We start from the raw sequence: 115,343 nt of genomic DNA, 5'->3' as shown, positions 1-115,343 counted from the left end.
ACCGATACTTGCCGCGACATAGGCAAAGCCCGCTATAAAGTTAAACCATAATACAAAGGGAACATAGTTGCCGGTCTCAGCTTTTGCGGCAGAGTCAAAGAACAAGACTGAACCGCCCTCTTTAATTGTTAAAAGCCCAAACAGTACTAAAAATGTTCCTAACACATAGACCCACCAAGGTCTTTCGTGGTTTAATTTATTCATGATTTCCTTCCTGGGTGACGCTCAAGAACTCCATTCAAAATAAGCGCGTGTAGACTCTCAATGAGCACAGTTTTATTCAGTGAGTTTTTAATCGACATATTGAAAAACTGCCCCCTTGCTCGATCCGTAAGTACAAGGTGGCTTAATGTCATTTGGATAACTTGCGTTAGGAACAACGGATTTATGTCCTTCCGTAAAACTCCTTTTTTTTGTGCTGTTGTGAAGAAGTAAACAAAGGCTTCGGCCATTTTTACTAACGTAGATCTGATGACGTCTGCGGCTATCGGCTCATCTGACTCCATTTCTCGCATCATCATCCGACTCAAATCAGGATCTTGCTGAAGCGAGTCGATGATTTCTTGAATCATAATTTTCAAGCGAACTTTAAATTCTTCCACGGAAGCTACGGGCTCAAGAATTCTTACAGCGGAACTCAATCGAGCATTTCCGTAAAGATCTAAGCAGGCTCTATAGATTCCTACTTTGTCGCCAAAATAATAACGGATAAGACTGAAATTAACGTCTGCTGCATCGGCAATTTCTCGAACAGAGACGCCATCAAACCCTTTCTTTCCAAAAAGGCTCTTGGCGGCTTGGATGAGTAGTTCACGCGCTTTATCTGAATGGACAATTGTGGTTTTTTTACCATTCTTCTTCATGATTAATTATTGCACGATTGTATCACTAATTCAATCGATTGTATTATGAGTTTAACGGGCCTCGCGTCAATTCCAGAACAAAGGAAAATTGACAGTACAAAAATGTAGTTCTTTAGAGAGCAATGTGATCTATATTTAACTTATATATCAGGAGTTAATTGTGAAAACTTGTAAAGTAAGTTGGTCTTTGGTTGTTATTTTATCTATTATCGTTGCTGCGTTTTCTTATAAATTTACAGTAGGTGAAGTTAAACCGTCTGAAGATGGAAGGCTAGCTGTCCAGCTTACAAAGGATGAGCGTAACGCATTATTGCTCGAGATGAGAACTTGGTTGCAGAGCACTCAGTCTATCCTTGAGGCTGTATCTGCAAAAAACTTCGAAGAAGTTAGCCGGGTTGCAAAAATTTCCGGAATGTCTGCCGAAGCGGATACGCCGGCGTCGTTATTTCGCAAACTTCCGGCCGCAATGAAAGCTTTGGGATTCGATACCCGTAAAAAGTTTGATGAAATCGCTGATGATGCCGTTAAGCTCAGAAATCCAGAACATACAATTAAGCAATTGAGCAGTACAATGAATAGCTGTATTGCCTGCCACTCAGTTTATCGCTTTACAGAGGCATATAAAGCGCCTTTTCAACTAGAAGGTAGCTCAATTGCGAGTATTCTTGTACGAGGTAGTGAACGAATTGTGCCGGAGCGCTGAGCTATCTAAGGTAGTTAATATACAAAAATTATGATTGGGATCAACAATTGTAATCTCGGTAAAAAATAGAAAGTCATGGTATCGTTGGAATAAATTTCTCTTGCGAACAAACACTTTGAATCACCGTTCGCTCATGCGAAAAGACTGCCTAAACCGCTGAGCAGGAGACGAAATGTCCAATATTAGTAAAGTTGATGGAAAAAAGCGAGGCCGCCCACCTGGGAGTAGAAATAAGAATAGGCCTTCCAAGCTGAGTTCTCGGCCAGATCGAATTAAAACGAAAGTTGATGATTCAATTGAAGCAACTATTCGCCATCTTCTTGACCTTCCAACGAACACCGAAACGAAGATCAAGCTCATCAAAGCGTCGCTTGAATAAGAAATTGGAAAGATATTTTTTTCGAAATTTTTTGCAGATTTATGTGCGCGATCTCAAAAAGTTGTTCACTGGAAATTCTATGAGAAGTCTTTAGGAAGATTCAAAATGTGATTTTCAAAATACGCTATTTTATTAAGGTGGCGGACAATCGCCACCCAGAGATTAGAAAATCGCCCTTACAATTAAACACTTACGCTAAACGACTCTGCTGGGGACAAAACGACCATGCAGTTTTTACCCTGCAATACGCGCAAAAGACAGCTCAGATATCATTAAATGAGGTCTTAATGATTTTTAAATATAAATCACCGCCCAAAGTGTAGGCACTGTATTTGTACTACCAGCATATGACGGGGGTACAGGGGTGCAACACAACATATTGCTTATTGATGACGACGCGAGCTTTCGAGCTTCAATGTCAGCATTCCTATCTGACGAAGGTTTTTTCGTTCGCGCCGCTGCCAGTGGCGATGAAGGCGTTGCTCTAGTCCGCCAGAAGGTGATCCCCTTTTCTTTGGCCCTCGTCGATTTCCACATGCCAGACGTCGGCGGTCCGGAAACCATCCGGCAGCTCAAACAGTTGGATTCGGGCTTCACAGTCTTTGCCTTCTCGGGCGATGACTCTATAGCCGCTCACAATAGCTCGCTTGAGTCAGGAGCCGTTTACTTCATCGAAAAGGACATTGGCGATGCAAAGCTGCTTGGACTGCTCCACAGGGCTTGTCGTGAGGTCGAACGCCGTACAAAGCCCATTTCAATTTCAACCCACTCGGAAAATCGAAAACTGATCGAAAGTGTCCAGATGGTGGGCGTCTCTGAGTCCATGGCCGAAGTCGCCCGACTGGTCTTAAAATTTGCGCCATCAAACGATTCCGTGCTGATCAGAGGTGAAAACGGGACAGGTAAAGAGAAGGTCGCCCGCGCGATTCACAATCACTCAGCTAGAAGTGGCAAACCTTTTATTGCCGTCAACTGTTCGGCTATTCCAGAAAATCTGATCGAAAGCGAATTCTTTGGCCACGAAAAAGGTGCTTTCACCGGAGCAGCCCGCAGCCGTAAAGGTTTCTTTGAGGCTGCCAGTGGCGGAACTATCTTTTTAGATGAAATCGGCGATATGGCGAAACACCTTCAGTCGAGTTTGCTACGCGTGCTTCAAGAAAAATGTATCACGCCTGTTGGCTCAACCGAGAGCCGCAAAATTGATTTTCGCTTGATCGCTGCGACCAATGCTCCTTTAGAAGCTTTCATTGCTGAAAAATTATTTCGGGAAGATCTTTTCTTTCGACTGAATGTGTTGCCAATCACGATCAAACCGCTTCGCGAGCGTCCCGAAGATATCGCGATTTTGGCGCAAGCCTTTCTTGAAAAAACAAACTTAGAAACAAATCAAAATAAAATTCTTCTTGAGTCTACTGTCGAAGAACTTAAAAGAATACCGTGGCAAGGGAACGTCAGAGAGCTTGAGCACTGCATTCGATTTTTGGTGAATCTATCGTCGGGTGACCATCTGGATGCGAGTTTACTCAAAACAAGAAGTGACCTAGCCGCCGGAAAAAAGAAGGCGCCAGATCTGACGACTTTGAAATTCAGTCAGATGACCGACGAAAAACGAATTGTACTCAAGGCGCTTGAAGAAAGTGGCTCCATTGCAGGGGCTGCTCGAATGCTTGCGATCAGTCGCAGCACAGTCAGAGAGAAAATGAAAAAATATGGAATTGAATTAAAACGATCAAGCGACGAGGAGGTCGAAGTATGAAAAAATCTATTATGTTAATTCTGGCAGGACTACTGGGAGGAAATCTCACGGCACTGGCCGACGTTCAAAATGCGCAAAAGTTAACTGCGCTGGAAAAGCAGCAAATTGCCTGGGCAATTCGGATTCTCGGCAATACAAAAACTTTGGTCTCGTCGCAAAATCAGTGCGTTCAATTCGACGAAGATATTTTAAGCGTTCTGGAAGCAGAGGGACACATTGAACGTGGCGGTACGCATCCTACCACAATCTGCGTTGGCGCTTCAGGCATCACAAAGTAGGATTATATGAAAACGGCAAACATCAAATATTTTATTTTACTCGGCTTGGTGCTAGCCGTCGGAGGAGTTCTCTCTATGAGAAATACACATAAAGACAAAACATTGAGAGTGGCCTTTCCAGTCAAACTGAAGGCCACAGCATATGAGCCAACTAATATCAATCTCGACTACGAGTACATTTTTTTAGAAAATATGTTTTCTCCGCTTGTCGAAATTTCGAAGGATGGCTCTATTGAGCCCGGAGTCGCAGAAAAAGTTGATTGGGTTGGCGACGAGTTAAAACTTACGATCAGAAAAAGTTTAAAAACCATTTCGGGCGCACCTATCACTCCGAGCGATGTGGTTTTCTCGCTTAAAAGACTGCTCGTTTTATCTGGAAATACTCACGGCAATTTCAAAGACATCGTATGCCCTGGCATTGAACTAAAAACTGTTGAAGATCCTTGTCCTGGTATCAGACAAGATAACGAGCACGTATTTTTAAGTGCCAAAGGAAGAAAGTCATTTTTATTGCCGATGCTGGGTGCGATTGATTTTGCAATCATTCCGCAATCAAGTGTTGATCCAAAAACTTTGAAGATCATCAACTATGCCGAAACAAGTGGTCCCTATTCAGTGGCTGAAGATGACGGAAACGGAAATATTAGTCTTCAATTGAATAAGCATCACTACTTTGCGACAAATGATGTTCCCGAACAAATAATTCTTGTTCCGACAGATTCAGCAACAAAAGGTGCAAGCCTAGTAGCTCTGAAGGAAGGACGCGTAGACCATCTAACCACTGTTGATGCGTCGAAAGCAGATGAACTGATCGCCTTTGCCGCAAAGAATTCAGATTTCGAAAGTCATGTCACTATGAAGATTCGAAGCCTTTTTATTGTTTTCACTGAGCGCGGGCAAAAAGAACTTTCTCCTGCGGAACGCCGTTTTATTGGCGAGAGAATGAAAGTAGCATTTTCAAGTATTTTTCCGAATGTCCCAGGCTTCGAGCAGCGGGCTGAATTCTTCCCGAGTCTTGGCGAAGGCGGTTTGACAGTCGAACAACAGGAACGTCTTCAAAAAGTTCGCACGCAAACACTCGTGGCTCCTAAAAAACATTTTAAACTCGGCGTCATCAAGCGAGGAGCGATTCAAGAATGGGTTTCTGCGATTAATAAAGAATTGCCTGAAGCCGACTGCTACCAAGAAACCAACGTGCCTGACTTTAAAAAGTACGACAAAGAAAATGACATTCCCCACGCGTGGGTTGCGACAACTGACACTGGTTTCATGGAAGACATCAGTCTGATTTCCTATTCTTTGAACGCTGGACTGTTGGGGTTGAAAAAGTCCGAACGGACCGCGTGGTTAGCTGATTACATGGCAACTGACGATAAGGCTTTGCGAATTCATAAGTTAAAGGATCTGCATTTTCACGCTTTATCTGAACCAGCAATTATTCCTTTGATCGCGTCGCCTTATGCTGCGCTAGTAAGAAAACCTTGGAAAATGGAATTATCTGAACTCTATGCGAATAATCAGTTATGGCGAATAAAACTTCGTTAGCCGCTTGGCTCTATTCGAATCGTCAGGCACTGAACCCCAGATTTAAGGAGTTCAGTTGGCCGGAAAGATTTCTTTCTGGTCTGTTTGATTTTTCAACCGTCGTAACATGGAATGGTATTGAGGCCGAAGGGCGGGGTGTTGATGCGCGCCGAGATATCGCTTTAGAAAAATCAGTCGCAGAAGCAATCGAAAGACTCATCTGTAAAAATTTTGGATTTGATTCAGTTGGCTTTGCAGCAGCGGCTACTATTGATCCGATGCCTCATGCACGATTTGAAGCGCTCGAAAGATTTTATCTCGAAAAACATATTCAAACTCATACGCCATTTCAAAAACTCACAGCAAACTGTGAGTTGGCCGAAAAGTTTCGGAATCAAAATTCAAATTCAGAAGTTTCATTTTATCGAATGGCGACTCCTGATGATATTTTTGGAGTCGTTTGTTCAATTGAATCAGTTCCAAGCCAAAAGCGGTCGTTGGGATTTGCACTTTCAGATTCCTTAGATAATTGCCTGCGTAGATCATTACTTGAGGCCCTGCCTAATTTTGCTTGGCTTATCGAGAAGGACGCTAACATTGAAATTGTTGAACCGACTACCCCATGGCACATCGACTCTAATTTTTTAGAGAAGATTGTTCCCCTTCTAGAAAAAAAAGAAAACTACGGCGAACAAATTGGTGCGTTTCAAATTCCAATTTTAAAAAATGTCGAAGTTTTTCATTCGCTGATAATAATCTTAAAAGATGCGCCGCTGAGAACTTCAAGATTTGTTTTGCAAGCCCAGGGGGAAGTTCAGTGAACCAAACTCCTGCACAGCGGATAAAGCAATTTGAAAAAAGACAGTACGTCATTTCGGCGTTGGGCTTATTGATTTTTTGCGGATTGTCCGTTGTGCTAAACGCGCTTCATGTTCAATCCGTCGCCGAAGAAACAACGCGTTTTCTTTCAAGGATGGTCAAGCTAGACGACTTTCGAGAGGCAAGTCTGATCTTACAAGAAGCGCGCCTAGCTAATTTTGAAAAGATTCACTACCAGTCTGAGCAACCTGGCCGCTCATTTGTTTTACCACCGAAAGCTGAGGTTTTTAGCGACACTGGATTTCTGAGGTCACTTACCACGGACTCGATAACCGTCCCGGTCGAGGTCAGTTTATCTTCAATTTCATCTGATAAAATCACTTTTGAGTTTGATCGCTTTAGCTTGGTTCCCTACGCGTTTTATTTGTGGCTTATCTTAAATCTTGTTTCGATTCCGCAAACTCAGTTTATGAAGCGACGGCTAAGTGAGCAGTTTAGGAAAGACCTCGAAGTAGAAAAGCAGCTCGTTAAAAGCGAAGTAGCACAGCAGGTTCGCCACAATCTTCGAACTCCGCTTGCGGCATTGATGCGGATACCAAAAAAATTGCCGGACTCAGTTTCAAAGGATCGGGAATTACTGGAACTGACCATTGGACAAATTCGCGAATTGATTTCGAAGCTCGACGACAGACCTGATGAAAAATTATCTGATCAGTTTGTAACTGACATCTATAGCACCCTTACTCAATCACGAAGAGAGCTGAATCTCTACGTTGCAAAAACCGTACAGCTTCAATTTGATATCGACGATATGATCTCGTCGGCGCTGGTGGCTCATGTCCCATTTGAACTTCGCGCTGTCCTCGGAAACTTAATAACGAATTCAATTGAAGCCCTGGGGGCTGATGGCCGAATCCTAGTTCGCGCAAAAGATAACGGTGGCGAAATCGAAATCAGTGTTTCTGATACTGGAAAAGGAGTTGCCTCCGAGAATTTGCATCGCATTTTTGAAAAGAATTTTTCATCTGGTAAGCCAAATGGATCTGGAATCGGTCTTTCACATGCGAAAGAACACATTGATGACTGGGGTGGATCGGTTCTCGCAGAATCTGTACTTGGGGTCGGTACATCCATTACGATTCGGTTGCCAGTAAAAGATCGTGCAGCCTGGTATGTTCCTCGGTTGAAGTTCAATTCAAAATCTAAGATCTATGTACTTGATGACCAAGAAGCCGGGCGTGAGCTCTGGAGGCTTAAGTTGGATGAGTCCAAGCTTTTGCCGCAAACGAATTTTGCTGCTGACGGCAAGGGGTTGGGTTCGCTCAGTCAGGAAGTTCTGACCAATCCCGAAGACTTCACATTGCTTTTCGATTACGACCTTGGCAGCGGCGAAAATGGACTCAGCATGCTTGAGAAAATGCCCGCAGGTGCCGCGCGCTGCCTAGTTACAGGCAACTTTGACAATGATGAAATTCGAAATGCGTGTTCTCGTTTGGGCGTTCTTCTCGTGCCCAAAAGCCAAATTTCTGAAATTCCGTTTGTAGTTCGCTAGTCACGCCTCCATAAAACGTAAAAGTCAGGATGAACCTCACGGGCGTAATAATCTGATTTCAACTTGGTATGACAGTTTCTATGAAGCAATGGCACTCAGAAGTATTCGATTTTCCACATGATGCAGAATTTCTCATTGGTATCAGTGCAGCACGCTGCGCAATATAATTTAGTGCAGTTTGCACATGGTAATTGCACACTAAATATATGTGCGATAGATACCAATCAGGATCGAAAAGGAACAAGCTGATGAAACCCGTGGATACTCGAAGCATATTAAAAAAGTTGCGTGCTGACGACGAGCACAGTGAATCTGCGAATATTACTTTCCGGCTTCCCAAAGAATTGTTGGCCGAATTCAAGTCTGCTTGTGAAAAAGAAAACGTTAAGCCAAATGCCGTAGCCTTGGAGCTAATCAAGCAGTTTGTCGAAGGAATAAAAAGGTAAACGCATGAAAGATTTCAAGCTAAGGCCGCTAAGTATCATTCTAAAAATGCATTCGCTTAGAGAGCTAAAGGCAATTTATAGCGAAGTTTTCAGCGAAAGCCCTTCGTCTGAACTATCACATCTTCAACTCGTAAAAGAAATTTCGGGCCAAACGACACTTTCGGAGTTGGTTGGAATTTGGGATTCCAAACTCTACGCACACAACACAACATTGAAGCTGTATCAAGCTATCAATCTCAAGAATGAAAATAAAATTGAAAGTGGCATTAAAAAAATTAAATCGCATTTCAACGACGAAGCTTGGGCACAGCTTTTCGATGAGGGGTATGCGCCGAACAAACTTCCCAATGAAGGCCGACTTCTTCATATTTCTAAATTGGGAAACAAATATTATTTTCTTTTCGTGTATCCGGGGCGTGCCAAAGAGGTCATCGAGGAACTTAGTGTTCGCCACTTAATACAACCACTCTTCGTTATTGCAGTCTGGGATAACGATGAGTCTACTTTGCAGCTACGAGGACAAGAACGTGCTCAATTGGTTGCGGCAAAGTTTGAAAACTATCTTAATTCTGAAAAAGAACCGGTTGGGTTAAGTCATTTGTATATCAAAGACAAAGATGCATTTGATGAATACAAAAAGGCTTTGGACGGACGAGGTATGCGCGGCAAGGTCACGAATCCTGATCAGGAAGTCGCCGAGCTGACGCTGGTTGCCAGTCCGGATACCGAACTGATGGACACGAAAAAGTATAAAGATTTGATCGACGAGGATTACACGCTTAATAGCGCCGGTATTGATTTTGAATATGATGGTCAAACATATACCGTCTGGATCGGTTTCAAGACGGGAACGTTCTGGATTCGTGCCGGGGATGTTACTGAAGAGTTAATCAGTTACGCCCAGGAAAAACTTTTGGAAGTATTAGAAAAATGATGCAAGCGAAGCGGCAAAAAATTCTCGAATACATTTCGACTCATGAGAGATTTTCGCCCTCTTCTCTTTCGATACGGTTTGCTGTGGAACTCAAAACCGCAGTCCTTCTCTGTGAGGAATTTGCATCTACACATGAGGATGTTCAAAAATGGTTTACAATCATTTGTCCTACCTGTGAGAGTATTGTGACGGGTATTTCTTCAGACAAAATCGCCTCTTTGAAGTCTGCGGCCTGTGAACATTGTGGAACTTCTTTTGATATTCAAGAGCAGAATCTTTTCGCGTTCTACAAGAAGATTAAAAAAAAAGAACCGACGAGCGCATCCATCAAAAATAACATTGATGCACAAGTGTATCATCAGTCTGAGACTTCAGATAATATGCAGCCGACTCCCTTTGGAATTCTAAACAGCCTCAACAAACAACCAGACAGAAAGTTTTTTGAAAACGTAGCTTCTTATGTATGGCATATCTCTGATTTGCACATGAACGTTGAATTCAATCCATTTGGAGCGGGTCATTGCAACATTCTAAGGAAAAAGTTTTTAGACATTTTAAAAAAACGGGGTGTTTGTCTACAGAATGACATCTTGATTGTGTCTGGTGACTGCACTGACAATGGCAGCGTAGCCAACACGGAAGAGTTTCAAAAGTTTCTTGGCGAACTAAAAAATTGTGGGTTCAAAGAGGAGAATATTTTATTTATTCCTGGGAACCATGATGCATGGACTGGGTCTTCGCGTCCCTTACTGGCGGCAAAGAGCTATTTGAATCCACTCCGAAGCGAATCTCGTCTTTTGCAGACGTTTCAGACCTATCCAAAGAGAAAACTTCCAGTGTGTTTTGAACAGTTTGAAAACAGTCCCGTTTCTATTGTGAGTCGGCAGATGAACGGCTGCGATGTGGAATTTATTTTGATCAATTCCTCGATTCCGCAGGAGATGGCGAAGGGTGTGTTTCCTGTTGTGATCCCTTCATTCCTACAATCTGATTCAGTCCGAATTGGGGTTATGCACCATCACTTGATAGACGACATTTCCCGGACTTCTTTGGACTCCGATCACTTCACAAAAATTCAGGCAATGAGGGTATTAAATTCGTTCAAGGCTTTTGATTTCATTTTCTCGAACGATATTTCTATATCGCTCCATGGTCATAAGCACTTGCAGTATTATAAACAAGAAGGTCAGGTAGATGTTCCAAGTAAATCGGTTCACCTTATTGCTGCCCCTTCTTTGATGGAATCTGACTACGACAAAAATAACGGTCAAATCAAGAATATGAATCTCATTGGTTTCAATGTTCTGATCCCAGCAAAGAAAAATTTCGAGTTTTATTTCTACCGGCTAGAAAAGTGGGAGTATGTTTTAGTCCACCACGGCAAGCCCGCATACTGAGCCAGCATGCCATTCCAGACCTACACTTTAATGAATCCTCTCATTGATAATGAGTGTTTAGCCTTCATGAACGGTCGAACCAATTATCGGAAATAATTGCGCAAAACTGCCCTGCAGCCCTCTAAGCAAGATTGGCCATTTCAGGTTGTCAGAATTGATCAAAGCCAATTACCGTGACTATCAAATCTAAGCTTTTACACAAAAAGTAAGAACCCAAATATCTTTCGCGTCGTCACCATTTGCGATTTCTCATCTGAAGTGAGCAAAGCGCCATGGCGGAAGTCCGCCACCATAGAGATATTCATCAACTTAAAGAAATCACTTAGTAATTCAAAATCACGGGTGGCGGACCATCGCCACCCTTAGAATTTCAATCGTAAAAGTACAAATTCAACTTCATCACACAAATCAGCAACTTACTTATCTGGCACACGCCTTCGGCGGGTCTGCGTTCTGTTTTGCTTTATAGAACGGCAGGAAGTCGTCGCGAGAACGCCTTCTATTAACTCGAAACTAAGGAGGTGCATCTATGAATGCCAAAAAAATCAAAAACAAGACGACCACGGAGATCAATAGCGATCTGAAAATGGCTCTACCTGTGGCAGCGAAACCGTCATCGGTTTGGCTGCGACTGAAGAGCGCGGTTACAGCGCCAGATATGACTCTTGAGGAATGGGAGCGAATCGAGACAAAACGAACTCCTTCATCGCACAGCTCAAATCAGTGGAGGAATTTCTAATGTCTAGAACACTAAAAGATAAAAAAGAAATTTATCGAAACGAATCGGAGTTGGTCCATATCAAACGTCAAGAGCCATTGCTTACTCGCAGATTTCTTAATTTCAAAAAATCGGGACCGCCAGTTGACGGCGATGTGTGTCCAGAGTGCGGCGGACTCACCGATTTTCAGAGCGGTTATCTGACTTGCTGCGAATGCGGGTGGACTGAAGACGTTGTAGAAATGTTCGAAATGGAAAGGTTCTCAGCATGAACGACAACTCAAATTTTCCATTCAGCAATGTCATCCCAATTCGTAAGTCCGACAGCTTCGGCGTCTATGTCGGCGAGGTCACATCGAGCGGCGAAATTATTGAAGGTGAAAGCGTTGGAATCGCCTTTCTAAAACAGGGATCTAAAAAGTTTCGACTGAAACTATTTTTGTTTCCGAGCCATCAGTATTTTGTCGTGCCCGACGAAAAAGACGACACGAAATATATCGTCTTAAGCCTTGAAGAATACCAGTTGCCTTCTGGTGAAAACCGCACGAGTTGGAATCGAATCGGCGAAGGGCGGCTTGTCGGTAGCTTCATCGCGCTCAGAGTGCAGCTTCTTCCGGAAAATATCTTCTTATGCCTTTTTCCAGACAAGGGCGAAGCCAAAGAGGACTCCATTGCAATCTAACTTTAAAAAAGGAGGTGATCTTATGAAGAATAAAAAACTGTTTCTAACTTTTGCGGCGCTTTTGTTGGCACTTGTGCTTGTTCCAGAGCTTGGCTTCGCCAGTGTTGAATCTTCGCTTGTTGGAATACAAACCAAACTCACGCGCGTAATTCTGCCAACTCTTTCGATTATCGGGATTGCTTGGGCGGCATTTTCACTGATGAGCGGTAACGAGAGAGCTAAACAACACATGTGGTACGCCATTCTTGGCTCCATCATTGGGTTCGGGGCTCAGGCCATCGTCGATTTCATTTCGCAGACGGTGCGCTAATGAGTGACGACAATCTTCTAACTTCCTCTGTGCCCAGAACACTGGAGACAAAAAATAAAATTCTGGGACTAGAACTTTCTGACGTGCTCGTTTTGCTTTTGAATCTATCGGTCCAAAATTTAATTTTTGGATCAACTTCTTTAAAAATTCCGATGGTGTTTGGCACCAGCGTATTTCTAGCTGGGATTCTATTCTTTTTCAAAAAAGGAAAACCAGATCAATTTCTTCAGCACTTTTTCGAGCATCTGATTTCGCCAACAGTATCGTCTGCCAATAGCCCAGACAAAAAGTATCGACGCTTCGGAAGCGACGGTGCCAAGTGAGCGAAGCACATTCTTTGTGCGAAAGTTTACCGTTCTGGGAATTTGAACCAAAACCAATCCCTCATGCAATTCTTTGGGATGGATCAATCTCATCCGGGTTTGAACTGCTGCCGCTTGATATTGAGTGTTTTGATGAATCCCGCATTAACCAGTTGACCCTTGGTCTTCGGGCTTTTGCGAATTCATTGCCCGAGGGCACAACTTCGCAGTTTATGGTCAAAATCGAGTCTGACGTTGAGGACGTCATTCAAAAGCACACGGCGCTTGTTACGACACCAAATGATTTTCTAAAACGGCTTGATCAAAAGCGCGCTGAAAACTTGGTTGATCAAGTAAAGGCTGGATTTCTATTCAGGCCTCGGCTTCTTTATTTTCTAAAAACCGAAGGCGCTGAACGGCCCGGTGTCTTTTCGCTTACACAAACAAAAAAGTTTGCCGCCGATTTTGAAAAAGGATTCGAGGATCGCCTTCAGACTCTTAGCCAGGCTTTAGAAAATGCAAAATCAACTTTGGCATCGCTTGGTTTTGTTGCGCACGACTGCTCAAAAGAAGATTTAGTTCAAATTCAGTACGAACATCTTAATCCCAGCCGAGCAGAGGTTGTGACCGCTCCGAATATTTGTATTCGCACGGCTGACATTGACGATCCGTCACCGAGGGAGCAGCTAGTCTTTGGCGATCTCGTGCTCGATCAAGAGGATTTTAATCTTGATGGTCTGAAAACACGAGTCATCACCCTTAAAACACTGCCTGAAATGACTTACGCAGGAATGATGAGCGGTTTTTTGGCCCTGCCGTTTAAGTACGAACTTCTCTTTTCGATGAAGATTCCAGATCAAGCCAAAGAAATAAAAAGTTTAGAGCAGAAGCGGCGTATGGCGCACTCCCTTTCAAGTTCATCAAGCAATCGTGTTTCAGATTTGGAAAGCGAAACAAGGCTTTCGCAGACGACAGACTTAATTCGCGAAATCATCGAAACGGGCCAAAGAATTTTTCAAGCCGAGCTTCTGATTATTTTGCGTGAAGCCGCAACGAAAGACGGCGAGCGCAGAATCAATCTGCATACAAAAGAGATTCTATCGAAGTTCAAAACTTTGAGCGGCTCCGAGGGAACTCAAGAAACTGTCGGAAGCTGGAAGATTTTTAGATCCAATCTCCCACTAGCGCCAATGTCGCTAGTTCGAGCGAAGCGGATGAAGACAAATAATCTTGTCGATTTCTTTCCGCTTTATGGTGCATCGATGGGTGACGAGAACCCAGTGTGCTTGCTTAAGACAAGACTTGGAACTTTGTATTCATTCAATCCGTACTCGTCTCGCTTGAGCAATTTTAATTCGCTGGTCACGGGGTCCAGTGGCTCAGGTAAAAGTTTTGCGAATAATTTTTTGATGCTTCAGCAGATTGCGCGTGGAACTCGCGTGTATGTGATCGACATCGGCGGATCTTACAAAAAGATGACTGAAGTACTGGATGGTCAATACTTCGAGATCAATCTTTCTGGTCAGTACGTTTTAAATCCGTTCGAGCTGAAAGATCCAAGTGTGGAGCCCTCGGGCGACAGGCTAAAGGGCCTTGTCAGTATCGTCGAGCAGATGGTTGTCGATCAAGGCGAAAAGCTTTCGCGGTTTGATCGGGTCCAACTTGAAGCGGCACTAACAAGTGTATTCTTAAAAGCCCGGAGCGGGCCTTCACCGCGCTCGCCCATGCTTTCAGATCTGGCGAAGCATTGTCTAGCAGATTCCGATGATTCGCTCAAACGGATCGGAAAGCTTCTTTTCCCGTGGATCGGTGGGACTCCCTACGGAAAGCTTCTCGACGGCGTTGGTAAAATTGAGGCCGACCGAACCATTGTGGCTTTTGATCTGAAGGGGCTATCTCAGTATCCCGATTTGCAGTCGGTCATGATCTTGATTCTGACGAACTTTATCTTAGAGCAGATCGAGTCTGACCGAACAGTCCCTAAGCGCGTGCTTCTTGACGAGGCGTGGGAACTTTTAAAAAGTCCAGCGGCCAGTCAATTCATGGAGTACGCAGCTAGAACTTTTAGAAAAACTGGTAGCGGCATTACTTTCATCACACAAGGTGTTGAAGAAATCATCGCAAGTGGCATGGGGCCTGCGATTCTGAATAATACCGCAACAAAGCTCATCATGCTTCAAAAGGGTGACACCAAAGTTTTACGTGACGCTTTGAAACTGAACACGCAGGAACTCAGGCTTATCCAAAGTGTTGAACAGCGAAAAGGTGTTTTTAGTGAAGGTTTCTTGATGGAGGGCGAAAGCCGTCAGGTCATCAGAATTCAACCATCACCGCTTGAGTATTGGATTTCGACTTCAGATTCCAGAGACAACCAATTTTTAGAAAAATTGAAACTCGATGGGCTTTCGCTTGAGGCGGCACTTTTCAAAGCGGCCGAGCTTGCACCCTTCGGTGTTTCCTCAATGAAGGAGGTGGCCGCATGAAAAAACGAATTTTGACGATTTTAGTTTCAGCTCTTTTATTGCTGAGTCCGAAGCCTGCGAAGGCAGATTTGTTTGGCGGCGATGTTTTGGTCTTAACCCAGATTTTAGCCCAGGCCATTCAGACAGTCATCACACTTAAAAGTGTTCTTGAAAATGGAAAGGACTCACTTGATCTATTGCGTGACATCAATGCTGGCGTCAGGAGCGGACTCGATCTCATTCGAATCGTGAATCCTAATTTCAATCCCGGCGTGTACGGAAATCTGAATGACGCAGACTCTGTTCTGCGGGCGCTTCAGGCCGTTTACGGCACCATTCCGCAAGGCATGGACGAAGACCTGATGAAGTCACAGGATCAAAGCGTCGCTGAAGTCATTTCGATGAATCGAAATCTCTACGACTATGCTGATCAAGTGGACCGTGAAAAAGAAAAAATTCTTTTTCACGCGCAGGTCGTAAGCCCTCAAGGAGCAGGAAAACTTCAGAACCAGGCGCTTGGTGTTTTAATTGGTGTGACCACTCAGCTTTTGCGGACACAAAGTCAGATGCTAAAGATCATGGCCCAGAATATGGCCTACGATAATCGTAAGGAAAAGCTCGCGACACAGAACTTTCAAGAAAACTACCAAGGGCTTTCGCGCGGTTTCGATGGACTCCCGAAAAAAACTGATCTGCCTCGGCTTGGAGGTGGCAAGTGATTCCGCATCTTGAGGTTCTTGGTACGCTTGTCCGCGATCTTTATCAGGGTTTGAGTCAGCTTTTTTATGTGATGCTCCCGCTTGCGATTTTATTCTCGGTGGTTTTTGGGTACTTAAAATCGGGTGATGCAAATTACCCTGACGTCATTAAGCGAAGCTTTGTTGCGGCCCTGTTACTTGCATCGTTTCCGGAAGTTTCAAATATTATTTTGGATATTTGTGACGGTATTGCGCTGAAGATCGACAATATGTCGGGGCTTGAGACGTTTATGAGAATGGCCCAAGAGAAATCCCACAGCTACGCAACGGCAAAGAATGTTTTGCTACTAAAATTTGACGATCTTTTTATGGCCGTTTTAAGTTTTGGAAGCTTCATCATTTTGTATTTCGCAAGATACATCACTGTGGCACTTTACTATTTCTATTGGGTGCTGTTGTCGATTTGCGCGCCCCTGATGATTCTTTGCTACATCTTCCCAAGGACAGCAGGCATCACGGCGAATCTTTATCGAGGGCTTATAGAAGTCGCGTGCTGGAAGATTATTTGGGCCGTCATGTCGGCGATGTTGGCTTCGATTTCATTCGGGGACATCTACAAGACTGATGGCAGCTACCTCACGCTGATTATCATGAATTTCGTGATCGCGATTGCGATGCTTTTAACGCCTATGATTATGCGTTCGCTCATCGGCGAAGGCGTTCAAGCGACAGCTCAGACAATCGGAACAACGGCAGCCGTTGCGATGGCTGGTTTGCCAGCGAAGATGATGGCGGTCAAGCAAGTCACCAGACAAGAGCTCTCATATATGAAGTCCTATGCCGGCCAAAAACTACAGAACATTCAAAATAAATTTAACGGACCCAAAGGGTCCTAAAGGAGGTGCATTATGAATAAAAAAATGACGTTGCAATTAAGTGGCTATCCAAAAGCTATGCGTGAGTTCGCCGAAGAAAATCTAAATATCAAATTCCTCTGCGGAGCACTGCTTGGTCTTTTGTTTTTGATGCTCATGCTCGTTCTGTATCTCGTGAAAAAAGGTCCGACAGTGATCGCGCTTGATAACACTGGATCAATTGCGAGAATTGAATCAAAAATCACAGACATTCAGATCGAATCAGCCATCAAAGAATATATCGGCTACCGATATTCTTGGGACGAGAAAACGATTTCTAATGAAATCGGTAAGGCAAAGTTCTTTGTACTTCCGAGTCTAGTTTCTGCATTTGAGAAATCCATGGCCGACACTATGAAGTTTGTTCGAGAAAAGAAAGTTCGACAGCGAGTTTACCCAAAATCTGTATCTGTAGACTTGAAGGAAAAAAAGGTCACTGTTCTTGCTGACAGAATCACAGAGTTCGACAACTTAAAAGCTGCCACAGAAATGCGGCTGACTTTTCAATTTTCGACTGACGACCGTACTCTCGTAAATCCTTGGGGCGTTTATATTACCAAAGAGACGGAAGAGGCCGCACGATGAGTAAGATCATTTCGGCACTTGTCGTTCTAATTTTGTTTGCGTCTTCAGCCCATGCCCAAGTTCGCAAAGTGACGGTCAAAAGTGATGACATTTTGACTGTCAAAACTGCACTCGGGATTGCCACGATCATTCAACTTCCTGAAACGATTGGCTCTGCCATCATTGGCGATCAATCAGGGTTCAAAGTCGAATATCTTGATCGTGCCGTTACGATCAAGCCTCTTCGCTGGGGAGTGAAAACGAATTTGTATCTGGTCACCGAAAAGCGACGATACAACATTCGATTGCTTACTCTTCCGCAAGCGTCTGCGGACTACATCGTTTACGTCAAGGCTCCTGATCCGGCGCAGACCGCGACAAAATGGGTCAGTCTTGGGAAGTCTGAGGAAATCGACGGTACAAGGCTGACCATTCGAAAAATTGGATTTTCTGAGAGCGGCTTTATTTTGATTGATGCGACACTCTCTTTGAAATCGTCAAAAGATTTAGTCTTAAAGCCGGAAGCTGTTTGGATCAAGCAAGGCACCGATTCAAAAGTCATCAACGGTCTTTTTTTATCGACTACAAAATTATCACGAGAAAAATCGATTTTGATTGGGATCTCGCTTGCGAAGTCGGATCTCAAATCTAAAAAACCTGTGACCGTTGAGATTCATCTGGAAAAAAAGGTTTCAGTAACACTGTCTGAGGATATTTTATGGAAGTAAAGCAACGAGCGCAGGGTATCTTCCAGAAAGTAAAATCTAGTGTTTCAAAATTCCGTCAAAACTTTGTCGAGAAAAATGAATTCAGCCAAAAAGTTGAACTTAAATTCAAAACTTTCAAAGTTATCGGATTGATCGGCATTCTGGTTTTTGTCGGCGTCGTTTTTTTGATGCCGACGGATATCCCGGTTGAGTTCACGGAAAAAATTGATCGGCCTGAACCTGGCACAAGTGAGGATAAAACCGGCGCCGATCCCAATCAAGCCAGCAGTTCAGCTCAAGGGCTCTGGGGTTCACCAAAGATGCCAACGGCTCACGGCGGTGACGCTTCACAGGTGAATCACAATACTTCGATGTTCATTGGCTCCAAGGGTGGCAACGCAAAAACAGAACTTCGCGCCGGAATTAGGCTTCCACTTCGTATTTTAGATAAAGTTATCGTGTCGCAGGATTCTGTCCCGATCTTAGCTGAACTGATTTTAGATTCGCAGACGGACTCAGGGTTGAATCTTGTGGCTGGTACTAGGTTTTATGGTGAAGCAAGTTTTCAAAAAGGATCGGACCGCGCAACGATTCGCTTTACGCAGATTTCTTTACCCAGCGGACAAATCAGAAAAGTTTCAGCTCTTGCTTTAAGTAAAGATGGTCAGCCCGGAGTTCCAGGCCGAGTTTTTTCAGACGGAATGAAAAATACCGCAGGCCAAGTCCTCACGACATTTGTTGGGGGACTTGCCGCAGGAAGTATGGAAACCGATATCTTGGGCCGCTCTAAAGGCGGAATTGAAAACGGTTTACTTGGTGCGGTTGCCGCCACTGCGCAGTCAAGAGCGCAAAACTACGGTGAAAAACTAAAAACAGAACGCGAGTGGATTGAACTCACCCCCGGCGTCGAATGTGACGCTGTGTTGAGTGCTGCGCTTAAACTACAAGAAGGAGGTGATACTTATGAGTGAAGATAAAAAATCAGAAATGACAGACCGAGGATTTATATTTCTAGTAACGATGGCCACTCTTTTTGTTGGCTGGTTAAAATTCAAGCCGGAGATCGTCGCCTGCTATATTAAATTTCGCTACGCCATCGCATTCGGTATCACTGTCGGCATTCTTGCGGTTTACGTTAAGGTCAAAAACAAGATACTCGCGAATTTCAAAGATGCCGATATCGAAAACGAAGTTATTGGCCCTTGCAAGAACGAAGATTCAGTCTTTGCTGGTATTACGCCAAAAGGTAAATCAGTTCATATCAAGCAGTCACACAGACGGATGCACACTCAGGTTGTCGGCACTACAAACGCCGGCAAAACTGAGTCGGTCATTGTCCCTTGGGCTGTTGACGACATTAAAAAGGGCCGAGGCCTACTAATCATTGACGGAAAATCTGATCGTAGCCTTCTTGATAAGCTTTACGCCTATGCAAAAAGGCATCATCGAGAGGGTGACTTTCGGATTCTGTCACTTTGCAACGTGGACATCAGTCATACATTCAATCCATTTACTAATGGCTCAGTGCTTGAAGTAGCGGAGCGTGTATTTGCGGCGCTGAACTTCGAAAATGAATATTTCAAAAGTATTCAGTACGACGCCTTTCTTCATTGCCTGCTTTTACTGGAAGACGCCAAGGTGAAGCCGACTCCGTTCCGAGTCATCGAATGCCTGAAACATGAAAAGCATTTGGCGAACCTTGCAAGTCAATCGACGGATTCAAATCTTCAGGCATGGGCCAAAGATTTCCTAAGCCTCAAGCGTGAAGACCGCGAGCAACGAACAAGCGGCCTTGTCGCACAACTTCAAAGTTTCGCAGTCGGTGAAACGGCAACGCTTTTCAATAGCGAAAATTCGGACATTGATTTGGAGCGCGCTCTTGAAAACGGTGAAATCATTTACTGTCAGTTGCCAGCTCTTAAAATTCCGACGCTTGGTAAAGCCACGGGAAAAATTATTCTCCAGTGTCTTCAGAGTGCCGTATCTTCAAGACACTTAGGAAGATCAGAGCACAACAATTTTTTCTCAGTCTACTTGGACGATTTTACTGAGTATCTGACCCCGAGTTTTGTGACGCTGCTTAATAAATCCAGAAGCGCGAATGTCGCGATTGTTTTCGCCCATCAAGCGTTAGGCGATCTTGAGGAGCTTGGCGCGGGAGTCAAAAATACGATTCTGACCAACTCAAATTTGAAGGTCTTTATGAGGACCAATGAGCCCGAATCGGCCGAGTATTTCTCGTCAGTCATCGGAACAATTCAGACGACCAAAGTTACCGAACGACAAAAAGATGGTTTCATGGGGGCTACTAAAACCGGCGACGGCTCTGTCAGGGAAGCCGAAGAGTTCAAGTTTCATCCGAATCTTTTTAAGCAAGATCTTGGCGTGGGAGAGGCGATTATGGTTTTGCCACACGCAAACGGAAGCCTTCCCGTTCGGATTAAATTCAAACGAAGCTTTGATCTCGATAAGCCAGTGATCCCGAAACTTAAGAAATCAGCTCCGGCCGGAATGCCTACATTTACAGATGTAAAACAAAGAAATGAGCAGACCGAAGCCGTCAATGAGCTGTTAACAAAAGCAGCTCACCAACAAAAGGAGGCAGCATGAAAATTATATTTTTGGCACTTGTCGTTGCGTTGTCAGGGTGTACCCACTTGCCGAAGTGCGGAAATCCTGAAGGCTCAGGTGTTGTATTGGCTGGTAAAGACACCTGCCAAGTTCGTATCCGTCAGGTGACTGTCGGTTCCGATTTGAAAATACCTGAAAGTCTTAAAAATTCAAATCTGTCACAGTTCACGCTTGAATGGGTCGAACCAGACTTGAAAGGCGGTCGTATCGAACTCGGCCATTTTGTTTTGGTTCAAAGTTCTCAGACAAAGGATTCCAAGTGAGGCAGATGAACGATCAAATTACTAAGGAGGCTTTGGAGTTTGCAGCGCGCTGGGGATTTCTCACGAAAGACTTATTCTACGATTTTATTTGTCGAATGAGTCCGACACAAAACTACCGCTATTGGCGTTCGCTAACTGAAGACGGGCTTTTTGTGCGGTCCCAGGCTTCAGAAAATGTTCTGCTCTTAGGCCATAAGAGCCGTAGAAAAATATTCGGTGAAACTGCGCGCCCTTCCAGATTGCCAGCATACATTGACCATGATTCGGTTGCGGCCCGATTTCTGATGACGTTACAGCAGACCGGACTCGTTAGCCGCTACTGGCTTGAAAACGATCTAATGAGTAATCCGCTGGACACATATGACATTCTTGGATCAGCACGCGTTCACCGAATACCAGATGTTGTTTTTGAGCTTAAAACATCAACTGGCGTGATTCGCTGCGCTTATGAGGTTGAGAAAACCACGAAGACGCAAAGCCGCTATTCGAAAATTGGTCTAGCGTATCTGGACTATTCAAAAATTAATTTGATCCTTTTTGCCTGCGGCAGTCTTGCAACGGAGGTTGCCGTCAGTCGTGGGTTTCAAGGCAAAGCCTTTGCCGATGCGAACCGGGTTCCCGGTATCTTTCAATACCCAGATTTCACGGCACTGGGACTTAAAACGAGAATTCGGTTCGGCACGCGTGAGTATTCGATTCAGATTTTTTTAGAAGTCGTCACAAAGCAGATCGTCGCAGCGGGAAGTTCTAAAAGAACTCTAAATGAAAAAGCCATTTCATTTAGAAACTCAGCAGAAAGCGAGGCCGTATGAAAAAAATCGAAGAGAAATCAAAGACATGGGACCCACCCAACTCCTCCCCCTTGAGCAGTAGCTCTTCCTGTCCACCCCCACCCAACGAGTAGTTGGTTGAAGGTGGACAGGAACCAGGGGGAGGAGTTGGGTGGGAATACAGATTAGATAATAATAATTAAAATAGGAGGTGGAGGTATGAAGGAAAATAAAGAACAGGAAACAAAAACAAATAAAGATGAAAACAATGAGACAGGAAAATTCATACGGATTTCGATTGAGGCAGATGAAGCGTTGTCTTCGTTGCATAAGAGCATCAATGGAAACGCCGATGCCGTTAAAATCACAAAAGTGATGCTTGCTAGCTACGTTCTTGAAAAGCATTGCCCAAGCTTTAGTGATGAGGACACTAAAACTTTGTATATGCGAAATGTTTCCGAAGTGGATCTTTTACGGGTTGCCTATAAGCGAGCTATGGATTCGGGCCTCATTCCAGATAACTTGCGGGAAATACTCTTTGCAAACGCAGGCTTAACTCCTGGCTCCAAAAAGGTTAAAAAGCCTAGACAGCCCAACGGTAGCAATGCTACCATTGACGAATCGGAGGCAAGTTGAAACCTCAAGAGTTTAAGAAAATTCGAGAGTCTTTTGGCTTAACGCAAAGTGAGTTGGCAGAGTGTTTGGGGTTGACCCAGAAAACTGTCAGCCAATACGAAATGGGTTTTCGCGTGCCTGGACCGACGGTGCAGGTTGTGATGAAAACCCTTGATAGAGTTAAGCCAAATCAGTTCAAAACCCTTCTTGAGCTTATGAAGGAAGTTGCGGACGAACTGAAGGCGGCCAAATCTAAACGGAACCTGCGTTGAGCAGGCGTAGGAAAAAGAAGGAATCAAAAACGATGACTCAGTTGCCTCCAATCACTGTCGAATATGTAGCAGACGAGTCGCTGAACTCACGTCGCCGCAACGAGGAAATTGTTGAGATTCTTTATCAAATGATGCTTCATCAGCCAAAACGGGGGCGACCTCGCAAGATGGAGAGTTGGGAGGATTCAGATGCCGCATAAAATTGGAGCGTACATTCGAGTGAGTACGGAAGAACAAGCTGCGGCTGTCGAAGGTTCCCTCGACAACCAACGATACCGCTTGAAAGCTTATGTTGATTCCAAAAATATCCAGGAAAAATCATGGGGTAAGATTGTCGATTTTTATGTCGATGATGGCTTTTCTGCGAAAGACACGAATAGACCAGCTTACCAAAGAATGATGCTAGATCTGAAAAGTAAGAAGATCGACTTGATCTTGGTGCCTGACTTATCTCGCTTATCTCGTAACTTGCTCGACTTTTGTGGATTACTTAGTTTTCTTGAGAAGCATAAGTCCGGATTTCTTTCCATCAAAGAACAATTCGATACGAGTACTTCAATTGGTCGCATGATGGTTTATCAAATTATCACCTTGGCTCAATTTGAACGAGAGCAAACCTCTGAGCGCGTTGCGCTTGGTGCTCACGCCCGTGGAATGCGTGGGTTGCTTAATGGTGGTCGTCCGATATTGGGTTTTGATAAAGATCCAACTAAGCCAGGTATTTACGTTGTGAATCCGAGTGAGGCAAAAGTAGCTCGTAGAATTTTCGAACTGTATCTAGAACAAGGATCAAGATCTCGCACAATTCAGAAATTGAATGAACTTGGAATTCAACCAAAGTGTGTCCCGACTTTAAAGGGAAATACACACCAACGGCATTGGACTGTTGAAAATCTTGGATACCTTCTTAGTAACGCCACCTACAACGGACAGCACGAGGTTAACAAGCGTCGTAAGGCCCTAGATCAGGAATCATTGAAGTCCCATCATCGTTATCAAGTGGTTAAGGCTCCTTGGCCAGCAATTGTATCGGATGATTTATTCAACAAGGTTCAAGAGCAACTTGAAACTGGGAAATCTATTGAGCGCACGAGACTTCAGGGATCAAGCCCACGCCTTTATATCCTGTCAGGTATTTTTAAATGCGCCGAGTGCGGTGAGGCCCTCGTAGGACAGTCTTATCACGGGTCTAATGCTGTCTTTAGATACTATGGGCATACAACTAAAGGTTCTAAAAATGGATGTAAGGTTCAGCGTGTATCCGCTGATGTAATTGAGAGTGCGGTCATTAAATATTTGCGCGACAGCCTTGTTGATTCCGCTCACCTCAAAAAGTTGCAAGAAAAGCTGAATGTCCTCACGGCTAAATCGTCAACTGACTATTCAGAACAAAAAGAGAGTATAAAAAAAGAACTTTCTCTTATTGAGCAAGAGGCGACCAACATCTTTAGGATGCAGGGACAAGGCAACTTTGGTTCCGATGTTTTGAAAATGATGTCTGAACGACTTGAAGTGATAGCAAAGCAAAAAAATCAATACATTGAAACTTTGAAAATGTTTGAGTCTATGCAAAACGATGTTGTGGATGCTTCGGAATCAGCTCATTTTATTCGCTCGACTATTGTTGATTTTGAAAAGGGTTTTGATAAGGCCCCGATGGGTCTGAAGAAAAGATTGGTGCGTAACACTCTTAAGCAAGTTGTGTTGGCTCACGATAAATTGGCGTTTTGGTTTTTCACTAATCCTGATGAAAAAGGGTCGGAAGGCCGCAAGCTCAAATTAGTTCGAGATGAACAAAGCGAAGTCGGTGTTTCTCTGGTTTCTGGGGATAATTTCGGGACTTCTAATCTATCGGTCCATCGTTTGGATATTGGTAAGTTTGGTGATCGCGGCACGACTCGAACGTGCGACCTATTGCTTAGAAGGCAATTGCTCTATCCAACTGAGCTACGCGACCTGGAATAAAAATTAAAGAATAGATATGCCCTAGGAGACTAAATTTGGCAATAAGAATCGGTTTTTATTAATATTTTTTTGAAGACTTGAACCGATGGCGGTTCCAACAAGAACAATCTGCCAAATACCTAAAATCCATATTAAAAATAGGGGGATAGCGGCGAGACCACCATAGAACTTGTTCATATAGAAGGCTTCTTTAGCTAACCAGGTAAAAGAATTTTGTAAAATAATAATTCCCGATGTTGCGAAAAAAGCCGAAAAAATAGCAACTCGTTTTAATACTTTCTCTGCAGGAAAAATGAGATAAATTAAAAAAAGAATCAGAAATAATGCGACGCCATCGGCGCTGGAGGAGTAGTGTTTTACAAAGGGTTTAACGAGAGCTAAGGATCTGAACCCTACATAGACAGCTAAAAAAGTGGGAAATAGTAAAATTGAAAACCACACGACGAAAAATTTTTTATAAAGAGGTCGTTTCTGAGAAGATGTCCAAATTTTTTGGATTCCTAATTCCATATCACTAAACAATCGCCAAGAGGTGAACATCAAGGCAAAAAGGGCCGTAGAACCAAAAGTCTTGGCTTGGATTTTACCAAGGACAATCTTAACCCATTCTGTCGCTTGACCACCAACAGCTTCTTTAAAATAGGATAAAATAAGACTTTCAATTTTGGGTGACAAATAATCCAACCCACCAATCGTTTTAAAAGTAACTAAGGTAAGAGCGAGAAAAGGGATCACGCTTAAAACAGAAGTAAAAGCCAGGGATCCTGCTATTAAATGAATATCGCCCTGACGAACTTTTTGAATGACATCTTTGATAACGGTTACAAATAGCAAAAATACCTCTTAAGAAATTTTAGAAAAAGAAAGAACGACAGGCAATACTTTATTTAAAGCTATTGGCCTTGCCTAAGGGCCCGTCTAGAAATGAACGAACATTTAATTCTAGACGGGCCCTAAAGTAGTGGAAAAAAGGAATCTCTTTTTAGGGGCTTTATTTTTTTTTATTTCGGCCGAGATTTTTGTAATGAAAATAGAAAAGATACCCTTTATTTTTGGAATTTTATTAAGTTTATTTTTTTTCTTCTTTACAAAAGTTTACTATGAATATCGTGAAACTCCTGACGACCTTAAGAAGCCTTCAGTTTTATTAGAATCATTTGCAGATTTAGATCTAAGATACAATGACCTAAAATATAAGATAGCGCCGTATTCTAATTCAAAGGCTCCGGTGGCTCTTGTTTCCATTGATGATGATTCCCTAACTGAAATTGGACGATGGCCTTGGAGTAGGGATTTGATTGCCGAGATGGTTGATAATATCATGAAAAATGATGCCGCTAGTTTGGCTTTTGATGTGATTTTTTCAGAGCCAGAAAAGAATAATCTGCAAGCAGATGAAAATCTTGGGAAGATAATAGAAAAATATTCAGATAGAATTATTCTTGGAACTTTTAGTGAAAACAGCATTAAAAACAGTCGAAAATTTCAAGATTATTGTTTTAATGAAGCTTTTAAATCTACTAAAGGTACAGAGTTGGTGAAACCGAATGCTATTTTGAGCATTGATGATTTAGATGATGTGCTCGAGGGCTATGCCTGGGGAGACCTCCTTCAACCTATATTTAATAATATCAAAAAAAGTCTAGAGCAGAGTAAGCTCCAAAACTATGGAAAAACGGATGTTTCAGATCTGCATCAGTTTCAAAAAAATGCTCTTGATCTTGAACAAAGCAAACAACTATTTGAATATTGTAAAAGTTGGCTGACAAAAGACGATTCCTATTTGTTTGGAAATGATTTAACGAAAGAAAGTAAAGAATTAGTTGTTAATAACTATAAATCCATTTTTAAGGATTTAAATCCTAAAGATATCGATGATCTGGTTGTAAAATTGGATCAAAAATCTCTATTTAATCCCATACCTCAGTATGGACTTTGGACTCCGAATATAGAAACGTTACAAACGAAAGCCCTCTACACAGCAAGCTTTGTGGCTAATCAAGATAGAGATGGTTACATACGGAGGTATCCACTTTTCTATCGTTCGGGTAATCGGTTAGGATTAAGCTATATTCCTTCTCTGGCATTGCAATCCTATTTGTTGGCTAAAAAGTACCGAGCTGAAGTATCTGTTGGAAAAAACGATCAAGGAACAGAAAAAAAAATATCTAGTTTCAATATTTTTGATTCTGAAAATGTATTGAAATACCAAATTCCAATAGATTCATCTGCTCGAACGATTATTAAATACTATGGTCCTCAAATGTCTTTGCCATATATACCAGCTAAAGAATTCTTTTCAAACTCAGAGACGATCAAAGTCTATCATCGGCAAATTGTTAATGGAAAGGCTTCAACTGAAACAGCCATCGAGATTGTAAACAAAAAAGAATTTTTAAAGGGAAGATCGCTAATCGTTGGAGCTACAGCCATTGGCGTTTATGACTTAAGAACGATACCTCTTGAAGCAAATTATCCTGGTCCAGAGGTTCATTTGACGATGTTGGCTAATTTATTTGATGAATCTTTTGTGAAATATTTTTCAGCTGAAGCCAAAATATTTCCCTATCTTACTTTGGGTATCGGTATTCTCTTTTCTTTTATATGGTCCCACTTAGGAGCCATAAGCTCCTTTGTAGCGTTAAATATATTAATCAGTCTGTTGCTCGCTGCGGATTATTATCTTTTTAAATCAAATCAAATAGTAATGTCGGGAATTCTCATCATCATGTTGTATTTATTTACGAGTAATATATTTATTACTTTTTACAAGTACTTCACCGAAGAAAAAAAGAAAAAGCAGCTAAAATCCACATTTTCAAAATATGTGTCTCCAGCCGTGGTGGATGAACTATTGAAATCCGATGAGAATTTGAAGCTGGGTGGTCGCAGACAACGGATGAGTGTTTTTTTCTCTGATGTGAGGGGTTTTACAACCATATCTGAAAAGCTAGCTCCTGAGGAATTATCAAGGGTTTTAAACTTATATTTAACTCCAATGACTGAAATTGTATTTAAAAATAGTGGGACATTAGATAAATATATTGGGGATGCGGTCATGGCTTTTTTTGGAGCGCCTATTTTTGATAAAAACCATGCGGTTCAAGCATGTCGTTGCGCTTTAGAAAGCATTGTTAAACTTAAAGAATTGCAAAAGGAATTTGCTGCACAGAATTTACCGCATATTGATATTGGTATCGGGATCAATACAGGTGAAATGAGTGTGGGGAATATGGGAAGTAATATCGTTCAAAATTACACCGTTATGGGGGATTCAGTGAATCTTGCCTCCAGACTCGAAGGAATTACCAAGGAGTACGGGGTGAGGATTGTTATCAGTGAAACAACTTACAACGATGTCAAGGATCAATTCATCGCTAGAGAGATCGATAAAGTGAAAGTAAAAGGAAAAAATTTACCTGTATCGATTTTTGAACTCATATGTGAAAAACAAAACAAATCTGCAAAGATTCATGATTTGAACGAATACAGATATTTAAAATATTTTGAAGAGGCCTATCAAAGTTATCTCAAAAAAGATTTCACTAAGGCAATTTCTTCATTTAATGAAGTTATAAAGATTCTGCCAGAGGACAAAGTATCAAAACTGTATCTTCATCGCTGTGAAGATTTTCTTGCCAATCCCCCAGAAGAAAACTGGGACGGAGTGTTTACCATGAAAACGAAATAGGGTTTGCCTCATCAGAAATTAATTAGGCAGAAGAAAAGAAGATTTTAAAATTCTGATTTCCTGCATGTATTCAAAAACTTTATTTGAAAGCTGATTGTCCTTAGTATTGGCAAGTTGATAGGACAATCCATAAAGGCGCAAATGGAGGCTATTCAAAATAAACCCTAGGTTTTGATCCGTTAAATTTAAAGAATAATATTTTGGATCAGTCTGAAGTTTAAGGAACTGAACTAAATTCTCGATTTCAAAAAGGATGTCCTTTTCAGCTTGAATGCTTATTTGCGTTTTATTAAATGTTTTTTCTTGCAATAATAATTCAAACGACTTCAATTGAATAAAAAAGTTGACTATGATCCAAGATGACTCTGGTAAATGATTTAAATAATCTTCGAATGATGAACAACGAAAATAAGAGACGGCAAAAGAACATTTAGTGTTAACTGAGATCTCATTTTTTCTGCACTGCTTTTTGTTTGGAACATCATAGAGTTTAAATATCGAATCTAAGCTTTGTAAACTGTAACCATTCGTCGTTTGATACCCATTTTTAGAATAGGAAATTTTATCAGAAATGTAAATAAAACCGTGATACTCGGTAATTTTTTGATTCTTTATAGTTCTGATGGCGCCAATATCTCCTGGTTGTTTCTGGTCTTGATCAGAAATTTGGCGACATAAGGGCGATCTCATATAGTAAGACATTTCGTTTGGCGAAGTATAGCGCAAGACGGGAATAATTTCAGTGATAACAAGTGACAGATTCCAACAATTTGGGCCTTCAATGAGAGGTTTCGAATCTTGGAATTTTTTTACATGTTCTGGAACGCAGGTGGTGATATCAAAGCTACAAGCGTTTGACGTTTGTTCAAAATATAAACTATCAATATCACAATTAGTTTTTTCATTTAAGAAGTCAGTGTGTTCAGTCCAGGTTTTAATATCAAGAATTAATTTTTTAACTGAAGGACAGGTCTTATCTGTTAAAAATATCCTATTCTCAATTCGTTTTATTTCAAAAGAAAAAGCCGCAGACTTTAATAGCATGAGTAAGAACACCATTCCAAATTTTGAGACGGGCTTAACATGAAAAAATGAATTACGAATACTTTGAAACTCAATCATCAATCAATTTTACTCATTAAGATTAAAACTGAAAGATAAAATCAAAAACTATGAAAAAAAGAAAAAATAAAGTGATTAATTGTCATCATTTTAGACAGCTCCTAATTATTTAATTCAGGGTCCTGCTATTGAATCCAAAACATGACATAGTAATAGATGGGTGCTACAAAAATGAGTCGGTCCATTCTTTGAAGAAAATCACCACGCCCTAGAACGAATCCTCCCACAATTTTGACTCCGGCATCACGTCTGACAACAGTCATGACCAAGTCGCCAAACATGCCCCCTAGAGAAGCTACTAAACCCGCCGTGTACCAGTATTTATCAGATTGATCTGGAAGCAGAGATCTCATCATTCCTGCTAAAATAAGAGTTAAAACCATTGAAGTCAGAGTGGAGCCTAAAGTTCGCTTGGGGTCGATTCTTTTAAATAATCGATAGGATTTAAAATAGCTGCTGATGGCCAGATTCGTATTGTCACAGAACTCGGTTAAAACAATTAAATATAAAAATTGATAAACCCCGTTGGGTAAATTTAAAATTAAGCCTAAGTGCATAAAAGACCAGCCTAAGAAGATAAAGGCCAGCAAGGTTAATGAAATGTATTGGATCATTCTTCTGTAGTTGTTGCGCATTAAGGGGATCAAGCAAGCGACCCCTAAAACAATCATAGGAATTTGATTATATAAAGCCAGGGAGCGATAATAACTACAAACTCCTAGGGTGAGAATTCCCAGATAACAGAGTAAGACAAAATAACTTCGATGAAACATCCCAATGATTTGAAAAAAAGCCTTGGCTCCGTAAATGGACATCATGCAAAGAATAACGAGGGGGGCTGGATTAGGGAGTGAAAAAAATAAAAATAAAAGGGGTGCTAAGAATAGCCAAGAATTAATACTGGCCCAAGCAATAACGAAATAATGATTCTTGGATCTAAAGAAATAAACAATTAAACCTGAAATAAAAATAATGCTTAAAACAATGAGGCTTGTTTGTCTGTAAACAGGATCGCTAAAAAGTAAGGAATAACTCAAAAAGTTCACGGCTTTTCCTTGGTATTAATTTCCAGGTCCTTTATCTTTTTATACAAATTGGATTTAGATATTTTTAAAATTTGGGCGGCTCCTTCAATGTCGTCGTTACTCACTTTAAGGCATGATTGAATAATCTGCTTTTCACTATTTTTTAACAAGTAATCAAGGCCCAAGGCAAGCTTTGTTAAGTCTAATTCTAAATTATTTGTGAGATAAGGATTTTGGACTTGCTTATATTTAGGGGTTAAAAATGGAATAATGTCTATGGCCCTAATAAGGGGTAATGGGGATGTGAGGCTGAGTTGTTCGCATATTCTTTTGAGTTCGCGAACATTGCCTGGCCAGGAATAAGCCATCAGCTCTTGATGGCCGTCATTGGTTAATTTTTTGTTTCGTTTGGGACGTTCATTTTCAAGAAAATAGTTAGCCAGTTCAAGAATATCTTCCTTTCTTTCTCTTAAAGGGGGAAGCTCAATTTTTTGAGCAGAAATACGATAGTAAAGATCTTCCCGAAAGCTCCCTTCTTTGATTAACGTGAGCAAGGGTTTGTTGGAGGCGACAATCACACGGGTTTGAATTTTGATGGTATCTTTGGCCCCCACTTTTCTTATTTCTCCTGACTCTAAAAAGCGGAGCATTTTTACTTGAAAACTTAAAGGCATGGCTTCGATTTCATCTAAAAATAAATCTCCACCATGAGCGGCTTCAGCAAGACCAATCTTAGTATTTTCGGCTCCGGTGAAAGATCCTTTCAAGTGACCAAACATTTCACTTTCAAACAAACTTTCAGTAATACTTGAAACATTAACAGCGACAAAAGGTCTTTCTGATTCTTGAAGGTGCAGTAATTTGGCGACTACTTCCTTGCCGGTTCCAGTTTCTCCCTCAATAAGGATTGTTTTTTTTTCTCCCTTGAGCTCGGCGATTTGTTTTTTTATCTGTAAACTTTTTTGTGAAGTTCCTATCCAATGGACCAAATGTCTTTCATAAGATTCGGAATCAAAATTTCGTATCATCCAATGGGCTTGAATTTTTTCTAAGATCGAATTGACTTCTTCTAAGCTCAGAGGTTTGGCCATGAATTTTTGTGCCCCGGCAAGCAAGCAGGATTCCATTATGTCACGGTTGAGGTCTCCTGACATTGCAACGATTTCAATATGTGGATCTCTTTTGTGCAGTTTTTCAATAACAGAAACACCTACGGCTTCGCTAGAGTTTTTTATCAAATGCATATCGATAAAGGCGGCATGAAACAAAAAATCCTCTGGAATCAATTGAGGATCTTGAAAACCTATAATTTTCCACGGTTTTTGAATGCAGGCTTTTAAAGCTTGGTGGATTAAGGGATCATCATCAACGACGAGGAGAATAAATTCATAATTTGACATAGAGTAGAGTGTGACAGTCCTGAAAATAAGACAAAAGAATTAATGCTTAGAGTTAGTCATATTTTTGCTAAAAAAAAATAAAAATAAGAACATAATGCCTCAAAGAGGGCTCAAATGATTGAAAAAAATCTTAAAGTTTTATTAGTTGAAAATATTCACACAATTGCAAAAACAAGATTGGAAGAAGAGGGCTATGAAGTAGATTTAATTTCCTATGCTCCTGATGAAGAGGAATTGATTTCTTTATTAAAAAAATATGATGTGTTAGGCCTTCGATCAAAAACAGAAGTCACGGCAAAGGTGATTGAGAACTCTAAACATCTTTCTGCCATTGGTGCCTTTTGTATTGGTACGAATCAAATTAATTTATCCGCTGCCAAAAAAATTGGTTTGCCTGTCTTCAATGCTCCTCACGCCAATACCCGCAGTGTCGCTGAACTTGTGATTGCAGAGATGATCTCTTTATCAAGACAACTAGGTGATCGTAATATGAAGGCCCATCAAGGGGAATGGATGAAATCAGCCGATGGAAGTCGTGAAGTGCGTGGTAAGACCTTGGGAATCATCGGCTATGGTCATATTGGAAGTCAACTTTCTATTCTTGCTGAATCCATGGGTATGAAGGTAGTTTTTTTTGATTTAATTAAAAAATTACCCCTCGGAAATGCGCGGTCAATGAGGAGTCTTGAAGAACTTTTAGAATACTCAGATTTTGTATCCTTACATGTTCCTGAAACCAAACTAACAAAAAATATGATTTCACAAAAAGAATTTAGCCTGATGAAAAAAGGGAGCTACCTCATAAATGCCAGTCGTGGAACCGTTGTGATTATCGAGGATTTAGTGGATGCCTTAAAATCACATCAGCTTGCAGGTTGTGCCATTGATGTCTTTCCCATAGAACCTTCGTCAAATAAAGAGAAATTTGTTTCTCCATTGCAAGGCTTGGAGAATGTGATCTTAACTCCTCATATAGGAGGGTCAACGGAAGAGGCTCAATACTCCATTGGTCTTGAGGTGGCCGAAAGTTTTAGAAAATTTCTAAAAGTGGGATCAACCTCTGGGGCGGTTAATTTTCCTAATATAGAATTATCTTTTACTGAGGGTGTAAAGCGAATCCAAAATGTTCACCGCAACGAACCAGGAGTTTTGGGTGAGATCAATGGAATTATATCACATGCTGGTGCTAACATTCAGGGACAATTTTTATCCACGGATGAAAAAATAGGCTACTTGGTTATTGATGTGGAAACAAACAAAGCCGAAGAACTGGCCCAAGAAATTCAAAAATCTTCAAGAAGTCTAAGAACTAGATTAGTTTTTTAAACAAATAATAGGTTTTTATTTTATCTTTGTCATATCGTTCGTAGACTTCTAAGACATCTTCAGCCCGTCCCCATTTATGTTCGGCAAAGTACTCGTTGACTTCGCCGTAGACCTTAAAAGGCCCAATGGCAGGGGAACCCAAAAATTCAGCAATAATATATTCCTGTGGTGGGATGACTTTAAAATGAAAACCTTCGGGAAGAACATAGGGTGATGGTTGCAAAAAAGAAATTTTCTGTGGTAACCAGCAACCCACATGACTTTTAAGTCGAGCGTGTTCTTTTATCTCTGGATTATCAAGAAAATGACCAAAACTTTTTTGGCAATTTAAATTATTTTCGGCAGCCCATTTTTCGACAACTTCAATGTCATGTACAATTTGATGATAGGGACCAACGTGTTCTTTATAAAGCAAAAACATTTCTGGGTAGGAACTGACCTTGATGAAAACGGGTTTAAAAACACCCAGATTAATAGAGGCCCAGGAGAGAATAATTATAATAGAGAGAATAATTCCAAGAAAAACATTTCTCATGAGGAAGTTTTCCATTTGATCGAACATCCCATGGAAGGAGTTTGTTTTTCCGTCAGGGGTTGATGTTTTTTTAATTTCATCATGGCATCATATAATTCTCGTTGAGTTACTTGCCCAGGGTCCTTCCAGGAATCATCGAGCCGTCCGCGATAGCGAAGTATTAATTGAGAGTCATAACCAAAGAAATCAGGGGTACAAACAGCTCCAAAGGCCTTAGCAACTTCTTGAGATTCATCATATAAATAAATAAAGGGGTAGTTTTTTTCCTGGGCTCTTTTCTTTAAATTAGCAAAAGAATCTTCGGGATATTGGTTCGAGTCGTTGCTGGCGATAGCAAGAACATGGACGTTTTGCTTTTTGAGATCCTGTCCTAATACAATCAACCTGTCTTCAATGGCTTTCACATAGGGGCAATGATTGCAAAGAAACATCACAAGAAGAGGGTTTCCATTTGCAAAATCTGCAATCTGATAAATTTTTTCATCTGTTCCACGCAGTTTAAAATGGGGACAGGGAGTGTTCAGTTCATTTTCTGGAGTGTGAATGAGTGCCAAAGCGAATCCTTTTTTAAGTCAAATTTGTGACCAGGGAACTTTTTTTCCATTGCTGATCAGCTCAGCATTTTCTAAAACCTCATCATAGGGAGTTTTAAGAAGACTCCATTGATTCAAAGCCCATTTCAAATTTTCGCAGTCTGTAGAATTTAAAGGTTCCCCTGCTGCAGAGACACTTTCTGTTAACTCAAAAAATAAGCGATCGAGAAAACGTACCCAGTCGGTTCCTAATAAGGGGAGATTTTTAGGAAAGGAATGAACTAAAGAGGAGGCCATGGGAATATCTTCTGGAAAGTTTAAAACATTGATGCCAATGCCAATGTGAGCGGTAATTTCAGAGCCTTGACTGATGGTTTCAATTAAAATCCCTGATATTTTTTTATCAAGTATGTAAATATCATTTGGGGCCTTGAGTGAAAAAGGAATAAAGGTCCAGGTTGTTTTTAAGGCCCGCCACAAAGCCATACCAACCCTGCTAGTGAAGGCGGAGTGCGGAGTCTGAGGTAAATAAAAACTCCAAGTGCTTAATAAGGAGCCACCTTTTTCACTGTGCCACTTATTTTTTTGACGTCCTCTGCCTTCTGATTGAAAGTCTGTAAGAGTCAATTTGAAATCATTTTCACCAAGATCCGAATGCTTGGCTAAGGCATTGGTGCTTTGGGTTTGGGGCAGGTAGGTCACGGGGATTTGGCTGTTGTCGGCCCATGCTTTGCTCATTTTTCCAATAAGGATATCTTGCAATGGATTGTCTTTGGAGGAGTCTTTAGGAAGGGACATTTTTTTTCCATTCAAATTGCAAACTGATATCTGCCACAGGCGCAGAATGAGTCAGCGCACCAACGCTGATATAATCAATTCCAATAGCAGCCACGGCGGCGACCCTGTCGAGGCTCATATTTCCACTAGCTTCCGTTTCAATGCCTGGCGGAGTGAGTCTTTTAGCTTCTGTCATCATTTCGTTAGTCATATTATCAAGTAATATTCTATTCACTGCTAATGAAACAGCTTCTTTAACTTGGTCAAGAGTTGCCACTTCAACTTCGATTTTTAGCTCTGAGTTTTGTCTGACTCTTTTCACAGCCGGAGTGATGCCGCCCATGATTGCGATATGGTTATCCTTTAGTAAGATGGCAGAAGAAAGATTCATTCGGTGATTCATGCCACCACCATGAACCACAGCCTTTTTTTCAAGATCACGGTAGGCGGGCAAGGTTTTTCTTGTATCCAAAATGACGGTATGAGTTCCTTTAACAGCATTGACAAACTTATGAGTGTAAGTTGCAATCCCAGATAGATGCCCAAGAAAGTTTAAGGCAACTCTTTCAGCTTTAAGGATTCTTAATAAGTCTCCTTCCAAAGAACAAATATTTTGATTTTTTAGAATCAGCTGCCCTTCTTCAAAATTCCATTTAATTTTCAAGGATGGCTCAACCATCATCATGGTATTTTCAAATGGCAAGAGCCCAGAGAGGATCAGATCTTCTTTGGCCTTGAGAACGGCTTTTCCTTGTTGTGGGAGCAAGCCTAAGGATTCAGTTGTTACATCACCTTGAGGCATATCTTCTTTGATCGCTGCTTTAATTAAGTCACTGAGAATCATAGAATATAATTAAATAGACTTTTCTGCATCCTGAAGCAACTTTTTTATTTCTTCTCTGACAACTCGCTCTGCAATTTCGGGAATAAGATGGTAACACATTTTCTCGATAAGGGTTCTGGCTTCTTCACGAAAAAGATTTTCTTGATCTAGAGAATCAAGTGAGGATGATTTTATTTTTCCAGGCGGCGAGCTTAAGGAAGGCGCTTTAGGTAAGCCCGTGGCTTCAAGGTCATTGTTGAAAATAATTTCTTCAAAATTATCAGTGACGTTAATTTGGGCATTTTTAAGATCAGGTTCATCAAGGGTGAAGATATTGTCATCAGGTTCATCTGCCTTTTTCCCCTTAACTTCGAGAGGGCTGGGGATGATTTCAATTTTTTTTTGGGTCCAATCTTCAGATTCTTCAAGGGGTTTGTCGTTTTTTTTATCCAAGTTGTTACTAAGGTTTTTATCCAAGGACAAATAAGACATGTCATTTAGAGGTACTTGGGCAAAATCATCATCTTCAGAGATCAAATCAAGGGCTTCAGTGGGAGGTGCCGAGGGACTTTGTGGGCCCTCTTTAAAGCTATCAATCTCAGCAAAATTCAAAAAAGAGCTTATCGGATTAGAAATTGTTTTGGGCGCCAGTTCTTGAACTATTTGTCTGAGAGTCTCTACCTCGAAGGGTTTCTCAAGGCGTCGATCGGCTTTGCTTTCAGCGGCTTTTTTTTCATCGATACCCATAAGGCTATTCCACATCAAGACGACGGGAATACCGCTGGTGTCAGGATCATTTTTTAAATCTTTACAAACATCATAACCTGTTTTTTTTGCAAGCAAAACATCGGTAAAAATAATATCTGGTTGAAAAACCTTAGCAATAGGAATGACGTCAATTCCTGAATGGACGGGTTTAACCTCCACAGAAAAATCTTGAAGCGCTAATTGAATTACTTTTTTAATGGTCTGACTTTCGTCAGCCAGCAAGACGCGTAAAGCCATACGTTAAGTTAATAGGGATTTTTTTTACGAGTCAAGACATAATGAGATCATGTTGAGAATTGATAGATATATTTCCAAGTTCTTTGTTGGGTATTTTTTAGGAGGGATTCTTGTTTTTTTAACTGTTTTTCTGGCAATAGATATTTTGTCTACCTTTGTTAGTTATCAACATGTCGCCCCTCGTTTTTTATTGGAATATTATTTATTATATATTCCCGATATTATTCAAAAGTTGATCCCCGTTTCCTGTTTGCTAGCGACTATTCTGACCTTGTCGACTCTGAACAAAACCAATGAATTGATTGCTTTATTTGCCTCGGGCTATTCCTTATTTAGAATATCGTTTCCCATAGTTTTTATTGTTTTACTCCTCTCCTTATTTAGTTTTTATTTAAGTGACCGGGTGATTCCTTCTTTAACTCGGCAAAAAAATTATATTTTTTATCATGAGATCAAAAAGAACCCAAGCCAGTTTTCCATAATCAAAACCAATCGAATTTGGTACCGGTCCAAAAACGAAATTTTTAATATCAAGACGTTGAGCCTTGATGGTTCTAAGGCCCATGGATTGACTCTTTATACTTTTGACGATAACTGGGATTTGCAAAGAATGATCACCGCTGAAGAAGTGGACTTAAAGAACAAATCAATTAAAGATGCTTCGGGGCATTACCAATGGGCCCTTAAAAAAGGGACAGTGACGGTTTTTTATCAGGATTCAAGTTTTCCGCTTTCTACGGATTTTCAAGAAAAAATTATCGTTATGAATGAAGAGGCGCAGGACTTACAAAGCAGTGGGCAAACCTCAGAAATGCTTTCACAAAAAGAACTTTCTAAATTTATTGATAAGAATAAAGAAGCCGGCTTGGATACGATTCGCTATGAAGTGGACTACCATGCGAAATTGGCCTTTGCATTTGCAGGATTGGTGATGACGATTCTGGGTATTCCTTTTAGCGTCACCAAGGAACGTTCGGGAGGGGTGATGATGAATGTGGGAATTTGTATTGGATTGGTGTTTTTGTACTGGATTTTTTATAATTCCTCCATCACCTTAGGAACTCATGGTCATTTAAAGCCCATTTTTGCAGGTTGGATCCCTAATTTTGTTATGTTGGGTTTTGGAGTTCTATTAATTTCAAAGTCAAAAAAATAAGTTGATTTTGTAATAAGAAAAGCACAGAAATAAATTTATTATGTCTATTTTAAAAATACTTACCTATCCAGATCCACGGTTAAGAGAAATTTCAGAACCCGTCGAGGTTTTTGATGAATCCTTAGAGAAAATAACTGCAGATATGCTTGAAACGATGTATCACTCAAAGGGCATTGGACTAGCAGCTCCACAAATCGACATTCTTAAGAGAGTGGTTGTTATAGACACGCGACCAAAGGATGAAGAAGGTCGAAGATATAAATACGAAGAAATGGGCGAGCTCGAGAAATTAATTCCACAGCCATTAGTTTTAATTAATCCTAAAATTATCAAAGGTGAAGGTAAAACAACATTTGATGAAGGTTGTTTGAGTGTACCTTCCTTTTATGAAACGGTACATCGATTTGAGACCATTGTTGTTGAAACCTATGATCTAAAAGGGCGTAAAAAAAACTTTCAAACAGATGGATTGTTGGCGATTTGTATTCAGCATGAATTAGATCACCTTGAGGGTAAATTATTTATTGATCATTTGAGTTTTCTAAAGAGTAATAAAATCAAAAGCCAAATTAAAAAACATGGTTATCCCTTAAAGAGCACGTCAAAGGATAAAGTTGAAAGGAAGTTATGAGTCAAATCAGAGTTTGTTTTTTAGGAACTCCTGAATTTGCAGTGACTTCTTTAAAAGCTTTGCTTGAAGACGAACATTTTGAAGTGGTAGGCGTTGTCACTCAACCAGATCGTCCAGCGGGAAGAAAGCTCTCTCTGACCCCGAGCCCAGTCAAAGTCTTAGCACAAAATAATGGATTAAAAGTTCTGGCTCCTGAATCCCTAAAGGATAATCGGTTGATTTTAGATGCCATTAAAACTTGGGGCGCCGAAATCGCTGTGGTGGTTGCCTTTGGTCAAATTTTATCAGAGGAATTTATGTCCTCATTTAGCCTTGGTGCTGTGAATGTTCATGCCTCATTATTACCTCGATGGCGTGGAGCTGCCCCGATACAAAGAGCCATTCAATACGGAGATCTTGAAACCGGAGTAGCGCTTCAGAAGATGGTTAAAAAATTAGATGCTGGGGACATTATTGGAATAAGAAAAACAACCATTCCAACAGAAATGACAGCTCTTGAACTCCAGGATCAACTTGCTTTTTTGGGGGCCGATTTGTTGCGGGTGGATTTGATGGACTATATTCGAGGTAATTTGGCTCCCGTAAAGCAAAATGAAGAAAATGTGCTTTTGGCTAAAAAAATTGATAAATTAGAATCTGAAATCAAATGGAGCCTATCGGCCTTAGAAATCCATAATCAAGTACGAGCTCTCACCATGGGGCCGGGCTCTTATACTTTTTTTGAAGGCAAAAAAATCAAGATTCATAAAACATTATGGAGTAAAGAGTCGTCTCCACGGTCCATGAAGTTTTCAACCCAGGCAGATTTAAATTCCTATCTGAGTGGTTACAAAAAACGCCAGGTCTTGGCTGCTGATCAAAATCAAATAGGCCGAATTCTTAAAATTACGGAAGAAGCTCTCACCATACAGTGCGGCCCAGATCCTTTTTTGTCAGGGGCGGGTAGTAAAGAATTTACAGAACTAGAAGTTATAGAAGTGCAACCAGAATCAAGAAATAAAATGAAGATAAAAGATTTTCTCCAAGGTCATTCCTTAAAAATAGGTGATAAATTAGGTGCAGTCTTATGAAAAAAATTGCTCCCAGTATTTTAGCAGCTGATTTTGCGAATTTAGAAAAAGAAATTAAAGCTGTTTCCCAAGCCGGTGCTGATCTGATCCATGTCGATGTGATGGATGGACATTTTGTTCCCAACATCACAATCGGTGCTCCCGTAGTTGCTTCGTTAAAAAAAATTTCGACAGTTCCGTTGGATGTCCATTTAATGATTGATAAACCTGAAAAATTTATTGATGATTTTTTAAAAGCCGGAAGTGATTATCTGACCATTCATATTGAATCCACGGATCAGGCAGAGATCATTTTAAAAAAGATTCAAACGAAAGCGAAGAGTGGACTGTCTTTAAAACCCAAAACAAAAATCAGTGTATTAGAGCCCTATTTAAAGTGGGTCGACTTGGTCTTAGTCATGACCGTGGAACCAGGATTTGGAGGGCAGTCATTTATGCCTGATCAAGTTGAAAAAATAGCATGGCTTGTCGATTACCGTAAGAAACACCATTTAAATTACGAAATTGAAGTCGACGGGGGCGTTAACTTCGAAACACGAAAATACTTGAACGGGGCTGATATTTTAGTCTCAGGATCCTACATTTTTAAAAATGATTATAAAAAAAATATCGATTCCCTCAGATAGGGTCTCATTCAAAGGAACTAGTATGAGGCTATTTTTTTAGATTGGGGTCGTTTTTTTTATCTAATTCAAACTTCTCATAGATTTTATTTACAAGGTCTGCGAGATCCGAAAAAAAATCATGTTTTCTGAGATGAAGGGGGTATCTACTTGGTTTACCTTCCAGTACATCCGAAAGAAATTTTTTAAAGGCAAAGACCGGGCCTGAAATATGCTGCAATAATAAAATTCCAGCGACAAGGGAAATTGAAAGCGTAAAAATTCCAAATAGAGAGAGAATGTTAAACAGGAGGTTGGAGATTTCAATGATGATTTGGTTTAAATACCTACTGGTCGCTGAATCTAAGGTATTTATTTCGGAAATCAGTTTAGACTCACAAACTTTTAGTACCACAATAAAAAAAATAAAATTAACCAGTCCAAAGGAAACAAAAAAAATGGAGATCCCATACTGAAGTTTGGGATCATTGATAATTTTTCGATTAAAAAGTTTTTTGAGTGAATCCATTTTTACCTATTATCTCCTCATATCAGTTTAAAAAACAAATTAAAAAATAAATCGGTTTCCGATTAATTTATTAGGGAATTTGCTTTAATTCGATAAACCCTGGTATCGCCATACTTGGAAGTATCATTTTTATAGATCAGACTACCATTTTTAAAAATAGCCACGCCAATGCTGATATCAAATCCAGTAGCCCGGCCAGGACAATCTGTAATTAAGTAAGATTCTTCGTCGCTGTTAAATCCCATCAATGGAACGGGTGCGGAGGGGGTCCCACCACACAGAGGCTTAAATTGAACGATGGCTTGAAGAGGGCAGGCGGTATCCGCAGTGGTCGTGGTATCTGGACACCGAGACGAAGATTTCGTATAGAATACTTTGTTAGTGGTAAGCCCACCCGCTAGTTTCCCCATATCAACGGGCGGATTTGGCCAAATACCAGAAAATATAATTGGTGGATTGGGGGCATAAAGAAGCAAATCATAGCTTTGACTTTGGTCGCAGGGGTTTGGGTTAGCAAAAAGGCATCGGTATAAAGGCTGATTTGTTGTAAAACGAGAATTTCTTAGGGCTAGTTCATCAGCCAAAAGGGTTTCTAAATTATCTAAAATAGTTTTTTGTGCTTCTAGACTTTGCGATTGAAGGAAAGTAGAAAAAGAGCTTTGTTGATCCATCAGTATGAATTGTTGGCCAATAAAAAAAACGACAGATAGTATCAGGACAAATGAAAGAATCCCAATTCCACTCCTTTGTTGAATAATACTAAAGAAAAAATTAGATTCATTGGCCTTTGTCAAGCCAATAGATTTAGTTAATTTGACCAATTTGTATTTCCTTTGCTGAAAGGATTCCATCGGCCATAGGCACACATAAAATTATAGGAGTAAAATCCAGTAGACCCACTTATCGTGTAGCTGTTTACAGCTTTCAATACGGTTTCAGGGGTAGAGTGTCCCGTTTCCTTAGCCCCAAGTAATTTTATGGTTGTTAAAGCAGAAGAGCCGCTGCATAGCTGAGGTGTGTAGTCAGTCCATGGTTTGGGAGGGGTTTGAGCATATGCACCAGACTGATTTACAAACTGCCAGTTAATAGGTCCCGGGCTGCCATTGTACCAAACGATGAAAGCATTAGGGGCATTTTTAGGAAAAAAATCCAAACCAGGATTGTCGGGGAATATATAAGTTTGGTGCCTGGTTAAAGATGAATCTAAATAAATATGAGCATTTGGCAACCAATCGAATGGTTTAATCCCAGGTTCCGTATTATATCGAAAAATCCTATAAATATCTTGAACATTGATGTCTCCATTGCCAACGATATTCATATTTAGCTGATCCAAATTATTTCCAAATGTGTAGGAGTTGGGAGTTCCTGGAATTGTTCCATTCCAAGAATCGTAACATCGAAGTTGTTTTGTTGCTTCAATGCCCCAAAGGCCCGCATCATTTTTAACATCTTGAATTGGATTGAAGGACCCATCCAGAGTGAAACCCCAAGGGGAATTGAGCATCGGCTGATCCGTTGGATTTACATAGTCAGCGAATTCAGCCAAGCTGCTTAAGCTAGGTTGGCAAGTTCGATGATTTAACTTACCGCTTACAAGCTTAGCTCTAAAAGTGGGTGATGCTGCATCTGCAGGAAGCATCACATTTGGGGTAATTCTATTGAGAGATAAATCGCCCGAAAATCCTGCTGGAATATTGCAAGGTTTATCAATGACAGAAGTACCTGTTCCTGCTGGAAAATCAATGGAGCAAACAAGCGAATTATCGATGGATTTGTAGACGCCAACAGTGATGTCTTCGTCGGGATCAAAATCAGCTCTGACATAGACCCTCGGAATAAATGATTTTAAAGGGCGAATCGAATTATTTGGAAGTGTTAGCCATAATGATTCGGGAAGAAAAAATTGGATTCCTGGTATTTTTACAACAGGAATATAGGCATTATTATTAAATACCGTTTGAGCCAATCCACCGGTGCAGGCATTGGTCCCAGAAGAAAAAGTGTAATTGACAGCGATATCTGGAGAGGCTGTTGCGGCGGGGGATTCCAAAATTCCAGTGACAACCGCAGTGGTGGCACAGGTTCTGCGATTATTGGGCGCATCGAGAGTGCAACTTGCAGCCGTATTGCTCACCAAGGTTAACAAAGGAGCCGCCACTTCGGGAATATTCGGAGTGGACCAAGTGACAGCGGGATCTAAGTTACAACAACTACCCGTTTCAAAACTCGTACTGGTGACACCATTAGTATTGAGACGAATTTTAAGGGGAGTGCCTGCGAGAGCATTGTTAATAATTGTTTTCTCGCTTAAAGTAACAGTCATCGTATTTTGAGTTGCTGTTAAAACCTGAGAATTTACAGTGCGTCCAGTAAATTTATTTTTTGCCGTCGTGACGACGGGGAAATTTTGACTTGAGCCTGTGATGACCTGGCTTAAATCGAAGGGAAAGGAAACAATACCATTGGTTCCCGAAACGGCGCTGAAAGGGATGTCAACTCCGCTAATCTTGAGAGTTTGATCCAACAAGTCTTCATCGTCAGCAATACCTATGGAGTATTGAACAGAGTCGTTGCCGGCGATGCAATTGCGAGTTTGGGACAAAAGGGGTTGTGATGGAGGAATGACAAGTTGAGGACGTGGGACAATCCTAACAGTGATGTAATTCATAGATTCAATAGTCCCAGAGGCAGCGTCCGTGGCAAGGACTCTGAATTGATAATATCCTGACTTAAATGAAGGCGCCACAAAGTTTCCTGAAGCATTGATGGTCCAGCGAAATTGAGCTTGGAGGGCAGCGGAATCGGTAGGAGTAGCACCGATGGCCATGGATTTATTTACAAATACAGGAGAGCTAGCGCTCGTTTGAATTCCAAAATTAATAATCTGATTTGGTTTGGCTCCAGTAAGGAGAACGGTCCATGGAAGTAGGTTATTCGCTGGATCCGTCAGATCTGTCCAGCCCAAGGAAAAGATATCATTGGGAATATTATCATCAAAGTAGGGTGCGGCATCCACTCCCGTAATGGCTCGGTATTGCAATCGCATGGATACCAATCCCGTAGGGTTCCCGAGGATGGCTTCAAATCGGAGCCCCTTAGGTTGAGCTGCTTGGTCTCCATAATATTTTTGTACCGAATAGATTCCGTTTGAGTTCATCGTGATAGGATTGTCATTTTCAGACAAAAGACGAGAGAGCTGAATTCCCTTAGTTAAAGGCAGATAGGCTTCCCCTTCAATGGGAGACATCATTATTGTTCCTGTAAAGTCAGGTCGAAGAGCAATCTTATATCTGATAGTTAGGGCAATCGCCTTATTACATGCAGTTGCAAAGTTAGAGCAAAAAGGCTCGGCCCAGGTCATCGCAGAAATCGGGCATTCAGACGGACTTGCAGCTTGTGTTTGGTTGCATCGAACGCCAGTCACGGTGTAAAAAACATCTTCACCTGCAATAGCTTTGTTAGGGTCTTCAGAAAGCCCTTGGGAGAGGTAAAATCGAAAGCCTCTAGAATCTTCCATAGCTCCTTTATTACAACTGCCGACAGTGGCGAGGGAAGGCATGCAGTCAGCCAAAGCACGAAAGTTTGTTAAATTATTGGGAACCCCAATGTCTGGAGTCAGTCCTGCTGTCCCCAAGGTGATGTTCATTCTGCCAGAGCTTTCCAAAGCTAAGAGATGCAAGGCATTGATCCTAATTTTATTTACAAGTTCAAATTTAGTTGCCCCCATGCTGACTCGGCTGCTATTGACATTAAGCAATTGCATCATCGATGTGATGGAAAGTAAGATAATTCCCGAAATTCCCAAACTAATAACGGCTTCTAATAAGGAAAAACCTCGCGAGGTTTTTAAAAGCGAAAATAGAAACGAAAAATTGGATTGGCGGTGTTTTATCTTTTTCATAGTGATCAAAGGCTCGGCAAAAAATCACAAAAACTTTAGTCATTTTCAATAGCTTTTAAAAAGTCACTAAATGCGTTTCAAAAAGAATCAAAGCTATAATACACTCAATGCTACAAAACACTCAGAAGAGAATTTGTCTCAATTGGAGAATTTGTCTCAATTGAATTCACGTTGAGAGACAAAGTGTAAATTCCAGCGCCTCCATGGGCGGCCTCCACAGGTTGGTTTTTGGGATCCAAGATTTTAAGAACTTGGCTTTTCATATTAGATTTGGGGCTGATGATTTCTATAAGATCGCCTATCTTAATTTTGTTACGGACATCCACACTCACTTCAGAACCTCTGGCTTCTTTAACCAATCCTGCAAATTTTTGAGAGCCCTCACGCGACGTGGAATGCTTGTAATTTTGTGCCTCGGGGGTCGGTTGCCCCATCAAAAAACCTTTATGGTATCCACGATGGGCCACTTTGTGGATTTCTTCCAATAACTGGGTATCAAATTCCTTACCATTTTGTAGATCATCTATGGCTTGACGATAAATTTTGGCTACATGAGCTGCATAATGCACGGATTTCGTGCGACCTTCCACTTTAAAGGAAATGACGCCAGCTTCTTTGAGCTCTGCAAGATGTTCGATCAAACAGAGATCCTTGGAATTCATGATATAGGTTCCATTTTCATCTTCATCAATTTGATAAAATTGCCCAGGATCTCTGAGGTCCTCTAAGAAGTACTCCGTCTCATTTTTAACTTTTTCGGGATTGTAGGCATGAAGATGGTATCCATAGCGACATGAATTATCACAGACCCCTTGGTTGGCATCACGGTAGCTCATGTAATGGGATAGCAAGCAACGACCGGAATAGGCAATACAAATAGACCCGTGGACAAAAGCTTCTAATTCCATGTCAGGGACTTTGTTTTTAATTTCTTTGATTTCAGTTAATCGTAGTTCTCGGCTCAGGATAATGCGGGAAACTCCGATTTGTTGCCAAAACTTAACACTTTGCCAATTCATGCAATTGGCCTGAACCGACAAATGAATGGGCAACTCTGGATATTTTTCTTTCACCATTGAAATCAACCCTGGATCGCTCATGATCATCGCATCAGGCTTTAGATCCATCCACGTTGGAAGCTGCTCAGAAAAAGGTTTCAGCTTTAAATTACGAGCAAAAATATTGGCAGTTAAGTAAACTTTTTTATTTTGAGAATGAGCCAGTTCGATCCCTTTTTTTAAATCCTCATAGCCAAATTCATTTTCTCTGGCCCTTAAACTAAAGAGAGGGACGCCCGCATACACTGCATCCGCACCATAGAGAATGGCAAATTGAAGTTTTTCTAAAGACCCTGCGGGCATTAATAATTCCATCATCGTGACCTCAACTATTTGAGGCTTGCCTTTACCATTTACGGACCAAGAAACGCAACTATATTCTTGATTGCTATGGGAGATAGTCTATACAAATATCAGAGGTGAAAAATGCAAATCCAAGGGAATTCATTGAGTATCGATTTATTAATGGAAATGGTTCGTCATCAGAAAGAACCCTTAACTTTGTCTCCGGAAGCCAAAGCTCTTATGTGGGAATCAAGAAGTTATATTGAAAAAAGAATAAACCAAGGTGAAGTCATCTATGGGGTGAACACAGGGTTTGGTGCTTTTTCAAGTGTGCGCATTTCAAATCATGAAATTGAAACCTTGCAACGAAATTTAATTCGTTCGCACAGTGCGGGAATTGGGGAACCCTTTACGCCCCAGCAGACCAAGGCCATGATGATTCTCAGGGCGAATGCATTAGCTACCGGAAAAAGTGGAATTAGACCCCTGGTCGTTGAAAAAATTTTAGAATTTATCAATAATGATATCATTCCCGTCATACCTTGCAAAGGCAGTGTGGGGGCTAGTGGAGATTTAGCTCCTCTTTCTCATCTGGCATTGGCATTGATTGGAGAAGGGGAGGTTTGGACAAAAGATCAAAGAAAAGTTTCTGTAGATAAAGTCTTGGTTGAAAAAAATATTCAGCCATTAGTTCTTCAGGCCAAAGAAGGATTATCTTTGATAAATGGTTGCCAGGTGATGACGGCTATTGGAATGTTAACAGCTTATGATACAAGAAATTTATTAAAAGTCATCGACGTCTCAGGGGCCATGTCCTTAGAAGCTCTTCGGGGATCAAGAAGTGCTTTTGACCCTTTAATTTCGGCAACTAGAAATCATCCAGGAGAGGGAAAAACAGCTCGAAATTTAATGAAAATCTTATCCCAAAAAAGTGAAATTGCTGACAGTCATTTTAATTGTAGCAAGGTTCAAGATGCCTACTCTCTGCGTTGCATGCCCGCTGTTCATGGTGCGGTAAAAGACACCTTACGACAAGTTATTTCAACCCTAGAGATTGAAGCGAACTCCTCAACGGATAACCCACTGGTATTTGCCAATGAAAATAAAATTTTATCCTGTGGTAACTTTCATGGAATGCCCGTGGCCTTTGCCATGGATTATTTGGGCATAGCTCTTTCAAGTTTAGCCTCCATCAGTGAGTGTCGCATTGCCAAGCTGATCAATCCAGCAATGTCAGACCTACCCGCTTTTCTTGTTCAAGAAGGCGGTTTGCAATCAGGGCACATGATCGTTCAGGTGGCGGCGGCTTCTTTGGTTTCTGAAAACAAAATTTTGTCCCATCCAGCCAGCGTGGACACCATTCCTACCTCTGCAGAAAAAGAAGATCACGTTTCCATGGGAACCATCGCCGCCAGAAAAGCGGGAAGTATTTTGGAAAACGCTCAAACCGTGGTAGCCATGGAGTTGCTATCTTCAACCCAAGGAATTGATTTGCTAGCGCCTCTGCAGCCTTCCAAGCCTTTACAAGTCATAAAAAATTTCATCAGGGAACAAGTTCCCTATGCCAAAGAGGACAGGGTTTTTTCCAAGGATATTCATTGTCTATTGAACTTAATTAAATCGGAAGTGATCGTAAAAACTATAGAAGCTGAGGTTGGGGAATTAGAAGTTTAACTTATTTGGGGAACTAAATTTGATAGCACTTTTCTGTAAGCTTGCCAGAGCTTTAGATGAAAATTACATTTGTCTCATATTTTGACGAAATTATTAACACATTTCAAAATTGAGATTTTTTTGGTGGATAGTCCGATCTGCTGATCGTTAACGTTCAATGCTCCTTATTCACGGCAAAAGTCTTTAATAATACTACTTCAGAGGTTTTTATTTTAAGAAATAACTTCTTTATTACAAATGTGCTAGTAGCCTGTTGACATAAATTCGAATTTGGCGTTAAAATTCTGATTATGATTAAGAGAATTGTTAACTTATCAAAAACAAACAGTTTTTTTCTATTTGGGGCAAGAGGTTCAGGAAAAACAACCCTTCTAGAAGCTTGTTTTTCTAAAGAGGACAGTCTTTTTGTTGATCTCTTAGATATTGAGTTTTTGGATCAGCTCATGCTAAATCCCAAAAGATTTGAAGCACTAATTGATGCTCCTGAAAATCTTAGGAAAAGGGTCATAGTTGATGAAGTTCAAAAATTTCCCAAATTGTTGGATGTCGTCCATTCTCAAATTCAAAAACGTAAACGTCAGTTTATTCTTACAGGATCATCGAGTCGTCGCTTAAAACAACAGGGCACAAATTTATTAGCTGGCAGGGCTTGGGTATATAATCTATTTCCTCTATCTACTTTAGAGATCGGCTCTGACTTTGATTTAAAAAAAGCACTTGAATGGGGAGGCTTACCTGAAGCCTATTTATCGAACAGTTTTGAAGCAGCAAAGGAATTTCTAACTGCCTATGTGGGCACCTACCTACAAAAGGAAATTCAGCAAGAACAATGGGTAAGAAATATTCAACCCTTTAGAAAGTTTTTAGCAATTGCCGCACAAATGAATGGCAAGATCATCAATAAATCAAGAATTGCCAGAGAAGTCGGAATTGATGATGTAACAGTGGCAAATTATTTTGAAATACTTGAGGATACTTTGATTGGTTGGCATTTACCTTCTTACCATAATTCTGTGCGGAAAGCTCAGAAAGTTATGCCTAAGTTTTATTTTATAGATAATGGACTTAAGAGAGCTTTAGATAAAACTTTAACAGTAGAGCTACTTCCTCAGACAAGGGATTGGGGTGATGCTTTTGAAGGATGGGTCATCTTAGAATTTCTAAAGAATTCTTCATACAAGAGGTTAGATTGGGAGTTTTCATATTTACGCACAAAGGACGATGTTGAAATTGATCTAATTGTAATTCGTCCCGGTGATAAAAAACTTTTAATAGAGATTAAATCTAAAGACCAAGTTTGCTCTGAAGATGCAAACTCACTTGAGAAATTAGGACCTGATATTGATCCAAAAGCAGAACGCTTGCTTTTGTCCCGTGATAAATTAGAACAAAAATTTGGCAAAACCCGCGCCATTCATTGGCAGTTAGCTTTAAAAGAACTCTTTACTAGCTAACTTTATATTTTTAATCGCAGTGTAAATTATTAACACAAGATAGCCATTTAGAGCCCTAGACGCTGATCTAAAAATAAAATCTGCATCTGCCACTTCGATGGAGCAACTACATAGGTTCTATTAAATCTTTAGAAGAATTTTCCCCCTAACTCGTCTTGATTCGCTTAGATCATGAGCTTTAACGACTTCAGCCAAAGGAAAGACCTGATACTCTGGTATTACAACTTTTTTCTGATCAACGAGAGTTGCAATTTTTTGAAGTTGGTCGGCACTTGGGCTTACGAAAACAAAACCAGATTTGATACCTAGGCTTGTACTTCGAAGTTTGTCAGGTGAATCCACGATACTTACTAGGGTTCCTCCTTTTTTGACCCACTGGTAACTGGCGTTAAGACTCTCACCCCCTACGGTATCAAAGACAATATCAAGCCCTTCGGGAAATCGGTCTTTAATAATTTCATCCATATTGTCTTTTTCGTAATCAAGAACCAGATCAGTGCCTAGTTTACTTGTATACACTTTGTTTTTTTGACTTGTAGTGGTCAAAACCATGGCTCCTGCAGCTTTTGCAAATTGAATTGCAAAACTACCGACGCCTCCGGAACCTCCCAATACTAATACATTTAACCCTTCTTTTATCTGAGCAAAGTCATAAAGAGCTTGCCAGGCAGTTAATCCAACTAATGGAATGGTAGCAGATTGTTCTTCAGTTAATGATTTTGGAATTAAACTCACCATTGTCTCATCTAATGTAATGTATTCAGCATAGGTTCCCCACTGAACTTCGGGTTTGCGGGCATAAGCGTAAACTTTGTCACCAGTTTTGAATGATTTAACGTTTTTTCCAATTGAATCGATAATTCCCGCAAGATCCCAACCTGGAATCAAGGGAAACTTGTGTGGAAACATCTCTGCTAAATAACCTTTGCGGATTTTCCAATCTACAGGATTTATGGAGGCAAATGATATTTTTATTCTGACTTCATTGTCGAGTGCCACGGGCGTTGGAATACGGCTCATTTTAAGAACTTCTGAACCACCAAATTTTTCGATAGTTATCGCTTTCACTGTTGACTCCTTTTTCTTATTTTTTGTTATCCTTATTTATCTAATTCAAATTTTTTATACTGTTTTATTTCTAGTTAGTCGGGAACCAAAAGGGCACCTATTTCTCTGAAAAATGAATGAATATGAGGTAAGTTTTCATATTCTTTCTCCTTGGTTGATTCCTTTAAAAGGAATGTTGTTTCTTAAAGCTGATATAACTAACTTCTTGAAATTAGTGAAATTCATAGCTAACATATATGCTATGAAAATTGGACATATCAGGTCTATGGACTTAAATTTATTGGTAATAGCAGCTGCTCTTTTTGCACATAAGAATGTTTCTAAGGCCGCTGTTGAGCTTGGAATGACGCAATCCGCGGTTAGCCATGCTCTAGCGAGGATTCGAGTTTTTTTTAAAGACCCGCTGTTTGTGCGTACGTCCAGGGGTATTGTTCCGACGGAGTTTGCCAAAAGTTTGGAAAAAGAATTATTAGAATGGCTTAATCGAGGTTACCAATTGGTCACACATAAAAAAAAGTTTGATCCTGCCTCCGTGAAAGCGCGAATCGTACTGGCTACGACCGATTACTTTGAGGTCACGGTGATGTCTCGTCTTCAGCCAATACTCGCAAAGGAAGCCCCTGGATTGCAAATTTCAATTCGACCAACAGCGGGGGAACTTCCAAAGAAAAAGCTAGAAGAGGGAAGTGTAGACCTAGCTATCGCTGGGTTCTATTCTGATGTGCCTGAGGGGTTTTACCAAACTAAATTGTTCGAGGATTCTTTTGGAGTCGCAGTTAGAAAAAAACATTCTCTCATTCAAAAAAACCTCACAATGGAAAATTATCTAAAGTCAGAGCATGCTCTAATTACTTTGCAAGGAGATTTCAAAGATCGACTTTCTTCAAAGCTTAAGAAGCCCAGAAACATCATTTATGGCACCTATAGTTTTACGGCTTTGCCTTGGTTACTTCAACAGACCGACCTAGTATTGACTGCGCCCAAGAAGTTATTAGCAAAATACAGTGAATACTTTCCAATTCAGCAGTTTGATTGCCCTGTTGATCTGGGCTCATTTACCTTTCGAATGGTATGGCAGGCCCAGACACATGAAAGCCCCCTTCACCAATGGTTTCGAAAGAAATTAAAAGAACTAATGTAAATTTTATTCGCGTATTTTAGTATTAGCAAGTGAGCTAAAACCCTACTTTAATATCAGGCTTCATTCATCTCGTAGCAAAGGTGTGTGTCACCACTTGCTTACGCAATAAATTGTTATTAAAACCTAATTGATGATTTTTTTCAAAAAGTCTATAGAGATATTAGTCTTGTGAGAGTGAATGCAGAGATATGAGACAAGAGGGGGAGTCATGAAATCGAATAAGAATGAAAATCAAAATCAAAGGGTTGTCAAATCGCCAACGGGGACTCAGCTGAGTTGTAAAGGCTGGATTCAAGAAGCTGCCTATCGAATGATTCAGAATAATTTAGACCCTGGGGTTGCTGAACGACCGGAGGATTTAATTGTTTATGGAGGGATTGGCAAAGCCGCTCGCAATTGGGAGTCCTTTGATAAAATTCTGATGGCTTTAAAAAATTTGGAAAATGATGAAACTCTTTTGGTGCAATCAGGCAAACCTATTGGAGTTGTCAAAACCCACGAAGAAGCACCTAGGGTGCTGATAGCCAATTCTAACTTGGTTCCTAAGTGGGCGACTTGGGAACATTTTCATGAGCTCGATAAAAAAGGCTTAATGATGTATGGTCAAATGACGGCAGGAAGTTGGATTTATATCGGGACCCAGGGAATTGTTCAAGGAACCTATGAAACCTTTGTGGAGGCTGGACGACAACACTTCAATGGGGATCTTAAAGGCAGAGTGATTCTCACCGCTGGTTTGGGTGGGATGGGGGGAGCTCAGCCCTTGGCGGGAGTTTTTGCTGGAGCCATTGTCCTTGCGATTGAGGTAGATCCCTCGCGAATCCAAAAAAGATTGGAAACAAAATATGTCGATGAGGTGGCTTCGAACTTAGATGAAGCTCTACAAAGAGTTCGAAAATATCAGCAAACCAAAGAAGCCAAATCCATTGCCCTCTGCGGGAACATGGCGACGGTGATTCATCAACTGATTGAAAAAAATTTTACTCCTGATTTATTGACTGATCAGACCTCCGCCCATGATCCCTTAGTAGGCTATATTCCCGAGGGCTTAAACTTGGTAGAGGCTCAAGAGCTCAGGTTATCTAATCAGAAACAATATCTAGAAAGGGCCTATCAAAGTATGGCCAAACATGTGCTTGGAATGTTAGAAATGAAAAAACGTGGGGCTATCACTTTTGATTATGGCAATAACCTACGAGCCAGAGCTTTAGAAGCCAGTGTTAAAAATGCCTTCGATTTTCCTGGTTTTGTTCCCGCATTTATTCGTCCCCTCTTTTGCAGAGGGAGCGGCCCTTTTCGCTGGGTGGCTTTATCCGGGGATCCTCACGATATTAAAGTCACCGACGAGGCATTAAAAAAATTATTTCCTGAAAAACCACACTTGCATCGCTGGCTTGAAATGGCAGAAAAAAGAATTGCTTTTCAAGGTCTTCCTGCCCGAATTTGTTGGTTGGAATATGGAGAAAGAGCCAAAGCCGGAATGCTATTTAATCAATTAGTTAAAGAGAAAAAAGTATCGGCTCCTCTAGTGATTGGTCGTGATCATTTAGACTGTGGCAGTGTCGCTTCCCCCCATCGTGAGACGGAAGCGATGCTGGATGGAAGTGACGCGGTTTCTGATTGGCCATTGCTCAATGCGATGGGAAATGTGGCCTGTGGAGCCTCTTGGGTCAGTCTTCATCATGGTGGAGGTGTGGGGATGGGATACAGTCAACATGCGGGGCAAGTTATTGTTGCGGATGGAACAGAAGCGGCGGCTAAGAGATTGGAACGCGTTCTGACCTTTGATCCTGCTATGGGAATATTCCGCCATGTAGATGCAGGTTATCCAGAGGCCAAAAAAATCGCTATAGAAAGAAATGTCAAAAGTTTGTGGATTTAAGGGCTGTGCAAGAATAACTTTTCTGTTTTGCCTTCTGCCTAACCACTTCTACAGAAACACCAATTTAGAAAAAGAACTGCAGTCCCGTTTTGATTCCGTTTCGTTTGATTTCAGGAGAGACACTGCTACCATTATTTTTTTGAATGTCTTCATACCACTCCCCTAAAATGCGGATGGCCTTAAAATCGATAAATAAACCACCAGTAGTATATTGCCCGGTGACATCGCCAAAAGTGGCATCATGGGTCGGAAGGTAGTTTCGATAAAGGCCATTGATTCCAAAAAAGGGATTCAAATAAATTTGTAAACTCATTTGGCCAAATTGATTTCGGAGAAGGGTTCTGGGGGTGATATCAGAAACAGTTCTAGTGCGTTGTCCAAAGTGGACTGACAAGTGAGTGCTTTGAATCGAGTTCCCTAAAAGACGTAAATTAAAACTTCCTGTTAAATCATTTTCCTGCTCACCCCCTCTGTTTTCATATTCTAAACTCAATCCAAAAATTTGAGCATAGGCTTGAATAACAGCTCCTGTGGTAAGGTATTCCAGGGTGGTTTGATTCTCTGTAGATTGGTAATTGTTATAGGAAAAGCCCAACATGAATTCATAGGGGGAAGGAGTGTTCATGGCCAACCAGAGGTCCATTAACTTATTTCGTTCTTTTTGTGCGAGCCATTCAGATAAAGTCCATCGGGAGCCCTCGCGTTTATCGGCTCTATCAAAAAGCTTTGCATTGTCAAAAGCAAAAATAGGAGGCGAAAAACAGATGAGAGAAACCAATAAGAAAGAAGCAAAAAATCTTAGGATTTGAAAATGAAGTTTTTGATACATGGCTTTATTGTACCAGATTCGGCTCGTTTAAAATTAAAAAAATTAATAAAAAACTGATGCCTAAGTGCATCAGTTGTAAAGCCATCCTACAAACTCATATTGCTAAAATCCAACAAGATGAACCATAATGAAACGAGTCAGGATACGAGTTCTTAATAGGAGAAATTATTCAGTGGAAAGTTTAAAATATTACGTTCATGATATCAGTCCTTTTGCTCTTCATTTTACCGGAAATATAGGAATCAGATGGTATGGCTTGAGCTATATGATTGGTTTTATTTGTTCTTACTTTTTAATCAAATGGATTTGTGAAAAACAAAAATTAGGATTGGCTCCAGAAATGGTAAGTGATTTTATTACTTATTGTGCTATTGGTACCATGGTGGGTGGCCGTTTGGGTTATTGTTTGTTTTATTCCCCAGATTTATTTATTAAATTTAAATCGGAATTGCCCTTTTGGGGAGTGCTTGCTGTGAATGAAGGGGGTATGGCTTCCCATGGGGGAATGATTGGAATTGTTGTCGCTTGTTTAGTTTTTGCAGCCAAAAAAGGCATCAGTACTTTGTATCTCTTAGATTTGGTTTGTTTGTGCGGTCCCATTGGATTTTTCTTTGGAAGAATTGCAAATTTTATTAATGGGGAGCTTATCGGAAGGCCCATTCAATCCGCCGTTGCCTGGGCGGTTAAGTTTCCGACGGATATGTTAAGTTGGTCCATGAGTGATACGGCAAGATTTCAGGGGCTTGGAGAGGCCTACGCCAAGCTGGGCGGAAGCAAAGACCAATGGCTTTTATGGGTAGATCAAATGAAATATGATCTGAAAGCTAAAGAATCAATTACTGATTTTATTCATAAAGTGATTCAGCAAATTCAAGTAGGAGATAAAGAGTTAGCCTCAAAAATAGAGCCTTTACTGATCCCGCGGCACCCTTCGCAACTTTATGCCGCTTTGATTGAAGGTCTTCTGGTGTTTGTTCTTTTGTTTTTGTTTTGGCGAAAACCTAGAAAGTTAGGAACAGTAGGAGCTTTATTTGGAATACTTTATTCCCTGGGGCGAATGTTTGATGAGTTTTATCGTTTGCCTGATGCTCATATTGGGTATCAGTTATTTGATCTCACTCGAGGGCAATGGTTGAGTATTGGCTTTGCCTTCATTGCGTTGACTTTGGGAGGTATCTGGCAACGCACGGGAACCATCACCAGTCCTGGTTGGGGTAAAGTTGAATCCATAAAATTAGGCCGCAAATAGAATCAAGAAAACTTAACAGTTTATTAAATATAAGTAATATATTCAAGGTTAATATTTTAAAAAATAATTTGTAATTTTTTTCACAAACCCAAAAGATCCTTGAGTTTAGGTTCTTATTAGGTGATGAGTTATTTCGAAAGTTAAAAGAAGTAATGAACTCACGAAGTAAGCTTATGAAATAAGCTTACGAAAGGAAAATTTATGTTTATCAAGGGTCTGATTTTAGTATTGATGGGAGTTGCTGCATTTGCCACAAGTTATCCTCCAGATTACTCTATGAAGGGTAGCTGTCAGATTAGTGGTCCTGTAAAAGTCTGTCGTTCCCTACAAACGAGTATGAATGCAGTTTTGGATATTTATTATTCTGGGAATCTGAAAAACTCATCTCAACTTTATGCTTTCGTCCAAGCCAATTATAATAATAGCCGTCCCTATGGAAAATTCTTAATGAGTAACAGCTCGGGTACGGATGCTTTTGTAAGGCTAACAAGCGGTTGTTTGGTGGCATCGGGGTATAATTGTCTTCAATATGGCACTCAGCAGATGAGAGATATTTTAGTATACGCTCAGCGACCCTACATGGCAGTTTTAAATGCACTCAGTTTAGAAGTTGCCATAGTTAATGGAAATGGAGTTTGGGATAATTTTGGTTATAAAAATAATTATAAATTTTATTTCCCAGAAATGTAGTTACACCTGTTGGTAAATTGCAGTTTAAATTTAAACTGCAATTTACCAAATAATGATTCTTTCTGAGTCTGATAAAGTCATCGGTTGGCCAGGCTGGCAAGAAAAGGCTTCTTGAAAACCTGGTTGGTGTTTCACTTGTTCATTGATACGAGCCCAACCTAAAGAATGAGGATCAGTTTTAAGCAGTCTTTCTGCCGTCCCAGGTCTAATCACATGGCACCAGGTTCGAGAGTAGGCGATAAAGAATTTTTGCTTTTCCTCTTTAGTTCCCTTTCCTTCAGGGAAGGCCGCATGATAAGCGAAACTTAAACCGACAAGATCAGCCACATTTTCTCCAAGCGTTAATTTCCCATTATGACCAATTTTATTAAACTGCTCGACCATTCTTTCCCCACGCTTTTGAAATTCAGCCAAATCTTTCATTGGCATCCATTGTCTTAAACGGCCAGTTTCATCAAATTTAGATCCTTCATCATCAATGCCATGGCCCAGTTCGTGTCCCATGACGGCCCCCACGGCGCCTAGGTTCTCAATGACTAATCCATCTTTGTCAAAGAAAGGAAATTGTAATATTCCTAGGGGCATAACAAATTTATTTTCCGTAGGAGAAAAATAAGCATTCACGGTTAAAGGGCCCATTCCCCAAGCATCCTTATTTACAGGTTCAGCAATTTCTTTAAGGGTTTTCTTAAATAAGGCTTCATTGAGTTTTCTTGAATTTTGAATAGGCTCGGTAGGAGAATAGTTTTGGATGGGATTAAAATTCCACTCGCGATCCGTTGTGGGGGCAATAATTTGGAGTCGACAGGTCTTTATCTTTGCCTTAGCGGTGGTTTTCGCCTCCTCTGAAAGCCATTTGTTTTTTTCGATACCGAGGAGAATTGAATTTCTTATTTTCTCTGAAACTTCTACGACTTTTTCCTTTGGGAAACGAGGAAATATTCTTTCCATTAAGATCTCGTCGATTTCCTTTTCAAAAGCATTCATAATATTCATCGTGCAACGCTCAGTCCTTTCAGGTCGTTTTTCAGCTCCACCTAAGTACATATGATTAAAATCAAATTTCTTTTTAAAATACTGAGGGTAAGCATCGTCCATGATTGGAGATAAAGTTTTATATAGATAAATGTCCTTTAATGTAGAAAGTTGATTTTCGTTTAGATTTTGGTTTAAGAAGGTTAGCGCCTCAGGAATGTTGACTCGGACATTGAGATCTTTAGGGGTAAGACCAAAAATTTTCTCCATTTTCAAATTAGGAAATTCTTTTAAAAAATCAGTTTGTGGTTTTTGTCTTTTTTCACTCCAGCGTTGTCTTCGTTCCGCGGCTTTGGGGTATATTTGGACAAAAGCTTTTTCAAACTGGAACATCTTTTCAATCCTATTTTGAATGACATCAGGACTTAATTTGGGGAAAAGAGTTTTAAAGAAATCAGTGATGAGACTTTTGTAAGCCGTTATCAATTCAGGCTTCTCATAATAAGAGTGGTCGGGCAAATTCATAAAGCTGCTAGCGATATAGATATCGTACTTGTCAGGATTGTCAGCATTTGCAGAACTATCAAAGTGGATCATGGAATGTCTGCCATGTTGAATATTTTCTTGGTCATATTTAAGCAAGTCATCGAGGGTATTAATTTTGGAGAGCTCTGAAATAACTTGTGAAACTACTTTTTTTTCTTCTGTCGTGGCCGCAGATTTGTTCATGCAAGCAAGGTAGTAACTTTGCAGTTGGTTTCCCCTTGGATTTAATTTTTTTTCTGAAGAAATATTTTTAAAAAAATATTTCTTCTTTTCAAGGATTCGTTCGTAGGAGTCATTAAAGGCAAAGGTATGTGAGCTGCGATCAGGTCTTAATTTAAAAGAAGACTCGGCCTCTGAACAAACATATTTATGAAAGTCTTCACAAGGAGAGACACTTTGATTTAAGGGAAACTCTCTTTTCTCTGGGATATCGCTGGAAGGGGTTTTTTTCAAAGTCTCGGATAAAGAGAACTTAAAACTTAAAAGACTTAACAACAGAACGATTGAATTAAAAAATAATTTCATTTAAACCCCTTCGAAAGCAAACCTGTTTTCTGGAATAGTTTATTGATGAGTCGGTGAGTTTGTCATTAAGAATTTTACGCGGAACCAGATTAGTGACTAAAAATTGGAGATACAGGGCCTAATTCAAAGGTTGTCAGGCCTTCGATTGTTAAAACGGAAGAAAGTCATGATGACAGTTTACCAGTGTGGCTTCAGGTAATAAGATTTCAATCTCCTTAGTTTATTAAGACTTATTAATTAAAAAAACCATCATTTTCAGATGCTTGAACCTAAGTTCATGGGAGGTATGGTTTTTTTTTGAAATAGATTAACTATTTGCTATCGTTTAATTTGTAAACAGGAGTCTTTAATTTTAATAAAAAAAAGAAATGAGAATGATTATGAATAAATTGTTAAATGAATTGCGAGGAATTTGCTTCCAAGGTTCCAAAGAATATTACATTTTGAAAATTTAAAAGGGTATACCTTTTTGGTATACCCTGTGAGTATCACTCTAACTTAATTTGTTGAATGATCTCTTTAAAAAAAAGAGATGACCATAAATGAACTTGATTTTTATCTTTTAAAAAATTAGCAACGTCTTTTTTTGCATGATCCCAGTCTATAGATTCGACACGTTTTTCGAATAGATCAATAAGTATTTTTTTTGTTAGGGGCATTGCCAAAGCACCAGAGGCGTTCATTTTTTCTTCTAAATAACTTTTTTTAATTGGTATATGGCGTGCTATATACCATTGGACATCATAAAAATCTCGTCCCTTGATTCTATTTTTCCATTTTCTTAAAAGGGCGGCATGCATTTTACCTGCAAACAAAGAAGATAAGGTGAGTGTTTTTACAGTAAAAGGAGAGGGTAGTAAAAGCGTCTTAATTTCAGTTTCAAATGATGTGGATGGATCAACATCAACTTCAAATTTAATTTTAAGAGTGTGGTTTTTTTGTATTCGATCAGCAAGTCCCTTTGTTCCTTGAATGGTTAAAAAGAGCATGTGGGTATTGGTTTTGAGAAAAGCTGACTCTGTTTTGCGGTCTTCAGATTTATCAACTCTGTGGAGAGAAAAATCAAAACCAAAGGCTTTGAGCTCTCGTTCTATTCCTGAAAAATACTTATCCAATTTAAAATTGGGATCTGGCTTTAAAAGAGTAAAGTCCAAGTCTTCGGAAAAGCGATCTAATCCATATATGATTCGTAATGCTGTCCCTCCGTAAAATGCAGCAATTTCAAAAAAACCATTTCGATCCAGTCCGAGCAGAATAATTTCCTGCAAGATTTCTTTTAATGCATTTTCGTAGTCAATACTTGATTTTGGTTGATACCTTGCGAGCATTTGTTCTATGGCTTCATTCATTTTAGTATCTTCCTTATTAGTTCATTTGCAAACCACTGAATGTGCTTAAATGGATAAGACTCTGCTAGTGTTTGCAGTTTTTTTAATGAAATTTCATTTTCAATAGTTTGTAGATCAAAACGGTAAGACTCTAAAAGATAGGTAAAGTAATCTTTGGCATTTTTAAATGCTCCTTTTTCCTCTTTAAGGTAGATAAAATCAAGAAGTGCCTTTTCTGGAGTTGCATATTGGCAATAGGTACCTTTAAATACTTCTTTCAATTGGACACCCATTGCGTAAATAGATTCTTTAATGTGATGGTATTCAAACTCGCCCACGGGAGTGGAAAAAGATTTCCCTCTTCCAAAGCAGATAGATGTGGTTGTTGTGACTCTTTCTGGAATAAACCCATAATTTGATAGAGCTGATTCTAATGAGATATACGAGGGGCCATAGATTAAATTAGCTAATATTTCTTTAGAATAGGGACGTAAACCCAGATCTTCGTTAAGTAGGTACACGCCTTGTTTAATTGGCGCCAATAATCCTTTTTTACATAGGGAGCTTATTTTTCCTCGAGCATCTTCATAGTCAGAAAGCACACCCATAAGCATGGAGGTTGTGATTTCAATCGTTTTTAACTTTTTTAGATAGGCTATTTCGTTCTTCAAAGTAATCCCTTTGCTGTTGCTAATATAGTGCCATATCTACCATATATTAGCAATATAAAATATAATTATATTACCAATATATGGCTATTTTGGCCATATATTGGTAATATATCGAACTTCTAAGGTTGTTTTACGGAAAGCGACGAAAGCCGAGTGACAAAAGCCGAGTGACGAAATGCGCTCAAATGTCTGGAACTCTACAGTGGAAGAAATAATAATTTCGTTTAAAATGATCACTTACGTGTTTTTATGGCTTTTCAAACACGCTCTAAACTTGATTCAAGGGTGACGTATGGCAAATAGCAAGATTTCTTTGTTGATTTTATTTATTTCAACGGTTTCCTTTTCTGAATCTTCCTGTTTGAAGGTCTACAGCGGAGTAAGGGAAATTGAGAAGGCTAAAATCAGCGCCAGAACTGCTGAAGTTTTAGAAAAAATCAGGTCGGATGAACAGAAATATTTAACGTTATTTTCTGATGCTTTTCAAACTGAATTTGGTCAGGTCTTGGAAGAAGGTTTTAAAGAAACTCTTCGCAAAATTATTTTGTATCCCGAAAAGATTAATAAAGAAGAAGAGGAGAAGCTTAAGAATGGGATTCAGCATCCAGATGGGTCACGTGCACTGGGAGATTTAAAGTATTTTTTTAATTTCAATCATATCATCGTGGCTGAACAGCAAAGAAAAGCTGAAAAAATTTTGAAAGAGATGAGGAACGAGGAAGTAAGCTTGTCTTCAATGGAAATAGCGGCATTGAGATTTAGCAAAATCATTGGAAGAGATTTTGATTTATTTGTCGGGACAGAGTTTGAAGTGAATGAGGAAGCAATTAAAACTATGAAGTATCACTTTTTAAAATATTTTACTTTCGCCGGGAAAGAGTTGTCCTCGTCGGAGTTCGAAAAGTTGTATCAAGAAAAGGTCATCGTCGATGACCCCTACTCGCAACAACGATTTGATTTTGCTCAAAGCTATCCAACTTTTGTAACTCCAGAAATGATTAAAAAACGGAATCATCGAATTTTGGATGGATTAGAAAACTATGATAGTATTGTCAGAAATCAAGAGCAAAAAAAGGTCTTTGAGGGTCTCACGACTCAGGCAAAGATTGAGGAAAGAAAACAACAAGTGGTTGAACTTGATAGAATCATTAGTAACGATGATCTATTACGGGAATCCTTGGACACCCTTCGAAGAGAGTACTGGTATAACGAAGGTAAAGACTCTAATTTTGAATCAGCCAAAGAGATTGAAGATTTTGTGATATCCAAAGCGAGAAATTTATTCCTTTTAAAAAGTCGATTCGATTTCTTTGTGGAGGATTTTGATTTTAAGTTATTATCCAAGGTTTTAAGGCCTAATCATGAATATTCAACCTTAATTAAAGAATTAGAAAATAAAAAATATTTTTTATCTAAAACAAATAAATCCAACGAGGTCATTCTTAATTTGTTAAGGACAAGGCGAGGAATGGATATATTTAGAATCGCTAGAGAATTAAAACAGCGTAAAGCCACTTTTACTTCAGAGGATCTAAAAAGCGCCTTAGAGCAAAAGATAAAGCATTTTGATAAGCTATGGGAATTTGTAAGTAATGATGTGGGGCGCTTAAATACAGAGTTAATTCGAGAAGAAAAGATGATTCGAACGGCACTCACGGAAGCTGAAGCTCAGGATATTTTTCGTATTATGAGTTACACTTCAGGAATCAGATTATTTGACTTGGTAAAGTATGACCCTGCTTCCAAATTTGGTTTTTGTTTTGGTCGTGCTTTTTTTGGAAATATGATCATGTTGCAGAATGGAATCCATCGTGATTCCATTAAGAAAATATTTATTTATGGACCAATGAGAGGCGGATTATTTGGTTGGGGTTTTCATGTGGCTGTTATGGTTGATAAGGCCGGTGGGGGTTTTTGGGTTCTGGATCCATCCCATGGGAAAATTGAAACAGCTGATTCGTGGTTTGCTCATTATGAAGGGGCTTCTAAGGATGGAAGAATAAAGCTAGATATTGCCACAGGAGACAGATTTGGGAGAAATGGTTACGGTTCCGGCTCGTGGTCTTCCCTAAGAAAAGATTATGATAGCGTGCTTAACGAAAAGTTTGGCACAAAGTATAAGTACTTCGTGGATGTTCTTAATGTTTTAACACGAAATAAGTTTTTGCCAGAAAAAGATAAATCATTAGTGGTGAGAGCCTTTGATAAGGCTATGGAAATGGTCGGCATCGGACTTTAGTTGACCGCCCTGGGTAGATTATGCCATCCTTCCTTTGAAAATATATTTTGAAAAGGGCGCTAATATGGATAATCTAAACAAATCAATCACGATCAATAGACTTAATGATTTAAACACCTTGGTCAGCTTAAGCAAACGTCGAGGCTTTGTCTTTCAGAGTTCTGAGATTTATGGAGGCTTAGGCAGTTGTTGGGACTATGGTCCTTTAGGCTCTCTGATGAAATTAAATGTGAAAAAGGCTTGGTGGCAGGCCATGACTCGAAGGGCTGATATGGTCGGAATAGATGCTTCCATTCTGATGCATCCGATGGTGTGGAAGGCTTCAGGTCATGTGGATGGTTTCAGTGATCCTTTGGTAGATTGTAAAAACTGTAAAACAAGATTCAGGTCGGATAATACCGATTCCTATCTTAATGAAAAGAAATGCCCTCAGTGCGGGTCGCAAAATTTGTCAGAGCCTCGACAATTTAATTTGATGTTTAAAACCCATATGGGACCTGTGGAAGATGGCTCCAATGCTATTTATTTACGACCTGAAACGGCCCAAGGGCATTTCGTAAATTTTCAAAATTGCCAGCAAAGCTCAAGGTACAAGGTTCCTTTTGGTATTGCTGCCATTGGAAAATCTTTTCGAAACGAAATCACTCCGGGAAATTTTATTTTTAGAACTCGGGAGTTTGAACAAATGGAAATGCAGTATTTCGTGAAACCAGGGACAGATGAGAAATATTTTGAACAATGGAAAGAAACGAGAATGAGTTTCTATTTGAAATATAATATAAATCCGGCAAATTTACGATTTCATCCCCACGGACCTACAGAGCTGGCTCATTATGCCAAAGCTGCCGTGGATGTCCAGTATAAATTCCCTATGGGATTTAGTGAGCTCGAGGGTATTCATAACCGTTCTGATTTTGATTTAACTCAACATTCAAAATTTTCAGGAAAAAATTTAGAATATTTCGATGAAGCCAATAAAGATAAATACATTCCCTATGTTATTGAAACGGCTGTTGGCTGTGACCGCTTATTTTTAGCCTTTATGTGTGATGCCTACCGTGAAGAAGTTTCCAAGGACGAAACAGGAAGTGAAGACACAAGGATTGTTTTGGGTCTTCATCCTGATTTAGCTCCCTATAAAGTGACGGTATTGCCCTTGTCTAAAAAAGAAGAACTCACAGGGGTGAGCGAGAAATTACGTGATCAATTGGCTGAAGATTTTGATGTTTTATATGATGAAACAGCCTCTATTGGAAAACGTTACCGTCGACAAGATGAGATTGGCACCCCTTTCTGCGTTACTGTTGACTTTGAAACGGCCAAGGATCAGGCTGTAACCATCAGACATCGTGATAGCATGATTCAGGAGAGAATCTCGATGACTCAATTAAATTCCTATGTGACGAAAAAATTAAAAAACTTTTAACGGGAGTTCCCCCGCGAACGCGCGTTTTTAGATTTGCTTAGTAAGTTATTTTACAAAAGGAGAAGGTATGCAAGTTCCTACAAGTCAAAATAAGTCCAGCAAAACGTCAGAAAGTGTCAATACAAATATTCCAGATAAATTTGTTTATTTTTTTGCAGCTGGAGAGGCTGACGGCAACGCCGGAATGAAAAGCATTTTAGGTGGAAAGGGAGCCAACCTTGCAGAAATGACGGCTTTAGGATTGCCGGTGCCTCCTGGGTTTACGATCTCTACAGAAATATGCACTCACTTTTTTGCCAATGGGGGTCAGCTACCTGAATGGGTGAGGCCCAAGGTGAAAGAGGCGCTATCCAGAGTGGAGACTAAAATGGGGAAAAAATTTGGCGATGTGAAAGATCCGCTTTTATTTTCTATTAGATCGGGAGCCCGTGCCTCCATGCCTGGAATGATGGATACTATTTTAAATTTGGGATTGAATGATCAAACAGTTGAAGGTTTAGCTCAATCTTCGAATCAACCTCGCTTTGCCTGGGATTCTTACCGTCGATTTATTCAAATGTATTCAGATGTCGTTCTTGGTATGAATTCAACTTTATTGGAAGTCACTCTTGAGGATTTAAAAGAAGAAAGACATTACAAATTAGATACAGAGTTAACGGTGGAAGATCTAAAGATACTTGTGAAAAAATTTAAAGACCTAGTTCATCAAATGACAGGGCAAGTTTTCCCAGCGGACCCCTGGGATCAATTGTGGAGAGCTATTTCAGCCGTCTTTAGTTCTTGGGATACTCCACGGGCGATAACTTATCGTGAATTACATCACATTCCTTCAAGCTGGGGCACGGCTGTAAATGTTCAATCCATGGTTTTTGGAAATAAGGGTGATGATTCCGCAACGGGAGTGGCTTTTACCAGAAATCCCTCAACGGGCAATAAAGAATTTTTCGGAGAGTATTTAATTAATGCTCAAGGGGAAGATGTGGTTGCTGGGATTCGTACGCCTCAGCCTATCACTAAATTAGCTGCAGCGAAAACGTCGTTTAAGTCGTTGGAAGAAGTGATGCCTTCAGCCTATGCCGAATTAGAAAAATTCTATACCCAGCTAGAGCGGCATTACCGAGACATGCAAGATATCGAGTTCACCATTGAAAAAGGGAAACTGTGGATGTTGCAAACTCGAACGGGGAAGAGGACTGCCAAAGCGGCATTGAAAATGGCTTGCGATATGTTGGATGAAAAATTAATTAGCGAAGAGGAATCTCTGTTGAGAATTGATCCAAGCTCCTTGGATCAATTGTTACATCCAACATTGGATCCTCAATCAGCCAAGACTCTTCTGGCGAAAGGTCTTCCGGCAAGCCCTGGTGGTGTTCATGGACAGATTGTTTTTTCTTCCGAAGAGGCTGTTGAATGGAAAGAAAAAGGAAAAAAAGTTATTTTAGTTCGAATAGAAACATCGCCAGAAGACATTGCTGGAATGGTCGCCGCGCAAGGGATTTTAACCACGAGAGGTGGAATGACCTCCCATGCGGCTGTCGTTGCTAGAGGCATGGGTAAGTGTTGTGTCGCCGGTTGCGGCGATATGGAAGTGGATTACCGCCATCAAACAATGAAAGCTAAGGGATATGTTTTAAAAAAAGGGGACCTTATCACTTTAGATGGGAGCAGCGGGGAAGTTTATCTGGGTGAAGTGAAAACCATCGAGCCATCTTTGGATCAAAACTTTGAGCGGATCATGAAGGTGGCCGATCATATCAGAAAATTAAAAGTCAGAACCAATGCGGACACTCCTAAAGACGCTAGCACTGCTAAAAGTTTTGGCGCTGAGGGGATTGGTCTATGTCGAACGGAACATATGTTTTTCGGTCCTGACAGAATAGATGCGATGAGAGAGATGATCATTGCCGATAATAAAATAGATCGGGAAAAAGCTTTATTGAAGTTATTACCCATGCAGAGAAGTGATTTTTACTCCCTTTTTAAAATCATGGAAGGATTTCCTGTCACGATTAGGCTCTTAGATCCTCCATTGCATGAATTTGTTCCCCATGGGGATAAAGAGACCCAAGAACTTTCCGTCCGCATTGGAATGGACTTTGAAAAATTAAAGGCCAAGATTAAAAACCTTCATGAGTTTAACCCTATGTTAGGACATCGTGGATGTCGTTTGGCAATAACCTATCCTGAAATCTATCAAATGCAGGTGCGGGCCATCGCCGAAGCCACCTGTGATTTAATTAAAGAAGGGAAAAGTATTTCTCCAGAAATAATGATCCCTCTGGTGGCCTTAGAAAAAGAGTTAGAAATGCTTCGCGAGTTAACTGTTCATGAGATTGAAAAGGTGCAAAAAGAAAGATCACTTAAGTTTAAATACACAGTGGGTACCATGATCGAGTTGCCTCGAGCTGCCGTAATGGCTGAGTCCATTGCTGAGCATGCCGATTTCTTCAGCTTTGGAACGAATGATTTGACTCAAACTACTTTGGGTTTATCTCGTGACGATGCGGGAAGATTTCTAGGATCCTATGTGAGTCAAGGGCTCTTCGTGAAGGATCCCTTTGTCTCGATTGATAAAAAAGGTGTTGGAGCTTTGGTTAGGATGGGGGTCGAGCTGGGCCGAAGGGCAAAGCCTGATTTAAAAACAGGAGTTTGTGGCGAGCATGGTGGGGATCCCGAGAGCATCGAGTTCTTTCATCAAGTTGGTTTAGATTACGTGAGCTGTTCTCCTTACCGTGTCCCCATTGCTAGGTTGGCAGCGGCCAGAGCGCAATTGCTCTCAAAAAAGGAGAGGGTATTGATTTTATAAATTGGGGTGGGGTTAAATTTAACTTGATTGAATTTTTATTTTTGTGAACAATAACAATAACAATAACAATATCAAGAAATAAAAAAGGCATAAATTAACATAACATAAGAATTGGAAGTGTATGGAAGATAAATTTAGTACGGGAAATCGGAAGATACTTTTAATTCTTCCACAGTTTCAATTAAAATTTTTAAGGTTTTTAGCTGTTGTGGCGACGATTGTTTGTCTGGTTTTTTATGCCGCTATATTTGCATTTATTGAGTATTGGAAACATATAGGAGTTTCTTCTGGCCTTCCAGAGACGAGTGTTTTTTTTGATTTTTTAGCACAAATGAAATTAAGCTTAGGCTATATTCTGAGTGTGACATTAATCCTCACAGTGGCTATTATTTTGACCTTGGGTCTTTATATGTCCCACAGGATAGCCGGTCCCATTTTCAATTTAATAAAGTACCTCAACGAGATACAGACAAAGGGCTGGGTAGGGCCGCTTTTTTTTCGAGCAGATGATTTTTTTTCTGAGCTGCCTGAAAGTATAAATTCTTTTATCAACTATTTTAAGATATCAAAGCAAGACGCCAATGACAAAAAATGACTTTATTCTGTTTTTTTTGGGAATTGTTATTTTCATTCTAGGAATTAATTACCTGGTTTTTCAAAGAACGGGTAGGACGCCCATAGGTATTCAAAAACTTCAAGCCACCTTTGCAGGAAAGGAAGATTCTGAATTGATTCAATCCTTAGAAAAAGTAACATCAAAATCTAAAGGTGAAGCCGTTGAACTTACCAAGTCAATGTTTTTAATGAAAAAACAACATATCGATTTTTTATTAAATCAATCTGAGTCAAAAGTAAAAACTAAGGAATATATAGAATCAGAAATCGCCACATTTGATTATCAGAAACTAAGTGATGATTCTTTAAGCTATTTAGAGAAGCTTTTTTTTACTTATTTTAAAGTGCAAAGAGATGTCAATATAGCCATGAAACAATATCAGTTTGCGGCTCTTGGTTTAAGGTCCCAAAGTGGGGGAAATGAAGAAGGGCTTAAAAGAATTCAGATTCATTTGTTGAATGCTTTTCCTGAGCAGAAAACTCAATTGGTTCAAAAGTTAAATTCAAAGTAGGTCTGTAACCCAAAAAGTTCGATCACTTATTTTTTGATGATTCCTTGATGATTCCTTACTGTAAAAATGTGATTCCGACAAGCCGCGTTTCCAAAGTATAAAGTTGAAACATAAGAAAAGCTCTATAAAAATTAGTGGCGAGATAGAAGTTTATTGAAAGACCCCTGTTTTGAGAAATGGGCGTAGCCCCTGTTTTGAGTAGGGCTCACTTTAAAAAAGGAAGATAAATTGAGAATTAAAAAACTCGAGCTTGTTGGCTTTAAATCATTTAAGGATAAAACAGTTATTCAATTTGATTCTGGAATTACAGGTATTGTAGGGCCAAATGGTTGCGGAAAATCAAACATTGTAGATGCTTTGGTTTGGGTCATGGGTGAAATGTCCGCAAAAGATTTACGTGGATCGACGATGACAGATGTGATTTTTGCTGGGGCGGAGGGCTTTGCTCCGCTGGGTATGTGTGAAGTGTCCCTCACTTTGGAAAATGATGGAGGTCCTTTCCCTGCAAAATATTTAAAACACAGTGAGATCATGGTGACTCGAAGACTTCATCGAAATGGCGAAGGTGAGTACTTTGTAAATAAAGAGCCAGCTCGATTGAAAGATGTGCAAGAAATTTTTATGGATACCGGAGCCGGTTCTAAAGGTTTTTCCATTATCCAACAAGGAATGATTGGAAAAATCATCACAGCAAAACCTGAAGATCGTCGTCATTTAATCGAAGAAGCCGCTGGAATCACCAAATTCAAGGCTCGTAAAAAAGAATCGCAAAGAAAATTGCAACAGACAGATCAGAATCTCATTCGCTTGCAAGATATCGTTGGCGAACTCAAACGACAAATAGATAGTCTACAACGTCAGGCTCAAAGAGCTGAAAGGTATCGAAACTTAAAAAACCAAATTGAGGATTTAGACTTGTGGTTGTCATCGAGACAATACCTTGATTTTAAATCGGTAGCGGATGAGGCAGAGAAAATTTTTAAGGAAACTCAGGATTTAGAAGTGGCTGGGGAATCCAAATTAGCCCAATTGCAAGTAGATTTTGAAACTCTTAAATTGCAAGCATTAGAAAAAGAAAAAACCGTTGATACCCTTCAGAACACCTATTTCGAAAGTCAGGCTTTGGTATCTAAAAAAGAAATGGAAATTCAAGAACTTAAATTTGAGATAGAACAAGCCCGTCGAAATGAACAAATGACAGGTAATTTAGTTCAAGAACAGCAGGCTCGATGGGCTCTCTTAAAAAGAGATCAAGAACAGTTACAAGCGCAGGAAGAGGAAATGAAACTTTTCCTTGAAGATTTGCAACAAAAATTTTCAGAGAAAAATTTAAATTTTCTTCGAGATCAAAAACGGATTCAAGAAGTGGATGACCTCTTAACAGAAAAAAGGCGAGAGTTGTTTGCTGTGGGACAATCAGTGAACTCTTTGGAAGTTAAGGCAAATGGAATTGAAGCTCAGATTCAGGACGCTCAGGAAAAAGAAATCAATGAACAGATGGTTGTTGATGAGCTACGTGAGAAAAAAATTGAATTTGACTCTCGAAAAAGTCGGATTTTTTCTGATCTCGAAAAAAATAAAGAGTTAGCTGCTAATTTAATTAGAGACGTGGAGTCTTTCCACGAAAATAAAAAAAACATACAAGATCAATATGCTCAGAAGAAAGAAGAAGTCGAAGAATTTAAAGATCGTCTTGGGCAGGTAACCTCCAAATTGTATGGATTAGAAAATTTGCAATCCAGTTTTGAAGGTTATGAGTCTGGTGTTAAATCAGTGATGCTTTGGCAGAAATCCAAAGAAGTCCACGTTGACGGATCTGTAAGTTTTCAACCTGTTTCTGACGTGGTGGAAGTAGATTCCATCTATGAGGTAGCCATGGAGGCGGCCCTGGGGAACCGGTTGCAAATGCTGCTTTCAGAACAGTCAGACAAACCCTTAGAAGCTGTTAATTATTTGAAGGATTCAAGATCCGGTAGATCTAGTTTTTTAGCAGCTGATGGGATTACTGAGAATTTTAAAGAGGAAACCCCCTCAGCAGAAAAAGGGGTACAAGCTTTGTTAAGGGATGTGGTTAAAACTAAAGATCCCTATCAAGCCACCATAGGATATTTTGTCGATGGGATCGCTGTTGTGGATTCCCTTCGGACAGCTTTAGCCCTACGACCTCGTTATCCGGGATGGAGTTTTGTCACTCTTGATGGAGATACTCTGACCGAAGATGGAGTTATTTCAGGAGGTTCTTTAGACGGCGCAGATTCGGGAATTTTACATCGAAAGAACCAAATTAAGGAGCTTTCCTTTCAGAAAAATGAATGGGCTGGGAAATTGACTTTAGCTCAGGCTTCCATGAAAAAAATGGAAGAGAAACTGCAAGAAATCATGGTCGCTTTCGAGGGGGCGCAAAAAAGAAAAGTAGATCAAGATCTGAAAGTCCGGGAGTTGCAAAAAGATTTAGAACGCGCAGAGCAAGAGCTATCTAATGCTGAGTATGCCGTCGATCGACAAGCTAGAGAGGTCAAGAAAACTCAAGAACAAGCGGTGTCTTTGGCAGATAAATTAGCTCAGATACAAGGGTCCTTAAGCGATGTCAAAAATAAAAAACAAGAATTAGAAGAGTTAACTCATCAACTTGATTTAGAATTTGATCAGACCAATAAAGGATTCCCCGAGTTGCAAAAGGAAGTTACGGAATTGCAAGTGGAGCTTGCTTCGAAAAATCAACAGTATGTGGGGATCACCAAACAATACGAAATGGTCACTAAGTCATCGACAGACCTCAGCTTGCAATTGTCTAGAATGACGGAAGAGACGGAAATGTACTCGGAGCAAATGACCGAGAATCAATTGCTCTTGGAAGACCGAAAACTTGAATTTGAAAAGTGGTTAAACCAGTTAGAAGAACTAAAATCAAAACTTTCAATGGAAAAGAATTCCTTTGAAGAAATGTCCCTGGGGCTAAATGAGCTAGCTGATGAATTAGCATCGACTCAGAGGGCGAAAAATGAGCGAATGTCACAAATGAATGAAGCCCAATTAAAATGGGATCAGGCTCGAATGAAAGAACAGTATCTTGTCGATCAGGTTCGTGAGAAATACCTATTGGTTCTTCCTGAGATTGTCGAGAAGTACGTCGAAAGAGGAGGAGACGCTTACCTTGCTGAAGTTGAATTAAAAGAGTTAAAAGAAAAAATAGGCAAGATAGGTGAAGTCAATCTTTCGGCCATCGAAGAGTATGAAGAGACTTCAAAACGTTACGAGTTTTTAACAAAACAACATGACGATTTAGTTGAAGCTAAAGAACAATTAAGACGTGTGATTGATAGAATTAATCGTATCTGTTCGAAACGATTCAAAGAAACATTTGATTTAGTAAACGATCGATTTACCCGTGTGTTTCCTGTTCTTTTTGGGGGGGGAGAGGCGAAGTTAGAACTTCATGAAGATCCTGAAAAGGGCGAGATGGGGATCGAGATCATTGCTAAACCTCCGGGAAAGAAAATGCAAAACGTCACCTTGATGTCAGGTGGAGAAAAAGCCCTTACGGCTGTAGCTTTAGTCTTCTCAATTTTTCTTGTAAAACCATCACCCTATTGCTTACTTGATGAGGTGGATGCTCCTTTAGATGATGCCAACGTTTTTCGGTTTAATGATCTTGTTAGGGAAATGGCAAAAAGATCACAAATTATCGTGGTGACTCATAACAAGCATACGATGGAAGTGGCTAAAAAGCTTTATGGAGTTACGATGCAAGAAAGAGGCGTTTCCACAATGGTTTCTGTGAGCCTTCAGGATATTAAATAATATGGGAGAGCTTCAACAAAATGCGATAATTTGGCTTGTTGTTTTCATCTGCCTGATGGCCCTACTTGTCTTTCTTCCTTTTGTGTTCAAAGCTTTAAAAAAGCCAAAAAAAGGGATTGAGGCTAGTGCTGATTCGGAAATCAAACCTATTGAGAATGAGAATGTAGGTTCGGCTCTTGTAAAAACCAAAGATCATATTTTTGGTAGAATCAAAAATTTATTTCGTCTTTCTGAATCGCCGGCATTAGAAGAGATTGAAGAAATTTTATATACCTCTGATATGGGAACGCAAACGGTTTCGACTCTGATGGCTAAGCTTGATGAAGACCTATCGAAAAATCAAAAAAGAGAATTGTCAGCAATTAAAGACTCTTTACGAAAAGAGATTTTAAGGATTTTTAATCAGGTTCCTGAAAATCTGGAAACCCTTGATGGAGCCGCTCAGTTAGATTTGATTTCTCGAATTAAATGGAGTCAGCAAGGTCCTACGGTCGTGATGATTGTTGGGGTCAACGGGGCTGGAAAAACAACAACCATAGGCAAATTGTCTGCTTATTTTGCATCACAAAATAAAAAGATTTTGGTAGCCGCCGGTGATACTTTTAGGGCCGCGGCTCAAAATCAATTAAAAGTTTGGACAGAAAGAGCCCAGGTCGAGATTTTTTCTCCCGAGGGGATTTCCGATCCAAGCGCTGTGGCTTTTGATGCCGTAGCAAAGGCTAAAGCACAAAATTATGATTTAGTGATCATTGATACGGCAGGAAGATTACACACTCAAACAAACTTAATGGAAGAGCTTAAAAAGGTGAAGAGAGTCATCCAAAAAAATATTCCGGAAGCTCCTCATGAAGTGATTATCGTATTAGATGCCAACTCAGGGCAAAATGCTTTGCTTCAGGCTAAAGAATTTAACAATGTCTTGGGCTTGACAGGAGTTATTTTAACTAAAATGGATGGCACCGCAAAAGGGGGAGTCGCTATTGGCATTACCAATGAGTTAAAGGTGCCGATAAAACTAATTGGAATTGGCGAAAAAATTTCAGATTTAAGACCCTTCTCGACAAAAGAATATATTGATTCTATTTTTAATTAGAGTGTGTTTAAAAAGTCTTAAATCTTCGTTCTCGTCGGTCGGGCTCCCTGCGACTTGGCTGGGCCAAGCCTCAGTCGCCTCCCTTCTGCGGCCTCGATTTAAGACTTTTTAAATACACTCGTAGCAAAAGTTTAAAATGTCTTAAGGCTCTTGCAAAAATCTCTCTTGCTAAAATCTGGTTGGAAATAATTTAAGTGGACATTTCAAATGCTAAACTTCATGATTGTTTTGCATGTCATTTATTAGCAGCTTCTTTAGTCATAGGTTAAGGGCTCCGGGTTTTTTTAGTTTTCTTCTCATTTATGGCATGATCAGTGCGAGCAGTCTGGCAGATCCATCGACGCCTCAAAGGGAAAGAAAAAAAAAGCTCCCTTCCGTTTCCTATGAGAATCTTATAGGTTGTTTTTCCGAATTTAAAAATCCAAATTTAGAGGTGGATGTCAATTTAGAGGATCTAAAAAAAACGATTGATTATAAATATAGCACAATGAAGTCCACCCTGGGCTCTAGAAAAGTGATCTTTGAAGATTTAAAATCTGCTGGAGAAGCAGGTGATTCTAAAAAAAGATTAACTATCAGGTTATCAGATTTAAAAAAAGACCCTCCCATTTATAAAATGACCCTTGAGGTTCTAGGTGGGGACCTTGTCGCCGAGAATATCAACTTGCCAAAGGTCCATGAAGTAAATCCGTCTAAGGACGTGATAAAATCATACTTAATCAATGCAAAAATTGAAGAAGATGAGACCCTTTGGTTTGACACAAAGCCAAATAAAATGGAAATGTCTTATAAAATAATCAATGAAAAGCTCGTTGAATTGGACTTCTACTCTTTGAACAAACGAAAAAAATTAAAGTGTGATTTTAGAAAAAATAGAGGGGTCTTGTGTTTATGTTTAAAAAAATAGAGAAGTTGTTGATTATAACCATTTAAAATATATAATAAATTTAAGTTTTCAATAGAAGAATATATTTAGGATTATATTAATGATTTCATCTCAAACAGATCTAACCAAGAAAAGAGATTCGACCTCAAAGGATGGTCATACCTATGACTTTCTGATTGCCGGTTTACCTTATAAGCTCAAAACAAATCTCGATGATGCGACAGTGCAGGAACTCGTTGGGTTTATAAATTTAAAAATGGAACAATCTCTTCAAATGACAAAGAATGGATCTTATCAAAGTGCGGCGATTCTGACAGCATTAAACCTCGCGGAAGAGTTAATCATACTAAAAAGAAAAGCCCATAGAGAATTGGAAAAAGTCGAAGAAAAAATCCTAAAATTATCTAATGAAATTGAAAACTCAAAAAAAAATTAGTTCTAGGAGTTTTCATGAAATCCAAAGAACTCTCTAAAATCGAGTGGAGAGTTTATTTTAATAATCAAATTGCCTTGTTTCTGAAAGAGGAGCGGCAAGCAGAGATTCGTGCAAAGTGGAGATCTGTTTTGTCTGATTTCTTTAAAAACAGAAAAGGTATTTGGGGTTTTTTCTATCCCCTGCTCAGCGAACCACCTATTCGTGATTTTTTAGAGCAGAATCAGAATCAAAATTTAGCCTTTGCTTTTCCCAAAGTGGAAAACCAAGATCTATTTTTTTACCAGGCAGAAAATTTCGTGAGCCATCCTTTGGGAATGAAGGAGCCCAAAGACGGTACTTTGGTTGATCCAATTCAGATGTCTGGTGTTTTTGTGCCTGGACTTGGATTTAATTATCAGGGGCAACGGTTGGGAAAAGGTAAAGGATTTTATGACCGGTTTTTAGTGAATTTTAATGGGTTAAAAATTGGAACTTGTTTTGAAGTTCAATACACGAATAAAGAATTTCCAGTGGATCCTTGGGATATTAGCATGGACTTTGTATTGACTGAAAATGGACTTAAAAAAATGGAGAGGAATTAAAAATGGAAATAGTCATTTCTGTTATCATAGGTTTACTTTTGGGTGGGGTAGTTGTCTTTTTTATTAAAAAGTACAAAGATGATATCCAAAAAAAATCAGCAAAAATGGAAGCTGATAAAATTGTCAATAAAGCTAAAAATGAAGCCAACAAAATTAAAAAAGATTCTGAGGCTAAGGCTAAAGATTTTGAGGCCAGAGCAAGAAAGAATTTTGAGTTAGATATTCAGAAACAAAAAAACCAATTAAAAAGTAAAGAACAGCAATTGGAAAAAAAATTACGGGAAGTGGATGATCAAAACAAGCACAGGCAAGATGAAAATGAAAAATTTATTCTGTCACTCAAAGACCGTGATGAAAAGATTTCGATTTCTGAGCAGCGGATCAAAGAACTTGATAAGAAAGCAGAGCAAGAACTTTCACAACTAAAAATCAGGTTGCAAAACATGGCTCAAATGACCCAAGAAGAGGCGAAAAGACAATTGATAAGTTCTTTGGAAGAGGAAGCCAAATTAGAATCAGCCAAAAAAATTGCCGAAATTGAAATAGAAACTCATAAAGAATCAAGTCAACGAGCTAAGAAAGTTATCGCTACAGCCTTGGCAAGATTTGCGGCCGAGTACACCTCTGAAAGAACCGTCAGTGTTCTTGCTCTTCAAAGTGATGAAATGAAGGGAAAAATAATTGGGAGAGAGGGCAGAAATATAAGAACTTTAGAAGCCCTTTGTGGGGTTGATTTAATTGTCGATGACACGCCTGAGGCCGTTGTTATTTCTGGCTTTGATCCCATACGCCGGGAAATTGCCAGAAAAACTATTGAAAAGTTAATGGAAGACGGAAGAGTTCATCCCGCAAGAATAGAAGAAGTCGTTGAAAAGCAAAAGTCTGAAATTATGAAATCCTTGCGTGAAACAGGGGACCAGGTCATTCTAGATTTAGGGCTGTCACATATTCATCCAGAACTCACTAAGCTGATTGGTTCAATGAAATTTAGGATGTCTCAGGCGCAAAATGTTTTAAACCACTCTTTGGAAGTGGCTCATATTTCAGGGCTTTTGGCAGCTGAATTGGGAGTGAATCCCAAAATAGCTAAACGCGCCGGTTTACTCCATGATATAGGCAAAGCCATTGATCATGTGGTGGAAGGAAGTCATTCTTTTGTAGGCGCAGAGTGGGCTAAAAAATATGGAGAATCAGAAGAAGTCTGTCATGCCATCAGGGCCCATCATGATGAAGAAAAACCGAGTACGACCTTGGCCTGGATCGTCCATGCGGCGAATATTTTATCACACTCACGTCCTGGAGCTCGGCGCCCTCAGATGGATAATTACATACAACGGCTTCATGATTTGGAATCCATTGGAAATAGTTTTGATGGAGTTGTAAAAACTTTCGCGATTCAAGCAGGAAAAGAAATCAGAGTCGTTGTGGAAAGTTCAAAGGTGACGGACGAATTTGCGGTTCTCTTGTCTAGAGATATTGCTAGAAAAGTGGAAAGAGAACTCCCTCAATTAGGTTCTACCAAAGTCACCGTGGTAAGAGAAACAAGATCCATAGATATGGCGAGATAAAAAATGATAGTCAGTGCAGAAGAACAATTAGAAAGAATTAGTTTTGGTTGTGTGGATTTGATTTCCAAAACTGAATTACTAAAGAAACTTAAAAAAAGCATCGAAACAAAGAAGCCTCTACTGATAAAGTTTGGTGCTGATCCCACTCGGCCAGATATTCATTTGGGGCACACGGTAGTTATTAATAAATTAAAAACTTTTCAAGATTTGGGACATCATATTCATTTTTTAATTGGGGATTTTACCTCTCTTATTGGGGATCCCTCGGGAAGAAACCAAACAAGACCTGTTTTAACCAGAGAAGAGATTCAGGAAAATGCAAAGACCTATGCTAAACAAGTTTTTAAAATTTTAGATCCAGATAAAACTGAAATTGTATATAACTCAAAATGGCTTGAGCCTATGTCTGCTATTGATCTCATCAAACTTTCTGCTAAATACACAGTGGCGAGAATTCTTGAACGTGATGACTTTTCAAATCGTTTAAGGGCCCAAACGCCCATAGCGGTCCATGAGCTTCTCTACCCCTTGACTCAGGGATATGATTCGGTAGCTTTAAAGACGGATGTGGAGCTAGGCGGAACCGATCAAAAATTCAATTTGCTTGTAGGAAGAGACTTGCAATCTCAATATGGCCAGGAACCACAGTGTGTGTTAACCATGCCTATTTTAGAAGGTTTAGATGGCGTAAATAAAATGTCTAAATCTTTAGATAATTATATTTCTGTAATAGATTCCCCTAAAGAGATGTTTGGAAAAACCATGCGAGTTTCTGACACTCTCATGTTCAGGTATTATGAATTATTGACCGATATGAATTCCAGTGAAATTCAAAAATTAAAAGAAGAAATTCAAAATGGAAAACGACACCCCAGAGAAGTAAAGGTGCAATTAGCAAAGTATTTTGTGGCCCGGTTTCATTCCCAGTCGGAGGCACAGAATGCGGAAGTTGAATTTGATAGAATTTTTGTTCAAAAAGGACTTCCAGATGAAATCCCAGAAATCAAAAGTAAAGAATTGCTTCAACAACCACTAAATCATTTGTTGACGACTTGGGGTATGGCGCAAACAAATTCTGAAGCCGCCAGATTGATCGAGGGGGGAGCTGTCAGTATTGATAATGAAAAGGTGACTCATCCCAAATTTAAGATGGATTTACTTTCAGGTAGATCCTTTGTTATTAAAGCAGGAAAAAAGAAATTTATTAAGATTATTGTTGAATAAAGAAATAGGTGACTAAATGAAAATCAAATTTGTCCCACAAAATATCACCATTGAAGGAAACTCTGATAAATCTTTGTTGGAATTAGCTTTGGAAAATCACATTGAAATAAAATCGATTTGTAAAGGGGTTCCAAGTTGTGGTGAGTGCCGTATAAAAATTGTAGATGGTGAAAATAATGTAAATCCTCCAGGACGAGACGAACTGAGTGTTCTAGGCACAAATTATTTTCTGGATGGTCGTCGCCTCTCCTGTCAAATGAGATGTTTTGGTGATCTCACGGTGGATATGAAAGAACAATTAGATAGGGATGAACATCAAAATAAAAAAATACGTGGTTTTAAAACAAGTAAATCCTACGAATCAAAAGCCGTTTTAGACACCATGATTTTAAAAGAAAAACCAGAAGAACCCAAAAAAAATCACCGCTAGGCCCCCGAGCTCGCGTTCCAAGAAGTCTATTTTTTAATAAAATCTTGAGCTTCTTTCCCAAGGTTTTTAAGAGTGGCTCGCACTTGATCGTAGTGGGTGTCATCCACAGAAATAACACCATTCATATTGTAGAGTTTCATAAAAGTGCTTTTGCCGTCTTCCGTATTTAAATAGTCGAGAAGGGCTTCTTTTATTTTATTCTTAATTTCAGGGTCTAAATCTCTTCGGAAAACAATGGGGTCATTGGGAATGGGGTCTGTGAGTTTTAAAATCTCAATTTTTTCAAAAACATCTGGAAACTGAGTCAAAACAAGTTTACGAGCATCTTGGGGTTTTCCATCCTTTGTCGGTGTGTAAAAAGTGGCACCGGCATCTACTTGTTTTTGATAGACCATGGTCACAACGGTATCGTGTTTTCCAGCAAAAACAAATTCCTTGGGTTTAATATTTTTTTTCTTCATAAGATCAATAGGCATTAAAAACCCAGAGGCAGAGGCAGGGTCAACGAAGGCAAACTTCTTTCCATCCAGGTCCTCAAACTTTTTGATGTGTCCCTTGCGGGTGATGATTTGGCCTTGATAAAATTTCTCACCAAATTGAATTCCCATTAGTTTGGCTTCAACACCATATTTATCATGGGCCAGAATGTAACCAAACGTGTTCATGATGGCGACGTCCGCCTTCTTTGATCCAAAAGCTTCGACAACGGCAATATAACTGGAGGGAACTTTGATATCATAAAAAAGTTTTGTTTTAGCCTGGAGGTATTGGGTTACTTTTTTCCCATTATCTTCTAGAACTTGCGAATCTTGTCCAGGAATTAAAAAAAGTTTAATAGGATTTTTTTCGGTTCCCACCTGAATATTTGAAGTGCATCCAAACAGTAAAAGAAGAATTAAAAAAAAACAAAATCGAGTGAGCATTCATTTAAAGATTTAATGGAGTTCATCCTTGAAAGCAAAGGAATTTCCGTTTTTGTAAAACTTTGTGAAACAAAGAAGTTGTTGAATTAAAAATATTAAGTCATAATATGACTTACCCTTTCGAGGAGTAAGTTATGCGTAAAAAAAATCTGGTGATCTCTAAATTATTTTACTTATTATTAATACAGTTGAATCTCATTTTGAGTGCCTGTTCAACTCAACCTATTGTTCCGAGTGCCGATAAAATTACTATCAGTCGAGAGAACCCACCCCAAGAGTGTAAAAACCTAGGTCGGGTCCAGGGCCGAACGATAAGTGCTTCACCTAACCTGGAAGCGGCCATTGAAGATATGAAAAAAGAGGTCGCCTTTAAGGGAGCCAATTATGTTGTTATGGAAACAGCATCTGGGTATGAGACAGCCGTATCAGGAACGGCATATTATTGTCCCTGAATTCGACGTTCATCTTAAAAAATGATAATAATGATGGCATTTTATTTTTTAGCTATGTTAAAATGAAACCATGACAAATACATTTTTTTTAAACAAATATTTCTTATTTTTTTATAGTCTTATTTTGATACAACCCGTGCTTGCTGATGATTTATATGGAATTTTCATGGTGGTGAAGGGCACTGTCGAGGTTGAGTCAGTTAAAACTGGTAAATCCGTTGGAAAAGTGGGTTTGAAAGTTTATCCAGGAGATAAAATTACCACGCTGAAAGATTCTCGGGCAAAAATTTCCATGTCGGACAGAAATGTCATTAATGTATCGCCAGATTCCGTATTAACTATTGCAAAATACGAGAATGATCCGAAGTCAAATGTTCGGAATGTAGAACTTGAACTGGCTCAAGGTAAAGTGAGAAATAACGTTGAGCAAAAATATGATGGTGATAAAAGCAAATTTATAATTAAAACACCAACGGCTGTCGCTGGGGTTCGGGGGACTCAGTTTCTCACCTCTTTTGATGTAAAAACAAGAGTCACGGAAGTGGTGACCTTTAAAGGCGTTGTCCAGATGGCTCCGGTTTTGGCAAACGGACAAGTTTCCAATAGTGTCGTGATGATTAAAAAAGGTGAGATGTCTTCGGTGAAGCAAGGTCAAGATAATCCAGAGCCACCTAAGGTGATGCCTAAAGAAGAAATGAACAAGGCAGATAAAGAAAGCCAAGCTAAGGCCAATCAAAGTTCAGAAACTAAAGTGGCCGACGCTAATGAAAAACCAGCTGAAAAACCAGCTGAAAAACAAAATGAAAAAAAAGATAAAGATAAAAAAGTAGATGCAGATAAATCAAGGGAACCAGCAAGTGATGGAAACGGTAAAGTCGTTAAAGAAAGACCCGCTGAGAGCATGATTGATAAAAAAGATATGGACTTTGGTGCCGCCAAAGAAATAAAACCCCCTTTGGGTACCGATGTTCCTGTGATGCAGCCACAAATGCCAAGATTACCGCCCTTGGTACAGCCGTCTCAACAAAATCCCGTGATTGATGAGATCGTTCGGAGTAAGCTAAATAAAACGAGGGTAATAGTTAAACCCGTATTACCTAATTAGTAACCATAGAAAAAATATGATGAAAATACTTTTACTCTCTTTGCTGACCGTGTCCCAAGTTTTTGCCTTGGGACAACAAGTGACCCTGCTTCAAAATCAACCCATCTACATAGAATATTTTAATTCTAATAATGCAGGCAAGTCGATTTATTTAACGGTACTAGAAATTCAAAGCAAGAAAAAAGCCTCTGTGGAGCTGACTCCCTCCAGCGAAGATAAACGAATGTTGAATGGGTATTTTAGAATTCAAATGGACATGCAAAAACTAGCAAGTCAAAATTTAGAATTTTTAACAAAATCAGGTAGCAAATTATTTGCCCATGTGATTCCAAATACGAATTCTCAAGAAAAGGCGCTCTCTGTTGTTTTGTTTAATAAAGAGTCAGAGTGGCAAGAGTACACGGTTCAATTTTTAAATAAAGCCAGGGAAGAACTTCAAAAACAGCAAGACAAAATTCAATTGGAAGATAAAAAAAACAGCAAGGTAGCAACAAACGCTAGCAAGGAGACCAAGGCTATTTTCAAAGAGAAAAAAGAGACTCTTGTAAGATTAAATGACCGAATACAAGAGCAGACAAGGTTGAGTTTTGAAGTGCAAGAGGCTTTGAAAAGAGAAGAACTGTTAAAAAAACAAGAGTTAAAAACTAAGGAAGAAAAAGAGAAAAATAAAAAACTGGCATCTGAAAAATCAAATCAAGCCTATGTGGCCTATCAAAATCAAAATTTTAAAGAAGCTGTTCGCTTGTATGAAGAAGCCTCTTCTTTGGATCCAGAAAATGATTTGTTTTATTATCAGTATGCAGTAAGTCTGTATAAAATTAATAATTACAATAAATCCCTGTCTATTTTATCCATGGCTGAAGGTGGTGACCAAAATATTTATGAACATCGGTATTATGTCGCCTTGAACCATCTGAAGCTAAATGAGGTGGATAAGGCTTTGGCGTATTTTAAAGACCTCAAAGAGGATAACGATAAGGATCTGAGCCCTATATCGGCCTTTTATGCTGGCAACATAGAGATGAAACAAAATAAATTTAAGGAAGCTCGTGAGGACTTCCAATATGTTTTAGACAAATCTTCCGATCCCGGTATTGATAAAGAAGCCGAATTAAAAATTGAAGAAATTGATAGATTGGAAAATTTTCTTGAGAGTCAGAAAGAAATTTTTAAATACTCATTATTTTTTGGGCCTCAATATGATGGCAATGTCTTAAATATTTCCACACAAAACTTAGCAACAAATTCTGAAGCTATCCGTTTTCAATATGGTGGTAGTTTTACCTATAATGCCTATAGAACGATGAAGTCTCTCTATTCTTTGCAATTGGATATCAGCGACATGTACAGTCTTGATAAAAATTTAAAATCAGATAGCACGATTCAGTCAGCAGATCCACTGCAAATGGGATTAAAACTCCCTATGTCACATCAATGGGTTTTATTTGGAAAAGATTTCTCTTCCAATTTTATTCCTTATTATAGTCTTTTAAGTATGAGCAATGATGGCGGCAGTCGCAAACAGATTATGTCGTCGCCAGGAGCTTCCTTTGATTTAAATTGGAGTTCATCTAAAAAGTGGATACATATTGCGAAGCTTGATTATGTTTCTGACAATTCAACTTTAGAAGTTACTAGTGACGATGACAAACAGTCAGCTACGAGATCTACTGTCGGTTATAGTTTGATTCGATTACTCGATGATAAAGGTATCAAATCCATCGTTGGTGACTTCAATTACATTACCAATTCATCTATTGGGAAGAATAATAATTTTAATAAATCCATTTTAGGTTTGAGTTATAATTTCCCATGGACCAAGATTTACAAAGGTTCTTCAAGACTTGAGTACACGGATTTAAAATATCCTGATAATTCAAATCTACGAAAAGATTCAATTATCGTAGCGACGCTGATTGCTTCAAAGGATTTATCTAAAAATAAAAATATTTCAATGAACTTTGCCTACACGGTGAATAGTTCCAACGTCGACTCCTATAAGTATAATAAATACTTGTTGGGTTTTTTATACACCTACTCCGGAAATTATTTAAGAAAGTAATTCGTTACGCCTGTCGGCGGGTGTGAATGGCCTGCTACTTGAATAAATATTGAATCAGTAGAGCTATCTCTTCTTCTCATCGTGATAAATTGTTTTCCATAGATAGCCGTGGGCCAATATTTGTCATGTGTTTGAAAGGTTGGCGATGATGATCAAAGAAATGATATTAATTTCTATTTTCATGATAATGAATACCTTCGTTATTATGGGCATTCTATTGCAAACAGAAAAAGACCTGCGCGAGAAACAACAAAACCCAGAAAGAATTTTATTACAATCTGGTGAAAATGAACGAAGAGATGTGACGCGACCAATGAAAGAAAAATCAGGAAACACGAAACCATTTACGATATCTTTTTAAATTTAGTGGCAATTTGAGGCTATTTTACAATGTATTCTTTCCATTTTGTGAGCTGATTGGTAGTCAGGGAAGTGTAGCAGATAGTCCCTTCCGTAGCGGCTTCTTTGCGAAAAATTTTCGTATCTCTGTCCAAATCGTATATCTTATGTTCCGTGTTTCTCGGGAAGAAAAGTTGAACCGTTTTTTGAATTTCAGCTAAAGAGTCTGCCATCATTTGCTTTAAGGACTCAATTCCATGGCCATTCAGGGCGCTTACAAAAACTTTTGGATGATGTTTTATTTTGAATTGTTTGTCGGGACTAGCAATGTCAAATTTATTAAAGACATGAATAATTTTTTTATGTTGCCAAGAAAATTCTTCGATAAGCTTTTCGACAATTTCAATTTGCCTTTCCATATTTGGAGAAGATAGGTCTATCACATGCAAAAGGACATCGGCCTCGCCTGACTCCTCAAGAGTGGCTTTAAAAGCTTCGATCAATTGTAAGGGTAATTTACGGATAAAACCAACGGTGTCTGTGACGACGGAGGGTGGTCCATCAGGTAAAAATATTTTTCGAGTTGTAGGGTCTAGAGTCGCAAAGACTTGATTTTTGGAGAGTACCTGGGAGCCAGTAAGACGATTGAGAATAGAACTTTTTCCAGAATTGGTATAACCAATCAAGGCAAAGCTAGGAATTTCATGACGGCGACGGGATAATCGATGCTGAGCTCGGTTTTTTCTGACGCTCTCAAGTTTTTTCTTAATCACGGCAGCTCGTTCGCGAATGCGGCGACGGTCATTTTCAAGCGCCGTTTCTCCAGGTCCACGCGTTCCAATGCCTCCTCCTTGTCGAGAAAGAGATCCCATCCACGCATCCACCATCCGTGGCATCTGATCTAGCAATTTAGCAAGCTCCACCTGAAGCTTCCCTTCAAAAGTTTGAGCCCGTTGAGAAAAAATATCTAAAATGATCTGATTGCGATCGAGAACCTTAACCCCTATAGCTTGTTCAAGGTTTCGAGCTTGCACCCCGGAAATTAAGTGGTCGATAATGACAAGCTCGGCACCCGAGTCCTGAACCATTTCTTTAATTTCTTGAACCTTGCCACTACCAATGAGAGTGGCAGGATTCCATTGAACTAAAGTTTGAGTCAGGGCACCAACAATGATCCCACCTGCGGCTAAGACAAGTTCTTCGAGTTCGAGGAGATTTTCTTTAATTTCAATTAAAGGTTCTGATTTAAGTCCCACACCTACAACGATAGCTTTTTCGTTGTTTAGTAACCTTGTTTTTTGAAACTGACTATCTATGTGACACTCCTTGAATAGGTATAAAAATGGTGAAACTTCTTTTATCAGGATACGGCCATAGAAGTAATAAATAAATAAAAATATTATTATTTCTCATATAAATAAAGACTATGGAACCGAGGCCTAAAACGCGTCTATAATCTTTTTTAACACTTTTATTTGGGGTCCTTCATAGGTATCAAATTTTTGATGGGTATAGCCCCACCAATCCCAGCATCCATAGGGGTTTTTTTCAGATGGATAGATCGAAGGAAAGATGATGATTGTTTTGTGTCTTTCAGCAGCTTCAAGGTAACCTGCGTTTTCTAGAAATTCAGTATCTATATTACTGGGGCTTTGTTTGCAGCCATGTATGGCAACATGAGCGGGACAAGATTCCTGGTTGCAGGCCTCAGGAACATAAATATGAATCTGAGGGTAGAAGGTAGCTTCACGGAGTTCTTTTTCAGAAAGAAGAGAAGTCAGATTGTAAACGTGTAAATTTTTTTCTATCAGTTCCTTAGGAATTTTGATGAATTCTTTGGTGGATGGCTGTTTGTTGGTAGGGGGTAAAATTTTTGGCGATGGATAAAGAAATTGAAAAAGTTCTCCGACAGTGTCATAGCCACAGTTATTGATCCATGGTTTTTCAATTTTATCACAAGGCCATCCTGTAGATAAGGTCGGCACCCCATGGGCTAGCTGATCGATAATTTTGGTTTGGACTTTGGCATTTAAATTTTGATAGAGCTCTCTATTTTTTTCTTGAGCGCTCAGCATGATACGCGAGTCTTTTCGGCCATGAACAATAAAGACTTTCTGATTTTCAATATTCTTTAAGGGATCTATTTTTTTTGCTAGGGACTGAGATTGAATGTAATTATAGATCAAATGGGTATCGATCTTATCTGGGGAAGCCATGCAAATTTTTAGAGACCTTTCAATATTTCCTTCAGAACAGCCATAGAGAGTTCCTGAAAAAATACCCACTCCATTGATTTTTTCAGAGTGGATCAAGCTAAGCTGTGTGGTCATCATCGCTCCTGATGAAACGCCTGATACACTCCATTCTCTGGCTTTTAATGGTTTCTGAACTAAAGCTGAAAACTTGTAGGCCTTATTTTCCAAAAGAGGCGTTGAGGTTTGAGGGGGCGTTGGAGTTGAGTGGCTGCAGGAAAGAAGAAAGTTCAGTGACCCTATTAAAAACACAGTAATAACTTTAATTTTCATCATGACTCCTTAGAGGAAAAAAGCTAAGGTGCGATCGTAGCAAAATTATAAGTAATATCAAACTAGATTTTTATTTATAAAAATAAAATTTAGTGCGCATTTGAAAAGGTGATACCATGATTCCTCAGGAAAAATTAGCAAAACAAAATTTTTGGCACCAAATAAGACCAGCGCTCAATTCGGTTGTCATTGTCGCTGGGCTTGGATATTTTGTGGATTTATTTCATATCACTCTATTTGGCGTCGTGAGGATATCTAGTTTTTCTGATCTGGGAATTTCAGATCCAGATCAGCTAATGAGTGCGGGAGTTCTTTCCTATAATGCTCAAATGGTGGGAATGATGATTGGAGGTTTATTTTGGGGCGTCCTTGGGGACAAGTTGGGAAGGTACTTTATTCTGACAGTCCCGATTGTTATTTACTCCTTGGGAAGTATTGCTAATATTTTTGTCTGGGATTCCAATTCCTATGCTGTCTGTCGTTTCATAACTGGAATGGGATTAGCTGGAGAACTAGGTGCTGCCATCACCCTTGTCTCAGAGACTTTGCCTAAAGAAGTCCGTGGAGTGGGGACCACCATAGTGGCAACCTTAGGTTTGCTCGGATCTGTATTTGCGGGACTATTTGGACAAATGCTTTACTGGAAAACGGCCTATCTTGTGGCTGGAATTATGGGTTTTCTTTTATTGATATTGAGAATGAAGGTACTTGATCGTTCTGTGGTTGATAAAAATAAATCCACCAATTCCAACAGAGGGAATTTTTTTCTTTTATGGAATAAAGAAAGAGGTCTAAGGTATATTAAATGCATTCTCATCGGAATTCCTATTTATTATATCACGGGGGTCATGTTTACTTTTGCTCCCGAGTTGACCCAGAGCTTGAATATTCAAGGCTCTGTCAGCGCGGGAAATGCGATTCTATGGGGAACCATCGGTCTCACAACGGGTGATTTTATTTCGGGGATGCTCAGTCAGCTGTTAAAATCAAGAAACAAGGCCGTGATGATTTGTATTTTTACAGCCATTCTTGGATGTCTCATTTATTTAAATTTATCAGGTGTCACACCTTTTTGGATTTATTTATCCTGCTTTGTTATTGGAAGTGCCGCAGGATACTGGGCTGTTCTGGTAACTTTAGCTGCTGAACAATTTGGAACCAATATCCGAGCCACTGTCGCCACTACGGTACCTAACTTTGTTCGCGGGGCTGCGGCCTTGGTTGTTTTTCTATTTGCTGATTTGAAGAAAGACATGGGGGTTGTGCCTTCAGCTTTGCTCATTGGAGGCATTGTATTTTTCCTCGCCTTATTGAGTCTCTTTACCTTAGAAGAAACCTTTGGAAAAGATCTTAATTTTAATGAAGAGCTGTCGAGTTCAAATTGAGGTAGTTTTATTTTTATTAAAAGTAGACATAAACCCATTTATTGGACATTTTAGCACACTTTATAGCCTTGATTAAAGTCAAAAAGTCTGTATAATAGACTTATATGTTTTTTAGAAGAAATCTTTCAGATCTATCAAAGTGGCGACATCAGAGGAAACGAAAACCTTTGGTTTTTCGTGGGGCTCGTCAGGTGGGTAAGTCCACTCTTGTAAAAGAGTTTGCTAAGTTAGAAAAATTAAATTTAATTGAAATAAACCTTGAAACAACTTCTTTGCCTAGTTTGAAAACGGAAGAAATTAAAGTGAGTGCGATCATTAAAGATATTCAATTATTGATAAATCGCAAAGTGTCTCAAGATACAGATTTAATATTTTTTGATGAAATACAAAGATCTCCCCAAGCCTTTATGGCTTTGCGCTATTTTTATGAAGAATATCCTCAATTGGCAATTGTTGCAGCTGGATCTTTACTTGATTTTTTACTTGAAAGCCCTGGGATCTCGGTGCCGGTCGGTCGTATTGAGTACTACTATCTCGGGCCTGTGAGTTTTTCAGAGTATTTACTTGCAAAAAACAAAAATCAAATTCTTGAAGAGTTTAATAATTCCCCAGATAAAATTTCAGAAATGGGGCACAAATTACTTATTCAAGAATGGAGAAGTTTTTTAATAACCGGCGGAATGCCTGAATGTGTTCAAGCTGAAATTGATCAAGCAGATGTATTTGATATACGAAAAATTCAAAAAAACATTCTTAATACTTATCGGTCCGATTTTTTTAAATATACAAAAGGTGCACAACCCATTCGCTGTGAAGCTGTTTTTAATTATTTGCCAGGGCATATTGGTCAAAAGGTAAAATACTCAGAAATTGATTCTGAAGAAAAATCAAAAAATCTGAAAGAAGCCATTCACCTTTTGCACCAAGCTCGGATTCTATTGCCAACCATACATACGAATGCGACGTCGATACCGTTAAAAGCGGTTTCTGATGATCATGTTTTTAAACTTTATCATCTCGACTGTGGTCTCGTTTCGGCTGAGCTACTGATTATGAATGATTTCTCTAAGGAATCGCCGATGAGAGGCTCGTTGAATGAACAATTTGTTGCTCAGCATTTAGCCTATTTAAATCCGACTGAAGATCCGCAACTTTTTTATTGGTTAAAAGATAAGTCCTCGCAAAAAGCAGAAATTGATTTCATTCACACTTTGCGAACCAAAAAATTGCCTGAAATCATTCCTATCGAAGTTAAAAGTAATCGTAAAGCTAAAGCTCGCTCTATATCAGAACTTACAAAAATCAACCCAGCAATCAAAAGATGGATTAAACTTTCACCCGATCCCTATCGTAAAATTACAAATGATCGTGTCATGTACGAAGTCCCAATTTATCTTGTTGAAAGACTAGATGCCATTTTAAGTAATTGAAATGAAGTATTCTCTAAAAATTTACCCAATTAAGGCCTTTGAAGATAATTATATTTGGGTTCTCCATCAAGGGAGACAAGTCGTTGTTGTTGATCCTGGAGAGGCAGTGCCAGTGTTGGAATTTCTTAAGAAAGAGAACCTGGAACTTTCAGCGGTTCTTGTGACCCATCACCACGGTGACCATACTGGAGGTATTCACGACTTAGTTCACGCCTTTCCAGACAGGAAAATAAAGGTTTATGGACCCGCAAATGAAAACATTCCTTACCTTTCAGAGCCTCTCTTGGGGGATGAAAAAATACGAGTTGAAGGGATAGAGATGGATTTTGAAATTTTGTCCATTCCGGGTCATACAAGAGGTCATCTTGCCTATTATGGAAAGCATATAGGTTCAACGGGTTCCCTTTTCTGTGGCGACACTCTTTTTGGTGCCGGGTGTGGTCGACTATTTGAAGGAACCCCTTATCAAATGCAAAGTTCACTTGCAAAAATAGCTAGCCTTCCTCCTCAGACTCTGTGCTATTGTGCTCACGAATACACCCTGTCTAACCTTCATTTTGCGATTGTCATTGAGCCTCAAAATCTAGAGATACAAAATAGAATAAAACAAACACAGGAGTCCCGTAAGCATGGCGAGGCCACGGTCCCATTTGCCCTCGAAGGAGAACTGTTAACAAATCCATTTCTTCGATGGGATTCACCAGAAGTTAGACTAGCCGCAAGCGAAAGGCTTGGCCATAAAGCCATTGATCCTGTTGAAATATTTGCGGCCATTCGTCAATGGAAGGATATTTTTAAATGAAAGTTAAACCAAGTCATATTTTAGTTAAGCATGAATATGAAGCAAAGGACATCCATAGGCTGCTCGAAAATAAAAAAAAAATTGAAGATTTAGCTCGAAAATTTTCCTTGTGTCGAAGTGGTCATAATGGTGGTTTTCTGGGGGAGATCAATGCCCAGAATTTAGATTCTGATTTTCTGGATGCTTTTAATTCCTTAAGTCCAGGACAAATATCCAAACCCGTCCGGACCTCCTATGGTTGGCATATTATTAAAAAAGGGGACAATGTTTAAATCTGAAATGCGCTATGTGATGTACTGTTAGCTGAGAAGGGCCGAGGTTTAGAATTGGTCTGCGCGACTGGATTTGAACCAGCGACCTCTTGCACCCCAAGCAAGTGCTCTACCAAGCTGAGCCACGCGCAGTTGTCTTTTAAAAAAATGGAAAAGATTTCTGTGCATCTTAGAAAAAATATTTTAATTAGGCAACTGGAATTGTGAAATAAATTGGTACCATGAATTTAAGGTTTTTTTCCAGTTTTTTGCATACATCTCTTCAGTCTCTTTGAGGTATTCATGCTTGTAGACTCTGCCGTCTTGGTCTTCAATTAAGTTGACGTGCGCCGACCATATTATTTCGTTCTTTCCAGAAACTTTATGCAACCATTGATTGATGTGCCAACGGCCATCATCTGCTAAAATCCAGCTTTCGCTAACGACCTCTAAATGGCTGGCTTTATAATTACCATCGGTGTCCATGTAGCCAACGATACTTATATAATTAGCCGTATGATTTTCCGAGTTTGGACTTTTAACGATATTTTCTAAATATAGATAGTTCAAGTTATCAACGCTTAAAATTTTTCCGTTTTTAGCAATGGTGTTAATGAGAAGATTCCAATTTTTATCTTCACTCATTTCCATGGGAACTTGAACTTGGTCCAAGGACAACCTTGTTAAACTATTTTTTGCAAAAGAGAAACTGCCTATGAGGGATAAAAGCAGAAGCATACTTAAACTTGTATTCATAAAACCATCCTTGTTTTTTAAAGTTTAATTCAGAAAAATCAGATTTAATCTGCTTTTAAGACTAGGATACTTTTTGAGACCTTGCAATAAACTATTTTGCTTCAAGCCAATGATTCACTTCCTCTTCTAGAAGATCTAATGGCACGGCTCCAAGTTGGAGGACAACTTTGTGAAATTCTCGGATATCAAATTTAGGTCCTAGTTTTTTGATAGCCTGTTTTTTTAATTCTTTGATTTTTAGCTCTCCTATTTTGTAGGCGAGGGCTTGACCTGGCATGACGATATAACGATCAATCTCCACTTCGGATTGGAGCTTGTTTTTAGGAATGTGCTCCATAAAATATTCAAGGGCCTTTTCCTTGGACCAATTTAAACTGTGAATCCCTGTATCAACGACAAGCCTTACCGCACGCCACATTTCATAGGTCAGTTGGCCATATTTAGAATATAAATCTTTATAAAGGCCTAACTCATCACCCAAACTTTCAGAATAAAGTCCCCACCCTTCTGTATAAGCGGTATAGAATTCATGTTTTCTAAACTCAGGTAAATCACCAACCTCCTGAGCCATCGAAATTTGTAAATGATGACCCGGGACGGCTTCATGTAGGGTTAATACCTCCATTTCCCATTTGGGTCGCGAATTTAAATTATAAGTATTTGCTTCAAAGTAACCGGCGCGTCCTGATTTGAAACTTCCAGGTTGATAGTAAGCCGTCGGGGCTGACGGAGCTTTATAATCAGCCATAGGTTTGACACCGTAGGGGAGTTTGGGTAGATCAGAAAAAAGTTTTATAAGCCCAGGATCAATTTCCTTGGCAATGGCTTGGTAGGCATTGATAAGTTCTTTGGGAGTTTTGAAAAAAAATTGAGGATCGGTTTGTAAAAATTGGTGAAATTCTGACTGACTTCGCTTCTCATTTAATTTTTGACGAATTTGCAACATTTCTTGATCGATACGAGTCACTTCTTTAAGTCCAAGCTCATGGATTTCTTTGGCAGTTTTAGACGTGGTGGTGTGTTTTTCAACAAGAAAGTGGTACCAGTGGCTACCTTGGGGTAAAGAACTAAAGGAAATCTCTTCTCGGCAGAAGGGTAAGTATTTTTCTTCAATAAAAGATTTTAGTTTTTTAAGTGCCGGGTGAACTTTGCTTGAAATAAGAGATTCGGCTTTTGCTAAGAGTTTCGATTTCTCTTCAGAAGAAATGTGGGTGGGCATTTCTTGAAAAACTTTATAGAGAGGACTTTCCTTTGGATTACTAAAAATTAAGGCTTGAATTTGTGCAGGTACTTTTTTTATTAAAAATTTCACTGGAGTGACTTTGCGTTTCAGGCCTTCTTCTAAGAGGATGATATTTTGATCAATGTAGACATCTAATCGGTCCAATCGTTTAAGGCGATTCTCAAAATCTTCTTTATTTAGTTTGGGAGCCGCGTCGATGATATCCATAATTTCCAAGTGAATTCCATTCATTTGATCTAGGACTAAATATTCTGATGGGAATTCACTTTCTTTTATTTGAGAGTTGATTTTCTTGAGAAATAATTTGTAATTTATTTTATCATTTTGCGAAAGCTTGGTTAAATTTATTTTTTTTAAAAGTTGTAAGTGGCAAGGAGCCATCTTCTTTCGGTTTAAAATATTCTCAAGGCTTTCATCAGGCCAAAGGTCATCATATCCTGAAAAGCCAACAAAAGTAGCCCAGGTAGGGTATTCTTTCATCCATTGACCCCAAATAAAATCCATGACCAATTTTAATTTTTTACTCTCATTTTTTTCTTTTTGAAGTTGGCCGGAAAAGGCCTTACAGGTCTGAATAGATGATTCAGGCGATGTGGCAAAGGCCTGGTTGTTTAAAATAAAAAGACTAAATATCAAAAATTTAATCATGGTGGGACCTCGTATTAAAAATTAATTAGGCACTAAAAAGAATAATAGCCGACCAAACAGTTGCAAGATTCTTTTGAGTTGTTGGTGTAAGAATGTTTTGTGTTCGCAGGAATTTCAATTTTATCTCCTGGGCGTAAAAGAATTTGATTTCCTGAAATATTACACAAGAGCTCGCCCTGACAAAGGATTCTGATTTCAAGGAACCCATGAAGATGATCCTTAATACTTTGCCCTTGGGGAATGGTTTCAAGGACAAAATCTTGATCTTTTTTTATTTGATAGCACTTTTTAATTTCTTCAGTGGTCAAGGTTTTAACTCCTTGCCAACGGTGGACAATCATTGAAGCTCCTTGGACCAAAAGGCCGCATATTCTGGTGCATGATAGGTGAAAATAATATCAGCCCCAGAGCGATGAATGGAAGTTAAGATTTCGGTGACGATCGGCATTTCATTAACCCAGCCTTTGGCGGCACCGGCTTTTACCATGGCGTACTCACCACTAACGTTGTAGGCGGCCACGGGTAAGTTCGAGATGTCCTTAACTTTTCTAATGACGTCTAAATAGGAAAGGGCGGGTTTGATCATTAAAATATCTGCGCCTTCGTTCAAATCAAGCCGGGCCTCACGAAGGGCTTCTCGGGAATTACGATAATCCATTTGATAGGATTTTTTATCTCCAGCCCTGGGAGCTGAGTCAAGGGCCTCACGAAATGGACCATAGAAAGCCGAAGCGTATTTTGCAGAGTAAGAAAGGATTCCCGTGTCCTTGTGTCCCTCAGATTCTAAGGCAAGGCGAAGGCTGCGAACTCTTCCGTCCATCATGTCGCTGGGACAAACAAAATCGGCACCTGCCTGGGCATGGAGGCAGGCCATTTGTGCTAAAATCTCGACAGTAGCGTCGTTGAGAATTTTGCCATTTTCAACCAACCCGTCATGTCCTTCGCTGGAGTAGGGATCTAGGGCAATATCTGTATAGAGAGAGAGATCAGGGAATCGGTCTTTAATTTGTTTAATCGCCGTGGGTAAAAAGCCATCTTTATTCAAAGATTCGCTCGCCATGGGATTTTTTAAGGAGTCATCAATTTTAGGAAACAGAGCATAGTTTTGAATCCCCATTTGTTTCCATGCAGTTATTTTTTGCAGCAAGAGATCAATGCTTAAGCGAAATTGACCAGGCATCGACGTGATTTCATCAGCTTTTTGTTTTCCATTTTGAATAAAGACAGGGTAAACCAATCGCGAGGGCGCAGGGTAAGTCGTTTCAGCACAAAGGTCTCTGATGTTTTTGTTAACCCTGAGCCGGCGAGGACGTTGTTTCAATTTCATTTTTATACCTACCCCTATCTCTATCTTCCTGGAAAAACTTCAAATCGAGTTCTATTCTTTGGGTCAACAAACTCATCTAAAATCTGCTGAGCTCTGGATAGACTATAGCGACTAGATAAGTGTTTTAAAAGTATTTTTTCTGAGTTGATTCGCGGCAGTCGTTCTAAAATTTCAAATAAGTGAGTATGACCCCACCTTCTTGTATCTTCGAGGCTTTTTTTGTTATCCATAAAAGTACTCTCCATAAACAAGATCTGGGAATCATACAGCTCAGGGTTTTGATCTAAGAATTCAATCTGAGAATCACCCGAAAAAGAGATAAGTATTTTTTCAACTTCTTTTTCGATTTGGATCCCCTTTTTTTTGAGCTCAACCAGTGAAGCTCCTGTTTTTTGCTGAAACTCTGGTAATAAAGTTTTTGTTTTTTTAAGTAAAGAAAATCCATAGGAATCAATGCGGTGAAAGGTTCTGAAGGGCTTAATTCTCAGAGTGCTATTAAGGTAAATACTAGGGAAATCCTCAAGAGCAAAAAAATCGTATTCATAGGTATGCTGTTCAATTTGGCTCCAAAGCGAAACGATCTCCCGAAGGGGTTGAATCAGGCTCCCAGGCATATAGAACTGGGGTTTAGGATGATGCCGCATATTCTTTTGAGAAATAATATAAGGAATACCGGCGGCATGATCCATATGACCATGGGTGATAAAAAAAAGATGGTCATTCAGAATCCAGTCAAATCCTTGCCCCACATCAATTGAAAAGTTGAAATCTGGAAGCTGATAACAGGAATAGACACCCGCTAAGGACACGCCCCTAATTTTAATTTCCTTATGTTGCCAAAGCTGTTCCTTCATAACGATCAAAACCTAATATTGAATTAAGTGGAAGGGTCAGATGTCATTCCACTATAGGGCTCAACTTGAGCCAACCCGCCCAGTCTAGCTATGAAGGACTTGGGTGTAAAGTCTTAGTTTGTTTAGGTAAGAGACATTTCTAAAATGAACAGCCAAAGAAAAGGCGTCAGACTCTTTGATCCTATTAAATCGGATCAGCTCCAACTCTGCCTCAAAACAATTTTTAAATTCTTGGTTGTCCAATTTTAGTTTCAGGTGTTGGGAGTGGTTTGAATGACCTTTAAGAAGGAGTTGGAGGTCGGTAAGAGCCTCTGGCTTGATTAGCAGCAAGGCTCCAGTTTTAGAAATATTTATAGTTTTAGCAGAGAGATTCACTTTCTGGTTTGAATCAGGAGCGACAAGTTCAAGCTGAACTTGGACCTCTGTTTGAACTCGGGGAGGGGTTTTCCACCAATGCTTGGATTTATTTCTTAAAGCTTCTTGGTACTCTGGAACCAAGAGAAACGAAAGGGGAATTAAAAAAAGAAAATTAGCAATACTTGTTTTAAATAACGAAAAGTCATTAATCTGTGAAGATAAAGGAAGCGCGCTAATGATGACCAAAAGGGTCAGAAATCCTACAATATAGTTTAATTTAGGATTTACAACCCACGCATAGTAGACAGAGACAAAGCAAGTACCCATCGTGAGCCAATTCATTAAGTTTAGGTGATCAAATGTTTTGTAAAAATCTTTAAATTCATAACTAAACAGATACATTATATGCAAAGGAAAGGAGACAACAATGAGCAATAAAAAAAAAGTTAAAAACACATAATAAAAAGGTCTTTGCTTCATCCGATCGCCTTTCTCTCTGCTCCAACCATCGGTTGAAATGGGCTAAACTTAAGTGTCAACTTAAGTCGTGCAAGCAAGTTTAGGAAGCAAAGCTATTGAATTCTAAAAGCAACTGGGTACTGGAAGCTGGGTGTTGGGTACTGGAAGCTGGGAGCTGGTTGCTGGGTACTGGGTGCGGCCAAAACCAGACTTGGTCCTGAAGTTGAAAATTGAGAGGTGGCCGTGTCAGGAGAGGCTAGTGTGTTCATGTGCTAGTCTGCAGGCTAGGTCACAGACAAGCTTGCAGACTAGCTTAAATACTCGTAGGTAAGAGGCTTCATAGAATTGCGGAGGCTAGCGGTGAGGTAACTAGCGGAGGCTAGCGGCTGCTAGCGGTGATTAGCGCTGATAGCGGTGATTAGCGGTGATTAGCGGTGATTAGCGGCGGTTAAAAGTAAATTGCAGAGTCGATGAATCTCTCCGTTTTTCGGTTTTCCATGTGGCTCAGCTTTCCCCCAGGGGCACCGCGCAGGTCTTTGAATTTTGCATTGCCAAAGCCTCATGAAGAAATCACAAGCAAACTCAAATTCACTGATTAATACTTTGAAAAATCCCAGAACTCTCATCACTCCAAAACGTTTGAAAAATTTCAAAGAGCACGGAGGTCAGACTCCTAAGGCTCGTCAGCGCAGGAAACGACCCCTATCTGTTAATGAACCCTTGCATTTAGTTCTGCGCAGTGATTACGCGCGCGGTGCCCGCAAGCTGACGAAACACCAACCGATGATTCAGGGTATCTTAAAGAAAGCTGCTGGTCGGTTTAAGATTTCCATTTATGAGAAAGCCATCAATACCACCCATATTCATCTGCTCGTTAGAGGGAAAACTCGGGAGTCTTTGCAGAACTTTTTTCGTGTGACCGCTGGACATATAGCCCAGAATATCCTGCGAGACTTTCCGCTTCAACCAGGGGAAAAGGGCCAGCCCGTGGTGCATGGGTCAGTGCTGGTGGGCGAAAAGCCAATGTCGAATTGTCACCAGCCGCGCGGTGCCCCTTCGGCGGTGCGGGAGAATAAGTTTTGGGAGACTAGGATCTATTCAAGAATCGTGAGTTGGGGAAGGGAGTTTAAAATAGTCACGGCCTACATTTATCAAAACGTTTTGGAGTCATTAGGAGTGAGGACAAAAACTAAAAACAGTTCTTAAAGGGAGAATTAGCTTGAAGCACGAAATAAGTTTAACACAAACATGTAAATGTTTATCCTATTGTCATAGTTTCATAGTTGGCATTTGCCATCATTGTTTTAACAATCAAGAATTGACAAATGAAGCGAATTTTATCTAAGTAAAGATGAAACTTAAAAATGCCCCGGTCTTAGGGGTGATGGCAGCAATAACAAAAGGGGATTTATGAAAATTTTTATAACGACATTCATTTTTTTCGTTTTTGCACAAGGGGCGAGTGCGGCACCTTTATCTGCATTAATGTTAAGAAGAGATTTAACATTAAGTCCACTTGGCGGAGGTGGAAGTTATTCGGCTGAATTGAGTGCCTGTTTTGATGTAAAATCAAAAACCGAAATTCAAAGTGCCTCTTGTCCCTATTCTTCTACCAATAAACGTCTTTGTCATTTATACATCTATAACTTTCGGTCGGAACCCGGTAAATTAGAAATTCTTGCTGGGACTGAATTCGTGTTAGCTGAACAAATGGGTCCAAAGATTAGTCATGATTGGTCTAAAAAAACTTCCTTTGTAAAACTATTCTATCGGTTAAAGGGGGCGGCTTCGCCTTTAAGCAATCCAAACCTTATCCTCGAGTGTGCAGAAACTAAAAAGGGATTCTTTGCTCCAGCATTGTTTACAGAGAACGAGATTCAAACTTTGTTTGAGCCATTATTTTTATACTAGTTTCTGCAAGACTTGATTGCTTCAGTGATCGTCAAGAGGCGCAGCCAAAGGTTTGTTTAGAAATTGCGATTTTTGATTCAAGTGGGCTTGTAATTTCACTAGTTCCGCTTTGGGAAATTCGATTAGCAAGAATGGGTTACTTAATAATTCATCGCGGGACTGGCGGATTGGTCTTCCTGCATAAACATAACGCTGATAATTTTCACCTGAAAGATTCTGCGGGTCCAAATTTTGACTCCACTCTAACAAGCCAATACGTTCAAGACTTGCAAATTGATTGCGGTCGAACTTTACAATGAGCTGGTCCTTTTTCTTGGAAACAAACTCATAATAACCATCGATCAAAGCTAGTAACACTTCTACATTGGCATGGTCCTCTGAGCGCCTCATGTCCTGGCGATTCATAGTCAGGAGCCATTCCTTTCCTTCCGTTCCTTCGATGACTTTTGCTGAGCTAAACTTAAATGGACTTCTAGGATTCATGAATTTGTCTTTTTTTTCGGTATTTACTTGGGCGTAAGCAACTTCGGGTTGGTAATCCCAAGATAGCCAGCTTAAGGCTTTTTGGTATAAACTATAGCGGACGAAATTAGAAATGTATTTGTGCTTTAACCAACCATTGATCAACCAGTCCCGCTTATCCCAACCCAGCAAATCCAAAAACAAACGACCTAATTCCACTGATTTCGTGTTTGTTGGTCTATCGATGGGACCAAAATTCGTTTCAAAATTGTGAGGCTGCTCTGGACCCATTGAAGTTTTAAGCTGAATATGGCCAAGGACAGTGGTTGCGGCCCCAGGTCCTATGGTTACAGCAAATCCTAATGTTCTTTCGGCTCCGATGGTGTCCTGATGCTGATATTTTTGCAAGTTTTGTGATCGCTCGGGACCTTGATGGGCATAATCGGCGTATAATTCAGATAAAGCTCTGTCTTTTATTACGGGCAAGACTGATAAATTTTCACGGAACCTCCAGTCTCCTTTGGAATTTATAAAATCAGGATGCACCAGTAGGTTCCAACCATCATCAAATGGAACTCGCATTTTAGAATCTAAATTCAGATTTAGAGATTCAGGAAATGACAAATGTGCTCTATCATTCTTCTTATATTCCTGCCCAAGGCCCCTAAATATCAATACTTTCATGGAAGATTCGAAAATTCCGTCGGCAAATATATTTGGCTGCATTGGACCTATTCCATGATGTAACAAACCTTGAATCATTTGAAAGGCACCAGAACCCCAGGCGCTACCTGCTTCAAGAACGGACCAGTTTCGTTCAGTATTTTTGGCGAAACGAAGGAATCCCTCACGCGCTCTCTCGTATCTATTAAGTCCTTCTAACCTAGCTAATTCTCTAAAAACATCCTCCGCTCTTCCTTTTTCTGTGGAGTCAGTTTCAACCGATCGACCCTTAGGTGCATAAAAACTGCGACACTGTTCCTGTTTTATACGTTCCTCTGCGAACAAGGCAGTCCCGAACAAGCTTATAATTGAAATAAGCAGCTTTAAACAAGTCTTCTTAAAGAAATGCAGAGGTCGTTTCATACTCAGAAGAGTAAGCAAGCGCGGGGCCAAAATCAGTTATAAAATGCTAAACAACTTCTAGAAAACGACGGCCTCAAATGCTTTGAGAAATCTCTATTTTCCACTGTATAGAGCTCTTCCAACACATCTTTTCCTAATTGTTTGGACAATACTAGAGAGTCTACAGTACGTCGTACCTGCTCTATGGTTATTGGCCCCACAGTTAAAAAATTCGTCCTTACATGGGCAAGGGCATAGGCGTTAAATAACTGATCCAAAGTAAAATTGGCATTGTGAATTTGATTGTACTTTTTAATCCACTTAAGAGCGCGATAATATCTGACCTCATTTTCTGGGGTAAATATTGCGTGATATACATTTTGCCAGTAAGGATCTCTTTCTCTAAACTTTTTTTCAGCATTCAATTTAGCATTTTCCCATGCCGGCTCTGGCTTATCCAAAATACTGAAACCGCCCAGAGGTGAATAAGACATTAAATATATCCCTTTCTGAAAGTTCGCATCCATCATCTCCCTGTGAGTTACCTGAATTCCGCGGGCGTGAATGGATCTTTGGCTCATCTCAAATAATGAAAAATACGGACTGTTCAGTTGAGGGGATGCTAGTTCCGGATTGCTATTGCTTAGTCCTATGGATTTGTTCACGCGATCCGTTGTCCAATTTGACCAACCTAACATTGGGAAATTTTCTTTAACCGAGGGATGGCTTAATGCCTTCATTATAGTTTCAACTTGGGTTTGATTTCTTTTGATCACGTCAAATTCTACAGAATCAAAATCATCTCGATGCATCAAATAGACCGTTAATCCGTTGCCCAAATTGGCAAGGGTATGCCCAAGCTCTATTGAAACTCTTTCTCTAATTTGACTTTCACTTCCATAAAGTCGACTTGCATAAGTGCCCGGAGGGGAGTTCACTAATTTTTGTTCTTCTTTAGAGCCTGATTCCTGTAAAATGCCTTTACTCTGTAAATCACTTTTGAGTTCATCTGAATGAGAGCCTTTTTCAAGCCGTTGAGAGTAAAACAAATCAAACGGAAAGCCACCCTTTGAGATAATATATATCTGACGATCTGGATTTAAATCATTTTCAGCGTAAAAACTATTTTGCTTTATTAGATTCTTTCGACTTTCTAACCATCGACCAACTAAATTTTCAATATTCCCAACATAAATTGGGGAAGTATCAATCACATTAATGCCCAAGCGAACCGCCTCATCCAAGACTTTAAATACATACGCCTCGGGGGACTCTGGATGTCCTTCGGTGACCCAGTTAGGTTGCACTAGATGATCTGTACCCATGATCAGACGGGAAAGCTTTCGGACTTGACCCTGCTGATCTGTAAGCTGAACATATTCCATTTTTGCCTTCGCTGCCGAAAATGCAAAAAAAATGGCGACGAGATTAATTTTCCATAGAGTTAGATTCATTTGACTCACCTTTTGTAAAAGATCTTTGGTTTATTTCAGTTTTTTTAGAGCAGCAATGAAATCGCTGCTCTAGGTGGGGAATACAAATTGCGTAGCCTGCGCAAAATGTTATGACTCACTTTGGAGTGCAGCCTGATGGGCACACCCAAGAAGTATAAGGATAGTTTCCAGGTCCACCATAGACAGTTCCCTTGATTGGGGGGACTTCAGACCGATAATATCCTGGCCCTGAAAAACAAACGCACATAAAAGGTGGCCGTTCGCTATTTTGACGACCTTGAGTTTTTAAAACTATTTCCTTAAGATTGTCTGCATCTTGTGCCGTATAGTTTCTGTTTGCGAAAGTCATGCTTGCTGCGAATAACGTGAGCGCAATAATTCTTTTTACTATCTGTTTTTGTTTAGACATATAATTTTCTCCTTTAAATTGATTTAGAAAAACTACTTTGAATCCTTAAATATTAGACGACCTAGGTTTCAGCCATTTTTTAAGTTTCTTGATCCGGAAGTAGCTCTATTGGAATAATAACTCGCCGCATTGTACATGTCAATATAAAATTGATCATTTGATCAAATAATAATGTAATATATTGGAATTATGGCTAAAGTTATATATCGAAATATCTATTAAATGATAAAATAAAAACAAAGCCGTCAATCGCGTCGCAGAAATACTCCAAAATGGACAGCAAACAAAAGAGTTTAAGTCAGATTTCGAAAGAATGAAAATCGAACTCTCTTTTGAAAGAGAGTTCGATTTATTTTTTAGATAAAAAGTTAATGATCGTAAAAATAATGGAATCCTTTAGCGTTTATATTAGAGAATCAAATATTCTTCTTTCAAAAGTTGATAGTACTTTGTTAAGTTCAAAGTTCTCAATGTCAGTGATAGAATTTATCAAGATTCCTACTAAACTACTATGTATAGCCTTGGCCGTGAGATAGGGATCGAAATCTGACTTAAACTCTTTTGTTTGCTGTCCATTTTGGAGTATTTCTGCGACACGATTGACAGCTTTGTTTTTAATTTGAGTGTTTATTGACTTTAGCTTTTCGTCAAAAATAGCAAGATACTGTAGTTGAAAATAGATGATTGTAATTTCTTTGGATTCAGAAAAGATTTCAATCGATATTTTTAGATAATTACTTAATTTTTCTTTTGCAGAACCAGCATGGCTCAAACTGGACTCAGTCCTTTTTAAGGCTATATCATAGATGTAGTCCCATACTGTTGGAAATATTTTACTCACTTTTTTAAAATGGTAAGCCACCAAGGGCTGGGGAAACCCACTCTTCTTTGCGATGGATTGAAAGCTAATGCTATGTATACCATCTTCGACCAAACAATGAAGCGCAGCCTTTATAAGTAAATCTTTTGTTTTATGTCCTTGAGAGTTTTTTCGTTTTATCATCTGATATATATCAGAGTACATAAAATTATATTTAGTTACAATAGAATACAATAATGTTTGATTAAATGATCAATTTTATATTGACATTTACAATGCGGCGAGTTATTGTTCCAATAGGACTACTTCCGGGTCAAGAAACTTAAAAAATGGCTGAAACCTAGGTCGCCCAATATTTAAGGATTCAAAGTAGTTTTTCTAAAACATTTTAAAGGAGAAAATTTTATGTCTAAACAAAAACAGATTGTAAAAAGTTTTTTTGCGCTGACGTTATTCGCAGCAAGCAAAATGAAAGGTATATTATTTGTATTTACGTTTCTATTTATAGTTCATTCCAAAGGAACTGACTTTGGAGATAAAGGTTGCAATGTTGTCTTGTTAGAGGCTGGAAATTACAAGACTGGAGGTTGGGGTAATTATTATGGAGCTTCAGTTGCCGTATCAAAATCGATTATAAGTCAATACAACGACCCAAAAGTATTCCTCTATTATGGAACGGATAAAATTGAAAAACCCATAAATAGTAAAGATAATGGAAACTATAAGGTATACTATTTTAAGTTATCTTCTGGCGCAACTCACTATTCGCAAAGCATGAATATGATTCCATTTATAGCATATAGTACTGACCGACTTTTTGATAATAATTTTGGAATTGGTGAAGTTATACTTAAAGGATCAAATAACTGGCGATTTATACAAAACAAATGCAAGATCAATTAGGATTTAATTATGAAATACTTTATTAAAGTTCTACTTGCCATAAACATTCTTTTACCTTTTTCAATCTATGCTCAAAATTCTTCCCAGGCTCCATCTAGCATCCAACTATGAATTTTTGAAAATAGGATGGGAAAAGTTTGTAGAAGAACAAAGTAAGATTCTCAGTCCAAATTTAATTACTGTTGTTCGTGATCATCGAGCAACGACTCTCTATCAAGGGCATTACGGGTATTTTAAATCAATTCAAGACTGGTCATCCAGTTTTAAAACTGACTCTGATTTTAACTTTAAGTTTCAAGGTGAAAATAAAGGAAAATACCTAGTAACTATGCATGGAACAATTATTTTTACAAAGAATGGTGCGCCCCTTAGAATCCGTGAAGGAAAACATTGTTGGCAGGAACTATTCAATTTAGATCGCACGGGGAAAATTTCTTCTCTTGAAGTAAATATGAATTTAAATTGTAATTTTGGTTATTAAATCAGCTAATAAACTAAAATTTCATTTCGTAGAAAAAATGATTTTTCAAAATAACAACCTCTTCTAAAGAGCTCTTTTAAAGAGGTTGTTATTTTCTTCTCAAGCCCCTCAAGGTAATCCTTTCGGTTCATTAATTGCAACGATTTATTCACAATGAAACTAATTTTCTTTTTCTTCATTTTACTGCGATTCGTTGATTCATTTGCATTGCCCATAGACAGATGTCTATTTTTCTACAGACACTCGATTTCTTACGCTCTATCTCCTGATGAGCAACTAGTCTCTGATTTTTTGAATCAACTTCCCTTGCTCCGTCTCTTTATGACAAACTCACCAGGCACAGGTCATCAAGCAATGACCTTGGATATGATTCATCGGGTACTTCATCTTGGTTATAAAGGTAGAATGCAGGTCGTTTACGATGATCATATTCTTTATGGATTTGGAGACAATCGTATCAAATTGGCAACCTTGTTTGAAGAATTCAATCCCGAAGGAAGCGGTCTTCAGCGCTTATCCGAAACCCTCGAGCTCATCAGTCTTTCTGAGTTCCAAAAGCGTCATCAACAACAGGTGGATATGGCCATTGCTCCTGCTCATGATGGGGGAGGATACCTTTTCGGACAGCAGACAGGGGCACTTCCAGCAGTTTTAAAAGCCAGTCTTGTATTGACCATAAATCCTAGCAATTGGATTTACCCAGCAATGGTGACAGTGCAAAGAGGCTTTAAAGTTTACGAAAAGCCCCTCCCCCAATTAGATTCATTCCAGATTCTTCAAGAAGTTCCTTCAGAATCAGCAGCTTTGAATAGTGCCAAAGCAAGGGATAGACAAAATCGACAAATTCTTGGTGGGTCATCTGAAGAGTTTTTAAGAAACATATTGAAGGTTACTGGTGGAACGCATGCGTCCTGGGATCTGGCTCCTATCTATGGCCTTGGATTTATGAAAACTCCTACCAAATTATCTGGAGAAAGTGTGCTCGTGAATTATGTTCGAGCCCTAGCAAGAGCCATGAAAGTATCACCAAAAAATTTCAAGAAGTCAGGTGTCATTCTACCTATTTTTAATGATTTAAGCCCAAGTCAACTTGCTTCGATTAAATCCGGATTGAATGACCCTTCGGTAAATCTTCAATTACTTACTGGCATAGATCAGGTACCCCTGCAGCAGGTTCTTTTAGATGAAACTTTGGAATCTTCAATTCTTTTGTTAAATGTTGGTCCCGTGCCTAGGCCTATCTTTAGTTACCTTATGACCAAGGCAACTCTTCCTATTTTAGCTGAGGGGAAGGGGACTTTGAGCCTCCTTCAAGCAGAGGGTAAAGTTTATATTGATACACGTCGGGAATTAGAAACGACGGAGAAGGCTGATGTGCCAAATCGCTTAGATAGCATTTTAGAAGAGCAAAGTCGTCTGCTTTGGGCGAACCTACCTTGGACCGAGGAGCGTGAGCATAAAATAGCTGAGTTCATTCTCTTAGTTTCACAAGCAAATTCATGGATAAATAAATCAGTGAATTCAAGAAAAAAAGAATTCGGAGACCCAAAAAAAGACAAAATATTTCAAGCATTAAAAATCATAGAAAAAGAATTTGCTGGGGGAGATCCGTTAGTCTATTTTCCATAATTTAATTAATCTTTAAAAATTAAAGAAAGAATGGTGAGACCAGCATTTCTGGTCTGTGAATAGATTCTAAATTGGTTTTTGACTAAAACGGAATAGCATTCCATTATGGCCAAATATGTGGATAGACAGAGATATATCAAACTTATTAACTGAAAATAGTGACCCGATTCAGATTTTAAGGGGTCCCAGACAATGTGGGAAATCTAGCCTAATTTTACATTTGGATCCAAGTTTTAAAGAAATTTCATTAGATGATTCGTCACTTCGTCAGCTCGCCCAATCGGACCCAGAGCTCTTTCTAAAACAATTTGGAAAAGATAATCTCTTTATTGATGAAGCTCAGTATGCACCCAATTTATTTCCATCCCTAAAAAGAAAAATTGATCTCTATAAAAGGGAAAATAAAAGTCATAAGACTATAATTAGACTCACTGGCTCGAATCAAATTCTCTTGGATCATCAAATAAAAGAGAGTTTGGCAGGGCGAGCAAGCTTCTTCGATTTAAATACCTTAAGTATTCACGAAATATTGCATTCACAAAAAAACAATCCAGGATATTATGTACACTGGTGGATGGCCTGAGTTATATGCTCGTGAAGGTAAGAATATTAAAAAATATTTAGATGATTATATTAATTCCTATATAGAAAAAGATATTGTCTTGACTTCGGGAATTCAGAAACAGTTTGAGTTTTTAAAATTTGTTAAATTGTTAGCGGGCAGAGTCGGACAAGTTTTGGAATACTCTGGTTTTGCAAATGAATTAGGTGTTGATGCAAAGACAATAAAGGAATGGACCTCTTTATTAGAGCGGATGAGAGTCATTTTTCTTGTTAAACCCTTTTCTGGAAACTTAACATCAAGGTTAATTAAGTCACCAAAAATTTTCTTTATAGATACTGGATTGGCTTGTCGTCTTCAAGGATGGTCATCGGCAGAGCCGATTTTAACTTCGCCACAACAAAGTTTTTTATTTGAGAACTTGGTTTTTTCGGAAATTTATAAATTAACAAATAATTTCCAACTAGATTGGGAAATCTTTCATTGGAGAACTAAGGACCAAGAAGAGATTGATTTTTTAATTCAAAAAGGATCGAATGAATTTCTTTTTGTTGAATCTAAAATTAGTTATCAAAATCCAATAGAATTGAAGAATTTTCCAGCAGTTAGAAAGTGTTTTAAGAATAAAGAAATTCCGGTCCTTCACTGTATAATGGAAGGCGATCACATATTAAATCGAAATGTTCCAATTGCATTGTTGTCGGAATTGTTACTTTCCCAGTCAGGGTTGAAAAGAAAGAAAAATTAACATACGCTACTAAGGCTTTCTAAACAGCATTATTGATTTAACGTTCGCAAATCATTAACTTGGCAGTGACCGCTTTGGATTGATTTTGCTTTGAGATAGTTGAATCGAACTGGGATTTTATTTTTAATGTACCAACCATAGTCATAAAAATCTCGTCCTTTAATTCTATTTTTCCATTTTCGAAATAGTAGTGCATGGAGTTTGCCTGCGAAAAGATCAGGATTTTTTAAAGTTATGACCGGAAAACTTGGTGGGGCCAGCAGATATCTGGGCGCATATTCAAAATCAATGGCAGGTTCCGTATCAACTTCAAGGGTTATGTGGGGGTAACTGAAACAGTGAATAGAATGACTGGTTGCTCGGCGATGAGTCTATGGCGTCTTGATCAATGAAGAATAAAAAAACTAAAGAAGGACTTTAACTTTCCATCAGATTTGCCAATTAGTTTATCAAGTGCAGATGAGGTTCAAGTTAAAGTTTTCCGTAGAAAGTCTATTTTTTGTCGAGTTGTTTCATTTCTTAACATGAGCGCATTAAAAATATTCAAAAAATTGTCGAGCGAAATTAGAGCTTTGTTGTATTGGTTTATATCTTTTGGAGCTCTTTTGGTTACTGCCGAATTTTCGCTGCTGCCATTCAGAAGAAAGACTCTTGCAGCTACTACCTGCTCTAAGAAGGGGTCAAAACTTTCTAAACTGATTATCATAGCTTTATTTGTAAGCTCCGCGCGATTTAGAAGGTCAGCAATTCCTTTTCTTAGTTTATTATTGTTATCAGTTTGTTGCTCGTTTTTAGGAATCTCTGAATAAAGGAGCTCAGCTTCCCGCATCATAGAAGTCATATTTTCTACATTCGTATTTACAGCATTCTGTAACAGCTTTAGTTCCATATTTAACTTTGAGATCAATGATTTGACCTCACTATAATTTTTAGGAACACTATTCGGATTTTTTTCTTGGGTTTTCGTCGCATCAATTCTAATATCAGCCAATCTTTTTTTATATGATGCTGCTGGCCTAGTCAGGTACGAATGCACACGTGAAGTTGTTCAGCCAAATGAAAACGATCAACTGCAACGCTAGCATTTGGACATAAAGTCGTCGCGGTTCTGATAAAAAATGAAGACATATCTTTAAAGCTTTTGATTCTTTTATTTTTATCATTCTTCACTGGTCCAACTTCCATTGGTGTTTTGAAATATGTCCCATCAATCTTGATGGTTGCCTCGCAGGTAAATTCTTCCATTAATCGACCTGCCGATTCTGAAAAAGCTGCTGTTAAATTTTTAAACTTTGGAAAAATATATGAAGCATAGGCTAATCTCATGCGCTGGAAAGTATCACAGGCTCCTTGAAATTGAAAAAATAAATATTAACTTCCTTAGATGCGCCTAGAGGTGGACCCTTTATTTTTCGCTGAGGCCACCTAATATGAAAGAGGTCTATTATGTCTTGCAATAAACTTTGCTAAAGAATTTCGCGAAACTAAATTCTGTAAAACTATTCAACTTCTAAAATCATTCCTGAACTATATGCTGACATATCCGGCGAGTACATGGATTGAATCACCGCGGATCCAAACTTGTATTTTCCTTTTGTTGTGGCTTTAAATCGATGTTTTAAAATGTATTCCCCTTTCGGAAGCCACGAGATAAAAAAGTTAGTTAATGAATCTCTAGGCTCTTCGTATCTTGCTAGCAAATCCCAAACATAACCACTTAAAAGCTGGTTGGCCTCGAAACCAGAACCTCGAGGGTCCTTCAAGTGAATATACTCTAACTGCGATTTAGCATTGATTTTTAACTGGACTTCCACTTCATCTCCAACTTTAATTTTAGCTTCTGATTTTAGTGGCGCTAAAGTCTGTTTATTAGCATCGCCTTTAACCTGATAAAATTGACGATCTAAAGACAACACAGACGATGCCGAAGCGGAATTGATTTTATCCGACGTATAGATCCAAGTTGATGAAGCTATGACCGGCAGAGTTCCCGTCTTTTTGAACTCAATAACGCCGTCACCAGGTTTAAAGTTTTCAGTTTTGATAAATCTTAATGGTTCTTTTTTAAACTCGAAGGGGTCAATATCAATTTTTTTGTTTAAATCACCCCACTTCAAATCAACCAGCGTTGATTTATCTAAGGCTCCACTATTTTTCATAAAGCCAATAAGGGAATATATCGCTTTAGCTGAAGTTTTTGTAGATTTCCACTCGTTACCTTTTCGGTTAAACAACAACCATTTAACTAAATTTTTAATACGCTCGTCTTTTGGTTTTAGTTCCACTAAAGTTTGAATAAAGAAAGCATGTTTTTCCACACTATCGTTGTACCAAATCCAGGACTTCTCTTCGGGAGCCCAGTAGGAACCAATCAAATCATCGGTTTTCATACCGTCAAATGCCCGCTTTAATGATTTTTCCATTTTTTCTTTTTGATTCATGCGTTGATAAATATTCGCCAAATAGGCATATCCAAGCTGGGTGATGAGATGGTCATTTTTTTCGATAAAAGGCACCCAGGATTTTAGAGCGTCTTTATTTTTCGACATCTTTAAACCTACCTCATCAAAGGAAGAAAAAATATACGAACCATAAATCAAAAACTGCAGTTCCGATGGCTCGGCTTTTAAATGCTTTGGCAATTCACTATAAACATAATCTAAAGCTTTACTGATCATGTCCTTGGGAATATCGACTCTATATTTCATCGCCTCTGAAAAGCCTTCCAGCACAATTAAGGTAATATACAAATCTTCCTTGCCGCCAGAAAACCAGGAAAAGCCACCACTAGAAAGTTGTCGATTCTGCAATTCTGTAAAAACATAACGTTTGATTTTTTCAACTTGTTCTGAATCGGTTAGTTGAATCAAATCCCAAGGACTTGTTAACCCTTCGGAAACACGCTTCCAAGGTGTTTCCATTAGGTTAATCAAGCGTCTTGGATCTTTATCTTCCCACGGCAGATTGAAAGTTGATCTTAGTGGCACTTTTTTTAAAGCTTCTTTAAGCTTTGGATTTTTTTCATACAAAGAGTTTACTATGGCTAAGGGAACAAATTTATTAATTAATTGTTCCGAGCAATGATAGGGATAGTTAATCAATGAAGGAATAGAATTTAACAGCATCAATGGCAATTGGGGATCCACTTGCACCGCAATTTGTTCGTTTACACGAGTTTCATCTTTTTCATTCCACTTAGGTAAAACGAGTTTGGTTTTCATCTTGTCATCCAAAAAGGAAATTTGTGATTCGATTAGCCGCTCTCGAGAAGGTAATACAGGAATAATTCTTTCTTCAGCATCAGCTTCCTCACCTGACATCCCCACCGTTTTGATTTTTAAATCACTAAGCGTTGAAGTCACTTCCACCTTCCATGCTAAAGAAACTTGTCCCCCTGCTTTTAATGTCCAGTTTTTCTTGTTTAATTCCTTCGCATAAAGAGCATAAACATCTTTACCCTCTTGCTCTAACGTGATTTTGACAAAACCTGATAAATCTTTTTTGGATTTATTTTCTACAAATACGCGGATTTCCGACTGATCATTTTCTCGGAAAAATCTTGGTAATTGTAACTTGGTCATTAAAGACTTACTGGTAATGAAACTTCCCGACCCTTGTCCTAAAGTTCCGTTCTTACCAACAACTAAAGTTTCCAATTTCCAAGTTGTCAATTGATCAGGAAGCTTAAATTCGACACTGGCATTTCTTCCTTTGAATTCAATTTGTGGACTGAAAACAGCGGTCTCAGAAAAATCAGATCGCACTTGAACTTTAGAGCTTTCCTGATCCTCTTGTTCTTGACGTTTTGAAGAGGAGTCCTTTTTTGAAAGAGCCTCCCCTTTCATAGCGCCAGCTTTATCTTCCGCGGCAGGAGCAGTTCCCCCCATGGCGCCAATGCTTTGAGGCTTCATTCCCGGGACACTCGCCAAGGAATCCATTTCCATGTTACCTGCAGTCGATGCAGTCACTTCCATTGATTTTAAAAGATTTTCTCCCCCTCGACCTCGATAAGCATACATATCAAAATCAATATTTAATCTAGGTGGTCTTTTCAGATTTACGTTTTTTCTAAAAAGTTCAATCATGGCACTAAAAACATTTATTTTTTCTGGCACTGGAGTTGTCTGAGGGTAAAATTCAAAAGCGTAAACAGGCTGTGATGATTCATCCGAGGAATAAAGTTCCATGAAACGATCTTTAGAATCTTTGCCATAATACTCTAATGACTGATCATAGACTTTTAACAATCCCTCAAGATTTGAAGACGAGTTCTCGACTTTGATTTTTAAACTTTGCTTATCACGGGGCTTTAATTCCTTTTTATATTCCAACACTAAATTAAGCTTTTTGTTATAAGGTTCAATTTCAATATTTTCACTACCTTGAATCACTTTCCTTTCGCCCCAGCCAAACCAAGTGAATGTGACATTTCTTTGAAACTGATCTTCAGCCTTAAATTCAAAAAGTCTAAATTTGATTTTATCACTATAGATCTTATTTGCTCCTAAAAACTGCCTTCTTAAAACATTGACGACAGCATCGCCCATCAACTGACTTGAACCAAAAATGATTTTAATTTTATCGCCTACTTGGTAGGACTTTTTTTCCTGCAAGGTAAATTTAGGTAAATAAAACTGAGATATCATTTCCCCATTTTGATAAACCATAAAGTACAATTCATTACTGGCGCTAACATTTTGCGAATCCAAAGATTCCGCCTTTAAATGATAAAAACCTTCTTTAAGTATTGAAAATTCAGCATTCAATGATTTTTCAAGTTTCACTTTTAAGTTTTTCTTTTCAACTTCTTTTTTTGTTAAATCCTTAAGGTAAAAATTAACATCATGCTCTGGAGTATGATGAGAGGCATATCCTCTTCGAAACTGCGGATAGTATGGATATTCAGGGTTCCCGTAAGGATTCTTTTCTTTATCTTTTAACTTTTTTAATTGCTCTGAAGTAGGAGGCAATACTTCAGACAAAACAAAACGAACATCGCCAGCATATTTTCTTCCGTTCAAATCTTTCAAATCTACAGTGTATTTTGGATTTTCATTGCTAAAGAAAAAGTTTTTATCTTGAACCAATTGAATAACATATTCAGATTTATTGGCATAAAAACTTTGGTTTCCAGAAATAGTTCTACCACCGGTGTCACGAATATCTGCCTTTACCGAGTATTGCATCGGGGATTCTGATTTACTTTGTGGAGTGTATTCGATCTCTAACTCTCCTTTATCATTTGTCGTTCCAGAGCCAGCCATTTTTTGCTCTGCGGATGGATCAGTTCCATGAGTGACGATTTGATCATAAAACCACGGGCGATAAAACCAAGGCCAAAACGCCTGCGGAGTTATATTATAGTTAACCACCGCATTTTTTACTGGGGAACCATGATAATATTTTGCCTTGATCAGAATTTTGGATTTTTTATTAAACACCCAAACTGATTCTGACTTAGGAATTTCCACAAAAAACTCAGGCCGTTTATACTCTTCAACTTTGAAATACTCGGTAAAGTTTTTCACAACATTTGTTAAATTCAAATCCTGATCTTGAATAAGCGCTTCAATATGGTAATTTCCCAACAAAGCCGTTTTAGGAATTTCAAACTCACCACTAGAGGACCCCATTTCATTTAGTTTTAAGTCTACCGTATGAGCTTGTTTGTAATTCGCATCTTTGATAGTTACTGTGACTTTCCTAAAAGGCATCACTTGCCAACCAAAAGGAACCCGTTGTAAGGCCATCACCTTGAAATTAATCTTTTGCCCGGGGCGATAAATAGGGCGGTCTTTCTCTATAATCATATCCACTTTTTGTTGATGTGTTTTATTTATGTACTGATTTAAATACGAAAAAGATTTTCCCTTATAAGCCACTGCATATAATTGATGGCCATAGCCTAATCTTTGTTGTCCCGTAAAATCCCAATCATCCCAGACACTAGATTTATCATTTTGATTTTGCAGTAACTGGTTGGCCTTATGATTTAATGAGTACAGCAAATTGACATTTTTTTCTAATTTTCCAGTAATGAAATTAAAATAATAAAAATGCTGAGTTGGCAAATTCATTATATCCTTAACAGCCAATGATTTTTCAGAATTAAACTCGATGCCCGTTTGAGTGAGCATAACCAAATCGCTAATTAATACAAAGGTCCCGGCAATAAATTTTTTTTCAAACTCAAAGCTCTTATGTTCAGAGGCCAATATTATATATCGTCCAGGTTGACGTTTAGAAATCTTAATTAAGGTCTCACTGTAGGTATGTTTTCTTTTTGTGTTAGCACTTATTTCTGTTTCCAAAACAGGTTTTTCCAATAAGCATTTTTTTATGCGCTCGTTATCAAGATAAACGTTTGTAGAGCTTCTAAAGTCTGATAAGGCTTTATCCCAGTTCCCATCAAAAGGAACTTCATACAGACGTATAAATATTTTATCAAAATTACGTACCTTCAACGGCACTTCAATTTCTTCTTCAGAATCAAATAAACCGTGGGCAAAGTTCATCTCTTTGTTGGCAATGGATCTTTGAATCTCAAAACACTCAGCAGAGATTTGAGATTTGTATAAATCCAGCGCTTTTTCGCAATAAGTATAGCTCTTTTCAAAATCTTTATTTTTAAATTCGTTTTTTGCAAGTAGAACATACCATTCCGATTTCGCTCGAGAGGTTTTTAGACCCACTAAAAAGAAATTCATTTTGTCTGACAGCTCTTTGTTTTTTTCAATAGCTTCTTTTTCTTCCTTACTTTCCGTAAAGTTGAATTCATAATCAACGTACTGTGGAATTTGCCATTCGCGCTTTTTTAACTCAATTAACCACTTCTCGCGAATATAAGATCTTTTTTTATTAATCTCACTTTGTGAAAATGGTGCAGTCATTGACTTTAATAGTGAAGACTTTGCCTCGACTTCAGAGGCTTCTTTTAACATTTTTTCAATATTAAATTCTTTAACATTTTGCCATTGATAATTCGCCTGAAACTGAGTCATAAGATAATCATAAAAGGTAGGAATTAATTCTGAGTCAGCACTCGACATATCAAATAAATATAAATTTTCAGCTAAAACTATATTTAAATACTCAAGTCGATTTTGCCAAAGGTTTTGGGTTATTTCACGGATTTGCCCCTCAAAGTATGCTGGGGATTTTTTAAGAATATCCGTTTCCCCTTCAACTACTAGCTGTTGCATTTGATATCGATAATTTTGTAAATACTTTTCAAAAGACTTTGCCTTTAACAACAAATAAAAGGGGTAATTTTTGCTTTTCTCTGTCAAATTTAATTTGGAAATTTGTAGCAAGGCTTTTTCAAACGCATTTGATAAAATCAAACTTTGTGTCAGTTTAAGGACTATCTCTTCTTTTATTTCCACTTCTAAAGACTTATAGTTGTCTTTTCTTACTTCTTCCTCGTATAGTTTTGCGGCTTCATTGTATAATTTGGATTTAAACTTTGAATCGGCATTTTGCAGATTTGCAAAACCAGCAGAAGCAATGAAAAACAATAAAATGACAACCGTGGAAAAAACTCTTTTAAAGTGTAAACTCATACAAGCCCCATTATCCTAAGAATGTTCAGATGGTTCTCATTAGATCTAACTAGTTCCCATTTTTCAAATGAAGGGTGCTGTTCAACTCAATGCATTCTTAGGAAAAAACTTTCTTAAACTTGCGAACCATCTTTTAAAATCCCTTTTCTCGGGAGTAACGAATCAAACCTTTTTTGATCGCTTTTTTTTTACTTGTTTCTGCTGGACTGATAAAGGTAAAGGGCGATACTCCCGGCAACAGTGACATTGAGGGATTCGATTCCTTGAGTCGGTATAAACAAGCATTGAGCTCTCGGGATGATTTTCAGGCCTTGTCCCTCTTCCCCAAGCCAAAGACGAAGGTTTTTCGGCCAAGGGTATTCAGAAATGGCGGTGCCTAGAAGGTCTAAACCCACGTCATATTCTGATATCTGATTGGGTTGAATTTGCGAGAGCTCTTTGTCAAGTCGTTCAAACTGCATTTGCAGAGCGACGCCGCTGGAGCTTTTCAATGATTTAGGGTGATAAGGGTCAGCTGAGTTTTTAGTTAATATCAATTTCTTAACTCCAAAGCCGTAGGCGGAGCGGCAGATAGCGCCTAAGTTGCTGGGATCACTGATTGGACAAACGAGTTCCAAGTCGACAGGAGGCGTATTTAAATTGGCACCTTTAAATTCCTTAGATGTTAAAACGACTAAGCAAAAATGTGTTCCTAAGGTGTCCAGCTCATTGAAAAGATCAGCGCTGAGTCGATACGCTTTCATCTTTTGGCCTTGATTTGAATCCTTATCGTCACCCCTCCAATCCGAAGGGGTTGATCCGTTGATCAAGTTCATAAAATGAAGATACAGTGCTTCGTTATCAGGAAATAAAATAGCAGAAATTTGAAAGTCGCTGATAGATTTCTTCTTGTTGAGGCGATCATTGCCGCTTTTATTAAAAAAATCTAAAATAATTTTTTCGCCAGAAAGGAGAAATAGTTTTTCGGTTTTTCTTCCCTTGGCCTGAAGAAGACTTTTCCAGATTTTAAATTTAGGATTTTGTTTGGAGGTAAGGAATTCAAGGCGAGCGAAGGGGAGGGGAGCCGTCATGGTTCGTCCTCATCGTCGAAATCATCTATACTTTTGCTTTTGATTTTTTTAAAAACGATCAAACGTCGATGGTGAGGAGTGTTTGGAATTTCATAGGTAATGTCATTTTCAAGAGTATAATATTCACTCATGGCCTGGTTCGCCAGGACCAACTCGGGATCGACTCCAGGGCCTTTCATAAAATAAATTTTTCCGCCAACTTGCAAGCATCCCATGACATGATTCATGGTATTGGTGATGTCTTCTACGGCACGGGTGATGACGCCCTGAACAGGGTAAACGAAGTCAGGAAATATATTTCTGCCAATAATGTCTAAATTCTTAAGTTTCATTTCTTCGCGGCAATGTTTTAAAAAAGTAACTCTTTTTTGGACCCCTTCTGCTAACAGAATTTTCTCTTCTGGGAAAAAAACTTTTAAAGGAATTCCTGGGAGCCCCGGGCCCGTTCCTAAATCTAAGAGAGGGAAAAGTAGCTGGCAGTGAGTGGGAACCAGAAGCGAATCCAAAAAATGTTTGATGGCAATATCTTTAAGGGTCAGCAAGCGCGTGAAATTTTCTTTTTCTTGGTTGAGCATCAAAAGACGATAATAATGGGCTAGGGCCCTTCTCTGTTCATGAGATATCTGGGAGAAGGAGTGGTTTTTGAAGATGTCATAAAGGCGGTCATTAGCCTCTTCCAGGCTAAATATTTCTGCTGGTTTTTTATGTTTTCCTCTTAAAGGAGTTTTTTCCAATTTTGTGTCTTTTAAGAAAGTTTGCTTAAGTGCAGGGCTTGCAGGAGTCCCCTTTTTTTCTTGTCTTGCTTTATAAGCGGAATAATTAGATTTATTTTTTTGCGCCATAACCTCGGAACTATCTTTTAAAATAGAGTCTTAGTCAATGGGGTCTTGGAGGTTGCTTGAAGACTTTTCAAAGGCGCTCTTACCATGGGGCATCTTAGTCGATGCTTCAAAGTAAAAAATCTTGCGTCCTTTTAAGTGGGCTGTCATAGTTCACAGTATGAATATTTATGAAAAGTTACAAGCTATACACGCAAAAACGATGACCTATTTTAACGAGGCGAAAACCCGTGAGGAGCTCTATCAATTTAAAGTTCAAGTTCTGGGTAAAAACGGGGATTTGACGGAAGTGATGAAAGAGATGGCAAAGCTTTCTAAGGAAGAAAAGCCACTTTTTGGAAAAAAAGTAAATGAAATAAAACAGAGTTTAGAGTCTGCCCATGATCTTTGTTTTGAGAAGTTAAAAAAACAAGAAATCATGGCTAAAATGGAAGCCGAGTATTTGGATTTAACCTTGCCAGCAACGGCTCAGGTAGTTGGGTCTCCTCACCCTGTTTATATGGTCATGGAAGAGATCGTGAATATTTTATCCCGGTTGGGTTATTCTCTTCGGTTAGGGCCATCGATAGAGTCAGACTACTATAATTTTGAAGCCTTGAATATCCCTAAAAATCATCCAGCTAGGGACATGCAAGATACTTTTTTCATTGATGACACTCATGTCTTAAGAACACATACGTCGCCGATTCAAATTCACTCTTTAGAAAAAGAGGAGTTGCCACTTCGTATTATTGGAACAGGTCCCGTATTCAGGTGTGATAGTGATATTTCTCACTTGCCGAATTTTCATCAGATTGAAGGGATGTGTGTTGATAAAAAAATTTCCATGGCTGACCTCAAAGGCACTATTTCGTTTTTTGTGAAA

General features: G+C 39.2%; 107 protein-coding genes, 2 tRNA genes and 2 pseudogenes (2 of these 111 cut by a window edge). 69 read left to right on the top strand and 42 right to left on the bottom strand.

Annotation, left to right across the window (positions count from 1 at the left end):
- Window positions 1-204, bottom strand: the 5' portion of a protein-coding gene (locus J0M15_10045; protein MBN8537382.1) for a hypothetical protein. 213 nt of this gene lie to the left of the window's left edge; only the first 204 of its 417 coding nucleotides appear in the window; its start codon is at window positions 202-204; the stop codon falls past the left edge of the window.
- Entirely contained in the window at window positions 201-863 is a 663-nt protein-coding gene (locus J0M15_10040; GenBank protein MBN8537381.1) for a TetR/AcrR family transcriptional regulator, read from the bottom strand. The genes J0M15_10045 and J0M15_10040 overlap by 4 nt, the downstream gene beginning before the upstream one ends.
- Before the next feature lie 160 nt (window positions 864-1,023).
- Between J0M15_10040 and J0M15_10035 the strand changes: the two genes are divergently transcribed.
- The 28 genes and pseudogenes from J0M15_10035 (at window position 1,024) to J0M15_09900 (ending at window position 23,858) form a co-directional block, all read left to right on the top strand.
- Entirely contained in the window at window positions 1,024-1,566 is a 543-nt protein-coding gene (locus J0M15_10035; protein ID MBN8537380.1) for a hypothetical protein, read from the top strand.
- Window positions 1,567-1,738: 172 nt separating this feature from the next.
- A complete protein-coding gene (locus J0M15_10030; GenBank protein MBN8537379.1) occupies window positions 1,739-1,945 on the top strand; it encodes a hypothetical protein in 207 nt (68 codons plus the stop codon).
- Window positions 1,946-2,360: 415 nt separating this feature from the next.
- Window positions 2,361-3,701: a sigma-54-dependent Fis family transcriptional regulator gene (locus tag J0M15_10025; GenBank protein MBN8537378.1), complete on the top strand. Its 1,341-nt coding sequence runs from the start codon at window positions 2,361-2,363 to the stop codon at window positions 3,699-3,701.
- Window positions 3,698-3,979: a hypothetical protein gene (locus tag J0M15_10020; GenBank protein MBN8537377.1), complete on the top strand. Its 282-nt coding sequence runs from the start codon at window positions 3,698-3,700 to the stop codon at window positions 3,977-3,979. Before J0M15_10025 ends, J0M15_10020 begins: the two co-directional genes overlap by 4 nt.
- Before the next feature lie 6 nt (window positions 3,980-3,985).
- A complete protein-coding gene (locus J0M15_10015) occupies window positions 3,986-5,524 on the top strand; it encodes a hypothetical protein (protein MBN8537376.1) in 1,539 nt (512 codons plus the stop codon).
- Window positions 5,503-6,324, top strand: coding sequence for a hypothetical protein (locus tag J0M15_10010; GenBank protein MBN8537375.1), 822 nt, complete (start codon window positions 5,503-5,505; stop codon window positions 6,322-6,324). The genes J0M15_10015 and J0M15_10010 overlap by 22 nt, the downstream gene beginning before the upstream one ends.
- Window positions 6,321-7,874 carry a HAMP domain-containing histidine kinase gene (locus J0M15_10005; GenBank protein MBN8537374.1) on the top strand — a complete coding sequence of 518 codons (1,554 nt, stop codon included), beginning with the start codon at window positions 6,321-6,323 and terminating at the stop codon, window positions 7,872-7,874. Before J0M15_10010 ends, J0M15_10005 begins: the two co-directional genes overlap by 4 nt.
- Before the next feature lie 248 nt (window positions 7,875-8,122).
- A complete protein-coding gene (locus J0M15_10000) occupies window positions 8,123-8,320 on the top strand; it encodes a hypothetical protein (GenBank protein MBN8537373.1) in 198 nt (65 codons plus the stop codon).
- Window positions 8,321-8,324: 4 nt separating this feature from the next.
- Window positions 8,325-9,254 (top strand): hypothetical protein, encoded by a 930-nt coding sequence (locus J0M15_09995; GenBank protein MBN8537372.1) that lies wholly within the window; start codon window positions 8,325-8,327, stop codon window positions 9,252-9,254.
- On the top strand, window positions 9,251-10,651 hold the full coding sequence (locus J0M15_09990; GenBank protein MBN8537371.1) for a metallophosphoesterase: 1,401 nt from the start codon (window positions 9,251-9,253) through the stop codon (window positions 10,649-10,651). Before J0M15_09995 ends, J0M15_09990 begins: the two co-directional genes overlap by 4 nt.
- A 529-nt stretch (window positions 10,652-11,180) precedes the next feature.
- A complete protein-coding gene (locus J0M15_09985) occupies window positions 11,181-11,390 on the top strand; it encodes a hypothetical protein (protein MBN8537370.1) in 210 nt (69 codons plus the stop codon).
- Window positions 11,390-11,641 (top strand): hypothetical protein, encoded by a 252-nt coding sequence (locus J0M15_09980; GenBank protein ID MBN8537369.1) that lies wholly within the window; start codon window positions 11,390-11,392, stop codon window positions 11,639-11,641. The genes J0M15_09985 and J0M15_09980 overlap by 1 nt, the downstream gene beginning before the upstream one ends.
- Window positions 11,638-12,051, top strand: a complete 414-nt coding sequence (locus J0M15_09975; GenBank protein MBN8537368.1) for a hypothetical protein — start codon at window positions 11,638-11,640, stop codon at window positions 12,049-12,051. Before J0M15_09980 ends, J0M15_09975 begins: the two co-directional genes overlap by 4 nt.
- Before the next feature lie 22 nt (window positions 12,052-12,073).
- Complete coding sequence (locus J0M15_09970) at window positions 12,074-12,361, top strand: TrbC/VirB2 family protein (protein MBN8537367.1); 288 nt, start codon at window positions 12,074-12,076, stop codon at window positions 12,359-12,361.
- On the top strand, window positions 12,361-12,684 hold the full coding sequence (locus tag J0M15_09965) for a hypothetical protein (GenBank protein MBN8537366.1): 324 nt from the start codon (window positions 12,361-12,363) through the stop codon (window positions 12,682-12,684). Before J0M15_09970 ends, J0M15_09965 begins: the two co-directional genes overlap by 1 nt.
- Window positions 12,681-15,146 (top strand): TraC family protein, encoded by a 2,466-nt coding sequence (locus J0M15_09960; GenBank protein ID MBN8537365.1) that lies wholly within the window; start codon window positions 12,681-12,683, stop codon window positions 15,144-15,146. Before J0M15_09965 ends, J0M15_09960 begins: the two co-directional genes overlap by 4 nt.
- Entirely contained in the window at window positions 15,143-15,844 is a 702-nt protein-coding gene (locus tag J0M15_09955; GenBank protein MBN8537364.1) for a hypothetical protein, read from the top strand. The genes J0M15_09960 and J0M15_09955 overlap by 4 nt, the downstream gene beginning before the upstream one ends.
- Complete coding sequence (locus J0M15_09950) at window positions 15,841-16,719, top strand: hypothetical protein (GenBank protein MBN8537363.1); 879 nt, start codon at window positions 15,841-15,843, stop codon at window positions 16,717-16,719. Before J0M15_09955 ends, J0M15_09950 begins: the two co-directional genes overlap by 4 nt.
- 12 nt (window positions 16,720-16,731) lie before the next feature.
- Window positions 16,732-17,322, top strand: coding sequence for a hypothetical protein (locus J0M15_09945; GenBank protein MBN8537362.1), 591 nt, complete (start codon window positions 16,732-16,734; stop codon window positions 17,320-17,322).
- Entirely contained in the window at window positions 17,319-18,029 is a 711-nt protein-coding gene (locus tag J0M15_09940) for a TrbG/VirB9 family P-type conjugative transfer protein (protein MBN8537361.1), read from the top strand. Before J0M15_09945 ends, J0M15_09940 begins: the two co-directional genes overlap by 4 nt.
- Entirely contained in the window at window positions 18,020-18,979 is a 960-nt protein-coding gene (locus tag J0M15_09935; protein ID MBN8537360.1) for a hypothetical protein, read from the top strand. The genes J0M15_09940 and J0M15_09935 overlap by 10 nt, the downstream gene beginning before the upstream one ends.
- On the top strand, window positions 18,972-20,618 hold the full coding sequence (locus J0M15_09930; GenBank protein ID MBN8537359.1) for a TraM recognition domain-containing protein: 1,647 nt from the start codon (window positions 18,972-18,974) through the stop codon (window positions 20,616-20,618). Before J0M15_09935 ends, J0M15_09930 begins: the two co-directional genes overlap by 8 nt.
- Complete coding sequence (locus J0M15_09925) at window positions 20,615-20,902, top strand: hypothetical protein (GenBank protein ID MBN8537358.1); 288 nt, start codon at window positions 20,615-20,617, stop codon at window positions 20,900-20,902. Before J0M15_09930 ends, J0M15_09925 begins: the two co-directional genes overlap by 4 nt.
- 5 nt (window positions 20,903-20,907) lie before the next feature.
- The gene (locus J0M15_09920; protein MBN8537357.1) at window positions 20,908-21,714 is read left to right on the top strand and encodes a hypothetical protein; all 807 of its coding nucleotides are present in this window, start codon (window positions 20,908-20,910) and stop codon (window positions 21,712-21,714) included.
- Between the two features lie 177 nt (window positions 21,715-21,891).
- Entirely contained in the window at window positions 21,892-22,308 is a 417-nt protein-coding gene (locus J0M15_09915; protein MBN8537356.1) for a hypothetical protein, read from the top strand.
- Window positions 22,305-22,559: a helix-turn-helix domain-containing protein gene (locus J0M15_09910; GenBank protein MBN8537355.1), complete on the top strand. Its 255-nt coding sequence runs from the start codon at window positions 22,305-22,307 to the stop codon at window positions 22,557-22,559. Before J0M15_09915 ends, J0M15_09910 begins: the two co-directional genes overlap by 4 nt.
- Before the next feature lie 189 nt (window positions 22,560-22,748).
- Window positions 22,749-23,210: pseudogene (locus J0M15_09905) on the top strand (recombinase family protein).
- A gap of 324 nt (window positions 23,211-23,534) precedes the next feature.
- Window positions 23,535-23,858, top strand: a pseudogene (locus J0M15_09900) (recombinase zinc beta ribbon domain-containing protein).
- A gap of 581 nt (window positions 23,859-24,439) precedes the next feature.
- Here J0M15_09900 and J0M15_09895 read toward each other — a convergent pair.
- Both J0M15_09895 and J0M15_09890 read right to left on the bottom strand, forming a co-directional pair.
- Window positions 24,440-24,516 (bottom strand) — tRNA-Arg (locus J0M15_09895).
- 29 nt (window positions 24,517-24,545) lie between these two features.
- Complete coding sequence (locus J0M15_09890) at window positions 24,546-25,358, bottom strand: YihY/virulence factor BrkB family protein (protein MBN8537354.1); 813 nt, start codon at window positions 25,356-25,358, stop codon at window positions 24,546-24,548.
- A 190-nt stretch (window positions 25,359-25,548) separates the two neighbouring features.
- On the opposite strand from J0M15_09890, the gene J0M15_09885 reads away from it, so the two are divergent.
- On the top strand, window positions 25,549-28,215 hold the full coding sequence (locus tag J0M15_09885; GenBank protein MBN8537353.1) for an adenylate/guanylate cyclase domain-containing protein: 2,667 nt from the start codon (window positions 25,549-25,551) through the stop codon (window positions 28,213-28,215).
- An 18-nt stretch (window positions 28,216-28,233) separates the two neighbouring features.
- Here the strand turns inward: J0M15_09885 and J0M15_09880 are convergent, their stop codons facing one another.
- From J0M15_09880 to J0M15_09870, 3 genes are all read right to left on the bottom strand, one after another.
- Window positions 28,234-29,337 carry a hypothetical protein gene (locus J0M15_09880; GenBank protein ID MBN8537352.1) on the bottom strand — a complete coding sequence of 368 codons (1,104 nt, stop codon included), beginning with the start codon at window positions 29,335-29,337 and terminating at the stop codon, window positions 28,234-28,236.
- A gap of 125 nt (window positions 29,338-29,462) precedes the next feature.
- Window positions 29,463-30,383 carry a phosphatidate cytidylyltransferase gene (locus J0M15_09875; GenBank protein MBN8537351.1) on the bottom strand — a complete coding sequence of 307 codons (921 nt, stop codon included), beginning with the start codon at window positions 30,381-30,383 and terminating at the stop codon, window positions 29,463-29,465.
- Window positions 30,380-31,762 (bottom strand): sigma-54-dependent Fis family transcriptional regulator, encoded by a 1,383-nt coding sequence (locus J0M15_09870; protein ID MBN8537350.1) that lies wholly within the window; start codon window positions 31,760-31,762, stop codon window positions 30,380-30,382. The genes J0M15_09875 and J0M15_09870 overlap by 4 nt, the downstream gene beginning before the upstream one ends.
- Before the next feature lie 114 nt (window positions 31,763-31,876).
- Here J0M15_09870 and serA point away from each other — a divergent pair, with 114 nt between their 5' ends.
- Window positions 31,877-33,088 (top strand): phosphoglycerate dehydrogenase, encoded by a 1,212-nt coding sequence (gene serA, locus J0M15_09865; protein ID MBN8537349.1) that lies wholly within the window; start codon window positions 31,877-31,879, stop codon window positions 33,086-33,088.
- Here the strand turns inward: serA and J0M15_09860 are convergent.
- From J0M15_09860 to J0M15_09840, 5 genes are read right to left on the bottom strand one after another with little or no spacing between them, the layout of a single operon-like run.
- Window positions 33,072-33,623, bottom strand: coding sequence for a GyrI-like domain-containing protein (locus J0M15_09860; protein MBN8537348.1), 552 nt, complete (start codon window positions 33,621-33,623; stop codon window positions 33,072-33,074). The genes serA and J0M15_09860 overlap by 17 nt on opposite strands.
- Window positions 33,620-34,168: a thioredoxin family protein gene (locus tag J0M15_09855; GenBank protein ID MBN8537347.1), complete on the bottom strand. Its 549-nt coding sequence runs from the start codon at window positions 34,166-34,168 to the stop codon at window positions 33,620-33,622. The genes J0M15_09860 and J0M15_09855 overlap by 4 nt, the downstream gene beginning before the upstream one ends.
- 27 nt (window positions 34,169-34,195) lie before the next feature.
- The gene (locus J0M15_09850; GenBank protein ID MBN8537346.1) at window positions 34,196-34,954 is read right to left on the bottom strand and encodes a biotin synthetase; all 759 of its coding nucleotides are present in this window, start codon (window positions 34,952-34,954) and stop codon (window positions 34,196-34,198) included.
- Entirely contained in the window at window positions 34,941-35,777 is an 837-nt protein-coding gene (nadC, locus tag J0M15_09845; protein MBN8537345.1) for a carboxylating nicotinate-nucleotide diphosphorylase, read from the bottom strand. Before nadC ends, J0M15_09850 begins: the two co-directional genes overlap by 14 nt.
- 9 nt (window positions 35,778-35,786) lie before the next feature.
- The gene (locus tag J0M15_09840; GenBank protein MBN8537344.1) at window positions 35,787-36,761 is read right to left on the bottom strand and encodes a response regulator; all 975 of its coding nucleotides are present in this window, start codon (window positions 36,759-36,761) and stop codon (window positions 35,787-35,789) included.
- Between the two features lie 49 nt (window positions 36,762-36,810).
- Here J0M15_09840 and lptG point away from each other — a divergent pair, with 49 nt between their 5' ends.
- From lptG to rpe, 4 genes are read left to right on the top strand one after another with little or no spacing between them, the layout of a single operon-like run.
- Window positions 36,811-37,917 carry an LPS export ABC transporter permease LptG gene (lptG, locus tag J0M15_09835; protein ID MBN8537343.1) on the top strand — a complete coding sequence of 369 codons (1,107 nt, stop codon included), beginning with the start codon at window positions 36,811-36,813 and terminating at the stop codon, window positions 37,915-37,917.
- 40 nt (window positions 37,918-37,957) lie between these two features.
- Entirely contained in the window at window positions 37,958-38,548 is a 591-nt protein-coding gene (def, locus tag J0M15_09830; GenBank protein ID MBN8537342.1) for a peptide deformylase, read from the top strand.
- Window positions 38,545-39,618 carry a methionyl-tRNA formyltransferase gene (locus J0M15_09825; protein MBN8537341.1) on the top strand — a complete coding sequence of 358 codons (1,074 nt, stop codon included), beginning with the start codon at window positions 38,545-38,547 and terminating at the stop codon, window positions 39,616-39,618. The genes def and J0M15_09825 overlap by 4 nt, the downstream gene beginning before the upstream one ends.
- A complete protein-coding gene (gene rpe, locus J0M15_09820) occupies window positions 39,615-40,244 on the top strand; it encodes a ribulose-phosphate 3-epimerase (protein ID MBN8537340.1) in 630 nt (209 codons plus the stop codon). The genes J0M15_09825 and rpe overlap by 4 nt, the downstream gene beginning before the upstream one ends.
- A 28-nt stretch (window positions 40,245-40,272) precedes the next feature.
- On the opposite strand, the gene J0M15_09815 is transcribed toward rpe, so the two are convergent.
- The 4 genes from J0M15_09815 to J0M15_09800 form a co-directional block, all read right to left on the bottom strand.
- Window positions 40,273-40,749 carry a hypothetical protein gene (locus tag J0M15_09815; protein MBN8537339.1) on the bottom strand — a complete coding sequence of 159 codons (477 nt, stop codon included), beginning with the start codon at window positions 40,747-40,749 and terminating at the stop codon, window positions 40,273-40,275.
- A 62-nt stretch (window positions 40,750-40,811) separates the two neighbouring features.
- Complete coding sequence (locus J0M15_09810; protein MBN8537338.1) at window positions 40,812-41,570, bottom strand: hypothetical protein; 759 nt, start codon at window positions 41,568-41,570, stop codon at window positions 40,812-40,814.
- Window positions 41,558-44,653 carry a hypothetical protein gene (locus J0M15_09805; protein MBN8537337.1) on the bottom strand — a complete coding sequence of 1,032 codons (3,096 nt, stop codon included), beginning with the start codon at window positions 44,651-44,653 and terminating at the stop codon, window positions 41,558-41,560. Before J0M15_09805 ends, J0M15_09810 begins: the two co-directional genes overlap by 13 nt.
- 110 nt (window positions 44,654-44,763) lie before the next feature.
- Window positions 44,764-46,029, bottom strand: coding sequence for a U32 family peptidase C-terminal domain-containing protein (locus J0M15_09800; protein MBN8537336.1), 1,266 nt, complete (start codon window positions 46,027-46,029; stop codon window positions 44,764-44,766).
- A 108-nt stretch (window positions 46,030-46,137) separates the two neighbouring features.
- Here J0M15_09800 and hutH point away from each other — a divergent pair, with 108 nt between their 5' ends.
- Both hutH and J0M15_09790 read left to right on the top strand, forming a co-directional pair.
- Window positions 46,138-47,670: a histidine ammonia-lyase gene (hutH, locus tag J0M15_09795; GenBank protein MBN8537335.1), complete on the top strand. Its 1,533-nt coding sequence runs from the start codon at window positions 46,138-46,140 to the stop codon at window positions 47,668-47,670.
- Between the two features lie 290 nt (window positions 47,671-47,960).
- Window positions 47,961-49,124 (top strand): ATP-binding protein, encoded by a 1,164-nt coding sequence (locus tag J0M15_09790; protein MBN8537334.1) that lies wholly within the window; start codon window positions 47,961-47,963, stop codon window positions 49,122-49,124.
- Between the two features lie 120 nt (window positions 49,125-49,244).
- On the opposite strand, the gene J0M15_09785 is transcribed toward J0M15_09790, so the two are convergent.
- Window positions 49,245-50,192 carry an NADP-dependent oxidoreductase gene (locus tag J0M15_09785; protein ID MBN8537333.1) on the bottom strand — a complete coding sequence of 316 codons (948 nt, stop codon included), beginning with the start codon at window positions 50,190-50,192 and terminating at the stop codon, window positions 49,245-49,247.
- Between the two features lie 265 nt (window positions 50,193-50,457).
- Between J0M15_09785 and J0M15_09780 the strand changes: the two genes are divergently transcribed.
- Both J0M15_09780 and hutU read left to right on the top strand, forming a co-directional pair.
- Window positions 50,458-51,333 (top strand): LysR family transcriptional regulator, encoded by an 876-nt coding sequence (locus J0M15_09780; GenBank protein MBN8537332.1) that lies wholly within the window; start codon window positions 50,458-50,460, stop codon window positions 51,331-51,333.
- 208 nt (window positions 51,334-51,541) lie between these two features.
- Complete coding sequence (gene hutU, locus J0M15_09775; protein MBN8537331.1) at window positions 51,542-53,215, top strand: urocanate hydratase; 1,674 nt, start codon at window positions 51,542-51,544, stop codon at window positions 53,213-53,215.
- A gap of 64 nt (window positions 53,216-53,279) precedes the next feature.
- Here the strand turns inward: hutU and J0M15_09770 are convergent, their stop codons facing one another.
- A complete protein-coding gene (locus J0M15_09770; GenBank protein MBN8537330.1) occupies window positions 53,280-54,044 on the bottom strand; it encodes a hypothetical protein in 765 nt (254 codons plus the stop codon).
- A gap of 127 nt (window positions 54,045-54,171) precedes the next feature.
- Here J0M15_09770 and lgt point away from each other — a divergent pair, with 127 nt between their 5' ends.
- The gene (lgt, locus tag J0M15_09765) at window positions 54,172-55,293 is read left to right on the top strand and encodes a prolipoprotein diacylglyceryl transferase (GenBank protein ID MBN8537329.1); all 1,122 of its coding nucleotides are present in this window, start codon (window positions 54,172-54,174) and stop codon (window positions 55,291-55,293) included.
- Window positions 55,294-55,494: 201 nt separating this feature from the next.
- Window positions 55,495-55,983, top strand: coding sequence for a hypothetical protein (locus J0M15_09760; protein MBN8537328.1), 489 nt, complete (start codon window positions 55,495-55,497; stop codon window positions 55,981-55,983).
- 42 nt (window positions 55,984-56,025) lie between these two features.
- Here J0M15_09760 and J0M15_09755 read toward each other — a convergent pair whose 3' ends face one another.
- From J0M15_09755 to J0M15_09745, 3 genes are all read right to left on the bottom strand, one after another.
- Window positions 56,026-58,029: a M13 family metallopeptidase gene (locus J0M15_09755; protein ID MBN8537327.1), complete on the bottom strand. Its 2,004-nt coding sequence runs from the start codon at window positions 58,027-58,029 to the stop codon at window positions 56,026-56,028.
- 488 nt (window positions 58,030-58,517) lie between these two features.
- Entirely contained in the window at window positions 58,518-59,378 is an 861-nt protein-coding gene (locus J0M15_09750) for a nucleotidyl transferase AbiEii/AbiGii toxin family protein (protein ID MBN8537326.1), read from the bottom strand.
- The gene (locus tag J0M15_09745; protein ID MBN8537325.1) at window positions 59,375-60,028 is read right to left on the bottom strand and encodes a hypothetical protein; all 654 of its coding nucleotides are present in this window, start codon (window positions 60,026-60,028) and stop codon (window positions 59,375-59,377) included. Before J0M15_09745 ends, J0M15_09750 begins: the two co-directional genes overlap by 4 nt.
- Window positions 60,029-60,320: 292 nt before the next feature.
- Between J0M15_09745 and J0M15_09740 the strand changes: the two genes are divergently transcribed.
- The 13 genes from J0M15_09740 (at window position 60,321) to J0M15_09680 (ending at window position 77,645) form a co-directional block, all read left to right on the top strand.
- Window positions 60,321-62,267: a hypothetical protein gene (locus J0M15_09740; GenBank protein ID MBN8537324.1), complete on the top strand. Its 1,947-nt coding sequence runs from the start codon at window positions 60,321-60,323 to the stop codon at window positions 62,265-62,267.
- A gap of 64 nt (window positions 62,268-62,331) precedes the next feature.
- Window positions 62,332-63,693, top strand: a complete 1,362-nt coding sequence (locus J0M15_09735) for a glycine--tRNA ligase (protein ID MBN8537323.1) — start codon at window positions 62,332-62,334, stop codon at window positions 63,691-63,693.
- A gap of 67 nt (window positions 63,694-63,760) precedes the next feature.
- A complete protein-coding gene (locus J0M15_09730) occupies window positions 63,761-66,499 on the top strand; it encodes a pyruvate, phosphate dikinase (GenBank protein MBN8537322.1) in 2,739 nt (912 codons plus the stop codon).
- A 121-nt stretch (window positions 66,500-66,620) separates the two neighbouring features.
- Window positions 66,621-67,094, top strand: coding sequence for a hypothetical protein (locus J0M15_09725; GenBank protein MBN8537321.1), 474 nt, complete (start codon window positions 66,621-66,623; stop codon window positions 67,092-67,094).
- On the top strand, window positions 67,081-67,626 hold the full coding sequence (locus J0M15_09720) for a hypothetical protein (protein MBN8537320.1): 546 nt from the start codon (window positions 67,081-67,083) through the stop codon (window positions 67,624-67,626). Before J0M15_09725 ends, J0M15_09720 begins: the two co-directional genes overlap by 14 nt.
- 228 nt (window positions 67,627-67,854) lie before the next feature.
- The gene (gene smc / locus J0M15_09715) at window positions 67,855-71,427 is read left to right on the top strand and encodes a chromosome segregation protein SMC (protein MBN8537319.1); all 3,573 of its coding nucleotides are present in this window, start codon (window positions 67,855-67,857) and stop codon (window positions 71,425-71,427) included.
- Between the two features lies 1 nt (window position 71,428).
- Entirely contained in the window at window positions 71,429-72,520 is a 1,092-nt protein-coding gene (gene ftsY / locus J0M15_09710; GenBank protein ID MBN8537318.1) for a signal recognition particle-docking protein FtsY, read from the top strand.
- Between the two features lie 232 nt (window positions 72,521-72,752).
- Window positions 72,753-73,427, top strand: coding sequence for a hypothetical protein (locus tag J0M15_09705; protein MBN8537317.1), 675 nt, complete (start codon window positions 72,753-72,755; stop codon window positions 73,425-73,427).
- A 79-nt stretch (window positions 73,428-73,506) separates the two neighbouring features.
- The gene (locus J0M15_09700; GenBank protein ID MBN8537316.1) at window positions 73,507-73,842 is read left to right on the top strand and encodes a cell division protein ZapA; all 336 of its coding nucleotides are present in this window, start codon (window positions 73,507-73,509) and stop codon (window positions 73,840-73,842) included.
- A 14-nt stretch (window positions 73,843-73,856) separates the two neighbouring features.
- Window positions 73,857-74,423, top strand: a complete 567-nt coding sequence (locus J0M15_09695) for a 5-formyltetrahydrofolate cyclo-ligase (GenBank protein MBN8537315.1) — start codon at window positions 73,857-73,859, stop codon at window positions 74,421-74,423.
- Between the two features lie 2 nt (window positions 74,424-74,425).
- Entirely contained in the window at window positions 74,426-75,991 is a 1,566-nt protein-coding gene (rny, locus tag J0M15_09690; GenBank protein MBN8537314.1) for a ribonuclease Y, read from the top strand.
- A gap of 6 nt (window positions 75,992-75,997) precedes the next feature.
- Entirely contained in the window at window positions 75,998-77,215 is a 1,218-nt protein-coding gene (locus J0M15_09685) for a tyrosine--tRNA ligase (protein MBN8537313.1), read from the top strand.
- Between the two features lie 16 nt (window positions 77,216-77,231).
- Window positions 77,232-77,645, top strand: coding sequence for a (2Fe-2S)-binding protein (locus tag J0M15_09680; GenBank protein ID MBN8537312.1), 414 nt, complete (start codon window positions 77,232-77,234; stop codon window positions 77,643-77,645).
- Window positions 77,646-77,671: 26 nt separating this feature from the next.
- Here J0M15_09680 and J0M15_09675 read toward each other — a convergent pair whose 3' ends face one another.
- Window positions 77,672-78,568: a phosphate/phosphite/phosphonate ABC transporter substrate-binding protein gene (locus J0M15_09675; protein ID MBN8537311.1), complete on the bottom strand. Its 897-nt coding sequence runs from the start codon at window positions 78,566-78,568 to the stop codon at window positions 77,672-77,674.
- A gap of 134 nt (window positions 78,569-78,702) precedes the next feature.
- On the opposite strand from J0M15_09675, the gene J0M15_09670 reads away from it, so the two are divergent.
- From J0M15_09670 to J0M15_09655, 4 genes are all read left to right on the top strand, one after another.
- Window positions 78,703-79,020 carry a DUF4156 domain-containing protein gene (locus J0M15_09670; GenBank protein MBN8537310.1) on the top strand — a complete coding sequence of 106 codons (318 nt, stop codon included), beginning with the start codon at window positions 78,703-78,705 and terminating at the stop codon, window positions 79,018-79,020.
- 70 nt (window positions 79,021-79,090) lie between these two features.
- Entirely contained in the window at window positions 79,091-80,125 is a 1,035-nt protein-coding gene (locus J0M15_09665) for a FecR domain-containing protein (protein MBN8537309.1), read from the top strand.
- A 19-nt stretch (window positions 80,126-80,144) separates the two neighbouring features.
- Complete coding sequence (locus tag J0M15_09660) at window positions 80,145-82,187, top strand: tetratricopeptide repeat protein (GenBank protein MBN8537308.1); 2,043 nt, start codon at window positions 80,145-80,147, stop codon at window positions 82,185-82,187.
- Between the two features lie 145 nt (window positions 82,188-82,332).
- On the top strand, window positions 82,333-82,548 hold the full coding sequence (locus tag J0M15_09655) for a hypothetical protein (GenBank protein MBN8537307.1): 216 nt from the start codon (window positions 82,333-82,335) through the stop codon (window positions 82,546-82,548).
- 19 nt (window positions 82,549-82,567) lie between these two features.
- On the opposite strand, the gene hflX is transcribed toward J0M15_09655, so the two are convergent.
- Both hflX and J0M15_09645 read right to left on the bottom strand, forming a co-directional pair.
- Window positions 82,568-83,842, bottom strand: a complete 1,275-nt coding sequence (gene hflX / locus J0M15_09650) for a GTPase HflX (protein ID MBN8537306.1) — start codon at window positions 83,840-83,842, stop codon at window positions 82,568-82,570.
- Window positions 83,843-83,965: 123 nt separating this feature from the next.
- Window positions 83,966-85,051 carry a hypothetical protein gene (locus J0M15_09645; protein MBN8537305.1) on the bottom strand — a complete coding sequence of 362 codons (1,086 nt, stop codon included), beginning with the start codon at window positions 85,049-85,051 and terminating at the stop codon, window positions 83,966-83,968.
- Between the two features lie 116 nt (window positions 85,052-85,167).
- On the opposite strand from J0M15_09645, the gene J0M15_09640 reads away from it, so the two are divergent.
- From J0M15_09640 to J0M15_09625, 4 genes are all read left to right on the top strand, one after another.
- A complete protein-coding gene (locus J0M15_09640) occupies window positions 85,168-86,436 on the top strand; it encodes an MFS transporter (GenBank protein ID MBN8537304.1) in 1,269 nt (422 codons plus the stop codon).
- Between the two features lie 104 nt (window positions 86,437-86,540).
- Window positions 86,541-87,866, top strand: coding sequence for an ATP-binding protein (locus tag J0M15_09635; protein ID MBN8537303.1), 1,326 nt, complete (start codon window positions 86,541-86,543; stop codon window positions 87,864-87,866).
- 1 nt (window position 87,867) lies between these two features.
- Window positions 87,868-88,668 carry a hydroxyacylglutathione hydrolase gene (gene gloB / locus J0M15_09630; GenBank protein ID MBN8537302.1) on the top strand — a complete coding sequence of 267 codons (801 nt, stop codon included), beginning with the start codon at window positions 87,868-87,870 and terminating at the stop codon, window positions 88,666-88,668.
- A complete protein-coding gene (locus tag J0M15_09625; protein MBN8537301.1) occupies window positions 88,665-88,940 on the top strand; it encodes a peptidyl-prolyl cis-trans isomerase in 276 nt (91 codons plus the stop codon). Before gloB ends, J0M15_09625 begins: the two co-directional genes overlap by 4 nt.
- Before the next feature lie 55 nt (window positions 88,941-88,995).
- Here the strand turns inward: J0M15_09625 and J0M15_09620 are convergent.
- The 8 genes from J0M15_09620 to J0M15_09585 all read right to left on the bottom strand — a co-directional run bounded on the left by J0M15_09620 (window position 88,996) and on the right by J0M15_09585 (window position 94,832).
- Window positions 88,996-89,072, bottom strand: a tRNA-Pro gene (locus tag J0M15_09620).
- Between the two features lie 51 nt (window positions 89,073-89,123).
- Entirely contained in the window at window positions 89,124-89,675 is a 552-nt protein-coding gene (locus tag J0M15_09615; GenBank protein ID MBN8537300.1) for a hypothetical protein, read from the bottom strand.
- Window positions 89,676-89,766: 91 nt separating this feature from the next.
- Entirely contained in the window at window positions 89,767-91,566 is a 1,800-nt protein-coding gene (locus J0M15_09610) for a DUF885 domain-containing protein (GenBank protein ID MBN8537299.1), read from the bottom strand.
- A 32-nt stretch (window positions 91,567-91,598) separates the two neighbouring features.
- Entirely contained in the window at window positions 91,599-91,907 is a 309-nt protein-coding gene (locus J0M15_09605) for a cupin domain-containing protein (protein ID MBN8537298.1), read from the bottom strand.
- A complete protein-coding gene (hemB, locus tag J0M15_09600) occupies window positions 91,904-92,893 on the bottom strand; it encodes a porphobilinogen synthase (protein MBN8537297.1) in 990 nt (329 codons plus the stop codon). The genes J0M15_09605 and hemB overlap by 4 nt, the downstream gene beginning before the upstream one ends.
- 20 nt (window positions 92,894-92,913) lie before the next feature.
- Window positions 92,914-93,747, bottom strand: a complete 834-nt coding sequence (locus J0M15_09595; GenBank protein MBN8537296.1) for an MBL fold metallo-hydrolase — start codon at window positions 93,745-93,747, stop codon at window positions 92,914-92,916.
- A gap of 84 nt (window positions 93,748-93,831) precedes the next feature.
- The gene (locus tag J0M15_09590) at window positions 93,832-94,584 is read right to left on the bottom strand and encodes a hypothetical protein (protein MBN8537295.1); all 753 of its coding nucleotides are present in this window, start codon (window positions 94,582-94,584) and stop codon (window positions 93,832-93,834) included.
- 92 nt (window positions 94,585-94,676) lie between these two features.
- The gene (locus tag J0M15_09585; GenBank protein MBN8537294.1) at window positions 94,677-94,832 is read right to left on the bottom strand and encodes a hypothetical protein; all 156 of its coding nucleotides are present in this window, start codon (window positions 94,830-94,832) and stop codon (window positions 94,677-94,679) included.
- Between the two features lie 292 nt (window positions 94,833-95,124).
- Between J0M15_09585 and J0M15_09580 the strand changes: the two genes are divergently transcribed.
- A complete protein-coding gene (locus J0M15_09580; GenBank protein ID MBN8537293.1) occupies window positions 95,125-95,769 on the top strand; it encodes a transposase in 645 nt (214 codons plus the stop codon).
- Window positions 95,770-95,973: 204 nt separating this feature from the next.
- Window positions 95,974-96,474 (top strand): hypothetical protein, encoded by a 501-nt coding sequence (locus tag J0M15_09575; protein MBN8537292.1) that lies wholly within the window; start codon window positions 95,974-95,976, stop codon window positions 96,472-96,474.
- A gap of 21 nt (window positions 96,475-96,495) precedes the next feature.
- Here the strand turns inward: J0M15_09575 and J0M15_09570 are convergent, their stop codons facing one another.
- The 4 genes from J0M15_09570 to J0M15_09555 form a co-directional block, all read right to left on the bottom strand.
- Window positions 96,496-98,022: a hypothetical protein gene (locus tag J0M15_09570; protein MBN8537291.1), complete on the bottom strand. Its 1,527-nt coding sequence runs from the start codon at window positions 98,020-98,022 to the stop codon at window positions 96,496-96,498.
- Between the two features lie 32 nt (window positions 98,023-98,054).
- Window positions 98,055-99,455: an aldo/keto reductase gene (locus tag J0M15_09565; protein ID MBN8537290.1), complete on the bottom strand. Its 1,401-nt coding sequence runs from the start codon at window positions 99,453-99,455 to the stop codon at window positions 98,055-98,057.
- Window positions 99,456-99,570: 115 nt separating this feature from the next.
- The gene (locus J0M15_09560; protein MBN8537289.1) at window positions 99,571-99,864 is read right to left on the bottom strand and encodes a hypothetical protein; all 294 of its coding nucleotides are present in this window, start codon (window positions 99,862-99,864) and stop codon (window positions 99,571-99,573) included.
- A 403-nt stretch (window positions 99,865-100,267) separates the two neighbouring features.
- Window positions 100,268-100,888, bottom strand: coding sequence for a TetR/AcrR family transcriptional regulator (locus J0M15_09555; protein MBN8537288.1), 621 nt, complete (start codon window positions 100,886-100,888; stop codon window positions 100,268-100,270).
- Window positions 100,889-101,089: 201 nt separating this feature from the next.
- On the opposite strand from J0M15_09555, the gene J0M15_09550 reads away from it, so the two are divergent.
- The 5 genes from J0M15_09550 to J0M15_09530 all read left to right on the top strand — a co-directional run bounded on the left by J0M15_09550 (window position 101,090) and on the right by J0M15_09530 (window position 105,007).
- Entirely contained in the window at window positions 101,090-101,587 is a 498-nt protein-coding gene (locus J0M15_09550) for a hypothetical protein (protein ID MBN8537287.1), read from the top strand.
- Window positions 101,588-101,702: 115 nt separating this feature from the next.
- Window positions 101,703-102,068, top strand: coding sequence for a hypothetical protein (locus tag J0M15_09545; protein ID MBN8537286.1), 366 nt, complete (start codon window positions 101,703-101,705; stop codon window positions 102,066-102,068).
- A gap of 153 nt (window positions 102,069-102,221) precedes the next feature.
- Window positions 102,222-103,697, top strand: coding sequence for a hypothetical protein (locus J0M15_09540; protein ID MBN8537285.1), 1,476 nt, complete (start codon window positions 102,222-102,224; stop codon window positions 103,695-103,697).
- Window positions 103,698-103,812: 115 nt separating this feature from the next.
- Window positions 103,813-104,280 (top strand): AAA family ATPase, encoded by a 468-nt coding sequence (locus J0M15_09535; protein MBN8537284.1) that lies wholly within the window; start codon window positions 103,813-103,815, stop codon window positions 104,278-104,280.
- Window positions 104,258-105,007, top strand: a complete 750-nt coding sequence (locus tag J0M15_09530; GenBank protein ID MBN8537283.1) for a DUF4143 domain-containing protein — start codon at window positions 104,258-104,260, stop codon at window positions 105,005-105,007. Before J0M15_09535 ends, J0M15_09530 begins: the two co-directional genes overlap by 23 nt.
- Window positions 105,008-105,036: 29 nt before the next feature.
- On the opposite strand, the gene J0M15_09525 is transcribed toward J0M15_09530, so the two are convergent.
- The 6 genes from J0M15_09525 to J0M15_09500 all read right to left on the bottom strand — a co-directional run bounded on the left by J0M15_09525 (window position 105,037) and on the right by J0M15_09500 (window position 114,481).
- Window positions 105,037-105,351, bottom strand: a complete 315-nt coding sequence (locus tag J0M15_09525; protein ID MBN8537282.1) for a nucleotidyl transferase AbiEii/AbiGii toxin family protein — start codon at window positions 105,349-105,351, stop codon at window positions 105,037-105,039.
- Between the two features lie 122 nt (window positions 105,352-105,473).
- A complete protein-coding gene (locus tag J0M15_09520) occupies window positions 105,474-105,998 on the bottom strand; it encodes a hypothetical protein (protein ID MBN8537281.1) in 525 nt (174 codons plus the stop codon).
- 29 nt (window positions 105,999-106,027) lie between these two features.
- Window positions 106,028-106,333, bottom strand: a complete 306-nt coding sequence (locus J0M15_09515) for a transposase (protein MBN8537280.1) — start codon at window positions 106,331-106,333, stop codon at window positions 106,028-106,030.
- Between the two features lie 173 nt (window positions 106,334-106,506).
- On the bottom strand, window positions 106,507-112,569 hold the full coding sequence (locus J0M15_09510) for a hypothetical protein (GenBank protein MBN8537279.1): 6,063 nt from the start codon (window positions 112,567-112,569) through the stop codon (window positions 106,507-106,509).
- Between the two features lie 188 nt (window positions 112,570-112,757).
- Complete coding sequence (locus J0M15_09505) at window positions 112,758-113,639, bottom strand: RNA methyltransferase (GenBank protein ID MBN8537278.1); 882 nt, start codon at window positions 113,637-113,639, stop codon at window positions 112,758-112,760.
- Complete coding sequence (locus J0M15_09500) at window positions 113,636-114,481, bottom strand: class I SAM-dependent methyltransferase (protein MBN8537277.1); 846 nt, start codon at window positions 114,479-114,481, stop codon at window positions 113,636-113,638. The genes J0M15_09505 and J0M15_09500 overlap by 4 nt, the downstream gene beginning before the upstream one ends.
- A gap of 157 nt (window positions 114,482-114,638) precedes the next feature.
- Between J0M15_09500 and pheS the strand changes: the two genes are divergently transcribed.
- On the top strand, window positions 114,639-115,343 hold the 5' portion of the coding sequence (pheS, locus tag J0M15_09495) for a phenylalanine--tRNA ligase subunit alpha (protein MBN8537276.1). 318 nt of this gene lie beyond the right edge of the window; only the first 705 of its 1,023 coding nucleotides appear in the window; the start codon lies at window positions 114,639-114,641; its stop codon lies beyond the right edge, outside the window.

This window comes from Deltaproteobacteria bacterium, assembly GCA_017302835.1.
Taxonomy (GTDB): Bacteria; Bdellovibrionota; Bdellovibrionia; order Bdellovibrionales; family Bdellovibrionaceae; genus UBA2316.
This window is presented reverse-complemented; position numbering and strand designations above follow the sequence as displayed.

Coding starts and splice junctions, on each gene's coding strand:
- J0M15_10040 (MBN8537381.1), bottom strand. CDS start 863: ATGAAGAAGAATGGTAAAAAAACCACAATTGTCCATTCAGATAAAGCG.
- J0M15_10030 (MBN8537379.1), top strand. CDS start 1,739: ATGTCCAATATTAGTAAAGTTGATGGAAAAAAGCGAGGCCGCCCACCT.
- J0M15_10025 (MBN8537378.1), top strand. CDS start 2,361: ATGTCAGCATTCCTATCTGACGAAGGTTTTTTCGTTCGCGCCGCTGCC.
- J0M15_10020 (MBN8537377.1), top strand. CDS start 3,698: ATGAAAAAATCTATTATGTTAATTCTGGCAGGACTACTGGGAGGAAAT.
- J0M15_10015 (MBN8537376.1), top strand. CDS start 3,986: ATGAAAACGGCAAACATCAAATATTTTATTTTACTCGGCTTGGTGCTA.
- J0M15_10010 (MBN8537375.1), top strand. CDS start 5,503: ATGGCGAATAAAACTTCGTTAGCCGCTTGGCTCTATTCGAATCGTCAG.
- J0M15_10000 (MBN8537373.1), top strand. CDS start 8,123: ATGAAACCCGTGGATACTCGAAGCATATTAAAAAAGTTGCGTGCTGAC.
- J0M15_09995 (MBN8537372.1), top strand. CDS start 8,325: ATGAAAGATTTCAAGCTAAGGCCGCTAAGTATCATTCTAAAAATGCAT.
- J0M15_09990 (MBN8537371.1), top strand. CDS start 9,251: ATGATGCAAGCGAAGCGGCAAAAAATTCTCGAATACATTTCGACTCAT.
- J0M15_09985 (MBN8537370.1), top strand. CDS start 11,181: ATGAATGCCAAAAAAATCAAAAACAAGACGACCACGGAGATCAATAGC.
- J0M15_09980 (MBN8537369.1), top strand. CDS start 11,390: ATGTCTAGAACACTAAAAGATAAAAAAGAAATTTATCGAAACGAATCG.
- J0M15_09975 (MBN8537368.1), top strand. CDS start 11,638: ATGAACGACAACTCAAATTTTCCATTCAGCAATGTCATCCCAATTCGT.
- J0M15_09970 (MBN8537367.1), top strand. CDS start 12,074: ATGAAGAATAAAAAACTGTTTCTAACTTTTGCGGCGCTTTTGTTGGCA.
- J0M15_09965 (MBN8537366.1), top strand. CDS start 12,361: ATGAGTGACGACAATCTTCTAACTTCCTCTGTGCCCAGAACACTGGAG.
- J0M15_09955 (MBN8537364.1), top strand. CDS start 15,143: ATGAAAAAACGAATTTTGACGATTTTAGTTTCAGCTCTTTTATTGCTG.
- J0M15_09945 (MBN8537362.1), top strand. CDS start 16,732: ATGAATAAAAAAATGACGTTGCAATTAAGTGGCTATCCAAAAGCTATG.
- J0M15_09940 (MBN8537361.1), top strand. CDS start 17,319: ATGAGTAAGATCATTTCGGCACTTGTCGTTCTAATTTTGTTTGCGTCT.
- J0M15_09935 (MBN8537360.1), top strand. CDS start 18,020: ATGGAAGTAAAGCAACGAGCGCAGGGTATCTTCCAGAAAGTAAAATCT.
- J0M15_09930 (MBN8537359.1), top strand. CDS start 18,972: ATGAGTGAAGATAAAAAATCAGAAATGACAGACCGAGGATTTATATTT.
- J0M15_09925 (MBN8537358.1), top strand. CDS start 20,615: ATGAAAATTATATTTTTGGCACTTGTCGTTGCGTTGTCAGGGTGTACC.
- J0M15_09920 (MBN8537357.1), top strand. CDS start 20,908: ATGAACGATCAAATTACTAAGGAGGCTTTGGAGTTTGCAGCGCGCTGG.
- J0M15_09915 (MBN8537356.1), top strand. CDS start 21,892: ATGAAGGAAAATAAAGAACAGGAAACAAAAACAAATAAAGATGAAAAC.
- J0M15_09885 (MBN8537353.1), top strand. CDS start 25,549: ATGAAAATAGAAAAGATACCCTTTATTTTTGGAATTTTATTAAGTTTA.
- J0M15_09880 (MBN8537352.1), bottom strand. CDS start 29,337: ATGATTGAGTTTCAAAGTATTCGTAATTCATTTTTTCATGTTAAGCCC.
- J0M15_09870 (MBN8537350.1), bottom strand. CDS start 31,762: ATGTCAAATTATGAATTTATTCTCCTCGTCGTTGATGATGATCCCTTA.
- serA (MBN8537349.1), top strand. CDS start 31,877: ATGATTGAAAAAAATCTTAAAGTTTTATTAGTTGAAAATATTCACACA.
- J0M15_09860 (MBN8537348.1), bottom strand. CDS start 33,623: ATGAGAAATGTTTTTCTTGGAATTATTCTCTCTATTATAATTATTCTC.
- J0M15_09850 (MBN8537346.1), bottom strand. CDS start 34,954: ATGTCCCTTCCTAAAGACTCCTCCAAAGACAATCCATTGCAAGATATC.
- nadC (MBN8537345.1), bottom strand. CDS start 35,777: ATGATTCTCAGTGACTTAATTAAAGCAGCGATCAAAGAAGATATGCCT.
- J0M15_09840 (MBN8537344.1), bottom strand. CDS start 36,761: ATGGCTTTACGCGTCTTGCTGGCTGACGAAAGTCAGACCATTAAAAAA.
- lptG (MBN8537343.1), top strand. CDS start 36,811: ATGTTGAGAATTGATAGATATATTTCCAAGTTCTTTGTTGGGTATTTT.
- def (MBN8537342.1), top strand. CDS start 37,958: ATGTCTATTTTAAAAATACTTACCTATCCAGATCCACGGTTAAGAGAA.
- J0M15_09825 (MBN8537341.1), top strand. CDS start 38,545: ATGAGTCAAATCAGAGTTTGTTTTTTAGGAACTCCTGAATTTGCAGTG.
- rpe (MBN8537340.1), top strand. CDS start 39,615: ATGAAAAAAATTGCTCCCAGTATTTTAGCAGCTGATTTTGCGAATTTA.
- J0M15_09815 (MBN8537339.1), bottom strand. CDS start 40,749: ATGGATTCACTCAAAAAACTTTTTAATCGAAAAATTATCAATGATCCC.
- J0M15_09805 (MBN8537337.1), bottom strand. CDS start 44,653: ATGAAAAAGATAAAACACCGCCAATCCAATTTTTCGTTTCTATTTTCG.
- J0M15_09800 (MBN8537336.1), bottom strand. CDS start 46,029: ATGATGGAATTATTAATGCCCGCAGGGTCTTTAGAAAAACTTCAATTT.
- hutH (MBN8537335.1), top strand. CDS start 46,138: ATGCAAATCCAAGGGAATTCATTGAGTATCGATTTATTAATGGAAATG.
- J0M15_09790 (MBN8537334.1), top strand. CDS start 47,961: ATGATTAAGAGAATTGTTAACTTATCAAAAACAAACAGTTTTTTTCTA.
- J0M15_09780 (MBN8537332.1), top strand. CDS start 50,458: ATGGACTTAAATTTATTGGTAATAGCAGCTGCTCTTTTTGCACATAAG.
- hutU (MBN8537331.1), top strand. CDS start 51,542: ATGAAATCGAATAAGAATGAAAATCAAAATCAAAGGGTTGTCAAATCG.
- J0M15_09770 (MBN8537330.1), bottom strand. CDS start 54,044: ATGTATCAAAAACTTCATTTTCAAATCCTAAGATTTTTTGCTTCTTTC.
- lgt (MBN8537329.1), top strand. CDS start 54,172: ATGAAACGAGTCAGGATACGAGTTCTTAATAGGAGAAATTATTCAGTG.
- J0M15_09760 (MBN8537328.1), top strand. CDS start 55,495: ATGTTTATCAAGGGTCTGATTTTAGTATTGATGGGAGTTGCTGCATTT.
- J0M15_09755 (MBN8537327.1), bottom strand. CDS start 58,029: ATGAAATTATTTTTTAATTCAATCGTTCTGTTGTTAAGTCTTTTAAGT.
- J0M15_09750 (MBN8537326.1), bottom strand. CDS start 59,378: ATGAATGAAGCCATAGAACAAATGCTCGCAAGGTATCAACCAAAATCA.
- J0M15_09740 (MBN8537324.1), top strand. CDS start 60,321: ATGGCAAATAGCAAGATTTCTTTGTTGATTTTATTTATTTCAACGGTT.
- J0M15_09735 (MBN8537323.1), top strand. CDS start 62,332: ATGGATAATCTAAACAAATCAATCACGATCAATAGACTTAATGATTTA.
- J0M15_09730 (MBN8537322.1), top strand. CDS start 63,761: ATGCAAGTTCCTACAAGTCAAAATAAGTCCAGCAAAACGTCAGAAAGT.
- J0M15_09725 (MBN8537321.1), top strand. CDS start 66,621: ATGGAAGATAAATTTAGTACGGGAAATCGGAAGATACTTTTAATTCTT.
- J0M15_09720 (MBN8537320.1), top strand. CDS start 67,081: ATGACAAAAAATGACTTTATTCTGTTTTTTTTGGGAATTGTTATTTTC.
- ftsY (MBN8537318.1), top strand. CDS start 71,429: ATGGGAGAGCTTCAACAAAATGCGATAATTTGGCTTGTTGTTTTCATC.
- J0M15_09705 (MBN8537317.1), top strand. CDS start 72,753: ATGTCATTTATTAGCAGCTTCTTTAGTCATAGGTTAAGGGCTCCGGGT.
- J0M15_09700 (MBN8537316.1), top strand. CDS start 73,507: ATGATTTCATCTCAAACAGATCTAACCAAGAAAAGAGATTCGACCTCA.
- J0M15_09695 (MBN8537315.1), top strand. CDS start 73,857: ATGAAATCCAAAGAACTCTCTAAAATCGAGTGGAGAGTTTATTTTAAT.
- rny (MBN8537314.1), top strand. CDS start 74,426: ATGGAAATAGTCATTTCTGTTATCATAGGTTTACTTTTGGGTGGGGTA.
- J0M15_09680 (MBN8537312.1), top strand. CDS start 77,232: ATGAAAATCAAATTTGTCCCACAAAATATCACCATTGAAGGAAACTCT.
- J0M15_09675 (MBN8537311.1), bottom strand. CDS start 78,568: ATGCTCACTCGATTTTGTTTTTTTTTAATTCTTCTTTTACTGTTTGGA.
- J0M15_09670 (MBN8537310.1), top strand. CDS start 78,703: ATGCGTAAAAAAAATCTGGTGATCTCTAAATTATTTTACTTATTATTA.
- J0M15_09665 (MBN8537309.1), top strand. CDS start 79,091: ATGACAAATACATTTTTTTTAAACAAATATTTCTTATTTTTTTATAGT.
- J0M15_09660 (MBN8537308.1), top strand. CDS start 80,145: ATGAAAATACTTTTACTCTCTTTGCTGACCGTGTCCCAAGTTTTTGCC.
- J0M15_09655 (MBN8537307.1), top strand. CDS start 82,333: ATGATGATCAAAGAAATGATATTAATTTCTATTTTCATGATAATGAAT.
- J0M15_09645 (MBN8537305.1), bottom strand. CDS start 85,051: ATGAAAATTAAAGTTATTACTGTGTTTTTAATAGGGTCACTGAACTTT.
- J0M15_09640 (MBN8537304.1), top strand. CDS start 85,168: ATGATTCCTCAGGAAAAATTAGCAAAACAAAATTTTTGGCACCAAATA.
- J0M15_09635 (MBN8537303.1), top strand. CDS start 86,541: ATGTTTTTTAGAAGAAATCTTTCAGATCTATCAAAGTGGCGACATCAG.
- gloB (MBN8537302.1), top strand. CDS start 87,868: ATGAAGTATTCTCTAAAAATTTACCCAATTAAGGCCTTTGAAGATAAT.
- J0M15_09625 (MBN8537301.1), top strand. CDS start 88,665: ATGAAAGTTAAACCAAGTCATATTTTAGTTAAGCATGAATATGAAGCA.
- J0M15_09615 (MBN8537300.1), bottom strand. CDS start 89,675: ATGAATACAAGTTTAAGTATGCTTCTGCTTTTATCCCTCATAGGCAGT.
- J0M15_09610 (MBN8537299.1), bottom strand. CDS start 91,566: ATGATTAAATTTTTGATATTTAGTCTTTTTATTTTAAACAACCAGGCC.
- J0M15_09605 (MBN8537298.1), bottom strand. CDS start 91,907: ATGATTGTCCACCGTTGGCAAGGAGTTAAAACCTTGACCACTGAAGAA.
- hemB (MBN8537297.1), bottom strand. CDS start 92,893: ATGAAATTGAAACAACGTCCTCGCCGGCTCAGGGTTAACAAAAACATC.
- J0M15_09595 (MBN8537296.1), bottom strand. CDS start 93,747: ATGAAGGAACAGCTTTGGCAACATAAGGAAATTAAAATTAGGGGCGTG.
- J0M15_09590 (MBN8537295.1), bottom strand. CDS start 94,584: ATGAAGCAAAGACCTTTTTATTATGTGTTTTTAACTTTTTTTTTATTG.
- J0M15_09585 (MBN8537294.1), bottom strand. CDS start 94,832: ATGAACACACTAGCCTCTCCTGACACGGCCACCTCTCAATTTTCAACT.
- J0M15_09580 (MBN8537293.1), top strand. CDS start 95,125: ATGAAGAAATCACAAGCAAACTCAAATTCACTGATTAATACTTTGAAA.
- J0M15_09575 (MBN8537292.1), top strand. CDS start 95,974: ATGAAAATTTTTATAACGACATTCATTTTTTTCGTTTTTGCACAAGGG.
- J0M15_09570 (MBN8537291.1), bottom strand. CDS start 98,022: ATGAAACGACCTCTGCATTTCTTTAAGAAGACTTGTTTAAAGCTGCTT.
- J0M15_09565 (MBN8537290.1), bottom strand. CDS start 99,455: ATGAATCTAACTCTATGGAAAATTAATCTCGTCGCCATTTTTTTTGCA.
- J0M15_09560 (MBN8537289.1), bottom strand. CDS start 99,864: ATGTCTAAACAAAAACAGATAGTAAAAAGAATTATTGCGCTCACGTTA.
- J0M15_09555 (MBN8537288.1), bottom strand. CDS start 100,888: ATGTACTCTGATATATATCAGATGATAAAACGAAAAAACTCTCAAGGA.
- J0M15_09550 (MBN8537287.1), top strand. CDS start 101,090: ATGTCTAAACAAAAACAGATTGTAAAAAGTTTTTTTGCGCTGACGTTA.
- J0M15_09540 (MBN8537285.1), top strand. CDS start 102,222: ATGAAACTAATTTTCTTTTTCTTCATTTTACTGCGATTCGTTGATTCA.
- J0M15_09535 (MBN8537284.1), top strand. CDS start 103,813: ATGTGGATAGACAGAGATATATCAAACTTATTAACTGAAAATAGTGAC.
- J0M15_09530 (MBN8537283.1), top strand. CDS start 104,258: ATGTACACTGGTGGATGGCCTGAGTTATATGCTCGTGAAGGTAAGAAT.
- J0M15_09515 (MBN8537280.1), bottom strand. CDS start 106,333: ATGAGATTAGCCTATGCTTCATATATTTTTCCAAAGTTTAAAAATTTA.
- J0M15_09510 (MBN8537279.1), bottom strand. CDS start 112,569: ATGAGTTTACACTTTAAAAGAGTTTTTTCCACGGTTGTCATTTTATTG.
- J0M15_09505 (MBN8537278.1), bottom strand. CDS start 113,639: ATGACGGCTCCCCTCCCCTTCGCTCGCCTTGAATTCCTTACCTCCAAA.
- J0M15_09500 (MBN8537277.1), bottom strand. CDS start 114,481: ATGGCGCAAAAAAATAAATCTAATTATTCCGCTTATAAAGCAAGACAA.